This window comes from Sphingopyxis sp. FD7, assembly GCF_003609835.1.
Classification (GTDB): domain Bacteria; phylum Pseudomonadota; class Alphaproteobacteria; order Sphingomonadales; family Sphingomonadaceae; genus Sphingopyxis.
Genome location: NZ_AP017898.1, coordinates 1811092 through 1924297 on the forward strand (window position 1 = coordinate 1811092; position 113206 = coordinate 1924297).

The 113206-nt window shown below is 63.5% G+C and carries 110 protein-coding genes, 2 tRNA genes, 2 other RNA genes and 1 riboswitch (2 of these 115 running past the window's edge); of the genes, 69 read left to right on the top strand and 45 right to left on the bottom strand.

The window, feature by feature from the left end; genetic code table 11:
* The 5 genes in view from SPYCA_RS08485 to SPYCA_RS08505 are tightly spaced (at most 23 nt apart) and all read left to right on the top strand, a layout consistent with a single transcriptional unit that may run on beyond the window.
* A protein-coding gene (locus tag SPYCA_RS08485; protein WP_232003610.1) for a carbohydrate ABC transporter permease crosses the window boundary here: on the top strand, positions 1–232 show its end. Its footprint begins 665 nt before the window's first position; only the last 232 of its 897 coding nucleotides appear in the window; its start codon lies beyond the left edge, outside the window; it ends in the stop codon at positions 230–232.
* Positions 229–1044, top strand: coding sequence for a carbohydrate ABC transporter permease (locus tag SPYCA_RS08490; RefSeq protein WP_120219789.1), 816 nt, complete (start codon positions 229–231; stop codon positions 1042–1044). Before SPYCA_RS08485 ends, SPYCA_RS08490 begins: the two co-directional genes overlap by 4 nt.
* Before the next feature lie 23 nt (positions 1045–1067).
* Positions 1068–1820: a PHB depolymerase family esterase gene (locus SPYCA_RS08495; protein WP_172595018.1), complete on the top strand. Its 753-nt coding sequence runs from the start codon at positions 1068–1070 to the stop codon at positions 1818–1820.
* A complete protein-coding gene (locus tag SPYCA_RS08500; RefSeq protein ID WP_120219791.1) occupies positions 1820–3166 on the top strand; it encodes a GH1 family beta-glucosidase in 1347 nt (448 codons plus the stop codon). The genes SPYCA_RS08495 and SPYCA_RS08500 overlap by 1 nt, the downstream gene beginning before the upstream one ends.
* Positions 3166–4035, top strand: a complete 870-nt coding sequence (locus SPYCA_RS08505; protein WP_120219792.1) for an endonuclease/exonuclease/phosphatase family protein — start codon at positions 3166–3168, stop codon at positions 4033–4035. The genes SPYCA_RS08500 and SPYCA_RS08505 overlap by 1 nt, the downstream gene beginning before the upstream one ends.
* Positions 4036–4068: 33 nt before the next feature.
* Here the strand turns inward: SPYCA_RS08505 and SPYCA_RS08510 are convergent, their stop codons facing one another.
* From SPYCA_RS08510 to SPYCA_RS19010, 3 genes are all read right to left on the bottom strand, one after another.
* Positions 4069–5571: a glucoamylase family protein gene (locus tag SPYCA_RS08510; protein ID WP_120219793.1), complete on the bottom strand. Its 1503-nt coding sequence runs from the start codon at positions 5569–5571 to the stop codon at positions 4069–4071.
* Between the two features lie 69 nt (positions 5572–5640).
* Entirely contained in the window at positions 5641–8694 is a 3054-nt protein-coding gene (locus SPYCA_RS08515) for a TonB-dependent receptor (RefSeq protein WP_120219794.1), read from the bottom strand.
* Positions 8691–8942, bottom strand: a complete 252-nt coding sequence (locus SPYCA_RS19010; protein WP_146625107.1) for a hypothetical protein — start codon at positions 8940–8942, stop codon at positions 8691–8693. Before SPYCA_RS19010 ends, SPYCA_RS08515 begins: the two co-directional genes overlap by 4 nt.
* Between SPYCA_RS19010 and bglX the strand changes: the two genes are divergently transcribed.
* Complete coding sequence (gene bglX / locus SPYCA_RS08520) at positions 8941–11259, top strand: beta-glucosidase BglX (RefSeq protein ID WP_120219795.1); 2319 nt, start codon at positions 8941–8943, stop codon at positions 11257–11259. The genes SPYCA_RS19010 and bglX overlap by 2 nt on opposite strands.
* A gap of 10 nt (positions 11260–11269) precedes the next feature.
* Positions 11270–12829 (top strand): sulfatase family protein, encoded by a 1560-nt coding sequence (locus tag SPYCA_RS08525; protein WP_232003611.1) that lies wholly within the window; start codon positions 11270–11272, stop codon positions 12827–12829.
* 55 nt (positions 12830–12884) lie between these two features.
* On the opposite strand, the gene SPYCA_RS08530 is transcribed toward SPYCA_RS08525, so the two are convergent.
* Both SPYCA_RS08530 and SPYCA_RS08535 read right to left on the bottom strand, forming a co-directional pair.
* Entirely contained in the window at positions 12885–13817 is a 933-nt protein-coding gene (locus SPYCA_RS08530) for a winged helix-turn-helix transcriptional regulator (RefSeq protein WP_120219796.1), read from the bottom strand.
* 85 nt (positions 13818–13902) lie between these two features.
* Positions 13903–16191 (bottom strand): TonB-dependent receptor, encoded by a 2289-nt coding sequence (locus tag SPYCA_RS08535; protein ID WP_232003613.1) that lies wholly within the window; start codon positions 16189–16191, stop codon positions 13903–13905.
* A gap of 140 nt (positions 16192–16331) precedes the next feature.
* On the opposite strand from SPYCA_RS08535, the gene SPYCA_RS08540 reads away from it, so the two are divergent.
* The 9 genes from SPYCA_RS08540 (at position 16332) to SPYCA_RS08580 (ending at position 27977) form a co-directional block, all read left to right on the top strand.
* Positions 16332–17273 carry an NAD(P)H-dependent flavin oxidoreductase gene (locus SPYCA_RS08540; protein WP_232003615.1) on the top strand — a complete coding sequence of 314 codons (942 nt, stop codon included), beginning with the start codon at positions 16332–16334 and terminating at the stop codon, positions 17271–17273.
* Entirely contained in the window at positions 17270–18766 is a 1497-nt protein-coding gene (locus tag SPYCA_RS08545; RefSeq protein ID WP_120219799.1) for a carotenoid oxygenase family protein, read from the top strand. Before SPYCA_RS08540 ends, SPYCA_RS08545 begins: the two co-directional genes overlap by 4 nt.
* A gap of 1 nt (position 18767) precedes the next feature.
* Positions 18768–20501, top strand: a complete 1734-nt coding sequence (locus tag SPYCA_RS08550; RefSeq protein WP_120219800.1) for a class I adenylate-forming enzyme family protein — start codon at positions 18768–18770, stop codon at positions 20499–20501.
* Positions 20502–20512: 11 nt separating this feature from the next.
* The gene (locus tag SPYCA_RS08555; protein ID WP_120219801.1) at positions 20513–21742 is read left to right on the top strand and encodes an acetyl-CoA acetyltransferase; all 1230 of its coding nucleotides are present in this window, start codon (positions 20513–20515) and stop codon (positions 21740–21742) included.
* Position 21743: 1 nt separating this feature from the next.
* Positions 21744–22907: an acetyl-CoA C-acyltransferase gene (locus SPYCA_RS08560; protein ID WP_120219802.1), complete on the top strand. Its 1164-nt coding sequence runs from the start codon at positions 21744–21746 to the stop codon at positions 22905–22907.
* Between the two features lie 146 nt (positions 22908–23053).
* Positions 23054–23271, top strand: a riboswitch (cobalamin riboswitch).
* A 177-nt stretch (positions 23272–23448) separates the two neighbouring features.
* Complete coding sequence (locus SPYCA_RS08565) at positions 23449–25302, top strand: TonB-dependent receptor plug domain-containing protein (protein WP_120219803.1); 1854 nt, start codon at positions 23449–23451, stop codon at positions 25300–25302.
* Positions 25303–25339: 37 nt separating this feature from the next.
* Positions 25340–26203: an ABC transporter substrate-binding protein gene (locus SPYCA_RS08570; protein ID WP_120219804.1), complete on the top strand. Its 864-nt coding sequence runs from the start codon at positions 25340–25342 to the stop codon at positions 26201–26203.
* Positions 26200–27201 (top strand): FecCD family ABC transporter permease, encoded by a 1002-nt coding sequence (locus SPYCA_RS08575; protein ID WP_120219805.1) that lies wholly within the window; start codon positions 26200–26202, stop codon positions 27199–27201. The genes SPYCA_RS08570 and SPYCA_RS08575 overlap by 4 nt, the downstream gene beginning before the upstream one ends.
* Positions 27195–27977: an ABC transporter ATP-binding protein gene (locus SPYCA_RS08580; RefSeq protein WP_120219806.1), complete on the top strand. Its 783-nt coding sequence runs from the start codon at positions 27195–27197 to the stop codon at positions 27975–27977. The genes SPYCA_RS08575 and SPYCA_RS08580 overlap by 7 nt, the downstream gene beginning before the upstream one ends.
* Positions 27978–28007: 30 nt before the next feature.
* On the opposite strand, the gene SPYCA_RS08585 is transcribed toward SPYCA_RS08580, so the two are convergent.
* Positions 28008–28433, bottom strand: a complete 426-nt coding sequence (locus SPYCA_RS08585; protein WP_120219807.1) for a VOC family protein — start codon at positions 28431–28433, stop codon at positions 28008–28010.
* A gap of 178 nt (positions 28434–28611) precedes the next feature.
* Entirely contained in the window at positions 28612–29199 is a 588-nt protein-coding gene (locus SPYCA_RS08590) for a PAS domain-containing protein (RefSeq protein ID WP_172595019.1), read from the bottom strand.
* Positions 29200–29388: 189 nt separating this feature from the next.
* Between SPYCA_RS08590 and SPYCA_RS08595 the strand changes: the two genes are divergently transcribed.
* The 3 genes from SPYCA_RS08595 (at position 29389) to SPYCA_RS08605 (ending at position 32368) form a co-directional block, all read left to right on the top strand.
* Positions 29389–30348 carry an NAD(P)/FAD-dependent oxidoreductase gene (locus SPYCA_RS08595; RefSeq protein WP_232003617.1) on the top strand — a complete coding sequence of 320 codons (960 nt, stop codon included), beginning with the start codon at positions 29389–29391 and terminating at the stop codon, positions 30346–30348.
* On the top strand, positions 30345–31718 hold the full coding sequence (locus tag SPYCA_RS08600) for a cryptochrome/photolyase family protein (RefSeq protein ID WP_120219809.1): 1374 nt from the start codon (positions 30345–30347) through the stop codon (positions 31716–31718). The genes SPYCA_RS08595 and SPYCA_RS08600 overlap by 4 nt, the downstream gene beginning before the upstream one ends.
* Before the next feature lie 95 nt (positions 31719–31813).
* A complete protein-coding gene (locus tag SPYCA_RS08605; RefSeq protein WP_172595020.1) occupies positions 31814–32368 on the top strand; it encodes a fasciclin domain-containing protein in 555 nt (184 codons plus the stop codon).
* Positions 32369–32424: 56 nt separating this feature from the next.
* On the opposite strand, the gene SPYCA_RS08610 is transcribed toward SPYCA_RS08605, so the two are convergent.
* Both SPYCA_RS08610 and SPYCA_RS08615 read right to left on the bottom strand, forming a co-directional pair.
* A complete protein-coding gene (locus tag SPYCA_RS08610) occupies positions 32425–32850 on the bottom strand; it encodes a VOC family protein (protein ID WP_120219810.1) in 426 nt (141 codons plus the stop codon).
* 52 nt (positions 32851–32902) lie between these two features.
* Positions 32903–33526 (bottom strand): cation transporter, encoded by a 624-nt coding sequence (locus tag SPYCA_RS08615; protein ID WP_120219811.1) that lies wholly within the window; start codon positions 33524–33526, stop codon positions 32903–32905.
* Positions 33527–33595: 69 nt separating this feature from the next.
* On the opposite strand from SPYCA_RS08615, the gene SPYCA_RS08620 reads away from it, so the two are divergent.
* Positions 33596–34006 (top strand): MerR family transcriptional regulator, encoded by a 411-nt coding sequence (locus tag SPYCA_RS08620; RefSeq protein WP_120219812.1) that lies wholly within the window; start codon positions 33596–33598, stop codon positions 34004–34006.
* Positions 34007–34025: 19 nt separating this feature from the next.
* On the opposite strand, the gene SPYCA_RS08625 is transcribed toward SPYCA_RS08620, so the two are convergent.
* The 4 genes from SPYCA_RS08625 to mscL form a co-directional block, all read right to left on the bottom strand.
* Positions 34026–34421, bottom strand: coding sequence for a type II toxin-antitoxin system HicB family antitoxin (locus SPYCA_RS08625; RefSeq protein WP_120219813.1), 396 nt, complete (start codon positions 34419–34421; stop codon positions 34026–34028).
* A gap of 11 nt (positions 34422–34432) precedes the next feature.
* The gene (locus SPYCA_RS08630) at positions 34433–34615 is read right to left on the bottom strand and encodes a type II toxin-antitoxin system HicA family toxin (RefSeq protein ID WP_172595021.1); all 183 of its coding nucleotides are present in this window, start codon (positions 34613–34615) and stop codon (positions 34433–34435) included.
* A gap of 120 nt (positions 34616–34735) precedes the next feature.
* Positions 34736–35091, bottom strand: a transfer-messenger RNA (tmRNA) gene (ssrA, locus tag SPYCA_RS08635).
* Positions 35092–35196: 105 nt separating this feature from the next.
* Entirely contained in the window at positions 35197–35619 is a 423-nt protein-coding gene (mscL, locus tag SPYCA_RS08640; protein ID WP_120219815.1) for a large conductance mechanosensitive channel protein MscL, read from the bottom strand.
* Positions 35620–35736: 117 nt separating this feature from the next.
* On the opposite strand from mscL, the gene SPYCA_RS08645 reads away from it, so the two are divergent.
* The 4 genes from SPYCA_RS08645 (at position 35737) to SPYCA_RS08660 (ending at position 38518) form a co-directional block, all read left to right on the top strand.
* Positions 35737–36339: a LemA family protein gene (locus SPYCA_RS08645; RefSeq protein WP_120219816.1), complete on the top strand. Its 603-nt coding sequence runs from the start codon at positions 35737–35739 to the stop codon at positions 36337–36339.
* Between the two features lie 67 nt (positions 36340–36406).
* The gene (locus SPYCA_RS08650) at positions 36407–37168 is read left to right on the top strand and encodes a TPM domain-containing protein (RefSeq protein ID WP_120222230.1); all 762 of its coding nucleotides are present in this window, start codon (positions 36407–36409) and stop codon (positions 37166–37168) included.
* Positions 37169–37186: 18 nt separating this feature from the next.
* Positions 37187–37873 (top strand): TPM domain-containing protein, encoded by a 687-nt coding sequence (locus SPYCA_RS08655; RefSeq protein WP_120219817.1) that lies wholly within the window; start codon positions 37187–37189, stop codon positions 37871–37873.
* A 102-nt stretch (positions 37874–37975) separates the two neighbouring features.
* Positions 37976–38518, top strand: a complete 543-nt coding sequence (locus SPYCA_RS08660; protein ID WP_120219818.1) for an NUDIX domain-containing protein — start codon at positions 37976–37978, stop codon at positions 38516–38518.
* Between the two features lie 220 nt (positions 38519–38738).
* Here the strand turns inward: SPYCA_RS08660 and SPYCA_RS08665 are convergent, their stop codons facing one another.
* The 3 genes from SPYCA_RS08665 to SPYCA_RS08685 form a co-directional block, all read right to left on the bottom strand.
* Positions 38739–40043: a sensor histidine kinase gene (locus SPYCA_RS08665; protein ID WP_120222231.1), complete on the bottom strand. Its 1305-nt coding sequence runs from the start codon at positions 40041–40043 to the stop codon at positions 38739–38741.
* Between the two features lie 521 nt (positions 40044–40564).
* Positions 40565–41230 carry a response regulator transcription factor gene (locus SPYCA_RS08680; protein ID WP_011541111.1) on the bottom strand — a complete coding sequence of 222 codons (666 nt, stop codon included), beginning with the start codon at positions 41228–41230 and terminating at the stop codon, positions 40565–40567.
* Positions 41231–41345: 115 nt separating this feature from the next.
* Positions 41346–41654, bottom strand: coding sequence for a PepSY domain-containing protein (locus tag SPYCA_RS08685; protein ID WP_120219819.1), 309 nt, complete (start codon positions 41652–41654; stop codon positions 41346–41348).
* Positions 41655–42087: 433 nt separating this feature from the next.
* Between SPYCA_RS08685 and repC the strand changes: the two genes are divergently transcribed.
* The 8 genes from repC (at position 42088) to SPYCA_RS08725 (ending at position 50163) form a co-directional block, all read left to right on the top strand.
* Positions 42088–43278 carry a replication initiation protein RepC gene (gene repC / locus SPYCA_RS08690; RefSeq protein ID WP_120219820.1) on the top strand — a complete coding sequence of 397 codons (1191 nt, stop codon included), beginning with the start codon at positions 42088–42090 and terminating at the stop codon, positions 43276–43278.
* Positions 43275–43910 carry a hypothetical protein gene (locus SPYCA_RS08695; RefSeq protein ID WP_146625108.1) on the top strand — a complete coding sequence of 212 codons (636 nt, stop codon included), beginning with the start codon at positions 43275–43277 and terminating at the stop codon, positions 43908–43910. Before repC ends, SPYCA_RS08695 begins: the two co-directional genes overlap by 4 nt.
* A gap of 331 nt (positions 43911–44241) precedes the next feature.
* Positions 44242–45015 carry a hypothetical protein gene (locus tag SPYCA_RS08700; protein ID WP_120219822.1) on the top strand — a complete coding sequence of 258 codons (774 nt, stop codon included), beginning with the start codon at positions 44242–44244 and terminating at the stop codon, positions 45013–45015.
* Positions 45012–48056 carry a MobF family relaxase gene (gene mobF / locus SPYCA_RS08705; RefSeq protein WP_120219823.1) on the top strand — a complete coding sequence of 1015 codons (3045 nt, stop codon included), beginning with the start codon at positions 45012–45014 and terminating at the stop codon, positions 48054–48056. The genes SPYCA_RS08700 and mobF overlap by 4 nt, the downstream gene beginning before the upstream one ends.
* Before the next feature lie 74 nt (positions 48057–48130).
* Positions 48131–48820, top strand: a complete 690-nt coding sequence (gene parA / locus SPYCA_RS08710; protein ID WP_120219824.1) for a ParA family partition ATPase — start codon at positions 48131–48133, stop codon at positions 48818–48820.
* The gene (locus SPYCA_RS08715; RefSeq protein WP_120219825.1) at positions 48817–49077 is read left to right on the top strand and encodes a ribbon-helix-helix domain-containing protein; all 261 of its coding nucleotides are present in this window, start codon (positions 48817–48819) and stop codon (positions 49075–49077) included. The genes parA and SPYCA_RS08715 overlap by 4 nt, the downstream gene beginning before the upstream one ends.
* A 244-nt stretch (positions 49078–49321) precedes the next feature.
* On the top strand, positions 49322–49465 hold the full coding sequence (locus tag SPYCA_RS19545) for a hypothetical protein (protein WP_232003246.1): 144 nt from the start codon (positions 49322–49324) through the stop codon (positions 49463–49465).
* 149 nt (positions 49466–49614) lie between these two features.
* The gene (locus tag SPYCA_RS08725) at positions 49615–50163 is read left to right on the top strand and encodes a hypothetical protein (RefSeq protein WP_120219827.1); all 549 of its coding nucleotides are present in this window, start codon (positions 49615–49617) and stop codon (positions 50161–50163) included.
* A gap of 220 nt (positions 50164–50383) precedes the next feature.
* Here the strand turns inward: SPYCA_RS08725 and SPYCA_RS08730 are convergent, their stop codons facing one another.
* Positions 50384–51079, bottom strand: coding sequence for a hypothetical protein (locus SPYCA_RS08730; protein WP_120219828.1), 696 nt, complete (start codon positions 51077–51079; stop codon positions 50384–50386).
* On the bottom strand, positions 51076–51627 hold the full coding sequence (locus SPYCA_RS08735) for a hypothetical protein (RefSeq protein ID WP_120219829.1): 552 nt from the start codon (positions 51625–51627) through the stop codon (positions 51076–51078). Before SPYCA_RS08735 ends, SPYCA_RS08730 begins: the two co-directional genes overlap by 4 nt.
* Positions 51628–51986: 359 nt before the next feature.
* Here SPYCA_RS08735 and SPYCA_RS08740 point away from each other — a divergent pair, with 359 nt between their 5' ends.
* Together SPYCA_RS08740 and SPYCA_RS08745 are read left to right on the top strand one after the other, a co-directional pair.
* Positions 51987–53705, top strand: coding sequence for an ATP-dependent nuclease (locus SPYCA_RS08740; protein WP_120219830.1), 1719 nt, complete (start codon positions 51987–51989; stop codon positions 53703–53705).
* Complete coding sequence (locus tag SPYCA_RS08745) at positions 53698–55113, top strand: UvrD-helicase domain-containing protein (RefSeq protein ID WP_120219831.1); 1416 nt, start codon at positions 53698–53700, stop codon at positions 55111–55113. The genes SPYCA_RS08740 and SPYCA_RS08745 overlap by 8 nt, the downstream gene beginning before the upstream one ends.
* A 67-nt stretch (positions 55114–55180) precedes the next feature.
* On the opposite strand, the gene SPYCA_RS08750 is transcribed toward SPYCA_RS08745, so the two are convergent.
* The 5 genes from SPYCA_RS08750 to SPYCA_RS08775 all read right to left on the bottom strand — a co-directional run bounded on the left by SPYCA_RS08750 (position 55181) and on the right by SPYCA_RS08775 (position 60355).
* Positions 55181–55585, bottom strand: coding sequence for a hypothetical protein (locus SPYCA_RS08750; RefSeq protein ID WP_120219832.1), 405 nt, complete (start codon positions 55583–55585; stop codon positions 55181–55183).
* A gap of 68 nt (positions 55586–55653) precedes the next feature.
* Positions 55654–56406 carry a hypothetical protein gene (locus SPYCA_RS08755; RefSeq protein ID WP_146625109.1) on the bottom strand — a complete coding sequence of 251 codons (753 nt, stop codon included), beginning with the start codon at positions 56404–56406 and terminating at the stop codon, positions 55654–55656.
* Between the two features lie 445 nt (positions 56407–56851).
* A complete protein-coding gene (locus SPYCA_RS08765; RefSeq protein ID WP_120219835.1) occupies positions 56852–57814 on the bottom strand; it encodes a plasmid partitioning protein RepB C-terminal domain-containing protein in 963 nt (320 codons plus the stop codon).
* Positions 57807–58706 (bottom strand): plasmid partitioning protein RepB C-terminal domain-containing protein, encoded by a 900-nt coding sequence (locus SPYCA_RS08770; protein WP_120219836.1) that lies wholly within the window; start codon positions 58704–58706, stop codon positions 57807–57809. The genes SPYCA_RS08765 and SPYCA_RS08770 overlap by 8 nt, the downstream gene beginning before the upstream one ends.
* Positions 58706–60355: a recombinase family protein gene (locus SPYCA_RS08775; RefSeq protein WP_120219837.1), complete on the bottom strand. Its 1650-nt coding sequence runs from the start codon at positions 60353–60355 to the stop codon at positions 58706–58708. Before SPYCA_RS08775 ends, SPYCA_RS08770 begins: the two co-directional genes overlap by 1 nt.
* 40 nt (positions 60356–60395) lie before the next feature.
* On the opposite strand from SPYCA_RS08775, the gene SPYCA_RS08780 reads away from it, so the two are divergent.
* Positions 60396–61022, top strand: coding sequence for a DeoR family transcriptional regulator (locus SPYCA_RS08780; protein ID WP_120219838.1), 627 nt, complete (start codon positions 60396–60398; stop codon positions 61020–61022).
* Between the two features lie 89 nt (positions 61023–61111).
* The gene (locus tag SPYCA_RS19015) at positions 61112–61852 is read left to right on the top strand and encodes a GIY-YIG nuclease family protein (RefSeq protein ID WP_146625110.1); all 741 of its coding nucleotides are present in this window, start codon (positions 61112–61114) and stop codon (positions 61850–61852) included.
* Here SPYCA_RS19015 and SPYCA_RS08790 read toward each other — a convergent pair.
* Positions 61797–63160, bottom strand: a protein-coding gene (locus SPYCA_RS08790; RefSeq protein ID WP_085995949.1) for an IS3 family transposase whose coding sequence is annotated in 2 segments (ribosomal slippage) — positions 61797–62810 and positions 62813–63160 — 1362 coding nt in all. Because the reading frame shifts where the segments join, the coding sequence is not laid out codon by codon here. The genes SPYCA_RS19015 and SPYCA_RS08790 overlap by 56 nt on opposite strands.
* Before the next feature lie 154 nt (positions 63161–63314).
* Between SPYCA_RS08790 and SPYCA_RS08800 the strand changes: the two genes are divergently transcribed.
* The 8 genes from SPYCA_RS08800 to SPYCA_RS08835 all read left to right on the top strand — a co-directional run bounded on the left by SPYCA_RS08800 (position 63315) and on the right by SPYCA_RS08835 (position 72949).
* Complete coding sequence (locus SPYCA_RS08800; RefSeq protein WP_197715336.1) at positions 63315–65591, top strand: class I SAM-dependent DNA methyltransferase; 2277 nt, start codon at positions 63315–63317, stop codon at positions 65589–65591.
* A gap of 6 nt (positions 65592–65597) precedes the next feature.
* Positions 65598–66353 (top strand): hypothetical protein, encoded by a 756-nt coding sequence (locus tag SPYCA_RS08805; RefSeq protein ID WP_120219840.1) that lies wholly within the window; start codon positions 65598–65600, stop codon positions 66351–66353.
* A gap of 158 nt (positions 66354–66511) precedes the next feature.
* Complete coding sequence (locus SPYCA_RS08810) at positions 66512–67648, top strand: Fic family protein (protein WP_120219841.1); 1137 nt, start codon at positions 66512–66514, stop codon at positions 67646–67648.
* 7 nt (positions 67649–67655) lie between these two features.
* Complete coding sequence (locus tag SPYCA_RS08815) at positions 67656–69722, top strand: DEAD/DEAH box helicase (protein ID WP_120219842.1); 2067 nt, start codon at positions 67656–67658, stop codon at positions 69720–69722.
* A complete protein-coding gene (locus tag SPYCA_RS08820) occupies positions 69715–70905 on the top strand; it encodes a GIY-YIG nuclease family protein (RefSeq protein ID WP_120219843.1) in 1191 nt (396 codons plus the stop codon). Before SPYCA_RS08815 ends, SPYCA_RS08820 begins: the two co-directional genes overlap by 8 nt.
* Positions 70906–70957: 52 nt before the next feature.
* The gene (locus SPYCA_RS08825; RefSeq protein WP_120219844.1) at positions 70958–71389 is read left to right on the top strand and encodes a hypothetical protein; all 432 of its coding nucleotides are present in this window, start codon (positions 70958–70960) and stop codon (positions 71387–71389) included.
* Positions 71386–71892, top strand: coding sequence for an ImmA/IrrE family metallo-endopeptidase (locus tag SPYCA_RS08830; RefSeq protein ID WP_120219845.1), 507 nt, complete (start codon positions 71386–71388; stop codon positions 71890–71892). The genes SPYCA_RS08825 and SPYCA_RS08830 overlap by 4 nt, the downstream gene beginning before the upstream one ends.
* Entirely contained in the window at positions 71882–72949 is a 1068-nt protein-coding gene (locus tag SPYCA_RS08835; RefSeq protein WP_120219846.1) for a beta family protein, read from the top strand. Before SPYCA_RS08830 ends, SPYCA_RS08835 begins: the two co-directional genes overlap by 11 nt.
* Here SPYCA_RS08835 and SPYCA_RS08840 read toward each other — a convergent pair.
* Both SPYCA_RS08840 and SPYCA_RS08845 read right to left on the bottom strand, forming a co-directional pair.
* Positions 72946–73599, bottom strand: coding sequence for a sce7726 family protein (locus SPYCA_RS08840; RefSeq protein ID WP_120219847.1), 654 nt, complete (start codon positions 73597–73599; stop codon positions 72946–72948). The two genes, SPYCA_RS08835 and SPYCA_RS08840, sit on opposite strands and share 4 nt — an antisense overlap.
* A gap of 598 nt (positions 73600–74197) precedes the next feature.
* On the bottom strand, positions 74198–74602 hold the full coding sequence (locus SPYCA_RS08845; RefSeq protein ID WP_120219848.1) for a helix-turn-helix domain-containing protein: 405 nt from the start codon (positions 74600–74602) through the stop codon (positions 74198–74200).
* Between the two features lie 12 nt (positions 74603–74614).
* Between SPYCA_RS08845 and SPYCA_RS19550 the strand changes: the two genes are divergently transcribed.
* Positions 74615–74929: a hypothetical protein gene (locus SPYCA_RS19550; protein WP_232003247.1), complete on the top strand. Its 315-nt coding sequence runs from the start codon at positions 74615–74617 to the stop codon at positions 74927–74929.
* Positions 74930–75122: 193 nt separating this feature from the next.
* Positions 75123–76220, top strand: coding sequence for a tyrosine-type recombinase/integrase (locus tag SPYCA_RS08855; protein WP_120219849.1), 1098 nt, complete (start codon positions 75123–75125; stop codon positions 76218–76220).
* A 122-nt stretch (positions 76221–76342) separates the two neighbouring features.
* Here the strand turns inward: SPYCA_RS08855 and SPYCA_RS08860 are convergent.
* The 8 genes from SPYCA_RS08860 to SPYCA_RS08895 form a co-directional block, all read right to left on the bottom strand.
* Positions 76343–76417 (bottom strand) — tRNA-Val (locus SPYCA_RS08860).
* 179 nt (positions 76418–76596) lie between these two features.
* The gene (locus SPYCA_RS08865) at positions 76597–76869 is read right to left on the bottom strand and encodes an HU family DNA-binding protein (RefSeq protein WP_011541109.1); all 273 of its coding nucleotides are present in this window, start codon (positions 76867–76869) and stop codon (positions 76597–76599) included.
* Positions 76870–77037: 168 nt separating this feature from the next.
* Positions 77038–79434, bottom strand: a complete 2397-nt coding sequence (gene lon / locus SPYCA_RS08870; protein ID WP_120222233.1) for an endopeptidase La — start codon at positions 79432–79434, stop codon at positions 77038–77040.
* 259 nt (positions 79435–79693) lie between these two features.
* A complete protein-coding gene (locus SPYCA_RS08875; protein ID WP_120219850.1) occupies positions 79694–80029 on the bottom strand; it encodes a YbaB/EbfC family nucleoid-associated protein in 336 nt (111 codons plus the stop codon).
* Positions 80026–81726, bottom strand: coding sequence for a DNA polymerase III subunit gamma/tau (locus SPYCA_RS08880; RefSeq protein ID WP_443029474.1), 1701 nt, complete (start codon positions 81724–81726; stop codon positions 80026–80028). Before SPYCA_RS08880 ends, SPYCA_RS08875 begins: the two co-directional genes overlap by 4 nt.
* Positions 81727–81918: 192 nt before the next feature.
* An RNA gene (ffs, locus tag SPYCA_RS08885) (signal recognition particle sRNA small type) lies at positions 81919–82016 on the bottom strand.
* 248 nt (positions 82017–82264) lie between these two features.
* Positions 82265–82603 carry a 2Fe-2S iron-sulfur cluster-binding protein gene (locus SPYCA_RS08890; RefSeq protein ID WP_120219851.1) on the bottom strand — a complete coding sequence of 113 codons (339 nt, stop codon included), beginning with the start codon at positions 82601–82603 and terminating at the stop codon, positions 82265–82267.
* The gene (locus SPYCA_RS08895; protein ID WP_120219852.1) at positions 82600–83691 is read right to left on the bottom strand and encodes a cysteine desulfurase family protein; all 1092 of its coding nucleotides are present in this window, start codon (positions 83689–83691) and stop codon (positions 82600–82602) included. Before SPYCA_RS08895 ends, SPYCA_RS08890 begins: the two co-directional genes overlap by 4 nt.
* Positions 83692–83937: 246 nt before the next feature.
* Between SPYCA_RS08895 and SPYCA_RS08900 the strand changes: the two genes are divergently transcribed.
* Positions 83938–84594 carry an alpha/beta hydrolase gene (locus SPYCA_RS08900; RefSeq protein ID WP_011541103.1) on the top strand — a complete coding sequence of 219 codons (657 nt, stop codon included), beginning with the start codon at positions 83938–83940 and terminating at the stop codon, positions 84592–84594.
* Between the two features lie 101 nt (positions 84595–84695).
* Here SPYCA_RS08900 and SPYCA_RS19250 read toward each other — a convergent pair whose 3' ends face one another.
* Entirely contained in the window at positions 84696–84860 is a 165-nt protein-coding gene (locus SPYCA_RS19250) for a hypothetical protein (protein ID WP_172595023.1), read from the bottom strand.
* Positions 84861–84973: 113 nt separating this feature from the next.
* Between SPYCA_RS19250 and rpiB the strand changes: the two genes are divergently transcribed.
* The 7 genes from rpiB (at position 84974) to SPYCA_RS08935 (ending at position 89211) form a co-directional block, all read left to right on the top strand.
* Positions 84974–85426, top strand: a complete 453-nt coding sequence (gene rpiB, locus SPYCA_RS08905; RefSeq protein WP_120219853.1) for a ribose 5-phosphate isomerase B — start codon at positions 84974–84976, stop codon at positions 85424–85426.
* Positions 85423–86730, top strand: coding sequence for a serine hydroxymethyltransferase (glyA, locus tag SPYCA_RS08910; RefSeq protein WP_120219854.1), 1308 nt, complete (start codon positions 85423–85425; stop codon positions 86728–86730). The genes rpiB and glyA overlap by 4 nt, the downstream gene beginning before the upstream one ends.
* 4 nt (positions 86731–86734) lie before the next feature.
* Complete coding sequence (locus tag SPYCA_RS08915; RefSeq protein ID WP_120219855.1) at positions 86735–86953, top strand: hypothetical protein; 219 nt, start codon at positions 86735–86737, stop codon at positions 86951–86953.
* A 269-nt stretch (positions 86954–87222) separates the two neighbouring features.
* Positions 87223–87690: a transcriptional regulator NrdR gene (gene nrdR / locus SPYCA_RS08920; RefSeq protein WP_120219856.1), complete on the top strand. Its 468-nt coding sequence runs from the start codon at positions 87223–87225 to the stop codon at positions 87688–87690.
* On the top strand, positions 87687–88436 hold the full coding sequence (locus SPYCA_RS08925) for an RNA methyltransferase (protein WP_120219857.1): 750 nt from the start codon (positions 87687–87689) through the stop codon (positions 88434–88436). Before nrdR ends, SPYCA_RS08925 begins: the two co-directional genes overlap by 4 nt.
* A gap of 39 nt (positions 88437–88475) precedes the next feature.
* A complete protein-coding gene (locus SPYCA_RS08930) occupies positions 88476–88745 on the top strand; it encodes a hypothetical protein (protein WP_146625111.1) in 270 nt (89 codons plus the stop codon).
* 220 nt (positions 88746–88965) lie between these two features.
* Positions 88966–89211, top strand: coding sequence for a hypothetical protein (locus tag SPYCA_RS08935; RefSeq protein WP_120219859.1), 246 nt, complete (start codon positions 88966–88968; stop codon positions 89209–89211).
* A gap of 5 nt (positions 89212–89216) precedes the next feature.
* Here SPYCA_RS08935 and SPYCA_RS08940 read toward each other — a convergent pair whose 3' ends face one another.
* On the bottom strand, positions 89217–89531 hold the full coding sequence (locus SPYCA_RS08940) for a chorismate mutase (RefSeq protein ID WP_120219860.1): 315 nt from the start codon (positions 89529–89531) through the stop codon (positions 89217–89219).
* 199 nt (positions 89532–89730) lie between these two features.
* On the opposite strand from SPYCA_RS08940, the gene rpsD reads away from it, so the two are divergent.
* Complete coding sequence (gene rpsD, locus SPYCA_RS08945) at positions 89731–90342, top strand: 30S ribosomal protein S4 (RefSeq protein ID WP_011541096.1); 612 nt, start codon at positions 89731–89733, stop codon at positions 90340–90342.
* Between the two features lie 87 nt (positions 90343–90429).
* On the opposite strand, the gene SPYCA_RS08950 is transcribed toward rpsD, so the two are convergent.
* From SPYCA_RS08950 to SPYCA_RS08960, 3 genes are all read right to left on the bottom strand, one after another.
* Complete coding sequence (locus SPYCA_RS08950; RefSeq protein WP_120219861.1) at positions 90430–91395, bottom strand: copper resistance protein B; 966 nt, start codon at positions 91393–91395, stop codon at positions 90430–90432.
* A complete protein-coding gene (locus SPYCA_RS08955) occupies positions 91392–93170 on the bottom strand; it encodes a copper resistance system multicopper oxidase (RefSeq protein ID WP_120219862.1) in 1779 nt (592 codons plus the stop codon). Before SPYCA_RS08955 ends, SPYCA_RS08950 begins: the two co-directional genes overlap by 4 nt.
* Positions 93171–93211: 41 nt before the next feature.
* A tRNA-Leu gene (locus SPYCA_RS08960) sits at positions 93212–93296 on the bottom strand.
* A gap of 119 nt (positions 93297–93415) precedes the next feature.
* On the opposite strand from SPYCA_RS08960, the gene SPYCA_RS08965 reads away from it, so the two are divergent.
* Complete coding sequence (locus tag SPYCA_RS08965; RefSeq protein ID WP_120219863.1) at positions 93416–94510, top strand: AI-2E family transporter; 1095 nt, start codon at positions 93416–93418, stop codon at positions 94508–94510.
* A 31-nt stretch (positions 94511–94541) separates the two neighbouring features.
* On the opposite strand, the gene SPYCA_RS08970 is transcribed toward SPYCA_RS08965, so the two are convergent.
* Positions 94542–95996, bottom strand: a complete 1455-nt coding sequence (locus SPYCA_RS08970) for a coniferyl aldehyde dehydrogenase (protein ID WP_120219864.1) — start codon at positions 95994–95996, stop codon at positions 94542–94544.
* 157 nt (positions 95997–96153) lie between these two features.
* Here SPYCA_RS08970 and SPYCA_RS08975 point away from each other — a divergent pair, with 157 nt between their 5' ends.
* Both SPYCA_RS08975 and SPYCA_RS08980 read left to right on the top strand, forming a co-directional pair.
* Positions 96154–97341 (top strand): acetyl-CoA C-acyltransferase, encoded by a 1188-nt coding sequence (locus SPYCA_RS08975; RefSeq protein WP_120219865.1) that lies wholly within the window; start codon positions 96154–96156, stop codon positions 97339–97341.
* A 311-nt stretch (positions 97342–97652) separates the two neighbouring features.
* Positions 97653–98120 carry a hypothetical protein gene (locus tag SPYCA_RS08980; RefSeq protein WP_120219866.1) on the top strand — a complete coding sequence of 156 codons (468 nt, stop codon included), beginning with the start codon at positions 97653–97655 and terminating at the stop codon, positions 98118–98120.
* Between the two features lie 266 nt (positions 98121–98386).
* Here the strand turns inward: SPYCA_RS08980 and SPYCA_RS08985 are convergent, their stop codons facing one another.
* Entirely contained in the window at positions 98387–98845 is a 459-nt protein-coding gene (locus tag SPYCA_RS08985) for an SH3 domain-containing protein (RefSeq protein WP_172595024.1), read from the bottom strand.
* Between the two features lie 126 nt (positions 98846–98971).
* Here SPYCA_RS08985 and SPYCA_RS08990 point away from each other — a divergent pair, with 126 nt between their 5' ends.
* Positions 98972–99970 (top strand): 2-hydroxyacid dehydrogenase, encoded by a 999-nt coding sequence (locus SPYCA_RS08990; protein ID WP_120219867.1) that lies wholly within the window; start codon positions 98972–98974, stop codon positions 99968–99970.
* Between the two features lie 86 nt (positions 99971–100056).
* On the opposite strand, the gene SPYCA_RS08995 is transcribed toward SPYCA_RS08990, so the two are convergent.
* The 3 genes from SPYCA_RS08995 to SPYCA_RS09005 form a co-directional block, all read right to left on the bottom strand.
* Entirely contained in the window at positions 100057–101460 is a 1404-nt protein-coding gene (locus SPYCA_RS08995; RefSeq protein WP_120219868.1) for an NAD(P)H-dependent flavin oxidoreductase, read from the bottom strand.
* Positions 101461–101544: 84 nt separating this feature from the next.
* The gene (locus tag SPYCA_RS09000; protein ID WP_120219869.1) at positions 101545–102717 is read right to left on the bottom strand and encodes a glycosyltransferase; all 1173 of its coding nucleotides are present in this window, start codon (positions 102715–102717) and stop codon (positions 101545–101547) included.
* Positions 102714–103607, bottom strand: a complete 894-nt coding sequence (locus tag SPYCA_RS09005) for an alpha/beta fold hydrolase (RefSeq protein ID WP_120222236.1) — start codon at positions 103605–103607, stop codon at positions 102714–102716. Before SPYCA_RS09005 ends, SPYCA_RS09000 begins: the two co-directional genes overlap by 4 nt.
* Before the next feature lie 157 nt (positions 103608–103764).
* Here SPYCA_RS09005 and astD point away from each other — a divergent pair, with 157 nt between their 5' ends.
* The 6 genes from astD (at position 103765) to SPYCA_RS09035 (ending at position 109484) form a co-directional block, all read left to right on the top strand.
* Complete coding sequence (gene astD, locus SPYCA_RS09010; RefSeq protein ID WP_120219870.1) at positions 103765–105210, top strand: succinylglutamate-semialdehyde dehydrogenase; 1446 nt, start codon at positions 103765–103767, stop codon at positions 105208–105210.
* Between the two features lie 198 nt (positions 105211–105408).
* Positions 105409–106197, top strand: a complete 789-nt coding sequence (gene cobA / locus SPYCA_RS09015; RefSeq protein ID WP_120222237.1) for a uroporphyrinogen-III C-methyltransferase — start codon at positions 105409–105411, stop codon at positions 106195–106197.
* Positions 106194–106490, top strand: a complete 297-nt coding sequence (locus SPYCA_RS09020; protein WP_120219871.1) for a DUF2849 domain-containing protein — start codon at positions 106194–106196, stop codon at positions 106488–106490. Before cobA ends, SPYCA_RS09020 begins: the two co-directional genes overlap by 4 nt.
* Before the next feature lies 1 nt (position 106491).
* Complete coding sequence (locus SPYCA_RS09025; RefSeq protein WP_120219872.1) at positions 106492–108123, top strand: nitrite/sulfite reductase; 1632 nt, start codon at positions 106492–106494, stop codon at positions 108121–108123.
* A complete protein-coding gene (locus SPYCA_RS09030; protein WP_120219873.1) occupies positions 108116–108562 on the top strand; it encodes a DUF934 domain-containing protein in 447 nt (148 codons plus the stop codon). The genes SPYCA_RS09025 and SPYCA_RS09030 overlap by 8 nt, the downstream gene beginning before the upstream one ends.
* A gap of 115 nt (positions 108563–108677) precedes the next feature.
* A complete protein-coding gene (locus SPYCA_RS09035) occupies positions 108678–109484 on the top strand; it encodes a phosphoadenylyl-sulfate reductase (RefSeq protein WP_120219874.1) in 807 nt (268 codons plus the stop codon).
* A gap of 112 nt (positions 109485–109596) precedes the next feature.
* On the opposite strand, the gene SPYCA_RS09040 is transcribed toward SPYCA_RS09035, so the two are convergent.
* Positions 109597–111108: a replicative DNA helicase gene (locus SPYCA_RS09040; protein ID WP_120219875.1), complete on the bottom strand. Its 1512-nt coding sequence runs from the start codon at positions 111106–111108 to the stop codon at positions 109597–109599.
* A gap of 200 nt (positions 111109–111308) precedes the next feature.
* Here SPYCA_RS09040 and SPYCA_RS09045 point away from each other — a divergent pair, with 200 nt between their 5' ends.
* The 4 genes from SPYCA_RS09045 to dcd all read left to right on the top strand — a co-directional run.
* Positions 111309–111806 carry a UPF0262 family protein gene (locus SPYCA_RS09045; RefSeq protein WP_120219876.1) on the top strand — a complete coding sequence of 166 codons (498 nt, stop codon included), beginning with the start codon at positions 111309–111311 and terminating at the stop codon, positions 111804–111806.
* A gap of 2 nt (positions 111807–111808) precedes the next feature.
* Entirely contained in the window at positions 111809–112564 is a 756-nt protein-coding gene (locus tag SPYCA_RS09050) for a GH25 family lysozyme (protein WP_120219877.1), read from the top strand.
* Positions 112561–113013: a cytidine deaminase gene (locus SPYCA_RS09055; protein ID WP_120219878.1), complete on the top strand. Its 453-nt coding sequence runs from the start codon at positions 112561–112563 to the stop codon at positions 113011–113013. The genes SPYCA_RS09050 and SPYCA_RS09055 overlap by 4 nt, the downstream gene beginning before the upstream one ends.
* Before the next feature lie 122 nt (positions 113014–113135).
* A protein-coding gene (dcd, locus tag SPYCA_RS09060) for a dCTP deaminase (protein WP_120219879.1) crosses the window boundary here: on the top strand, positions 113136–113206 show its 5' portion. Its footprint extends 484 nt past the window's final position; only the first 71 of its 555 coding nucleotides appear in the window; it begins with the start codon at positions 113136–113138; its stop codon lies beyond the right edge, outside the window.

Here is a 113206-nt window from a genome sequence, read left to right on the forward strand (position 1 = left end):
CGTGTCGGTGCTGACCGTCGCGGCAATGTTCCAGCTCTTTGCCGAACCCTATGTGATGACGCAGGGTGGCCCCGCGCAGTCGACGGTGACGATCCTCTATTTCATGTATGAGGAAGGGTTCAAATGGTGGAACCTGGGATCGGGCGCGGCGGTCGCCTTCCTGCTGTTCCTCTGCATCCTCGCGGTGACGCTGGTGCAATTGCGGCTGGCCAGACGGAGCGCCGCGATATGAGCCTTCGCCGCTGGACCGTCACGCTGCTCGCGGCGCTCGTCGCGCTGCTCACCATCGCGCCGCTGCTCTGGATGCTGTCGGTCAGCTTCATGGCGCGCGGCGAGGCGGCGCAATTCCCCCCGCCGCTGCTTCCCGGCGATCCGACGCTCGACAATTATCGCGCCCTGTTCGGCTCCTTCGGCGTCGGGCGCTTCCTGCTCAACAGCCTGCTCGTCTCGACGCTCGCGACGCTGCTCGCGCTCCTCTTCACCATCCCCGCGGGCTATGCCTTCGCCAAGCTGCGCTTCAGGGGCCGCGACGCAACCTTCCGCCTGCTCGTCGCCGCGCTTGTCGTGCCGGGCCAGATCGGGATGCTGCCCCTTTTCCTCGAGCTCAAGGCGATGGGGCTGGTGAACAGCTATGCCGGTGCGCTGGTGCCGTGGCTCGCGGGCATTTTCGGCATCTTCCTCGTCCGCCAATACTGCCTGTCGATCCCCGACGAGATGCTCGAAGCGGCGCGCATCGACGGCGCGAGCGAGGCGCAGATCCTGCGGCGCATCGTGCTGCCGCTCCTCACCCCGATCATCGTCACGCTCGCGCTGTTCGTGTTTCTCGGCAGCTGGAACGATTTCATGTGGCCGCTGATCATCCTCGCTGATCAGGAGCTTTACACCCTCCCCGTCGCGCTCGCGGCGATGAGCCGCGAGCATGTGCAGGACAATGAGCTGATGATGGCCGGCGCCGTCGTCACCACCCTGCCCGTGCTCATCCTCTTTCTCGCCCTCCAGCGCTTCTATCTGAGCGGTCTCACCACCGGGAGCGTCAAGGGATGACCCGTTCAACCAAGGAAAGACGCATGACTTACTGGATCGCGGCCTTGCTCGGCCTCGTGCTCGCCGCTTCTCCCGCTGCCGCAAGGACAAAAGCCCCGCCGGTCGTCGAGGGCCAGACACCCCAGCCGCCGATCGCGTCGGACAATTATCCGTACCAGCTGTTCGTGCCACGGGGCTATCTGGCCGACAGGACGAAGCGTTATCCCCTGCTGATCTTTCTTCACGGGTCGGGCGAGCGCGGCGACGATGTGGCGAAGGTCAAGGTCCATGGTCCGCCGAAGATCGCCGACCGCGACGCCGGCTTTCCTTTCCTGACCGTTTCGCCGCTGCTCGGCGCCGGTCAGGACTGGGACATTGCCAGGCTCGACCGCCTGGTCGATCATATCACCGCGACCTATCGCGTCGATCCGGCGCGGATTTACCTGACGGGGCTCAGCCGCGGCGGCCATGCGAGCTGGCGCTGGGCGATCGCGCAGCCGCTCCGCTTTGCCGCGGTCGCCCCCGTCGCGGGGCGCGGCAATCCCGGCGAGGCGTGCCGGTTGATGGACCTCCCCGTCTGGGCCTTCCACGGCGACCGCGACGATGTCGTGATACCCGAAGGCAGCTTCGCCATGGCCCGCGCGATCCGCGCCTGCGGCGGGCGCAAGGTGCGGCTGACCATCTATCCCGACCTCGGCCACAATGCCTGGGATCCCGCCTATGACGACCCGGCGCTTTACGCCTGGCTGCTCGAACATGCGCTCCCCTCTCCGACGATCACGAACAAGGACAAATAATGACGCAGACCATCTTCCCCGACGATTTCCTGTGGGGCGCCGCCACCGCCGCCTATCAGATCGAAGGATCGCCGCTCGCCGATGGCGCCGGGCCAAGCATCTGGCAGCGTTTCAGCCATGATCCGCGGCTGATGGCGGCCAGGGGCGACACCGGTGACATCGCGTGCGACCATTATAACCGGATGCCCGCCGACGTCGCGCTGATGAAGGAACTGGGGCTTCAGGCCTATCGCTTCAGCGTCAATTGGGGCCGCATATTGCCGCAAGGCACCGGACGCGTGAACGAACCGGGGCTCGATTTCTACGAGCGGCTGGTCGACGAACTGCTCAAGCATGACATCGAACCGCTGCTGACGCTCCACCATTGGGATCTGCCCGCGGCGCTCGATGACCGCGGCGGCTGGCTCAACCGCGACAGCGCCGACTGGTTCGCCGACTATGCCGCGATCATGTATCGCCGCCTCGACGGGCGCGTGAAGAAATGGGTGACGCTGAACGAACCCTGGGTGATCACCGACGGCGGCTACCTTCACGGCGCGCTCGCGCCCGGCCATCGCAACATGTTCGAGGCGCCGATCGCCAGCCACAATCTGATGCGCGCGCACGGCGCGGCGGTGCGGGCCTATCGCAGCGAGGGCGCGCACGAAATCGGCCTCGTCGTCAACATCGAACCCAAATATCCGGCGAGCGACAGCCCCGAGGACGTGGCGGCGACGGCGCGCGCGCACGCTTATATGAACCGCCAGTATCTCGATCCCGCGCTGAAGGGCAGCTATCCGGCCGAACTCGCCGAAATCTTCGGCGAAGCCTGGCCCCAGTGGCCTGCCGAGGATATGCAGGCCATCTGCCAGCCGGTCGATTTCATCGGCATCAATTACTACACCCGCAACGTCGTCCGCGCCGACCCGAACCAATGGCCGCTCGGCGCCTCGCCCGTCCGCCAGGATGCGACGCACACGACGACCGACTGGGAGGTATATCCGCCCGCGCTCACCGACATGCTCCTCTGGTTCCGCGACACCTATGGCGACATCCCCGTCTATATCACCGAAAATGGCGCGGCCTTTTACGACCCGCCCAAGGCCGGTCCCGACGGTGTCGACGATCCGCTGCGCTGCGACTATCTGCGCACGCATATTTCGGCGATCGGCGACGCGATCCGCCAGGGCGTCGACGTGCGCGGCTATATGGCCTGGTCGTTGCTCGATAATCTCGAATGGTCATTGGGCTTTTCCAAGCGCTTCGGGATCGTTCACGTCGATTATGAGACGCAGGTGCGCACACCCAAGCGCAGCGCGCGCTATTATTCGAGCGTCATCCGCACGAACGGCGGGAACCTCGGCTGATGCGCGGGCTGGCGCTGCTGCTCGCTCTCGCGCTTGCGCTTCCGGCGGCGGCAAGGGAGCGCGCCGACCGGTTCAGCGCGATGACCTATAATATCCGGCTCGACCTCGCCTCCGATGGCGACAACGCCTGGCCGCACCGGCGCGGCGCGGTCACCGCGCTCATCGCCTATCATGCCCCCGATCTCATCGGGATGCAGGAGGTGCTGCTGCATCAGAAGCAGGCGGTCGAGGCCGACCTGCCCGGCTATCGCTTCGTCGGCGTCGCGCGCGACGATGGCCGGGAACGGGGCGAGTTTTCGCCGCTCGGTTTCCGCCGCGACCGGTTTGCGCTCGTCGCATCGGGCACCTTCTGGCTGTCGCCCACGCCCGGCGTCCCGAGCAGAGGCTGGGACGCCGCCTTGCCGCGCATCGCGAGCTGGGCGCGGCTGAAGGACAAGCGCTCGCGGCTGACGCTGCTCGCCGTGAATACGCATTTCGATCATGTCGGGACCGAGGCGCGCCTTGAAAGCGCGCGGCAGCTCCGCCGCTGGATCGGCGCGAACCGCCGACGCGGTGAAACGGTGGTGCTCATGGGCGATTTCAACAGTCCGCTTGAAAGCCCGCCGCACAAGGCGATCACCGACCCGGCCGTCGGCCCCGACGCGTTGCCCGACACGCTGGCGATCAGCCGCACTCCGCATTTCGGGCCGCTCGGCACCTTCACCGGCTTCAAGATCGAGAAGAACGATCCGAGCCCGATCGACCATATCTTCGTGAACAAGGGCACGGCGGTGCTGCGCCACGCGACACTGACGCAGCAGACGGGCGGCAAGCTGCCGTCGGACCATTATCCGGTGCTCGCCGACCTGTGCGTCGGCGAGGGTTGCTGACGATGGTGCGCTGAACGACAGCTTCGCTCGCCACTATTCGACCTTGTCCAGCCAGCCGCCGGTGAAGCCGATGCGTTTCAGGCCGCGGATGATGTGCGGATTTCTGCGCATCACCTTCCACACCAGCCCGCTGCGGTGATTTTCCATCATCGCGAGGATCGGGCCCTGATCGATCCCGATATAGTCACGCGCGACCCAGCCCTTTTGCGCGTCGACCTCGCCCGACCTCGATCCGAAATCGGTGAAGGTGAAACTGGGGTTGATCGCGTCCTTGAAGCCATAGCGCGCGTAGAGGCGCGGCCCGAACTCGGTCCGCATCGCCATCAGCGCCGGAATCGTCACTTCGGGCGCAAAGGGGATCGAGCCGCCCGCCGCGGTCGGGACGATCGTGCCGTCGTCGACGACGCGGATCGCGCTGACGCCGCGCGCCATATAGCCGTTGAAGTCGCGCGGGATGCCGTTGACGCGATATTGCCCCTTGGAATAGCCGGGGCCGTCCGAAGCGGTCCACCCCCAGATGTCGGCGCTATAGCCCGTCCAACCGTTCGGATTGTCGGCGCCATAGGCGCGCTGCGCCAGCGTGGCGCGGCGGCTGTTCTCGAAATAGTCGATATTCTTGCCGCGCATGAACGCATCGCGGATGCCGCGGAAATCGACCCAGACATGGCTGTACTGATGCCCGAACAACGGCTCGAACTGGAGATGCTCCTGCCCGTAATAGCTGCCCCAGTCCTTTTCGAGGTCGGCCGCCCAGCCCTTGTCCCACGCATCCTTGCCGACGGGATGGGTCGGCGACCCCAGCGCCAGGATATAGACGAGCATCCCCTCATTATAACCGACCCAGTCATGCGTCCCGAAATCGCCGCCTTCGCCGCGTTCGGGATACCAGCCCATCGCGATCGCTTTCTGTCCGCCGCCATTGGCCGATGGAATCCGGCTCCGCTCGCGCTGAACGAAGGTCCAGTCGACGCGGCCATATATCTTTTCCGCAAGGTCGCGGATCTCGGCCTCGACCGGCGTATCGCGATCATAATAGCTTTGCGCGAACAGCACGCCGCCGAGCAGCAGCGCCGTGTCGACCGTCGACAGCTCGGTCTTGCCGCGCCGCGTGCCGTCCTCATTGTTCAGGAAATGATAGAAAAACCCCTTGTGCCCCGTCATGCCGGTGACGGCGGGGCCTTGCGGCGCGGTCCAGTAGAAGCGCAGGCAGTCGCGCGTGCGCTCGGCCGCGGCCTCGCGCGTGACATAGCCGCGCTCGGCGCCGATGCCATAGGCCGTCAGCGCGAAGCCCGTCGCCGCGATCGACGAAAAGGGATTGCTCGGCCAGCGATCGGGCGCGAGGCAGCGCTGGGTGTCGGTGGTGTCCCAGAAATAGCGGAAGGTCCGCCGGGTCAGATCTTCGGAAAAAGCCGCCTCGCTCATCGGCGCGAGCGCCTGGGGTGCGGATGGCCCCGAAGCGGACGGCGCAGGGGTCGCGGTGCAAGCGGCGGTCAGCGCCACCAGGGGCAGGAGCGATGCCCCGATACGAAAAGACATTCGATACTCCACAAAAGATGACGCCCGGCCGGCGGGAGGGGGTGCAGGCCGGGCGTCGCTGTCAGCCGGTCAGAAAGAGAAACCGGCCGAGACCTTTACCGTACGCGGCGGATTGCCGCCAACGCCGATCCCCGAAATCTCGCGATAGATGGTGGGGCTGGACGGCGTGCGCGTGTTGTCCGCCGGATTATTGTTGTAATCGACATAGTTGCGGTCGTTGAACAGGTTGATGATGTCGAGCCGCAGGCGCAGCCGCGATTCGTCGCTGATAAAGCGGAACGGGATATATTTGATGATCGCCAGATCGAACTGGCGCAGGCCCCAGCGGTCGCCATTACCCTTCGCCTCGTTTGAAATGACCGTGCGCGATGGAGTGACACCCCCGGTATTCACGAACGCCTTGAGATAGGGCGGCGACGCCAGAGTAAACTTGCCCGACAGCGTCACCCCGATCGGCAGGTCCACCGAACCCGCGGCGACGAAGCGATGCTTGCGCACCCCGGCCGACCGCGCGAAATTATAATCTTCGACCGACGGGAAATCGAGGCTGAAGACCTCGCCAAAGTTCCGGTTTTCCTCGGCTTCGGTGTAGGTGTAGGTCGCCGCCAGGCTCCACGGCGAGGCCGCGGTATAGTTTTTCACCAGCTTGAGATATCCCGTGTCGGCGCGCGTTTCGAGCCCGTTGGTGCCGATGATGATCGACCCGAAACCCGGCGGCGCAAAGCCGAAGGGCGAACTGGGCGCCGAGGGTGCCGGCGGGAAGAAGCTGCCGTCGGGGCGCCGGTTGCCGAGCAGATAGGCAAAGCCGTCCTTGCTCTCGACATGGCTGTAACCGACTTCGGCCTCGAAAAGCGGCGTCACGCGGGCGCGCAGCCCCAGGCTGAACTGGTCCGAATAGGGAACTTTCAGCTTGTTGGTGATGAACCGCAGCTCGCGCCCGCCGCCCGGCCCGGCCTGCGCCAGGAGTTGCTGTCGGCCGGCCTCGGTCAGATAGACGGGATCCCAGGCAACGCAGGTCGGCCCCGGCGCGCAGGTGTTATAGGGATCGCCCGTGTTGAAGTTGAAGGTGCGCGTCGCGAACGAACCGACGCTGATTTCCTGCTGGAGGAAATCGAACTGGTTGCGGTCATAGGAGCGGCCGAACCCGCCGAAAAGCACGAAACGCGCGTCTTCGTCGAGTTCATAGCTGAAACCGATCCGCGGCTGCCAGGCGCCCTTGAACGCCTTGCGCTCCGACCCCGTCGAAATGAAATCGTTGATGTCGTAATCGGCGTTGACCAGATTGGGGTAATTGGCGGGTGAAGCGGCGTTCACCGCATCGGCGGGGTGGACGAAGTCGAGATAGGACGGCGTCCGCTCATAATCCCAGCGCAGGCCGAGATTGAGCGTCAACCGGTCCGTCACCTCCCAATCGTCCTGAAGATAGATGCCGAACTGCCAGTTATCCGAGCTGACGATCGGGCTGCCGTTACCGGTTTGCGCACCGAACTGGAGGCGATAGGGAATCTCGTCGTTGAAGCTGCCGCCGTTCGGATTGAAAGCGGTGTTGTAGGTGTAAACAGGATTGAAATTGTTGAGCTGGAGCGTGTTCAGCTCGACCCATTTCGACTTCACACCGAACTTGATCGTGTGTCCCTCGAATCCCGTCCAGGTAAAGTCGTTCTGGATGCCCCAGCCCTTCTGCCCCTTGTCCTGATAGTTGGCGCCGCCCCCGATGCGCAGAATGTCGGCACGATCGATAACCGCGGGATTGCTCGCATTTGGCGCAGCATAGGCGAACAGGCTGCCATTGCCGAAGACGACGGGCGTCGGCGCCCAGCGCACATCTTCATAGGTGAGCTTCAGATCGTTGATCCAGTTGTCGGCGGTGTGTTCCCAGCGTGCCGTGCCGCGATATTCGATCACCTTCTGCGCGCTGATCGTGTCGCGCGCGTTGATCCCGCTGCTCAGAAACTCGCCGCTTTCGCGCCGGTGCCGTCCCGACAATTCGATCAGATCGCTCGAAGTCGGCTGAAAGCTCAGCTTGCCGAAATAGAGATCCTCGTTGAAGGTCGCGTTTGTCGGGCCGAAAACGCCCTGATACTCGGCCGGAAAATAGGACACCGGCAGGTTGAAACCGGGCGTGATGTCGCGCGGATTCTCCTGGCGCTTGCCTTCGTAGGTGACGAAGAAATGCAGCATGTCCTTGATGATGGGGCCGCCCAGCGCACCGCCGAACTGAAAATCCTTGGTCTTGACCTTGGTACCGGTGAGTTCGTTGGGGCGACGGTCGCGCAGACTCTGATCGGTATAATCGACAAAGGCTTCGCCATGGAACTCGTTGGTCCCCGACCGCGTCACCGCGGTGATCGCGACCGAGCTTACCTGATCGAACTCGGCCTTGTAGTTCGATGAAATAACACGATATTCCCCAACAGCGAGCTGCGGGAACGGGTTGCCCTGCGTCGAATCCTGGCCCGAAATGCCGTTCTTGAGCACGAAATCCTTTTGCCCGACGCCGTCGATGAAGACGTTCACCGTGCTGCTGTTCTGCGCGCCGCCCTGCAGGCGCGACTGGTCGTTGCCGCCGGTCACGAACTGCACACCGGGAGCAAGGTCGGCGAAGGCCAGGAAGTTGCGATTATTCTGCGGCAGCACCTCGATCTGGCGCTGGCTGATGTTGGTGCCGACCTCGCCGCCTTCCATCGAGCGAAGGCGCGTGCCGGTGACGATGATCGCGCCATCGTCGGCGGAAGCGATGTCGGGTTGCGAGAAATCGAAGTCGAGCACCGCGCTTTGCCCGACCGACAGCGTGAACTCATCGGTCCGGCGCACACCGCCCGGCGTGGTGAGTTCGAGGCGATAGGTGCCGACGGGAAGCGAGGCGATGTTATAGCTGCCGTTTTCGCCGACCGCGACGCTGCGCGTCAGGCCGGTGTCCACATTGATCGCGGTCACTTGCGTCACGCCGCCTTCGGCCTTGACCGTGCCGCGCAGCGAGGCGTTCGACACCTGGGCGTGGGCGGGCGCGGCGACAGCGACCGCCAGGGCGGCGGCCGCGCTGCTCCACGCCAGCGCCGCGGCGAGCGAGCGCGTCCGCGACCGGCGTGCAACCTTATTCCGAACATCATGCGAAAACGTCACAGCATCCTCCCTTTTTTGCCCCGACCTTTCCCGCCCTCGCCCTGCGCGCCGCCCGGCCTTGCCACCGGACCGCGACGAATCGCGGGAAACTCCTGTCGTCGTTTTTTTGATTTGTAACCGGTTTCACGATCACTGTATAGGGGGAAGCGACACAGGATGACGAAATCGGGGACCAGCCGGTTTTTGGCCGTTTTTGGCCAATCCGCGTGAGAATCTATAAAGCCGATAGACTGGGAAGGACGAATCATGCCGCCGATTTCGCGCAATCTGACAAGCGCCACGCTCGCCACCCTGCTGGTGGCCGGCTCGCTGGCCCCTGCCCCGCTGGCCGCCGCCCCCGCGGCGACCGCCAGCGACAAGGCGCCGGTCGATGCCGCGAGCTGGCAGCGCGCCGACCCCGCGATGGACCGCTTCATCGCCGATCTGATGGCGAAGATGACGCTCGACGAAAAGATCGGCCAGCTCACGCTGCTCACGAGCAACTGGGAGTCGACCGGCCCGACGATGCGCGACAGTTACAAGGAGGATATTCGCGCCGGGCGTGTCGGGGCGATCTTCAACGCCTATACCGCCAGATATACGCGCGAGCTGCAAGCGCTCGCGGTCGAGGGAACGCGGCTCAAAATCCCGCTGCTCTTCGGCTATGACGTCATCCACGGCCACCGCACCATCTTCCCCATCTCGCTTGGCGAAGCGGCAAGCTGGGATCTGCCCGCGATCGAAAAAGCGGCGCGAATCTCGGCGATCGAGGCGTCGGCGGAGGGCATTCACTGGACCTTCTCGCCGATGGTCGACATTGCGCGCGACCCGCGCTGGGGCCGCATTTCGGAAGGCGCCGGCGAGGATGTCTATCTGGGCAGCCAGATCGCAAAAGCGCGTGTGCGCGGTTATCAGGGCAGCGACCTGTCGCGTCCCGACACGATCCTCGCCACCGCCAAGCATTTCGCCGCCTATGGCGCGGCGCAGGCCGGGCGCGACTATCACACCGTCGATATTTCGGAGCGCACGATGCGCGACGTCTATCTGCCGCCCTTCAAGGCCGCCGCCGAGGCGGGGGCGGCCACCTTTATGACCGCCTTCAACGAATATGATGGCGTCCCCGCATCGGGCAGCCGCTATCTGCTGACCGACGTGCTGCGCAAGCAATGGGGGTTCAGGGGTTTTGTCGTAACCGATTACACGTCGATCAACGAAATGGTGCCGCACGGCTATGCCAGGGATTTGAAGCAGGCGGGCGAACAGGCGCTGAACGCCGGGGTCGACATGGACATGCAGGGCGCGGTGTTCATGGAAAATCTTGGCCGTTCGGTCGCCGAGGGCAAGGTCGATACCGCGCGCATCGACGCGGCGGTCAAGGCGATCCTCGAAATGAAATATCGCCTCGGCCTGTTCGACGACCCCTATCGCTATGCCGATGCGGCGCGCGAAAAGGCGACCATCTACAAACCCGAGTTCCTCGAGGCCGCCCGCGACGTCGCGCGCAAGTCGATCGTCCTCCTCAAGAACAAGGACAATGTCCTGCCGCTGGCCGCCACCGCAAAGTCCATCGCAGTGATCGGCCCCCTCGCCAACAGCAAGGAAGATATGATCGGCAGCTGGTCGGCCGCGGGCGACCGACGGACGCGGCCGGTAACCTTGCTCGAAGGGTTGCGGGCCGGCGCGCCCACCGGAACGACGATCGCCTATGCCAAAGGCGCAAGCTATCATTTCGACGATGCCGGCAAGACCGACGGCTTTGCCGAAGCGCGCGCGCTCGCCGCCAGGTCCGACGTCATCATCGCCGCGATGGGCGAACATTGGAATATGACCGGCGAGGCGGCAAGCCGCACCTCGCTCGACCTTCCGGGCAATCAACAGGCGCTGCTCGAAGAGCTCGAAAAGACCGGCAAGCCGATCATCCTCGTGCTGATGAGCGGGCGGCCGAACAGCATCGAATGGGCCGACGGCCACGTCGATGCGATCGTCCAGGCCTGGTATCCGGGCACGATGGGCGGGCATGCGGTCGCCGATGTGCTTTACGGACGATACAACCCGTCGGGGAAACTGCCGGTGACCTTTCCGCGCAATGTCGGACAGGTGCCGATCCATTACGACATGAAGAACACCGGCCGCCCGATCGAGCTCGGCGCACCGGGCGCCAAATATGTCTCGCGTTACCTCAACACGCCGAACACGCCGCTTTATCCCTTTGGCTATGGTCTCAGCTACACCAGCTTCACCTACTCGCCGGTCACGCTCGACAAGGCAAAGATCCGACCCGGCGAACCGCTGACCGCGAGCGTCACCGTTACCAACAGCGGCGCGCGCGATGGTGAGGAAGTGGTGCAGCTTTACGTCCGCGACCTCGTCGGATCGGTGACGCGCCCCGTCAAGGAGTTGAAGGGCTTTCAGAAGATCAGCCTGAAAAAGGGCGAGAAACGCACGGTCCGTTTCACGCTCACCGACGCCGACCTCGCTTTCACGCGCCAGGATATGAGCTGGGGCAGCGAGCCCGGCGCGTTCAGATTGTGGATCGGCCCCTCGTCCGCCGGAGGCTCCGAAGCCAGCTTCGAGCTGACCGAATAGGGGGCGGGCCGTGACGATCCGCATATCGCTCGCGCTCGCGCTGCCGCTGGCCTTTGTCGCCGCGGCGGGCGCGCAATCCCCTGCCCGGCCGAACATCGTCTTCATCATGTCGGACGACCACGCCTATCAGGCGATTTCGGCCTATGGCTCGGAGCTGTCAAAACTGGCGCCGACCCCGAACATCGACCGGATCGCCAAAAATGGCGCGATCTTTACCCAGAGCTTCGTCGGCAACTCGCTCTGCGGTCCCAGCCGCGCAACCTTGCTCACCGGGCGGCACAGCCATGCACACGGATTCCGGCAGAATGGCAACCAGTTCGACAACAGGGTCTGGGTCTGGCCGCGCGCATTGTCGCAGGCGGGCTACGCCACCGCGATGTTCGGCAAATGGCACCTCAACTATTCGCCCGAAGGCATCGGCTTCGACGACTGGAAGGTGCTCGACGATCAGGGCGAATATTATAACCCCGACATCATCACCCCCAGGGGGCGCAGCATCGTCGAGGGCTATGCGACCGACCTCACCACGCAATACAGCCTCGACTGGCTGAAGAACGGCCGCGACAAGTCGAAACCCTTCGCGATCCTGATCCACCACAAGGCGCCGCACCGCAACTTCATGCCCGCGCTGCGCCATGTGCAGAAATATCAGGGCGTGACCTTTCCCCTCCCCGCCAATTATTTCGACGATTATGCGGGTCGCAAGGCCGCGACGATGCAGGAAATGAATATCTACCGCGACATGTATGAGGGGCACGACCTCAAGATGACCGTCGCGAAGGGATCGGCGCAGCTTCGCTACAATCGCTGGCCCGGCGCCTTCGACCGGATGACGCACGCACAGCAGGCCGAATGGGACGCGCTTATGCAGGCGGACAATGACCGCATGAACGCTGCCAACCTTTCCGGCCGTGACCTCGCGATCTGGAAATATCAGCGTTACATGCAGCAATATCTGGGGACGATCGCCGCGGTCGACGAAGGCGTCGGCGCGGTTCTCGACTATCTGGAGGAAAGCGGCCTGGATCGGAATACGGTGGTCGTCTACACCTCCGACCAGGGATTTTACCTTGGCGAGCATGGCTGGTTCGACAAGCGGTTCATCTATGAAGAATCGATGCGCACGCCTTTCCTGATCCAGTATCCGGGGCATATCCGCTCCGGCACGCGTATTGCGGCGCCGATCCAGAATATCGATTATGCACCGACTTTCCTCGACTTTGCCGGGGTAAAGGGGGCGAAAACGATCCAGGGCCGCTCGATGACGCCGCTGCTGACCGGGCGCACGCCGCCCGATTGGCGCAAGGACGTCTATTATCATTATTATGAGTTTCCGGGTTTTCACGCGGTCCGCGCGCATTATGGCGTGCGCGGAGAGCGCTACAAGCTCGTGCGTTTCTATGGCGAAGACCTGGATGCGTGGGAGTTTTACGATCTGAAGGCCGACCCGAACGAGATGAACAATCGGATCGACGACCCGGCGATGACGGTACCGATCGCCGCGATGAAAAAGCGGCTCGTCGAACTCCGCCGCGAATATGGCGACACCAGCGGGCCCGCGGTGCGTTAGACCCTGTTTCAGTAAGATTGAAGCGCGAGACGAAGGCCTCGCCCGTGCTGACCGATCAGTTCGCTCCTTCGATCGTGAAGCGGCTGTTCGACAATATCAGTTCGTCGCCGCAATGGCTGCACGCCGCAACCATATGAAGGTCATGCCCGCACGGGCGATGGGTGAGCAAAACCGGCGGCCCGCGCTCGTCGGAGAACCATTTGTCGCCCCATTGCAGGAGCGCGAGCAATACGGGATAGAGATCGCGTCCCTTGGCCGTCAGCCGATATTCGACGCGGTCGGCGTGGCTCGAATAGGGCACGGTCTTCAATATCCCCTGCCGCACCAGGCGATCGAGGCGCCCCGTCAGGATGTTCGTCGCCATCAGCGTATCGCGCTGAATATCGTCGAAGCGGTTGATGCGCGTGAACATTGCGCGGACGACAAGCGTTGCCCAGCGGTCGCCGAACAGCTCGATCATCGTATCGACCAGCGGCCGCCCGCCGGGACGCCGCGCAACGACCGCGCCGTTGAAGCGACGGCGCTCGTATCGAGGGACGACCTGCGCCAGCCCTGGCCCTTCGCGCCAGTCGACATCGCGCGGATCGATTTCCGTGCGGCAGTGCGCGCACACCGGAACCGGCTCGGTGGCATGGCCGCAGCTCGCATGGTGAAGCCGGACCTGGAAATCGCGGCTGTCGGCTTCCCATTTATGCTGCCAGCGCAGCATCATCAAAGCGTTGGGAAACTGATCCCGGCCCTTTGGGGTCAGCACATAGTGGAAGCCGCGCCCGCCCTTTTTGGGCACTTTTGCAAGGCAATCCTCTTCGACAAGTTTCTTCAATCGTCCATTGACCACCGAGCGCGCGAGGCCCGTGCGACGGGCGAATTCGTCGAAGCCATGCGTGCCTAGAAACGCCTGTTCCATCAGCAACAGCACCGGCACGTCGCCGACGACATCGAGCGCGCGCCAGATCGAGCAGGCTCTGATGGTGCGGTCGTGTTTCAATGGCTGCCCTCGCTGAATCGGTCACCCCGGCGACGGCCGGGATGACGTCATTAGGACAGGGCGGGCCGGAATTGAAACGATAAGCTCAAAACCGCCCGGTCAGCTGCACCGCGATCGTGCGCGGACGGTCGACAATGCCATTATAGGCGTTGCCCGCCCCTCTGGTGATCGTCGTCGCCAGCGGCATCGAGCTTGCGGTCTGCAATATCCGCTGATTGGTCAAGTTGCGACCGATCAGCGCGACCTCCCAGCGATCGTCGACCTCGGCCAGCGCCAGCCGCGCGCCGAGCTTCACATAACCGTCCTGATGCGTGCGTGGGTCGAGGTTTACCGCGGCAATATAGGAGGAAGAAAAGTCGGCGTTGACATTGAGCGCAACCTTGATGTCGCTCGTCACTGGCGTCGTATAATCGAGATTCAAATTGCCCGACCATTTGGGGCTCAATGCGTTGCGCTTGCCCGAATAGTCGCAAAAACCATTCGGTCCCGGCGTCTGAAGATAAAAGCATTGGCCGTCGGTGAAATTGGTGAACTTGAAGTCGAGATAGGCGACCGCGCCGCTGACCGTCAGCCCCGGAGCAAGCGCGGCGCGGAAATCCGCCTCGACGCCTTGCGTGCGCGCTTCGGCGGCATTGCGGACGTTGAAGTTCAGCGTGCCGTCGAAGATATTGACCTGAAGATCCTTGTAATCGGTGCGATAGAGCGAGACGTTGAACGCGACACTGCGCCCCTTGTATTTCAGCCCCGCCTCGAAATTGTCGGCGCTTTCGTCCTCGAAGATGAAGGCTCCCGGCCGCGCGACGGTCGTTGAGGTCGGGAGCGAGTTCGACCTGATGTCAAAGCCACCCGCCTTCGTGCCCCTGGCATAGGAGGCATAGAGCATCAGCTCGTCGGTCGCGTCATATTGGACGTTGACCATCGGGTTGAAACTGTCTTCGCTGATCTTGCCCGAAATGCTGTGTGCCTCGATATTGAGCGCGCGGAACACCGCCGCAACGACCGGCGCGGGCGCAGTGCTGAGCGGTCCCTGCACGATCGCCAGCCTGCGGCTACCACTTTTCTTTTCATGGTTGAACCGCGCGCCCGCGGTGATGCGCAGCTGGTCGGTTACCGACAATTCGCCTTGCGCAAAGGCCGAAATCAGGTCCGATTTCTGTGTATAGGCGCGATCGTTGCTGGTGTCGCCCAGCGCGCTGAACGGTGCTCCGAGCGCGAGGAAGGTCGGATTGAACAGGGTGAAATCCTGCACGTCGAGCTTGGCGTGCTGGTAATAGACCCCCGCGATATAGTTGAACGCTTCGGCGCCCGGCGATGTCAACCGCAACTCCTGGCTGAACTGGCGGTAATCCTCGCGCAAATTGGTGCCGTCGAGGAAGCTGATGCCCGAAAAATCGACATCGACAATCTCGCGCGTCTTGTAATCGAGCAGCGACGAAACCGAGGTCAGCGTGTGATCGCCTAGTTCGAGATCGGCATTCAATGTCGCGCCGAACACCTTGTTCTTGCTTTCATATCCATTGTCCTCGCGGATGAAATCGGGATCGGTGCTGACAAAGAAGGGGCCCTGGAAAACGGCGTTGTAATTGCCGACCGCGCCGAACACGTCGCGCGGCTGGCCCTTCATCTCGAAATCGGCATATTCGAGCTTCAGCTCGGCGGCGAAGGGCCCGCCCTTGTCGAACTCCAGCTTGCCGCGGACATAATATTCATCGACATTCGGCTCGTCGCGGTCGAGCTCCTGATTATGGAAATAACCGTCCATCGAACGGTGATAACCGACGACGCGCGCTTCGACCCCGTCGCTCAGCGGCCCCGAAAGCACTCCGGTCAGCTGCAATTCCTTGTGGTTGAACTCATAGAGACCGCTCACCGAGCCTTCGAGCGCGTCGGTCGGGCTGCGTGTCGTGATATTGACCGCCCCCGCGATAGCATTCTTGCCAAACAAGGTCGGCTGCGGCCCGCGCAGCACCTCAACGCGCTCCATGTCGACAAGCGGCAGGCGCGACAGCTGGTCGCGCCCGTAATAGACGCCGTCGACGAACATCGCGACCGACTGTTCAAAGCCCTTGTTGTCGCCCGACGCGATGCCGCGGATCGCGATGCGGTTGGCGATCGCGGTCTGGGTGATTTTCAGATTCGGGACCGACGAGGAGATTTGTTCGAGGTTGGTCTGTCCGTAATTTTCGACCTGCTTGCCACTGACCGCCGAGATCGAGATCGGCACGTCCGACAGACCCTCAGCACGCTTTTGCGCGGTGACGATGATTTCCTCGAGCCCCCCCTGCTCGTCGGCAGCGGGCGCCTGCTGGGCAAAAACAGCAACCGGGCTGACAAGCGCGGATGCGGCACACAGCGCCACCAAATGCGTTTTCATAGACACTCTCCCTCCCAAGATCGTCGGTTGGCTCCGCGACGTTTTCTGGCCTTGCGACTCATACCGGCTTTAAGTATCGTTATGCAAGTGAGATAATTTGGGAGAGCATGATAGTGCCGAACCACGGCCTTCCACCCGCCATGACGCGCAATCTGCGGCTGCCCGCGATCGCGGCGCCGATGTTTCTCGTGTCGGGACCGGAGATGGTGATCGCGGCGTCGCGCGCCGGGGTGATCGGCAGCTTCCCGGCCCCCAATGCGCGCACCTCGGCCGATCTGGAGGATTGGGTGGGCCGGATCGACGCGGCGCTGTCGAACGATCCCGACGCCGCGCCATGGGCGGTCAACCTGGTCGTCCATCCGTCGAACAGCCGCCTGCCCGAAGACCTTGCCTGTGTCGTGCGTCACAAGGTGCCGCTGGTCATCACCGCGCTGGGCAGCCCGGCGCGGGTCGTCGAGGACATCCACTCCTACGGCGGACTGGTCTTCGCCGACGTCAATTCGGTCGGCTTTGCGCGCAAGGCCGCCGCTGCCGGGGTCGACGGTCTCGTCCTCGTCGCCGCGGGTGCCGGCGGCCACACCGGCGCAACCGCTGGCTTCGCCTTTGTCGAGGAGGTGCGGCAGTTCTGGGACGGACCGCTGGTGCTGGGCGGCGCGATCTCGACCGGCCATGCGGTGCGCGCCGCAGAGATTCTCGGCGCCGACCTGGCCTATCTGGGCACCGCGCTGATCGCCTGCGCCGAGAGCATGGCCGTACCGGGATACAAGGACATGATCGTTGCGGCGGGCGCCGAAGACATCATGCCGTCGAGGGGCATTACCGGAGTGACCGCCAACTGGCTGAAACCCAGCCTGATAGCCGCTGGATACGACCCTGCGAACATGCCCGAGGACAAACGCCCGAACTTTTCCGACGCGCAGGACGACGCCAAGGCATGGAAGAACGTCTGGTCCGCCGGCCAGGGCGTCGGCGCGGTGCGCGCGGTCGAACCCGTCGCCGCAATCGTCGACCGCCTCGTTTCCGAATATGATGCCGCCGCCGCAAGGCCACGCTTTGCCGCCGCCGAAGGAGCCCTCGCATGACCGCCGAGCTTGTCGAGACGATCGCATCGACGATCCAGCCGAACGACCATCCCTATATGCAGGGCGCGTGGCGACCCACTTATAATGAATGGAACGCGATCTTCGCCAATGGCGATGCCGAGGTGATCGGCAATATCCCGACCGATATCGACGGCGTCTATGTCCGCACCGGCGAGAACCAGATCCACGAACCGATCGGCCGTTATCACCCCTTCGATGGCGACGGCTTCATCCACGCCATCAGCTTCAAGAATGGGCGCGCCAGCTATCGCAGCCGCTTCGTGCGGACCAAGGGGTTCGAGGCCGAAAAGGAAGCGGGCCGCTCGCTCTGGGCCGGCCTCATGGAGCCGCCGCACAAGTCGACGCGCCCCGGCTGGGGCGCGCAGGAGTGGCTCAAGGATTCATCGTCGACCGACGTGGCGATCCATGCGGGCAAGATCATCTCGACCTTCTACCAGTGCGGCGAGGCCTATCGGCTCGACCCCTTCACCCTCGAACAGTTCGGCACCGAAAGCTGGGTGCCGCTCGACGGCATTTCGGCGCATTGCAAGGTCGACCTGGCCACCGGCGAACTCATGTTTTTCAATTACTCGAAGCACGCGCCCTATATGCATTATGGCGTCGTCGGCGCGGACAACAGGCTGAAGCATTATATCCCCGTGCCGCTCGCCGGCCCGCGGCTGCCGCACGACATGGCCTTCACCGAAAATTACACGATCCTCAACGACATGCCGCTCTATTGGAACGAAGAGCTGCTGAAAAAGAACCTGCACGTCGTGCAGTTCCATCCCGACCAGAAGACGCGCTTTGCGATCATCCCGCGGCACGGACAGCCTGAGGATATTCGCTGGTTCGAGGCCGAACCGACCTACACGCTCCACTGGCTCAACGCCTGGGAAGAAGGCGACGAGATCGTCCTCGACGGCTATTATCAGGAAGAGCCGATGCCGAAATCCTATCCGAATGCGCCCGAAGGGCTCGAGCGGATGATGGCCTATCTCGATCAGGGGCTGCTCAAGCCGCGCCTTCACCGCTGGCGGTTCAACCTCGAGACCGGCGAAACGAAGGAAGAGCGGCTCGACGATCGCGATCTCGAGTTCGGGATGTTCAACCATCGCTATGCGGGCAAGCCCTATCGCTATGCCTATAGCGCGATCCCGGAGCCCGGCTGGTTCCTGTTCCGCGGCCTTGTCAAACACGATCTCGTGAACCGCACGAGCGAGGACTATGAATTCGGACCCGGCCGCTTCGGCAGCGAGGCGCCCTTTGCGCCGCGGATTAACGCCAAGGACGAGGACGACGGCTATCTCGTCTCCTTCATCGCCGACCTCGAAACCGACACCTCTGAATGCGTGCTGATCGACGCCAAAAATATCGCGGCGGGACCGGTGTGCCGGATCATCCTGCCCGAACGCATATGTTCGGGAACGCACAGCATCTGGGCGAGCGGCGACGACATCGGCATGGGCGAAAACAGCGTGCTGGCCGCCTGAGATGATCGTCGCGGGAGACGACAAAAGACGACGCTATCGACAAAGCGGCTGGTGGGGCGACCAGAGCTTTGCCGACCTGTTCGCGGCCAATGCGGCGGCGCATCCGGAACGGCTCGCGCTGGTCGATGCGCCGAACCGCGCGGACTTCGCCTTTGGCGCGCCGCAGCGACTGAGCTACGCCGAACTGGCCGCGGAGGTCGACCGACTGGCCGGAGCGCTCGTCGCGGCCGGGATCGGCAAGGACGATGTGTTGCTCGTCCAGCTCCCGAATATCAGCGAATTTGTCGCGCTCTATTTCGCCGCAGCAAAGATTGGCGCGATCGTCAGTCCGGCAGCGGTGCAATATCGCAGCCATGAACTGAAAGGCATGATCGGTGTCGTCGAACCGAAGGCCTTCGTCTGCGCAACGCAGGTCAAGGGTTGCGACCATGTCGGCGTTGCACGGACGTTGCTGGGCGACGTCCGGTTGATGACCTTCGGCCCCGATGCCCCGGCAAATGCGCTCGACCTTTCGACGGCCAGGGACGACCCGCAAGCCCTCGCCGCGCATATCGCCACATACCCCGTCGATGCCGACGACATCTTCACCATCTGCTGGACCTCGGGCACCACCGGCGTGCCCAAGGGCGTGCCGCGCAGCCACAACCACTGGATCGCGGTCGCCGTCGCCGGATATGAGGCAATGAAGGTCGGGCCGGGCGACGTGCTGCTCAACCCCTTTCCGCTCATCAACATGGCGAGCATCGGCGGCATTACAATGTGCTGGCTGACCAGCGCGGGAACGATGGTGCTGCACCATCCCTTCGACCCCGGCGTGTATCTGAAGCAGATCGCGACCGAGCGGCCCAGCCTGACGATCGCCCCGCCCGCGGTGCTCAACATGCTGCTCCAGAATGAGGCTTTGCTCGCGTCGGTCGACCTCTCCAGCCTGCGCGTCATCGCGTCGGGATCGGCGCCGCTCGCGCCCGCGATGGTGCGCGGCTTTCAGGAAAAGCTCGGCATCATCATCGTCAACGTCTTCGGGTCGAACGAGGGGATGAGCTTCATCACCGGAGAGGGCGACATGCCCGATCCCGACAAGCGCGCCAGCCTGTTCCCGCGCCGCGGCCAATATCCGCCGCCCTATGGCACGGGCCGCGCCGCAAACATCGAAAGCCGCCTCGTTTCGCCCGGCGGTGTTGATCCGATCGAGACGGACGGCGTGCCGGGCGAATTGCAGATCCGCGGCCCCAGCCTGTTTGAAGGCTATCATAACGCCCCCGAACAGACCGCCGCCGCCTTCACCGACGACGGCTGGTTCCGCACCGGCGACCTGTTCGAGATTGTCGAAAATGGCGATTTCTATCGTTTCGTCGGACGCTGCAAGGATCTGATAATCCGCGGTGGCGTCAATATATCGCCAGAGGAAATCGACCAGCTGCTCGGCGGTCATCCGTTGCTCGCCGAGGCCTGCGTCTTTTCGCTCCCCGACCCGACGATGGGCGAGCGGATCGGACTGGCTTATGTCCCGCGCGGCGCCGAAGATGTCAGCCTGTCCGACGTGACCGACTATCTGCGCGAAAAGGATCTCGCGGTGTTCAAACTGCCCGAACGCCTGTTTCGCTTCGACGCGCTGCCGCGCAACGTCACGGGCAAGGTGATGCGCAGCGAAGTGCGCGAAGCGGCGCTCGCCATGGCTGATATGGCTTTGGATCACCCCTCCCCTGAAGGGGAGAGACTTTATGACAAACAATAAGGAAGCCTGACATGGCGAAAGACGTGTTCATCCTCGGCGGCGCACAGACCGACTTTGCGCGCAATATGGAGCGCGAGGGCCGCGGGCTGTTCGAATTGTTCCGCGACGTTGCCGAGACGGCGTTCGCCGCGACGGACATCGAGCCCAAGGAAGTCGAAACCGCGCATGTCGGCAATTTCGTCGGCGAGCTGTTCGCGGGGCAAGGCCAGCTCGGCGGTTTCTTCGGCCACGTCCACCCCGACCTCGCGGGCATTCCGGCATCGCGCCACGAAGCCGCCTGCGCCTCGGGCAGCATCGCGATCCTTGCCGCCGCGGCCGAGATCGAGGCCGAGCGCTATGGGCTCGCGCTGGTGCTTGGCATCGAGCTGATGCGCAACGTCCCAGGCCAGCGCGCCGCCGAATATCTCGGCGCCGCCGCCTGGGCAGGTCGCGAAGCGCAGGAGGCGCGCTACCTCTGGCCCTGGATGTTCGCGCGCGTTGCCGAGGAATATGAGGAACGTTTCGGACTCGACCGCGCGCATCTGCGCGGCATCTCCGCCAACAATTTCGCCAATGCCAAGAAGAATCCCTATTCGCAGACGCGCGGCTGGGCGATCACCGACGAGCATCTCGGCGAGAATGACGAGGTCAATCCGCTGATCGAGGGGAGCCTGCGCAAATCCGATTGCGGGCAGGTCACCGACGGCGCCGCGGCGATTTTCCTCGCGTCGCGCGAAGTTGCCGAAAGTTACGCGCAGCGTCGCGGGATTTCGATCGACAGCATTCCGCGCATCAAGGGCTGGGGTCATGCCACCGCCCCCCTGCTCTATTCGACCAAGGTCGCCGAGAGCAGAGGTCAAGACTTTGTTTTTCCAAGCGTTCGCAAGGCAATGATGGATGCGCTGCGCCGCGCCGAGATGCCCGACATCTATGCGTGCGACGGGGTCGAGGTGCATGATTGCTTCTCGATCACCGAATATATGGCGATCGACCATTTCGGGATCACCAGACCGGGTGAAAGCTGGCGCGCCATCGAGGACGGGACGATTGCGCTCGGCGGGAAGCTGCCGGTCAACCCGTCCGGGGGGCTGATCGGGCTGGGGCATCCGGTGGGCGCCACCGGGGTACGGATGCTGCTCGACAGCTGGCGGCAAGTCACCGGGAACGCAGGCGATTACCAGGTCGCAGGGGCACGCAACTTCGCCACCTTCAACGTCGGCGGCAGCGCGACCACGGCGGTCAGCTTCGTCGTCGGCATCTGATGTGACCGACGTATTTCTCTATGACGCCGTGCGCACGCCGCGCGGCAAGGCGCGGCCCGACGGCGGCCTCGCCGGACTGACCCCGCAGGAATTGGTGCGCCAGCAGGCGGCGGCGCTCGCAGCGCGATGCGGTGAGGCCGCAGCAAACCCCGACGCGCTGATCCTCGGCTGCGTGACACAGACCGGCGCGCAGGGCGGGCATATCGCGCTCGTCGCAAAGCTCCACGCCGGCCTACCCGACACCACCGCGGCGCACAGCCTCAACAATTATTGCGCTTCGGGGCTTTCGGCGATCGGCCAGGCCGTAGCAAAGATCGCAAGCGGCGAGATCGAGGTGGCGCTTGCGGGGGGCGTCGAATCGATGAGTGCGGTGCCCTTTTTGAGCGATCGCGCGGGCTTCTACATCAATGACGAACTGCCACCACGCGCGCGCTTCGTGCCGCCGGTGCTCGGCGCCGACCGGCTCGCGCGCGCCGAAGGCATCACGCGCGCCGATCTCGACGCTGTTGCCCTCGCCTCGCAGCGCAAGGCGGCAACGGCCGAAGGCGACGCGGCGTTTCAAAAATCGCGGATAACGACCGGCGCGCTGGCGGGTGAGGAATGTATCCGGCCGCAGACGAGCGCCGAATCGCTCGCGGCCATGCCCGCGGCCTTCGGCGACTTGCAGGCGCAATATGCCGGTGCGCTGGAAGGTGAGTCCTTCGCCCCGCTGCACAGCATGGCCCACGCACCGCCAATCTGCGACGGCGCGGGGCTGGCGCTCGTCGGCGCCGCCGGGCTTGTCCCCCCGCCCCGCGCGCGCATCGTCGCCTTTGCTGAAAGCGGCGGCGATCCCGTGGCGTCACTCACCGCCGGCTTTGCCGCGATGGACAAGGTGCTGGCGCGCGCCGGGCTGACACTCGACGACATGGATCGCATCGAGTTTATGGAAGCGTTCGCCGTGACGATCGCCCAGTTCCTGCGCGACCGCGACGCCGATCCGGCGCGCGTCAATGTATCGGGCGGACATCTGGCCAAGGGTCACCCGATGGGCGCGAGCGGCGCAATCCTGGCCTCGACCCTCCTCGACGCGCTCGATGCGTGCGCGGGCCGATACGGGCTGGTTGTGCTGACCGGCGCGATGGGAGTTGGCGCGGCGATGGTGGTGGAGCGGGTGGAAAGCTGATCTGGACGCTGTTTCGTCATCCCGGCGAAGGTCGGGATGACGAAAAGAAGATGGGCCGCGCAGCCAGAAGGCCGGGACTGCCCCACAACAATTCTCGATTGCACCCGCGCCGCATTCCGCTAAGGGCGGCGCGTGCGGGGCTTGCCCCGCGCATGATCGCGCCGGTGCCCGAAAGGGCTTAATAGGGAACGCGGTGGGCGCGCCGGAAGGCGCACCGCAACCGAGGCTGTCCCTGCAACTGTAAGCGGCGAGCGCGATGCACCGTTCGGGCCCAAGGCCCGGACAGCCACTGGGGCAACTCGGGAAGGCGTGCATCAAGCCCTGACCCGCGAGCCAGGAGACCTGCCGGCGTGGGTCGCTCACTGCCATGGTCCAGGGAAAGGCCGCGGCACGGAGACATCCGTCGAGCGACGACCAAGCGGCTGGAGCCGCTTCGATACCGGCGTCGCGGGACTTTACGCCGCTTGCGACAAAGGCATCGGTCGATCGCAGCCGCGTTTCGACAGGCTCCGCCTTCGTTGCCGGCGTGCGGGAGTCTCCCATGTTGAAATATTCGAGCATTTCTCTTTTCGCCCTTGTCGCCGCGACACCGGTCGCGGCGCAGGAAAACTCCGGTTCGGACGACATCGTCGTTACGGCTTCGGGCATCGAGCAATCACGCGACGAGGTCGGCCAGGCGATCACCGTGATCGACGCCGACACGATCGAAACGCGCCAGACGATCGACATCGTCGACCTGCTCGCGACGACGCCCGGCATTCGCTTCAACCGCACCGGCACCACCGGCTCGGTGACCGGCGTGTCGATCCGCGGCGCCGAAACAACGCAGACGCTGGTTCTCATCGACGGAGTCAAGGTCAACGATCCCAGCGGCATCGGCGACGGTTATGATTTCGGCCATCTGCTGACCGGCAATATCCGCCGTATCGAAGTGCTGCGCGGATCGAACTCGGTCGTGCATGGCAGCCAGGCGATCGGCGGCGTGGTCAACCTGATGACCGCGACACCCGCCGGGGGCTTTGCCGCCGGGGCGTCGGCCGAATATGGCTATAGCGACACCGTGAATGCAAAGGCCGATGTATCGGGCACGGCGGGGTCGGTCTCGGGCGGTGTCGGCGCGGCTTATTTCCGCACCGACGGCATTTCGTCGGCGGCGGTCGGCACCGAGCGCGACGGATATGAAAATATCGCGGCCAATGCGCGGCTGAAAATTGCGTTCAGCGATGCGCTGAGCCTTGATCTGCGCGGCTATTACATCAACGCCGACCTCGATTATGACAGCTTTTTCGGCGCGCCCGCCGACAGCGCCGACGTCGCCAAGCTCGACCAATATGTCGGCTATGCCGGGCTCAACCTCGGCCTCTTCGACGGCCGCTTCACCAGCCGCGCCGCAGTGACGTGGATGCGCAACGAGCGCGACTATTTCTTCGTCCGCGGCACCGCCCCCGACTATGGCTATAAGGGCACCAACCTGCGCTTTGAATATCAGGGGGTCGTGACGCCGGTGGAAACCGCGAAGCTGGTGTTCGGTTACGAGCATGAGCGCCCCGATTATGATTTCTTCGGCTTTGGTTCGGCCGCCAGCCAGCGCGCCAATATCGACAGCGTCTATGCACTGGGCATCGTCCAGCCGGTCACCGGCCTGTCGCTGTCGGGCGGCGTGCGCCACGACGATCACAGCCAGTTCGGCGGCGCGACGACCCTTGGCGCCAACGCCAATTATTCGCCCAACGGCGGCGTCACCAATGTCCGCCTGAGCTATGGCGAAGGGTTCAAGGCGCCGTCGCTCTATCAGCTCTACGACAGCTTCAGCGGCAATGCCGCGCTGCGCCCCGAACGGTCGAAAAGCTATGACGTCGGCATCGACCAGAGCCTCGCCGACGGCCGCGCGCTGGTTTCGCTCACCGCTTTCCTGCGCAACACGACCGACCAGATCAACTTTGACAATTCGACCTTCACTTATGGCAATATCGACCGCACGCGCGCCAAGGGGGTCGAGGCGACGCTGGCGCTGAAACCCGTCGATGCGCTGAACGTCGTCGCCTCATACAGCTATATCGACGCCCGCGACCGTTCGGGGCGGCCCGCCTTCGACGGCAAGCGGCTGCCGCGCCGCGCCGCCCATGCGATCAGCCTGTCGGCCGATTATGACTGGTCGTTCGGCCTGTCGACCGGCGCGACGATCACGATGGTCGGCGACAGTTTCGACAATGCGGCGAACACGGTGCGGCTCGACGGCTATGTGATCGCCGGGGTGCGCGCGTCCTTTGCGGTCACCGAGCGGATCGAAGTCTATGGCCGCGTCGATAATCTGTTCGACGCCGATTATGCGACCGCATTCAACTATGGCACCTATGGCCGCACCGCCTATGGCGGGGTGCGAGCGCGGTTCTGACGGCGCGGCGGGAGGTGAGCATGGTCGGGATGGCGGCATGAGGACGGTGAAGCCGCTGCTGATCGGCGCGGCGCTGCTCGGCATCGCGGGGGCGCTGTCGGCGGCGCCGACAGACCGGAGCCTCCTGCGCCGGGACGGCACGCCGCAGCGCATCCTGTCGCTGAACCTTTGCACCGACCAGCTGCTGCTCGCGCTCGCCGACCGGGGCCGGATCGCGGGGCTGACGCACAATGCGACCGACCCCGGCCTGTCGGCGGTGCCCGCGCTCGCGCGCGGCCTGCCGCTGCACCGGGGTTCGGCCGAACAACTCCTCGCGACCAACCCCGATCTCGTCGTTGGAATGCCCGCTCGCGGCAGCGCCGCCCTCGCGGCGCTGCCCGATGCGCGCTATCCGGTGCTCGACGTGGCGTCCGCCAACAGCCTCGAGGACATTTATCGCGCGATCCGTCAGGTTGGGGCTGCGGTCGGCCATGGCGAACGCGGTGGCGCGCTGATTGCCGACATGCAGCGCGAAATCGCCGCGCTGCCGCGTCGCGGCCGCGGGCGCGTCGCGGCCTATTATCAACGCCGCGGCTATATGACCGGCACCGGCACGCTGGTCGACGACCTGATGACCCGCGCGGGCCTCGTCAATCTGGCGGCAAAGCTCGGCAAGCCGCCGCTCGCGCAGATCAGCCTGGAGGAAATGGTCGCCGCCGACCCCGACTTCCTGATCGTCGAAAGCGCGACCGACACGGTGACCGATCAGGGGAGCGAAATGCTGCACCATCCCGCGCTCGACCATATTCCGCGGATCAGCATTCCGCAGGCGTGGACCGTGTGCGGCGGTCCCGCCTATGCGCGCGCCGCGCGCAGCATCGCGGCGCAGATCGCGCAGCACGACGGTGGCGGCGACGTATGAGCCGCTTCATCCTCCCCCGCTGGTCGCTGATGGCCGGCCTCGCGACGCTCACCGTCGCGGCGGCCGTCGCGTCGCTGCTCCTCGGCCCGGTCGAGCTGTCGCCCGGCCGCCTCTTTGCCGCGGCGACGGGCGGCGGCGACCGCATCGCGGCGATCATCCTGTTCGAGCTGCGTCTGCCGCGCACCCTGCTTGCCCTGGCCATCGGCGCGATGCTGGGGCTCGCGGGCGCGGCGTTGCAGGGTTATTTGCGCAATCCGCTCGCCGAACCCTCGGTGCTGGGCACGTCGAACGCCGCGGCGCTCGGCGGCGTCGCCGCGCTCTATTTCGGGCTGGCCGAGCTGCATCCGGCGATGCTGCCGCTGCTCGCCACCGGCGGCGCACTCGCCTCGCTCGCGCTGCTCGTCGTGCTGGCAGGCAAAGCCGAAAGTCCGCTGACCCTGATCCTTGCGGGCATCGCCGTCGGCGCGCTCGCGGTCGCGGGGACCAGCCTCGCGCTCAACCTGTCGCCCAATCCCTTTGCGGCGATGGAGATCATGACCTGGCTGCTCGGCAGCCTCGAAAATCGTGCTTTCGGCCATCTGTGGATCGCGCTTCCCTGTATCGCGGTCGGCATGGCGATGCTGCTGTGGAACGGCCGCGCGCTCGATGCGCTGTCGCTGGGCGAGGATGCGGCGCAGGCCTTGGGCACCGACCTTCGGCGTACGCGCGCGCGGCTGCTGCTCGGCACCGCGATCGGCGTCGGCGGGGCGGTCGCGGTGTCGGGCGCGATCGGCTTTGTCGGGCTGATCGTCCCGCACCTCGTCCGCCCGTTCACCGACCGCAGCCCGTCGGCAATCCTGCTCCCTTCGGCGATCGGCGGCGCGGCGCTGCTGACGCTCGCCGACATCGGCGTGCGCGTCATCCCGGCGACCAACGAGCTCAAGCTCGGCGTCGTCACCGCTTTCCTCGGCGTGCCGGCTTTCCTTGTCCACCTGATACGGGAGCGGCGGCTGTGGTGACCCTCGCGCTCGATCGGATCAGCGTCGCGCTTGGCCGCCGTGCCGTGCTGCACGACGTCAGCGCCACCTTTGCTCCCGGCACGCTGACCGCCATCGTCGGCCCGAACGGCGCGGGCAAGTCGACGCTGGTGCGGGCGCTGCTGGGCCTTGTTTCCGTGAGCGGATCGGTGCGGGTCGATGACGTCGAGGCCGCCGCGATGCCGCGCGCCGAACGGGCCCGCCGCATCGCCTATGTTCCGCAAGGACAACTTCTGCACTGGCCACTCACCGTCGAGCGGCTTGTCGGGCTCGGCCGCCTGCCGCACCTTGCCCCGATGTCGCGGATCGGCGCGACCGACCTTGCGGCGATCGAACGCGCGATGGCACGCGCCGACGTGCTGCACCTGCGCGACCGGATCGCGACGGAATTGTCGGGGGGCGAGCGCGCGCGGGCGATGTTCGCGCGCGCGCTGGCGGTCGAGGCGGCGGCGCTGATCGCCGATGAGCCGCTCGCCAGCCTCGACCCCGGACACCAGATCGACGTCATGGACCTGCTGCGCGCCGAGGCGGCGGCGGGCGGTACGGTGATCGCGGTGCTGCACGACCTCACCATGGCGGCGCGCTACTGCGACCGGCTGCTGCTGATCGACGGCGGGCGGGTCGTTGCCGACGGCACGCCGGTCGACGTGCTGACGGTGGAGCGGCTGCGCTCTGTCTATGGCATCGACGCGCGCATCGAAAAGGGCGGCGCCTGGCCCGCCATCACCACGCTCGGTCGCGCGCGTCCGAGCGCCTGATGCTCATCGCGCCGGACGCCGGGCCGCGCATCACCCCGGCATATATTGCGGCCAGAAGCCGGGGTCGGGCTCGACCTGTTCGACGACGTCGATCATGACGCCCGCCGGATCGCGCGTCATGAAACGATGCTGTCCCCATGGCTCGCGCGTCAGCGGATAGTCGATCGGCGCGCCCGACGCCGTCAGCCGGTCGTGCATGGCCGCGACATCGCCAACCTCGATCGTCAGGATCATGCCGCGGCCCTCGAAAAGCTCCGGTCCTGGCGGGTTCGACGGATGGTCGGGAGTCATGAAGGCCAGCGTCGCGCCGCGCGCGCCTTCCTCGCCCTCACCGACCAGATAGAGAAACCAGTCGGCCTCGAACGCGACCGCAAAGCCAAAGTGGGTGACATAGAAATCGCGCACTGCCGCCAGCCTGGCCGTCGTAATCAGGGGGTAAAGGTCGCGCACCTTCATATGTCATGTCCGATCCCGGCCGATGGATTTATGGATGCCCGGCCGGTTCGTGCGACCCAGGGCAGACCGGGGAGACGAGGGAGTGGGGAACCGGCCGGACATCCGTTGGCTGTTTAACGGGCGTCGGGGCGCTGGCTCAACTACCTGGCGCGTAATCAAGGTCGCGTGGGACGCGCCCTCAATATCCCGCCTCGACCGCGAGCCGGATCGCATCGGCGGTCGTATCCAGCCCGAGCGAGCGGAGCAGCGCCGAGCGATGCATCTTGATCGTGCGTTCGGACAGGCCCAGCTTCCACGCGATCTGCTTGTTGAGCAAGCCCTCGGCCATCAGCAGCAGCACTTCGCGCTGGCGCTGCGACAGCGCGGCAATGCGCGCGCGCGCCGCATCGCGCCGGTCGCCGGCGCGGTCGTCGCCGCGCTCGACCTCCATCTGCGAGCCGAGGAAATATTCAAGCTCCCCATCGGGGCCGAACAGTGGTGCGACCAGCACCGCGTTGCGAAAGGGCGTGCCGTCCTTCTTGTAGTTCAATATCTCGACCAGCGCCGCGCGGCGGTCGCGGATCGCGCGGCGCAGTTCGGCGCTGAGTTCGGCCTCGGTGTTGGGGCCGGTCAGAAAGCGGCAATTGCGGCCGATGATCTCGTCGCGCCGGTATCCGGTGAGCGCGGCAAAGGCGTCGTTGCATTCGACGATGGGATTGTCGGGAAGATGGGGATTGCTGATTACCGCCGCGATGGGGCTGGTCGCGATCATCGCCTTTAACGTCATTCCGCCTTGACCTCACTCCTGCCACTGTAACCGACCTGCCCGATGGTGCATCTTGTTGCAAGGCGCGTGCGCCGGGCAAATCACGCCGATGCTACCGATGAAGACGTTGCGCGCGCCAGCGCGTTCCACGCGTCCCCCATCCCCCTTGCCGCGCCGCCCCGCGCGGCCGCCTGCCCGGAGCGCGCGATAATGCGCGCCGCGATCGTGGGCGCCGGAATCGCCGGACTGGCGTGCGCCGACGCGCTGCGCGCGGCCGGAGCAAAGGTGATTTTGTTCGACAAGGCACGGGGTATCGGCGGGCGGATGTCGACGCGGCGCGCGACAACCCCGCGCGGCGAGATCGCCTTTGACCATGGCGCGACCCATTTCACGGCGCGCTCGACCGACTTTCGCGCGCGCGTCGCACGGTGGCAGGCCGACGGATGCGCGCGCGCCTGGCCCGACGCCGGGCAGGATGCGTGGATCGGCATCCCAACAATGAACGCGCCGTTGAAACATATGGCGCAAGGCCATGATGTCAGGCTGGGCGCCGCGGTCACCGCCTTGTCGCGCACCGACGCCGGATGGTTCCTGCATCGCGAAAGACGGCGCAGCGGCCCGTTCGACATCGCCGTGGTGGCGATTCCGGGCGAGCAGGCGGCGCCACTGCTCTCGCTCCACGATTTCGGCATGGCGCGCGCCGCAATGGCCGCGCATTCGCGCCCGATATGGAGCGCGATGTTCGCCTTTGGCCAGCCGCTCGGCACAACATCGGCCTTTATCCGGGGCGCCGCGCCGGTCGTCTGTGCAGTGCGCGGCAACGCACGCCCGCAGCGCGCGGCGGCCGAACATTGGGTGGTTCAGGCCGACTGGAACTGGAGCGAGGCGCATCTCGCGGACGATCCGGCGGTCGTCTGCGACCTGTTGCTGTCCGAACTCGGTGCGCTCATCGGCGAACCGCCGCCCGAACCCTGTTTCGCCGCGGCGCAGCGCTGGATGTTCGGCCAGCCGTCCGGGAGCGAGCTTGGCCATCTGTGGAACGATGCGATCGGCCTCGGCGCGTGCGGCGACTGGTTGACGCACGGCTTTGTCGAACATGCGTGGCGCAGCGGTCACGACCTCGGTGCGGCGATCGTCGCCGCGCGCGCGCTGGCGGGCGTCGAACGGTGACGGCGTCGTTGCTCTGGCTGCGCCAGGATCTGCGCGTCCACGACCACCCCGCCCTGCTCGCGGCGATCGCCAATGGCGCGGTGGTTCCGGTCTTCATCCTCGACGACGAAACGCCGGGATCGTGGAAGATGGGCGCGGCGCAGCGCTGGTGGTTGCACCACAGCCTGCGCGCGCTCGACGCGAGCCTTTCCAGGCGCGGCAGCCGACTGATCCTGCGGCGCGGCGCGGCGCATGAGGAACTGGCGCGGCTTGCCCGCGATACCGGCAGTCAGCGCATTCACGCCACCCATGCCTATGAACCGTGGTGGAAGGAAAGCGAAGAGCGCCTGCCCGCCAGCATCGAACTGGTGCTGCACAACGGCAACTATCTCGCCGCGCCGGACCGGATCGTCAACGGCCAGGGCGCGCGCTATCGCGTCTTCACCCCATGGTATCGCCGCCTGCTCGAACATATGCCGCCCGCGCTCCCTCGCGCGGCGCCCCACACTGTTCCCGCGCCGGACCGCTGGCCGTGCTCGGACGATCTGGCCGATTGGGGCTTGCTGCCGACGCGCCCCGATTGGGCGACCGGATTCCGCGCCTGGCGTCCCGGCGAAAAGGGCGCATGGCGCACCGCACGCGACTGGCTGGACGCGATCGGCGACTATAAGGCGCGGCGCGACTTTCCCGCGCAGCCAGCGACCTCGCGCCTGTCGCCGCACCTGCATTTCGGGGAAATCTCGCCCCGCGCGCTGTGGCATGCGATCGGCGAGCGCGACGATGCGGGGGCGGAATCCTTTCGTTCCGAACTGGGCTGGCGCGAGCATGGAATCAATCTGATCGATCAGATGCCCGATTATGCCGACCGCAACGGACGCGACCTGTTCGACGGGTTCGCCTGGCGGACGGGCGCCGAAGCCGATCGCGACTTTGCCGCCTGGACGCGCGGCCGAACCGGCTACCCCGTGGTCGACGCCGGAATGCGCGAACTGTGGCAGACGGGGTGGATGCACAACCGGGTGCGGATGGTCACCGCCTCCTTCCTCGTCAAACATCTGCTGATCGACTGGCGACGCGGCGAACGCTGGTTCTGGGATACGCTGCTCGATGCCGATCTGGGCTCCAACGCGATGAACTGGCAATATGTCGCGGGCACCGGGGTCGATGCGCCGGTCTTTTCGCGGATCATGTCGCCGACGCTGCAATGCGAACGGTTTGCGATGGCCGATTATGTCCGCGCCTTCGTCCCCGAGATTGCGCATTTGTCCGATGCCGAAATCGCGGCCAGCCATGGCCGGGACAGCGGCGCGCCGGGCTATCCCGGGCCGCTGATCGGCCATGAAGCGGCGCGCGCACGGGCGCTCGCCGCGTGGGAAGCGGCACGAAGCTGACATACCGCCCAAAGGACAGGTCGCGGCATCCGCCCGCACGCCCTAGCATTCATCCTGCCCCATCCCCCGGGGCGCGACATTTGGAAGGATGTACGATGGCTATTTCCCGTATCGCGCTCGCGCTCGCCGCGACCACCATGATGGCCGGTGGCGGCGCAGCCCTCGCCAGGAACCCGATGGTCGGCGGCGCGGCGATGTATGAAACCAAGAATATCGTCGAAAATGCCGCCAATTCAAAGGATCACACCACGCTGGTCGCCGCGGTGAAGGCCGCGGGGCTGGTCGACACCCTTGCCTCGCCCGGCCCGTTCACCGTGTTCGCGCCAACCAACGACGCCTTTGCCAAGCTGCCCGCCGGCACGGTCGACACGCTGCTGAAACCCGAAAGCAAGGCGGCGCTGACCGGCGTTCTGACCTATCATGTCGTGCCGGGCCGCCTGACCGCCGCCGACATCGCCGCGCAAGCCAGGGCGAACGGCGGCAAGGCGGTGCTGACCACCGTTCAGGGCGCGACGATCACCGTCTGGGAAAAGGACGGCGCCTGGTATGTCACCGACGCCAAGGGCGGCAAGGCGAAGATCGGCCCCGCCGACGTCATCCAGTCGAATGGCGTGATCCATGTGATCGACGCCGTGCTGCTGCCCGCCTGACGTCTGGAACCGCCGCGGTCGCCTGGCCGCGGCGGATCTGGCGCCGACGCCCGGACCTATTTGGCAAACAGCTGGCGAACGTCGCGGAATGATTTGAATTCGAGCGCGTTGCCCGATGGATCGAGGAAAAACATCGTCGATTGTTCGCCCGGCTCGTCGGCGAAACGGACGGTGGGCTCGATCACGAATTCGACGTTCGCGGCCACGAGTCGGTCGGCGAGCGCGCGCCAGTCGGCGGGCGGCAGCACGACCCCGAAATGCGGGACCGGCACCGCATGGGCGTCGACCGAATTATGGCCGATGATCGCTTCTCGTCTGACCGCGACCCGATGTGCGACGATTTGATGGCCATATAGATCGAAGTCGATCCAGTCGGTGTCGCTGCGCCCTTCCGCACAGCCGATAATCGTGCCGTAAAAATGGCGCGCCGCGTCCAGATCGTGCACAGGAAATGCGATATGAAAGGGCGAAAGCTCGGTCATTTCGATGGCTCTGCATGCCTCGATGGTATCGAGTCAAGTCGGAGCGTGCGCGTCAGGCCTTGGCCATCGCAAGTTCGCCACGCGCCTGGCGGAACACGTCGATGCTGCCCCAGATCGCGAGCGCGGCCATGATCGCCGCCACCGCCAGGTCGGGCCAGCTCCGCCCGGTGCCGAACACGCCCAGCGCGGCGCCCATCACCGCCAGATTGCCGATCGCGTCGTTGCGCGAACAGATCCACACCGAGCGCATGTTCGCATCGCCCGCGCGATAGCGATAGAGCAGCAGCGCCACCGCGACATTGACCGCCAGCGCCAGCGCGCCGATGATGCCCATGGTTTCGGCATGGGGCGCGGTTCCCGCGACGAAGCCCCAGATCGCCGATCCGAACACCCACAGGCCGAAGACCAGCATCGTCGCCGCCTTGAACAGGGCGGCGCGCGCGCGCCACGCCAGCGCCATGCCCGCGACGCCCAGGCTGATCGCATAATTGGCGCTGTCGCCCAGGAAATCGAGCGCATCGGCCTGAAGCGCGCGCGAATCGGCGGCGACGCCCGCGACGATCTCGACCCCGAACATCGCCGCGTTGACGATCAGCGCGATCCACAGCACGCGCCGCCAGCGCGGATCATCGAGGGCGGTCGTCCCGCTTTTGCCTGCACAGCATGGATCGGCCATCGCCAAAGCCTCCTTGGTTATTCGAGTCGGCACCCTATATGCACCCTGTAGCAACTACAGGGTCAAGCGATGAAAATCGGCGAGCTGTCGCGTGCCACGGGCACCAATATCGAGACCATCCGCTATTATGAGCGCATCGGCCTGCTGCCCCCGCCAGCGCGCACCGCGGCCAATTACCGCAGCTATGGCGAGGCGCACCGCGCGCGGCTGAGCTTTGTGCGCCATTCGCGCGAGCTGGGCTTCACGATCGAGGAGATCCGCTCGCTGCTCGACCTGTCGGACGATCCCGCGCGCGATTGCGGCGAGGCCGACCGCATCGCGACCGCGCATCTGGCACAGGTCGAAGCGAAAATTGCGCAGCTCGCGCGGCTGCGCGACGAACTGGCGCGCATCGTCGGCCGTTGCCGCGGCGGCGCCGCCGCCGACTGCCGCGTGATCGAGGCGCTGGGCGATCATCGCCACTGCGAAAGCGCGCACTGATACGGCTACGAAGCCGACTTCAATGCGCTCCGCTCATCTCATTATGCGCCGCGCTGACCAAAAAGGCGCTGCGGGACAGTTTGCGCCGCTTGGCGGCGGCATCGATTGCCGCGAGCGTCGCGGCATCGACGGTGAAGTTCACCCGTACGGTCCGGCCGCCTGAACGCACGAAGGGCACGGCCATCAGCATGGCCCCCTGATCATCCTCCGGCAGGCCGGCTCGAATATCGGTCATATCGCTGGCCGGAAAGGCCTCGACGTCCTCGCCATCCAGAAACAATTCCAGCGCCTCGATCGCATTGCGTTCGAGTTCGGCCAGGCTTTCCCCGGCCGAAAAACAGCCCGGAAGATCGGGAAAGGCGATGCCATAGCTGCTGTCCGCATCCTTGTGAACGACACCGATATAGTGGGTCATTGCATCTTCCTTCAAATCCATCCCGCCATTTTGGCGATCGCACGAGCGGTGCCGACAGGCAGGTCTTTCCTCGGATGCGGGACGATGATCGTGACCGCGCCCTTTCGATATTTATGGTGCGAGCCGCGTGTGGCCACGAGGGTATATCCCTCACTCTCCAACCGCCGGACAATCTTCCTGCTGTCGCGCTCCATATGTATAATAATACGCATACAAGCGCGAAACGTCAAGAATCATGCGCATAATGATGCGTATAAATCGGCGATGGCGGGAAAGGTGGGACGATTCTGTTGCCCGGCTCGTCCCCAGCCGCTGGTATCCGATTCTGTTGCCCGGTTCGGTCCGAACCGCGTTCTATTTGTCTAACCTTAGGCCGTGAGGCTTATCGGTTAGGCAGCAAGAGCGAGTGCTTCGTTATCGTTAGCACTTATTGGTTTTGAGCCTTGAACGGGTTACTCAGCCCGGAAGAAAGCATCGTCTTTGAACACACGTCGATCCTGGTTCGGCCCCGTCAGAAACCCGCGCGCCCTTGCGAAAACGCGGGTTTGTGGTGGAGCCGCCGGGTACTGCCCCCGGGTCCGCTGTGTCTATTCCACGACACCATTTATCCTCATAGTCGGCCGAAACCGACACGACCCATATAGGAAAGCCGCCCGCGCTTGGAAAGGGGGTCACCATAGCCCTATCCACCGTCATCCCGGCGAAGGCCGGGATCTCGCCCTATCCCCTTTACGCACCGGCGAGATCCCGGCCTTCGCCGGGATGACGAAAGCGGTTATTTCCTTCGCAATTCGTCGCGGATTTCGGTGAGCAGATCGACCTCACTCGGCCCCGCGGGCGCGGGTTCCGCCTCCCGCTTGCGAACGACGCGGTTCACCCAGCGGACGAGCAGGAAGATGATGAACGCCAGGATCAGGAAATTGATCACCGCGGTGATGAAGGCGCCATAGCCGATCATCGCCACCCCCGCCTCTTTCAGCGCGGCATAGTCGGTCGCGGACACCCCGTCGGGCACGCGGCCGAGCAGGATGAACTGGCTCGAAAAATCGACCCCGCCAAAGATCGCGCCGACCAGCGGCATGATGACATCCCCGGTCAGCGACGTCGTGATGGTCGCGAAAGCCCCGCCGATGATGACACCGACCGCAAGGTCGATCACATTGCCCTTGGCGATGAATTCCCTGAACTCTCCCAACATGTTGACGCTCCCCGAAAGACAGATCCCGTCCGCAAAGCGTGCCGCGGCGATTGCACAAAGGCAAGCGCCTTCCTATTATGTGTATTGTTGCGGCAAAACGCCGCCGGAGGGAGCCTGATGACCATGACCTATCGCAACGCCCGCTGGTTGATCCTGCCTGTCGCCGCGATGAGCCTGTCCGCGTGCGGCATCAACAGCGTGCCGACCAAGGAAGAGGCCGCCAAGGCCAAATGGGCGAATGTCGAGGCCGCCTATCAGCGGCGCGCCGACCTGATCCCCAACCTCGTCGAAACCGCCAGGGGCGCCGCGCAGATCGAGCAATCGACGCTCGAAGGCGTGATCCAGGCGCGCGCGTCGGCCACGCAGGTCAAGCTCAGCGCCGACGACCTCGACGATCCCGCCAAGGTGCAGGCGTTCCAGCAGGCGCAGGGCAATGTGTCGAGCGCGCTCGGCCGCCTGCTCGCCACCGTCGAAGCCTATCCGACGCTCGCCAGCCAGCAGCGTTTCGCCGACCTCATGACCCAGCTTGAGGGCACCGAAAACCGCATCAACGTGTCGGTGCAGGATTATAACGCCGCGGTGCAGGACTATAATACGACGATCCGCACCTTCCCCGACATCATCGGCGCCAAGATCGTTCATGGCGCCCAGCCGATGACGCCCTATCGCGCGGTGACGCCGAACGCCAACCAGGCGCCGAAGGTCGATTTCGGGCAATAAGGTGGGCACGCCCACCTTTCTCCGTTCGCTGGCGGCAGCGGCCCTTTCGGGGCTGCTGTTGCTTGCGATGCCCGCGGCCGCGCAGACCTTCCCCAAGCTCGCGGGCAATCCCGTCGTCGATCAGGCGGACATCATTCCCGCGGCCGCAGAAGCCGCGCTCAATGCGCAGCTGCTCGACCTTGAAAAACGCACGGGGCACCAGCTTGTCGTCGCGACGGTCAGCGACCTCGAGGGCCGCGATGTGGCCGATTACGGCTATCGCCTCGGCCGCGAATGGGGGATCGGCGATGCCGAGCGTGACGATGGCGTCGTTTTCCTGATCGCGCCGAACGAGCGGCGGATGCACATTGCGGTCGGGCTGGGGCTCGAACCCGTGCTGACCGATGCGATGTCGGGGCGGATCATCCGCGATACCATCACCCCGCGTTTCAAGGACGGCGACTATCCCGGCGGCATCCAGGCCGGGGTGAACGCCATCGCCGAGCAGATCGAACTGCCGCCCGAGGAAGCCGCCGCGCGGGCGCAGGCGGCGGCGGCGCAGGAGCGCGACCGCGCCGACGACGGCAATTTCGGCGGGCTCTTCTTCCTCGGCTTCATCATCCTCATCTTCTTCGTCATCCCCTGGCTGACGAGCCGCGGGCGCGGCAGGAAACGGCGGCGCCGCCGCGACAGCCCGTGGGGCGCGGCGCCGATCATCATCTGGGGCGACGATGACGATTGGGGCGGCTGGGGCGGCGGCGGATCGTCGTGGGGCGGTGGCGGCGGCTTCGGCGGCTTTTCGGGCGGCGGCGGCAGCTTCGGCGGCGGCGGCGCGTCGGGCGGCTGGTAGGGAGCGGGAGCGGAAGAGATGCCACGCAAGGTCAACCATGTGAGCGCCGAGGACCATCGCATCGTCACCGATGCGGTCGCGGCCGCCGAGCGCCACACCGACGGCGAGATCGTCACGATCATCGCCGCACGGTCGAGCGATTATGACGATGTCGCGCTCGTCTGGGCGAGCGTCGGCGCCTTCCTCGCCATGTCGCTCGTCGCGCTGTTTCCCGATTTCTATCGCGGCCTTTACGATGCCTTGCGCGGCGGCTGGGGGCATGAGCCGACCGCGAACGAGTGGCTGGGCACGATCATCGCCTTTGGCGTCGTCAAGTGGATCGGCATCTGGCTGGTCCTGCTGTGGCGTCCGCTGCGGCTCGCGCTGACGCCGCGGTCGATCAAGGCCGCGCGTGCCCGCGCGCGCGCGATCGACCTGTTCAAGGTCGGCACCGAGGCGAAGACGGTCGGCCGCACCGGCGTCGTCCTCTACGTCAGCCTTGCCGAGCATCGCGCCGACATCGTCGCCGACGAAGCGATCGCGTCGAAGGTGTCGCCCGCCATCTGGGGCGACGCGATGGCCGCGCTGATCGAACGCATCCGCGCGGGCCAGCCGGGCGAGGGCATGGCGGAAGCGGTGCGGCAGGTCGGGACTGTGCTCGCGACCCATTTTCCGAAAAGCGACGGCAATCCCAACGAACTCTGCGACCGGCTGATCGAGATATGATTTGCTTCGTCATTGCGCGCGCAACGAAGCAATCCAGAACGGTTTACGCGCGCTGGATTGCCGCGCGGCTGCGCCGCTCGCAATGACCAAACAGGATAGAATATGACCCGCCCCGCCCCCGACACGCCGATCGAGACGCGCTGGGAAGGCCGCTTCGTCACCGTCAAGCAGCAGGGCAATTGGGAATATGTCGCGCGCTCGCGCGGCATCCATGCGGCGGTGATCCTGGCGATCGACGACGCGTCGGACGGACGGCACGTCATCCTGGTCGAGCAATATCGCGTGCCGCTGAAGCGCAACTGCCTCGAACTGCCCGCGGGACTGGTCGGCGACGACAGCGCGGGCGAAGCGGCCGAGATCGCCGCGGCGCGCGAGCTGGAAGAGGAAACGGGTTATCGCGCCGCAACGTGGCGCAATGTCGGCGAGTTCTTCAGCTCGCCGGGTATGGTCAGCGAAAGCTTCACGCTGCTGGTGGCGAGCGGGTTGACCAGGATCGGCGATGGCGGCGGCGTCGATGGCGAGGACATCATCGTCCACCGCGTACCGCTGGACCGCATCGCCGATTTCGTCGCCGCGAAGCGCGCCGACGGCTGCGGCATCGACGTCCGCGTCGCAATGTTGCTGGCGGGCGGCTTGCTCGCCTGACGGCGCCTTCGGTCGAAACGCGGCCGCGCCTGGAGCGTCGTGCGCTAAATCGGCGACGCTTCCATTCCGTTCGTGTCGAGCCCTTCGACTGCCTTGCAGGCGCTCAGGATAAACTTCGACCTTTGGTCGAAGTCGAGACACCCCTCGGCATCGCGCAAGGTCGATGGGTGTCTCGACTTCGCTCGACACGAACGGGGGAAGATGGCTCTGATTAAACGCGCTATACCGCCGGCAGACGCAGGCGCACCAGCAGTCCGCCCAGATCCTCGCTCTCTTCCAACGCGATGCCGCCGCCATAGATTTCGGCGACGTCGCGGACGATCGCCAGCCCGAGGCCGGTTCCCGGCTTGCCGCTGTCGAGCCGTACGCCGCGGTCGAAGATGCGCACACGGTCGGCCGGCGAGATGCCGGGACCGTCATCCTCGACGATGATTTCCGCCATCGCGCCGTCACGCCCGATCGTCACAAAGACGCTTCCGCCTCCATATTTCGCCGCATTTTCAAGCAGATTTCCGACGAGTTCGTCCAGATCCTGCCGTTCGACCTGTACGACCAGCGAGCGGTCGCCCGCGGCGTCGAGCCGGGTGTCGGGATAGAGGGCGAAGACCGCGCGCGACACGCTCTCGACGCTGTCCCACACCACCGCGCGCGCCTGCGCCGCGCCGCGCCGCCCGACCGCGCGCGCGCGCGCAAGATGATGATCGACCTGCCGCTGCATCGTCGCCGCCTCGCGCCGCACGGTGCTCGCGAGCTCAGAATCCGATCCGGTCGCGCTGTTGACGAGCACGGTGAGCGGCGTCTTCAACGCATGTGCGAGGTTGCCGGCGTGCAGCCGCGCCTCCTCCGCTTGCTTTTCATTGTGCGCGAGCAGCGCGTTCAGCTCGTCGACCATCGGCTGCACCTCAAGCGGCAGCGGCGCATCGACGCGGCGGTTATGCCCGCCGCGCATCGCGGCGATCGCGCGCCGGATGTGGCGCAGCGGCCAGAGACCGTAAAAGGTCTGGAGCGCGGCGAGGATGATGAGGCCGAGCCCGAGCAGCACGAGACTGGGGATCAGCGTCTTGCGCACCGCGCCGATCTGGGCGTCGAGCGTTTCGCGCGACTGGGCGATCTGGTAACGCCAGCTGACCTCGCTGCCCGGCAGGATCACATTGCGTTCAAGGATGCGCAGTTCCTCCTCGGGAAACTGGTCGCTGTCATAGGTGTGAAGCTGGTCGTCGACATGCGGCGTCGGCGCCTTCAATGTGCGTTCCCACAGCGAACGCGAACGATAGGGTTCCTGCCCACCGCCGCTGATCTGCCAATAGAGCCCGCTATAGGGTTCCAGAAACCGCTGGTCGCCCAGCGGCTCGATCAGCCGCACCTCCCCGTCCGGCCCGATCTCGGACGAGCGGATCATCGCGATCAGCACATATTCGAGGCTCGAGTCGAAATTGCGCGTGATCGCGCTGGTCAGCACGCGGTCGAGCGCGAAACCGCCGCCGATCAGCAGCACCGAAATCCACAGCGCCGCGATCGCGATCATACGCCGCGCGAGCGAGCCGGTCATGCGGCTGGGGGGCGCGGGACCGACCGGCCCGGAATCGACGACAGTGACGTCTCCGTCCCTCACGTTTCGCGCGTCCGCCTTGGTCGATTGGTCCTGGTCCATTCTCATCGAACCGTCATCCCGGCGAAGGCCGGGATCTCGCCCTCGCGTCGCAATGCAGCGGCGAGATCCCGGCCTTCGCCGGGATGACGGTCAAGGAGGGAGGATGCTGCATTCCGGGACGATCGGGCACTAGGCCGTAAACCCATAAATTGGCCGTTCGAGGCGTCGAAATGGCGAAGATATCGGGTTCGAGCGGGTGCAGCGGGTAGCATCGCTACCCGCACGGCCGCGCGGAGGCGAGATCGAAGCCATTTCGGCGTCCCTTCGGGATTTGACCGGTTTTGCCCATGGCTTCATCGAAAAGTCTTGAAATATCAACATATTCCCGCGCCTTTCCTCCTCGCCCCGAGCAAAATCGCTTCAAACCTCGAACGGCCAATTTATGGGTTTACGGCCTAACCCTGCGGATCGTCGAGCTGGTAGCCGAGGCCGCGGATGGTGGTGATGATGTCGGCGCCCAGTTTTTTGCGGATGCGTGTCACGAACACCTCGATCGTGTTCGAATCGCGGTCGAAATCCTGATCGTAAATATGCTCGATCAATTCGGTGCGCGACACGACCTTGCCCTTGTGGTGGAGCAGGTAGGAGAGAAGCTTATACTCCTGCGCGGTGAGCTTCACCGGCTCGCCCGCAAGCGTGACGCGGCCCGATCGCGTGTCGAGCCGGACATCGCCCGCCGTCAGCTCGCTCGACGCATTGCCCGACGCGCGGCGGATCAGCGCGCGAAGGCGCGCGATCAGCTCTTCGGTCTGGAACGGCTTGGCGAGATAATCGTCGGCGCCGGCGTCAAGTCCCGCCACCTTGTCCGACCAGCTGTCGCGCGCGGTCAGCACAAGCACCGGGAAATTGCGCTTTTCGCGCCGCCAGCGGTCGAGCACGGTCAACCCGTCGATTTCGGGAAGGCCAAGGTCGAGGATCGCGGCGTCATAGGTTTCGGTCGAACCCAAAAAATGCCCGTCCTCGCCATCGGTCGCGAGGTCGACGGCATAACCCGCCCCCTCCAGCGTCGCTTTGAGCTGCGGCCCCAGCGTGGGTTCGTCTTCGACAATCAAGATCCGCATTCAGACGCCTTTCCTTGGCGCGCCGACCAGCATCGGCGGCATGTTTCGACTGTGTATCAAGTCCGCACGTTCATCGCAAAAATTGGTTGCGCGTCGGTGCGGTCCGGGTGCGATGTCAGGGATTGCGACCGACGATCCGGCCCGTGCGCGCGTCGACATAGACGACGACCACCTGGCTGCCGTCCATGAACTTGAGCTTGTAGATCATCCGCCCCGCGTCGAACTGCGGCCCGCCCAGATAGGTCATATCGCTGTAGGGTGGGCGCGCACGGACCTCGGCGATCAGCTTGCCCAGCGGCACCACCTGCCCCTCGGCCGCAGCCTGCCGTAGATGTTCATGGTCGCGATCGCCGCGCGCAACCGCGGGCGCGGCCGCGGAAAGCAGCAACGCAGAGCCGAGCGAAAGGGTCAGGGTGCGGAACATGGCCGTGTCTCTAACGCGAAAGCATTGAATAGCCGATGAATGGCCGCGTCAGCCGCGGTTCGGGTTCGTGACCGGTTGCCATGGCGGCGAGGCCATGGTGGGCGCGACAGGGATTGAACCTGTGACCCCACCCGTGTGAAGGGAGCCAGCCAAATCAGATAGTTAGCTGTTTTGGTTGCAGAAACAGCCTTCTGTACGAGGGTGGCTGTACGCGATTTGTACGAGCGGGCACTTTGAGCCCTCTGAAAACGTGCATGTTTGGTCGAAATAGGCGCGCGACGAAGCCAGTAGGCAGGCCGCCAGACCAGGAACGAAAAACCGCCGGAAGGGCTGGCACCCTTCACAGCGGTCATATCAATAGCGTTGCGGCTATTTGCTTCATTTACAGGACCGGAGAATCGGGCGCAAGGGCAATCCTTGCGGGAGGTGCGTCATGAGCATCTCTTTGGCACACAACGGGCTTCCACCCGGCGTAACCCACTTCAGCCTTGCTGATCTGATCGAGAAGATCGCACCCGGGACTTGCCGGGAAGAATACCTGTCAGCGACCGCAGTGCGGGTTTTGAAGCACTACATCCTCGGCTGCCGATCGTCCGACTTTGAGCATGGCAAGATTTGCGGGGTGTGGGAGCAACCGCAGACCACGGCTCTGACGCTGCGCATCTCGACGAAGGTTTTGCACAACGCTGAAGCCGAGCTGGAGCGCGGCGGGTACATTGAGCGGACTCATGTTCCTCATGCCCGCCGCACCGGTCAGCGCCGTGATGGCGTCATCGTCAGCCTTGCGGGGATCAGCCTACGGCCGCTGATCGATGGCTATAGCCGATGGAAAGCCCGGCTTGAGGCCTTGGAGTTGCATGAGCGTGCGATTGCTTCGCTGCGGCACGAAGTGGTCATGCTCGGCCGCGAGATCCGAGCGACACAGGCAGCTGCGTTGATCGAGGAGGCAGAGCGCATTCTGCCCCGCGGGCGCGTGTCCCGCATCAGTTCCATAGAGAAACTGGGAGCCTTGAAGGGCATGCTCGAGGCGCTGCTGGTGCAACTGGATCTTCCGTCCGGTGACACGAAATCTTCCCACCGGACGGAAGAAATCTTCGCACCCAATATACTTGTCAAAGACTCGTCCAGAAACCGTAAGCGCGCGACCGACGCGCAATTCCGCGCTGATCAGTCGGACGAGGTCTCCCCAGCACTGGCTGCCAGCCTCGCGAGCGCAGACTATCGAAGCCTCCTGCCGTCCGACCGGGCACCGGGCTGGCCAGACATTGTCGAGGCTTCGTCAATCGCCTGCCGTTGGCACAATGTGTCGCAGCCAGCTTGGGCAGAGGCCTGCGAAAAGCTGGGGCGCGAGCGCGCAGCACTCTGCCTCCTCGTCATCGACCGCAACGCCCGGTTGCCAAGTGAGCACCGCTACCGAGCGCGGTCAGGCAGGAAATGCTTGAGCGGGCTGCTGCGGAACGCCTCCAGCCTTTTGCCCATGATCAAGGCTGCCAAGGGCTATCCAGAGGGGAGCTTGCCTGACCGTCAGTTCGAACCTGAGGTGTCAGCTCCCAGAACTGGCCAGAGCTTTGCCGGTGCATGCCTATCGGCCTTGGCGAAGCTCTCCGGGGAGGTGCAGCCATGACACAAGTGCAAACCACACGCCTGTGGGAGGAGCTGGAGGCGGGCAATACCTGGTGGCCGTCCTACAAGCCCGGGCGGGACCCCGTCTTAAGCTGGCGCCATGCCGCCGCGATCCTGATGCGCGACATTGACCCGCAGCCGATCTTCGCTGCCCTGCCAGCAGTATTCGGGGAGATTTATGATCTCACTGCCGACGAGGTTTGCGATCAACTTCCAGTTCCTGACGGCCAGGTCCTTTGGCCTGTGTGGCTGGAAAGCTGGGTCAGCCATTTCGACCATTGGCACGATCCGGTCAGGCAACTGGTCGAGCAGCATTGTGTCACCCCAGATGCCCGGGTCATGGCTGGCATGCTGACGAGGCTGGATGGGGCCGCCTTCTGTGACTTCGTCCTTCACGCCTATGAGAGGGCGATCATTCTGCGGTCACTCGGTGGGGCGCCCATCGGCGATGACCCGCTGCCAATAGTCCAGACGATCGCGAATGCGGCACCGTTCGAGCGGCTCAGCTACGGTTTTTTCCAGCGGTTCTGCGCTGAACTGAACCGGGAGGCGGAGCCTCCAGCGACCCCGATGTCGGGCCTGGATTTCGACCGGGCCGGAAACCCCAACATATTCGGCGGAGACCTCACATGAACCCTGTGCACAACGCGATATTCACGTTCCGGCTGTTCGGCCGGCGGCACCCGGCAGGAAATGCCAAGCCACATCAGGACTCCTCACAATCAGACCGTCAGTATCGAAGCAGCGCATATAGGAGTGCACACTCCACGCTGATTGATTTTTGTCGGTCCCTATCGGCAAACCCGGAGAAATCAGCCATTCTAGGCTCTAGGCGCAGTTCTACGGGCGCCCAAAAAGCACTCCAGAGCTGTGGCGCACAGCAGCGCTGCCTTCTAGAACGATCCTATATCAATCACTTAGCTTCTAGGCCCGTCGATCTCCTTGCTATCCGGGGGAGGGTCTGATGGCACAAGTCAATGTTGCCGTAGAGGACCGTGTCCTTGCCGCCCTCGATAGGGTGGCGCAAACAAAATCGCTGAGCCGGCCCGAGCTTTTGCGCAAGGCGATCCAGGAGCTGATCGAGGCACACGACGCCGGTCGGCCGACCTTCCAGACCGAGGCCGCGCCTAAGCTCGATGCGACTGTCAGCGGGCTCGTGCACCAGTTGCGGGAACTGGTGATGGAGCTCGACCGAGCGCAGGCGGACAATGCCCGGATGCTCGGCAAGCTGACCGAGAAATGGAACGGCGGCGAGGAAGCCAACAGGCTCGCCCTGCAGAAGCTGATTGTCGAGCTTCGCGAACTGGATGAAGCCGGCCTCTCGCCGTTCATGACGCAGACTGGTGAGCTGATGTCTGCCTTCGAGGCGCTGGAGCCCAAGCTGCTAGGACTGCTCGGGCCGCACCTGACGAAGATCTCCGCGCAGCTGGATCGATCGATAAAACTGGCCAGCGAACCGCGGCAGATGAGATCCATCTACCTCGGCGACAACCGCTTTCTGTCGCTCAAGTTTCTGTCGGCATGCGGTGGCTTGGCGCTCTTTATCGGCGCGCTCATTGCAACAATCCTGCCTACCCAGTTCGATGGCTGGTCGGTCTGGCAGTCTGGCAAGCTGATCGACCACCCTGCGAAAATGTGTCGGCTCATCACCCGAAAATACGGTGTCACCGATTGCCGAGTGCCTGAGCAGGAACGGGACCTTGGCCTGCGCGTCATTGCCCATGAGGATCGGCGATGATTACGCTCGCCTCGGTCGGATCGGCCTCATCGGCGGCGGAGTATTACTCGGCCGACAATTACTACACCGCCGATCAGACGCAGGATGCCAGCGCGTGGTTCGGCAAGGGTGCGGAAGCGTTGGAGCTGACAGGCAACGTCGAGGAAGCGGCCTTCGCCGCCGTGCTCGAAGGCAAGCTGCCCGATGGATCGGTGATCGCGGGGAAGGACGGCATTCACCGCCCCGGCGTTGATCTCACCTTCTCGGCATCGAAGTCCGTGTCGCTGGTCGCGATGCTGGGCGGCGACAAGCGTCTGGTCGAGGCGTTGAAGGACTCCGTGACCGCAACACTGCGCTGGGCAGAAAAGAACGTTATCGAAGCCCGGGTCTGGGATGCGGCGCAAGGGCGGCAGGTGCCAGAGCGTACCGGCAACCTTGTCGCCGCGACCTTCCTGCATGACGTGAACCGGAATGGCGAGCCGCAGTTACACATCCACGCCGTCATCGCCAACGCGACCAAAGCCTCGGATGGCAAATGGCATGCGGTGCGCAACGACGAACTCTATCGCGCGCAGCATGTCCTGTCGGCGGTCCACAATGCTGAACTGCGCAGCCGTGTCGAAGCCTTGGGCTACGAGACCGTGCCTGCCCGCAACGCCATCGATGGTGCTTTCGAGATCAAGGGTGTAACGCGGGAGGCAGTTGAGGCGTTCTCGTCGCGCCGCGCGGAAATCCTCGCCGAACTGGCCAAGGAGGATCGCGGTAGCGCCCGAGAACGCGAACTGGCGGCGCTTTCAACCCGGCGTGGGAAGGAGCTGGAGCCTGATGCAGCGCGGCAGGTCGCGGCATGGAAAGAGACCGCCCGCGCCATCGGCTTCGATCCGGCCCGGCTGATCCAAAACGCCATGGCACGAGCGGCGGGCGAACAGACCGTCTGGTCGCGCGTCGTTGACGGCATTCGCGGCATCGGTGAGCGCGGCATAGCGATTGCCAGTGCCATGGGGCTGACCCCACGCGATCGTGATCCGCTGGTGCCCGAACGCCTCGGCCGACTTGAACCCAAGGCCTTTGCCGCAGCGCAAGCGGTGGCGTCGGCTGCGCGGGAACTTGGCGAACGCGAAGCCGCCTTTTCCCGCAATGATCTGATCCGCACCGCGCTCGAACGGCAGGGCCCGATCACCGTCGACATGATCGAAGCGCGGATCGATCTGTTGCAGGAACGGGGGTTGCTGGTCGGCAGCGGCCCGGCGGATCGCGACCGCATGCTGACCACCGAGCAGGCGTTGGCCATGGAGACCAAGGTCATCGCTCTGGCGCAGGCGGGCAAGGACTGCGTTCAGCCCATCGCGGACAAGGACGGCGTTGTCGCGCGGCTGCAGGAGCAGGCGCGGGCTATAGGCCTTCGCCGCCTCAATGCCGGACAAGAGCAGGCTGGCGTCGCGATCCTCACATCGAAGGACCGCGTGCATCTGGTTCAGGGCGGCGCGGGTGTGGGGAAGTCGGCGGCCTTGGCTCCGGTCGCAGCCATTGCGCGTGAGGAGGGGCGGCAGGTGGTGGCGCTGTCCCACGTGGGTCGGATCGCGCGGGAGTTTGGGGAGAAGACGGCCAGTCCGGCATCGACCGTCGATGCTTTTCTGGCGCGGTATGCGCGGGTGCTGGATGGCAGTGCGAGCGCGGAAAAGGTGGCAGCGGCGCGGGCAGAGCTCTCCGGTGCGCTGGTGATGGTGGATGAGGCGAGCCAGATCGGCACGGACCGGCTCGCGCGTCTGATCACCCTCGCCAACCGGATGGACGTGGGCAAGCTGGTGCTCGCCGGTGACATCAAGCAGCTTCCGGCAATCGAGGCGGGCAAACCGTTTGCACAGCTCCAGCAGCAAGATCTCAGGCAAAGCCAGATCACCGAGAACCTGCGCGCGCAGACCCCGCAGATGCAGGCCATCAATCACGCGCTCGAACAGGGTGATGTCGCGCAGGCCTTTGCCGCGCTCAAGCCCGCCACTATCGAAGTTGCGCCGGGCAAGATCGCTGGCATCGCCGCCGACATGTGGGCCGACCTGCCCAAGGAACAGCGCGACAATACGATCCTGCTCGCCGCCGGGCGCGCGATGCGCAGTGCAGGCAATGCGGCCGCGCAGGCCTCACTGATCGATCGCGGCCAGATCGGTGTGCAGGGAACCAAGCTCGAGGTGCTCGACCGCGTTACGGTCACCCGTGAGGGCGCGCGGCAATTGAAGGGCTATCAGGACGGGCGCGTTGTCACCTTCGAGACCAACATCACCCGACAGGGTTTTGCCCCTGGCGAGCGGGGAACGGTCATTGGCGTCAAGGACGGTACGGTCGAGCTGGCCATGCCAAACGGCGAAATCCGCCGCTTCGATCCGGACCGACTGCCCCGCAATCTCAAGCACGACGCCGTTACCATCTTCGAGCGAAAGGAAATCGCCCTGCACCAGGGCGACCGCATCCGCTGGACCGCCAAGGATGGCGCGCGCGGGCTGCTCAATGGCGACATCGCCCACGTCGCGCGGATCGATGGCGACACCATCACGGTCAGGGCTGGCGACAGCAAGCTGCATAATCTGCAGCGCGGTGATCCGATGCTCGAACGGCTCGACCTTGCCTACGCTATCAATGTCCATGTCGCGCAGGGGATGACCGCGCAGAACGGCATCATCATGATGTCCGAGCGCGAGCGGATGCTCAACACCTCGGCCTCATTCCTGGTCGCAGTCACCCGGATCGCGGAGAACACGACGCTCGTGACCGACAACTCCGACCGGGTCGAACGCCAAGTCGATACGCGCTCCGGCGCAAAGACCAGCGCGCTCGAGACCGCCCGCGGGGATACGAACGGGGACCGTCCAAATCAGCAAGAGGTCGCGGCCATGTCCGAGGACCTGAAGAAACTCGCTGAAAAGCTCGGCCCAGAGTTCGCGCTGGCAGTGCTCACCAACAAGGAGCGCGACATCACGCTCGAAAAGTCCCTCGACCGCAGCGAACCCAGACGGGGCTCCGGTGACCGAGAGATGGAGCGAGAGCGCGACCTCGAGCGAGGGCGCTGATCATGTCGACGCCTGCACATCACCACAATCGCACAGCCTCACATGCCCACATGTGAACATGAGGACGCATCCACATGACCACGCCTTCACATCCCCACACCCGAACCGTCGCCATCATCAGTCAGAAGGGTGGCGCTGGAAAAACCACCCTCGCCATCCATCTCGCCGCCGCTGCCACGCTTGCGGGACGGGTCAGCTTGCTGATCGATACCGACCCGCAGGCCAGCGCCTCGCAATGGGCCGAGTGGCGACAGGGTGCGCCTCCCGAGGTGATCGACAGCGCCCCGCCGCGCATCCCTGCGAAAATCGCGGCAGCCGCCGCGCAGGGGGCTGAGCTGATTGTCATCGATACCCCGCCACACGCCGATCTTGCCGCCAGCAAGGCAGCCGAATGTGCTGATCTGGTGCTGATCCCCTGCCGCCCCAGCGCGTTCGACCTCGCGGCAATGCGCACGACGATCCGACTGGTCGAGCTACTGTCCCGCCCTGCCTTTGTTGTATTCACTGCCGGACCGCCCCACGCCCCGCACATCTATGCCGATGCCCGCGAGCTGGTGGCAGGGTTCGGCGGTCAGACGTGTCCCATCGTCCTGCCGGACCGCGCCGCCTATCGTCATGCAGTTTCTGGCGGGCAGACCGTGTTCGAGCTCGATCCTAGCGGAAAGGCGGGCAGCGAAATCGAACAGCTTCACATGTGGACATATGAACAACTCCACATGTCCACGCGCCCACAGACCCCGGCACAGCATAGGAAGACCGCATGAACCGCTTTGCCAATCTTGCCGATCGCAAGCCCAAGGATGAGGCGACGGCCCAGATCGAGCCGGCATCGCCCGCCGTCCAGATCCCGACACCGCCAAGCCGCATCGGTCGCAAGGCGATCTCCGGTTACTTCTCGCCCGAGTTATCGCTCGCCCTGCACACCTGCGCCCGACGCCATGGCCTCAGCCTTCAGGACCTGATGGCCGAAGCCTTCGACGACGTCCTGCGCAAGTACGGCGAGAGCCCGATCGGGCGGTAGTCGATCCCAAAGCCGGGAGGGGAGAAAGGGGGGATGTGGCGATGTGAGCGTGTGCAGTTGTGCGCATGTGGACGTGTGAACATGAGGGCAGTGCCACCGCACTCGAGCCGCCGAAGACCTTCAACAACAGGAGAAACCGATGCGATTGTTTCAATGGCTGACCGATCTGTTCGCAGGATCAAGCGACCCGCCGCGGCCCTCCTTCGACGAGGGCGTTTCCATCAACCCTGCGACCGGGCTCCCCATGACCGGGCCGGGCCTCGGCGGCGTCGATGTCGGCGGCAATCCCTTCGGCCAGAATCTGGATCGCTGGGACGACCAACATGCCCATCACAGCCATGATCATCATGCGCCTGGGTCGACCGGCAGCGGGTTCGATCCTTGGTAGATGCTTTAGCGCTGATTTGTTGGTTCGAGGCGGACGAAGCCTCAGCCATCGGTGTCAAACTTGAATTCTAGCGGACGTATCAGTCCTCACTTTCCGATGACCTGGGACCGCCGGCACTTGTCCGAGTTCATGTTTTTGAAAGGCCCATTATGACCACAAACCAGCACACCGCGTCCGGCCTGCCCTTCATCGCGCGTCCGGCGACTACCGTGATTGAGCGGGTCGCGTTTTCCGTTATCCGCCATTGGCGCTGGACCGGAATTGTCGTGTCCAGCATGCTCACTGCCGGCTTGATGGTGTTGTCGATCACGCTGGCAGCAGGGCTTCATGCAGAAGAGCCAATCCGCTCCGGTACCATCGGTTCCCTGTTCGCGATCCCGCTTGTCGCGGCGCCTGTCTGGCACGTGTCTCGCGTCGAACTGCGCGCCGCCCCCGCATGGATGATCCGCGCGGCACTGGCCACCGCCACCGACAACGAGCGTGCCTTCCTATTCGAGCGCCTCCTGCAGCTCGCCACGTCAGAATGGCGTCACGACCCGATAACAAGCGGGGCGTTGTTCGATCTATTCAAGGAAGCGAGATCTGGGATTGGCGATCGCGTGAAGGGCGAGCGTGAGCGGCTGATTGCTGACCGGGAAAAGCAAGTCGACCTGCTGCGGAACTTGGTGAGCATCGCTAGCGCTGACTTCCCAGGATGAAGACCAGCGGAGCCGTCTAGGTCGAAAGTCGAGGTATGGAGATAAAGCGAGGTGGCTCGTAGAGATCACTCGCGGTGGCTGGCAAGACTGGTTCCTCGCCGGGCTCTGTTGACGAACAATTCGGTTTGCCCGATGGTCCTCTTTGGCTTTGTTTAGACGGGCTGTCGTTGCCCCTTCATTGCCAGAGAATACCGAGCCGCGCGTCCATCTGCTTGGCTCGCTATTTGATCCCTGCCAACGCCTTCACCCTGCCATGCACCAATTCGGCCCGGCCATCGGGCCCCCGGATATTTCCATAAAGGAAAATCTCGAAGTCTGGATGATGTAGTAGGGCCTCGAACTGCTCCGACAGGTATCCACGCACTTGGGCTTCTGCCGCCTGCACTTCGGTCAAGAGTGTTGGTCGTCCGTCCACGACATTGAGGATGTCTTCCAGGTCGTGGCTTCCTATGGGGTCATTCGCGCCGCGGCCTGCATAGGCTTCGAGCTTGGTGGCCAGAAAGATCGGCGGTGTCAGGTGCTTGATCACACGCCCACTGGGTAGGGCGTACTTGACTGCCGTGTAGATGCCTTCCTTGTACCATCGATTGCTGAACCCCAGGATATCCGGGTCGTCGGGCATGAAATCGACTTTGAGGTCGCCCAGACGCATTCGGCAAATCACGTCATCTTCCCCCGACACCGTGAATCCCTTCTGGTGCAGAGTTTGCTGCAGCTGCATCCACTGTGCCATTCCGGCTAGGTCAATGATCAGGTCGACATCGTCGGTAGCTCGCACTTCCTGCAACGTGATTTCGTCAGTGATGAGCACTGCGGTCGAGCATCCACCGACAAATACCATCCGCTGGCACAGATCATCACCCAATGCCTGGGCGACGGTTTCCAGCATTGCGAGGAGTTCACCTTGCAGGCTCATGCGTATGCCATCCGTTCCTCAAAGCTGCGTTGGGCAAGACCTGCTTCGCGCTGATTGCCGGTTCTGATTGCATCGATCAGCGCCAGAAATTCGTAGAGTCGGGCGTCCTCGAGAGCTGCGTCAGGGACAGATTTGAACAATGGTGCGATTGAAAGACCTCTCCGACTTCCTTCGGGATGGGGCCAGACATAGATGTCGGCACCGGAGCTTACGAGTTTGCCTTCCAGCATAGGCGCAGCAAAGCCCGTAGCGACGCCGCGCTGCGGAGCGCCCGGCTTTGCGGGGAAGACGTATTTCAGCCCGTGCTGGACGAATTCGATGAGATTGCGCCGATTTACCTTGGCGCGATCATTGGCTTTTATAGCCAAGCTACACGCGACACTGCGCCGGATCGATGCGCTGATCTCGGTTTTGCTGATGCCCAGTTCGCCTTCAAGACTTCGCAATGCAAACGGATCCGAGATCGTCGATTCATCGAGTTGACCATGCTTGATCTGGTCTTCCAAGCTCACCAGCTTGAGCATGATGACGATGTCCTGACTTTTCATACAAACCCCATTTGTCCGCTGTCCTAGGACTAAGGACAGATAGGGTTTTCAGGCCGAATATGTCAAACGCCAAATCATCGGCACCTCCCAGCTTAGGCGTCCCACCAATAATGACCCGCCGCATCGCGGTAAGAGATTTCACCCTGCGACCGTCGCGGATCTCTGCCGCATTGCCCCTTCGTCGGTGGAAATTCGAGCTGCCTCCACGCCCGGCGAGCGCGCGTCTATGGTCTTGCCGCGTTTGATCCGCCCAACAATACCCAAAAAGCGATGTGATTGAAAATGATGAACTTCGACTTCCGACCACCTCCGATTGACGGTAGTCTATTAGCGACTGACCAAGGGGGCACTGACGTTGAATGGCGCGAATCCGTAAGATAGAGATCAGTAATTTCCGGTCTATATGGTGGCTCAGCTGGCTTCCACGGGATGGAATAAATTGTTTGATCGGCCCAGGTGACAGCGGAAAATCGACTGTCTTGGAAGCGATCGACCTTTGCTTGGGCGCGCGCCGATCACTCACGTTCTGCGACGACGATTTCCACCAACTTCAACTTACCCAGCCGATCAAGATCACTATCACGCTTGGGGAGCTTGACAGCCACCTGCGCTCGATGGAGGCGTATGGCCTCTATCTGCGCGGTTTCAATCAGCAGACTGGCGACATCGAAGCCGAACCGGGCACAGGTCTGGATACAGTTCTCACCGTCGAACTGTCGGTCCATGACGATCTGGAACCACAGTGGCGGCTAGTATCCGAGCGCGCCGAGGCGCTGGGGCAATCACGCAACCTAAACTGGGCCGACCGGGTACGCTTGGCGCCCACAAGACTTGGCCAGTCCGGCGAACATAATCTGAGCTGGCGGCGTGGATCCATCCTGAACAAGGTCTCCGAGGAGCGTGCGAGCGCCGCGACGGCAATCGCTCAGGCGGCCCGTGACGCCCGTATCGCCTTTGGCGACAAGGCGAAGGATCAGCTTACCGATGCACTAACTGCGGTGCAGACGACCGCAACGCGACTTGGCGTACCGGTCAGCGGCACCGTTCAGGCGTTGCTGGACGCCCACGGGGTAAACTTTACCGGTGGTACGATTTCGCTTCACGGTGGTGACGGCGTACCGTTGCGCGGTCTCGGACTAGGATCCGTCAGGCTGCTCGTGGCCGGCCTGCAGCGGCATGTCGCTGGCGAGGCACCGATGATCCTCATCGATGAGCTCGAACATGGACTGGAACCCCATCGCATCATCAGGTTGTTGATGGAACTCGGCGCAAAGGAAGCTGCGCCACCTCTACAGGCATTCGTCACCAGCCATTCCCCTGTTGCGGTGCGTGAACTGTCTATTGAGCAACTTCATGTTCTTCGGAATGGACCGCTTGGCCATGAGGCTACCTGGATGGGGCGAGTGGGCGATGTGCAGGGGACCGTTCGAAAGTTTGCCGAAGCGCTCCTCGCCCGTTCTGTTCTGATTTGCGAGGGCGCCAGCGAAGTAGGGCTCATCCGCGGGCTCGACCTTGAGCGCCAGGCTGCGAACCAACCATCACTCACGGCACTTGGCGTGGCGCTCGTGGATGGCGGCGGGGACACCACATTCGCCCGCGCACTGGCCTTCCAAAAGATGGGCTATCGAATTGCAGTGCTACGCGACAGCGACATCGCTGTGCACGGGACAGATGAGGCGACTTTCCTGCAGCAAGGTGGGCAGGTCTTCAAATGGACCGAGGGGCGCGCGCTGGAAGACGAACTGTTTATATCCCTGTCGGTCGAGGGTGCCGCTGAGCTGCTGGAGCATGGTGTCGACCTGAAGGAAGAGAGCCTCGTGAATGAGCATATCCGCACGGTTTCCAGCAACGCTTTCCAGCTAAGCACCATTCGCAGCCAGATCGCCGGTGGTGCGTTGGATGAATCCGCACGGAAGGTCTTGGGGCAAGCATCTCGGGTTAAGAAGGGCTGGTTCAAGAACGTGACCGCGATGGAAGCCGTGGCGGAGGACATCGTTGGACCTGATCTCCGCCGGACGCAGGGCGGCGCCCTACGCCCAACCATCAACGCCATTTTCAACTGGTTCGGCAATGGCTAGCGCCCCCCTCGACCTTCTGGCTATTTCGCGCGGTGCCGTCATCGCCCCTGCGGGATGCGGAAAGACCGAATTGCTTAGCCGTGCTTTGACCCGGCACAGCGGTCACCAGCCAGTTTTGGTCTTGACCCACACGAACGCTGGAGTCGCTGCGCTGCGCAGTCGGCTCGAACGTGCGAACGTGCAGGCCAAACATTATCGTCTCGCCACCATCGATGGATGGGCGATGCGACTCATCAAGACTTTCCCGATGCGGTCCGGGCATGACCCTGCAATTTTGGAAGGCCGGGTACCGGGCTACGTCGCGATTCGAAGAGCTGCGGCGGAGCTGATTGCCTCCGGTCATGTGTCCGACGTCATTCAGGCAAGCTACGCTCGGCTTCTCGTCGACGAGTATCAGGATTGCTCCGTACTGCAACATCAGTTGGTCGCAGCCATCTCGGCGACCATTCCAACGGTTGTTGTTGGCGATCCGATGCAAGCGATTTTCGGTTTTGACCGAAACGACCCGCTCGCTGGTTGGCACACGCCAGTGCTAAACTACTTCGGTGTCGCCGGCACGCTTGCAGATCCATGGCGCTGGCGCAATGCAGGCACTGAGACTTTCGGCCAGTGGCTACTTTATGCCCGGGGTGAACTGGAAGCAGGCCGGAAGATTGATCTGCGGCAGGCAGTACCGGAAGTGCGCTGGATTCAGCTCGATGGCAGTCAGCAAGATCACCAGCGTCAGCTCAGTGCCTGTCAGACCCGGTCTCCTGTCACGGACGGTTCGGTTCTCATCATTGGGGACTCGCGAAATCCGTCCGGGCAGCAGCGGTTCGCCGCCCAGACGCCGGGCGCGGTCACGGTCGAGGCTGTGGATCTGCGTGATCTGGTGTCTTTTGCGGAAGCCTTCGATCTGAAGGGTGCCGACGCGACGGCGCAGATTCTGGAATTCGCCCAGAAGTTGATGACGAATGTCGGAGCCGCCGAGGTTACTCGGCGCCTAGATGTTCTGCGGCGCGGTCAGGCCCGAAAAGAGCCGAACGACGTTGAGCAGGCCGCTCTCGCTTTTGAGGGAGAACGGCGGTTTAGCCGCGTCGCAGACTTCTTAAGTGAACTCAACCGTCAGACTGGTGCACGGGTTTTCCGTCCAGCGGTCTTTAGGGCCTGCATGCAGGCCCTGCAGCGTTGCGACCGAGACGGTACGCCCTTCGCTGATACGGCAATCGCGATGCGAGAGGAGTATCGCCTGGTCGGACGTTCGCTGCCGCGCAGGGCCGTGGGTAGCACTCTGCTGCTGAAAGGCCTCGAGGCCGATGTCGCAGTTGTGCTGGGGGCTGATGACTTGGACGCTCGTCATTTGTACGTCGCCATGACACGAGGATCCCGGCAGCTGGTGATTTGCTCCCGGACACCTCTGCTCGGTTAACCGCGCCGGAGGATAGCGCCAATTAGGATCGCTCCTGACTGAGGCTCGAGAGTGTGCCGGGGGGATGTCAGATCGCTACGGAACCCGGGTTTGCTGCTTCATATTGTTCGAGTTCGACGTCTGACCAGGTGATGTATACAAGGTCAGCGGTACGGTGATCCGTTTGAGCCTTGGCCAGCTGCTCCAGGGAAACGTTCATCGCGAGCACGATTGCCGGACCAGATACCCGCTTCTTGAGTGCGGTCTCCATGTGGAAGCGAACCCCGTTGATCGTAGCCTCGCGGTTCTTCTTGAACGTTTCTGCGGCATGCTTGCCGATCAGCGCAACCAGTGCATCGCCGTCTGCATTTGCAAAGGTTGGCAGCAGATAAATGACGTCCAGTCCAGCGGCGCTCGCCAGTGCTGTTGCCTTCTCAATCCCGCGCTGAAGGGCACCGACATCAACACCGTGCGACCTCGTGTGAAATGGCATTCGAATCTCCAACTAAGATGTTTCACTCGCATCGTGAACAAGCTGATATCGACAAAGCGCACCTTAGCCTAGGAGGCTGCCGCAGCATCGAGGGCACGAAAGATGTGCTCCCCGATTTCCACGACCGTCGCCAGATCACAGATCAGCTGGCCGTGGAACCGTATTGGTCGTGCCGCTTCGCCGTAGGAATGCATGATGTACGGTTCGAATGATCCGAGGCGGTCCTGTAAGGCACCGAGCTCGTCAAAAAGGTGCCAGTCTCGCCGGGCAGCAGCTTCGCTGCGCTGGGCTTCGAGCGAGGCGTATTCATCTTGATCGGTAGGCCCAAGTTGCCGGGGCGGGATGTATAGGGGGACGCGGTGGGCGAGAGCATGCCGGTAGTCCTCAAGGTAGGCGAACCACGCATCGTGCTCTGCAAGATGCGCTTGCAGGTCAGCTGGCAAGGACAAACGGACGAATTCGTTCTTCGGGGTCAGCCCGATCCGCATCGGTGCAAGGGGCCGGCCCTGCTTATCCCTGACTTCGCGTTCGGCGCACCAGATGTGGGCCAGATTGTCGATAGCGCCATAGACATTGATCACGAATGTCTGGATGAACGCCGTGGCGTCCATCAGCGCGGCGGGGGTCGGGGAAGGCTCGTCGGCGGGGACGTCTTCGAATATTCGCCCCATGCAGTGCTCGAGCATTTTGAGCCGCCGACTCAAGCCGTGGGTCCCAAATTCCTTTGCGCGATCGCTAAGATATGTACGGATGATTACTATCGAAGTGAGATCGTTGCAACGGCTGGACCATTCCTGGCGTGCATCGCTGAGTTGTCCCATCTCATCAAGGGTATATGGCACGATCGTCCTTCATTCGCTGTGAACGGCGCTGGCACGAGCGGCTCGAGCATTTCCGCGACGTCGCCCAACTCAATGCGGCAGGTGTCCTCTAAGCCAAAGAAGAACGTGCTGTCGCGGATCTCGTCAAGAATGTGAATGAAAGACATCTCTCCGTGGTGCGCCACTTAAGAGCGGTCAGTCGCCAAGCAACCCAGTTGCTGCCGTCCTGCGTCACACATCGAGCGAACGTTGAAAGGCGGTTTCTGGCAAGAGTGGCCGTCTGACATGTCGGACGCGAACGTCGGGAAAGTTCCGAACCTGGTCACCAAGCCGACGGGTCTCCTTGTGTTCCTTTGGGTGACCGGCAGTTCAATTGTGATGACCGTGAAGTGGGCGCTATGTGCGATTGATCGACAGGGAAGCCGATGCCAAGTCTCACTTCCTCTCATTCCTGCGGCGCAGGCGCAGTCATTGATCCAATCGTCTCGATCTCCGCGATGCGCTGAAATTCAGACAGATATTCCTGCCGATGGTTCGACAGCCAGCGAACGATCCGGGCGTTGCCAAGCAGCTTCGCGACATAGCCGCGCGCGAAGGTCAGGTGGAGGTTGTCGATGCCGTAGCTGTCTTCGACCGACTTGACCTGCGTCTGCAGAGTTGCAAGCTCCCGTTCCATTCGGGAAATCTGCTGGCTCGTCGGACCGGCCAGATCATTCTTCCGCGCCTTTTTCGCTGGCGCTGTCAGCTGATCTTCCGGCGTGGCTGCAAGGAGCGCGCGTGCGAAAATCAGCGAATAATTGTTCTGCCCGATCATCAGGTCCGCAGCCTCAATCTGGCGCATCGGCGACATGCGGCGCAGCATGTCGAACACCCTCATCGAACAATTGGTGTCCTTGAGCATGTCCGCCGTCTCGTCGCAGATGCCATCGAGCAGGCGGAAACGCGCGCGGATCGAACCTACCTCCAGGCCGAGCGCGTCGGCAATCACAGCCTCGGTGACGCCGCGCTCAATAGCCCGAACGATCATGCGATGCTCTTGCACCGGGGGTAGGCGATTGACGCGCTTGTTGTACGTGTAGGTCTCGTCATCATTGGCGACGAGGCACTCGACCGTTTCAACACCGAGCTGCTTGAGCACCTCGATGCGCAAATGGCCATCGAGCAAGAAGTACTGCTCTTCATTCTTCGGATTGGGGACGACGGCAGGGGCTTCGACCAACCCAATGGCTTTGATCGAACTCACGATCTGGGCATATTTGCGGCTCTCCCGCACGCCCTCCCGCAATGATTTCAACGGCACGATCTGATCGATGCGGAGTGTCACAGACTGCCGCTCAAAGCCTAGCCGGACACGATTGTCGGCGCCGGGATCTGCGGGCGGACGTTCTGCTGATGGCCAGTCAGTCATCGATTTCCCCTGCGATCCGCATGGCCAGAGCCCGGGGCATGGTTTCAAGCCCTTCGGCCCTGAGCAGGGTCAGAAACCCGTCGTCGGTGAGCAAATCCTTGATCGCCTCGACAATGAAGAGAAGGCGGGTTTGCGTGAAATCAGATTTCTTCACGAGCAGACGCTGCTTTTCTGCCTCGCGCTGATAGACCTGCATCAGGTCGCCGGCCGTCAGCTTGCGATTGGTGCCTTTCCTTCCAAACTTTCCTGATGTCATAGACTTGCTGCGCCCGCGCATGCGGAGATCGAGAAGTCGGCGAACCGATGCCAGCTTTTTGCCGCGCAGCTTGCCCGTCTCATAGGCATCGAGGAGTAGGTTTTGCGCTTCTTCGCTTTCGGCGCGCGAGATCTCCATCGCAAGGCTGATCGGGATCAGCCCCGTCTCGACCGCTGACAGCAGCCTTTCCTCCCCGCGCTCGAGCAGGCTCACGATCATGCTGACCCACCCACTGGTGATGCCGATTTTGCGGGAGATCTCGGCTTCGGTGTAACCGCGTTTCCTAAGGGCACCGATCTCATTCATTACGTCGATCGGGCGCTGCACCCGGCGGGCAATGTTCTCCACCAGGCTCATGACGAGGCATTCGCTCTCGCTGGCTTCGATCACGACCGCCGGTATCTCGGTCTGACCCAGCATCTGGAAAGCTTCGAGCCGCCCTTCGCCGCAGACCAGATCGTATCGGGTGCCGCCTGGACCATCATGCTTGCTGACCGTGATCGGGCGCTTCAGGCCGATAGCCTCGATATTGTTGACGATCTCGCGGTGCTGACGCTTGTTGCGCGCCCTGGGGTTGAGCACGGTGATCCGTGAAATCGGGATCATCTCGATGGTCTGGGGACGGGTAACGGTCATCAGGCAGCCTCCGCAACTCTGATGGGCGCTGCGTTCTCGTAGAAGAAATCGAGGGCGTCGAACCGGTACGCATCGAGCAAAAGGTCGTTGTCCTCGGCGAGCCGCACACGTTCGGCCGCAACATCCAGCCTCGGGAAGAGATAGTAGTCGAAGGGCTGCCGGTTGCTGGCGTCCATGCGGACCACCAGGGTGATGTCGGGCATCTTGGAGGTGTCGAAACGGATCTTCCAGCGCAGCAGACCCGTCGGCGTCGGCGTGCAACGGACGATGACGACCGACAGGCTGAACTCGTCATTCACGATGACCCGGTCTGTTTCCAGATCCTGCCATGCTTCACTGCCGTGGGCCTTCAGGCCGTCGAGCACCTGGCGGAGGATGTCGGGGTGCAGGCGGCGCAGCGCACGATTGACCGCGAGGTAGCGATAGTCGCGATCCGGTGAATAGCCGACCAGGCTGTAGGCCCGAAGCAAGCTGCCAAACCGCGACGAATAGGCGCTGCTGGAGGGCAGGCCCTCACATTCATCGATGATGATCCCTGAAAGAAGGCCCTTGCTTTCGTAGACCGTGCGCAGCGCATCGATCATTTCGGCATCTGACAGCCTAAAGGACCGTGCGCCAATGAGCGCCTGAGCGGCCTCGAACAAGTCGCGCTCGACGATCGCCTCAAATGCGCCGGGGCTGCGAATCCACATTTCGGGGTCGTTGCGGACCCGCTTCTTCTTCAGCTTGAACGACTGCCGGTTCCACACGTTGTCGCCGACATACTTGCCGTTGATAAGGAGCTGATGGACCGTGCCGCGCGTCCACGGCCTGCCCAGATCGGTGACAATGCCGCGGCTGTTGAGGTCATCGGCAATCTCGCGCTCGCTTAGCCCGTCGTGGACGAAAGCGGCGTAGACGCTACGGACAATGGCGATTTCCTCATCCGGGCCGGGCGTCAAAATCACCCGGTCGGTTTGGATGCTCTTGTGCTCGCCACGCGTGAGCACGCCCTTGGTTGTGCCGGTTTCGTCGATCAATGTCCGGCGAAGCCCAAACCCGGCAGGCCCACCTTGGCGGTATCCCTTCTCGATCAGCCGACCTTGCCCAGCAAATACCTTGGTCGACAGCTCCCGGCTGTACTCCCCGGCCATCGCCCGCTTGACGCCCTTCACGATGGTTGAGACCGGGCTCCCGTCATTCTCGAACTGCTCTGCGCAATACTGAACCGCGATCCCGGCGCGCTTGCAGATGTACTCGTAATAGGCGCTTTCGTCGGCGTCCTGGAACCGGCCCCAGCGGCTGATGTCGTAGACAAGAACCATGGTGTAATCGGCGGCACCGGTCTGAACGTCATCGATGAGCTGCTTAAGAGCGTCGCGGCCCTCGATCTTCAGCCCGCTTTTGCCCGCATCGGCATAGGTCCGCACGATTTCGATCCCGCGTGCGGCGGCATAGTGCCGGATCGCATCGGCCTGGTTCTCGGTCGAGTATTTCTGGTGATCAGTCGACATGCGAACATACTCGGCCGCGCGCACAAGCCGCGGTGCCTGTTCTCTGCTGTCACTGTCGTCGTAGCCCCAGTCCTGCAATTTCCGCCCTTTCGATGACCATGCTGCCGTGGCCAGGGCGACCAACCGCTGCAGCGCGAACCACGGACACTCCGCCATCCCCGCACTTTCAGCAGTGTAGGCCAGAGAGGAGCGGAAGATGTTGCCGAAAAAGGGCAGGAAGTTGCCGAAGTGGGAGGGGGTACTGGCAGGACGACAGATTTATGCCGAAACCATCGCTCAGCTATTGGAGCGGGAGCACGGCGAAACGCACCGTGCGGTCAAACAAGTGATGAAGCTGACGGGCGCCAGCGAGCGAACCGTCAAGCACTGGCTCTCTGGTCAGCACGGTCCCGATACTGTCTTCTTTCTGCGCCTTTTGACCAGCTCACCGGTCATCAGGGCATTTGTGATCGGGCTGATCGAAAGTTCGCAAGGGGCTGGTCATGATCGGCAGGGAGCAGACCAACAGACCGCTCGCCGATCATCAAAAACGCCCGATACTCAGCCGCCACGGCAGGATCGGCGTCAGAATGACCGTATAAATGACCCTAAAACTGACCCTATAAATGACCCAATAACCGCTGAGATAAACGAGCGGCAGCGCTGGTTTCTCGGCCGAGTCGCAGCGGGCCATCGATGCCGCGCGGCGGACATTTGTGGCCACTGGAAGGTCAGTGCAAAAACCGCGCGACGGGATATCGCGGCGCTCACCGAAATGGGCTTGATCCGCTTCACGGGTGCGCGCCGCAATGGACGATATCGACCTGCTTCTGGGGCAGGATAGTCTGGCCCCATCTCAAACCGGTCCTAGAAGCTGAGATCCATAGGAAGTGGAGAGGGAGGGGGGTGTCGAACTCAGTGAAGGAGATCGACATGCCCCTCTATCCCATCGACATCGAAAAGCGCGTCAAGGCCCTGCAGCGCCAGGCGCGGCACGAAGCGCAGGGGGCGCCTTACGTCGTCTATGCCCTTCTCGATCCTGGTGAACCCGGCGTCCAGTTTGAAGACAGCCCTTTCAACGGTATCCCGTTCTACGTCGGCCAAAGTTGCGAAATCGAGAACCGACTGCGTCGGCATTTTCGCAAGCCGCAGAAACTCAACCCGGACTCCCAAATGGTCCATCGGCACATCGCTGGTTTGTTCGCGATCGGCCGATTGCCGCGGCTTGCCATTCTCGAGACAGCACAGACGCGCAGTCAAAGCCTGATGGCCGAATTGCGGTGGGGGCAGCGCCTGATACGTGCAGGGTATGAACTAGCGAACAGCAGCCCGGACATTGGCCAGATTATGGACATCGGCGAGTTGGAAACATGGCTCGACTTCCGTCGCTGCTCTATGCTGGCAAGCGAAGCTGCGCTCGAGGGAGCCGTGATTGTTCACAGTTGCACATGTGGACACGCTGAAAGGTGGGTCGATCCGGCTGTCTACGCAGCAAGCTGGCCCAAGCGGTTGCGTGTATCCAGAATAGCCAAACGAACGCAGCATGTCCGTCGTCAGAACATTTGGCACAACTCGCGGCGTAAATTAGCGGAGTGCGGGCCTCGTCAGGGGCTGGATTTTAAGCGGCGAGCTTGCGGTGTTGCAAGCGCCGATATTCGATGGTCTGTCGTTTGATCCTTTCACGCTGTTTGATGATGGCTGGTGCCCTGCCGAAGTAGGCGTCGGCGGGCGTCACGTTGTTCAGGCTCTCGTGGTAACGTTGATTGTTGTAGTGCTCGACGAAGGCTTCGATCTGGGCCTCGAGGTCGCCGGGCAGGAAGTAGTTCTCCAGCAGGATGCGGTTCTTCAGAGTCTGGTGCCAGCGCTCGATCTTGCCCTGGGTCTGAGGGTGGCACGGTGCACCGCGCACATGACTCATCTGCTGAGCTTCGATGTATTCAGCCAGTTCGCCAGCGATGTAGCTGGGACCGTTATCGCTGAGCAGCCTGGGTTTGTGCAGCACGGTGGCGCTGTCGCAGCCCGAGGCAGCCAGCGCCATGTCCAGCGTGTCGGTGACGTCCTCGGCCCGCATGTTGGTGCACAGTTTCCAGGCGATGATGTAGCGCGAGAAGTCGTCGAGCACGGTCGACAGGTACATCCAGCCCCACCCGATGATCTTGAAGTAGGTGAAGTCGGTTTGCCACATCTCGTTCGGCCGGGTGGTCTTGGTGTGGAACTGATCGGCGGCCTTGATCACGACATAGGCCGGGCTGGTGATCAGATCATGGGCCTTCAACAGGCGGTAAACCGTGGCTTCCGACACGAAGTAGCGCTTCTCGTCGGTGAACCGCACCGCCAGCTCGCGCGGTGACAGTTCGCTGTAGTCCAGGGCCATCTCGACGATCTGGTCCTGGATATCATCGCCGATGCGGTTCCACACCCGGGTCGGCGCCGACGGCCGATCCTCCAAGGCCTCCGGGCCGCCTTCGAGGAACCGGTCATACCAGCGGTAGAAGGTCCGACGGGCGATGCCGAGCTGGTCCAGCGTGCGTTTGGCGGGCAGGTGCGACTGCTCGACGATCCGGATGATCTCGAGCTTCTCCGAGGCGGGATACCTCATTCGTCGTCGCCCCCATCCGCGATCATGCTTTTTTTGAGCAGGCGGTTCTCCAGGGTCAGGTCGGCAACGCATTCCTTCAGGGCGCGGGCTTCGCGGCGCAGATCCTGCACCTCGCCAGTGGTCGCGGCACGGGCGGTGTCGCCGGCCAGGCGGCGCTTGCCGGCTTCCATGAACTCCTTCGACCAGGTGTAATACAGGCTCTGGGCAATGCCTTCCTTGCGGCACAGCTCGGCGATGCTGTCCTCGCCGCGCAGGCCATCCAGCACGATGCGGATCTTGTCTTCGGCCGAGAAGTGCCGGCGGGTTGCACGCCGGATGTCCTTCACCACCCGCTCCGCAGGGGCCTTGGTCGGCGATTTTGCATTGGAGGATTTGGGCTTCATCTTCGTTCCTTCGTCACTACGACGAAGCCCAAATCCTCCTTAAATCACAACCTCAAATCTGTGCCATTGGTGCTGACGGGGAGCAGTCAAGCAGATCCGCGAAAATAGCTTCGACATCCGCGCCACCAGCAAGCTGAACAAGCTCTATGTCGAGTTGCTGAAGGAAAACCCGGATTGGTCGACGGCGGAGCGGCGGCCCGACATGAACCATTTCATGGCCAGGCTGATCTTCTGCTTCTTCGCGGAAGACACCGATATCTTCCGCAGCGAAGGCCTGTTCACCGCCACGGTCGACCAGATGAGCGAGCGGGACAGCAGCAACACGCACGAGATCATTGCCAACATTTTCCGCGCCATGGACATCAAGCCGGGTGACCGGGCGAAGGCGGGCATCCCTCCCCATGCCGACGTCTTTCCGTATGTGAACGGCGCGCTGTTTTCTGGCAGCGTGGAAGTGCCACGCTTCACCCGCATGGCGCGCAGCTATCTGTTGCACATTGGCGGGCTGAACTGGAAACAGATCAACCCCGACATCTTCGGTTCAATGATTCAGGCGGTGGCGGACGACGAGGAGCGCGGCGCACTCGGCATGCATTACACCAGCGTGCCGAACATCTTGAAGGTGCTCAACCCGCTGTTCCTCGACGATCTGCGCGCGCAACTGGAAGAGGCGGGCGACAATGGCCGCAAGCTGCTCAACCTGCGCAACCGTATGGCGAAAATCCGGGTGTTCGATCCTGCCTGCGGATCGGGCAATTTCCTCGTCATCGCCTACAAGCAAATGCGCGAGATCGAGGCCGGGATTAACCGCCGCCGGGGCGAACCTGACCGCAAGAGCGACATTCCGTTGACCAACTTTCGCGGTATCGAATTGCGCGACTTCCCGGCAGAGATTGCTCGTTTGGCGCTAATCATTGCCGAGTTTCAGTGCGACGTGACCTATCGGGGACAAAAGGAGGCTTTGGCCGAATTTCTGCCCCTTGATAGTCAAAATTGGATCACGTGCGGGAATGCGCTTCAGCTTGATTGGGTGGACTTATGGGGAGCAAGCGGCTCGCCGGTTAAAGTAAAGAGTGACGATCTTTTCGGCACCCCGCTCGATCAATCTGAAATCGACTTCGAGCATGAAGGCGGCGAAACTTACATCTGTGGCAATCCACCCTTCAAGGGTACGCGAAAGCAGGAACGACAGGAGAAGGAGGATCTGGAGCGCGTCTTTTCCAAGCTCACCACAAAGTGGAAGAATGTCGATTACGTTGGCGCTTGGCTGATGAAGGCCGCAATGTACAATGAGGTGTGCCGCGCTCCCTTTGCGTTCGTGACCACGAACAGCTTGTGCCAAGGCCAGCAAGTACCAATAACCTGGAAAATACTCTTGGACCGAGGGTTCCGGATAAGGTTCGCACATACCTCGTTCAAATGGGCAAATCTTGCGTCCAACAAGGCCGGCGTTACGGTTATCGTGACAGGTGTCGACAGAGAACCTGGCGGGGTGAGGCGGATTTTCACGGATGGTGTTGTGCGTGAGGTTGCGAACATCAATCCTTATCTGACAGACCACAACATCTCTGTTGTGCCAGCGCTAAAGAAACCAGCGGCAACGGGCGTGCCGATGGAGTATGGTGTATATTATTCGAAGTCTGCTGGTCTAATTTTGGATGCCGACGAGAAAATGAAGCTCTCTCGCGCTGGTGTTCCCGATAGGTTTTTCCGAAGCTTCATAGGTTCAACCGAGTTCATCAACGGTAAGCAACGATATTGCCTTTGGATCGGTGACGATGAATTAGACCAAGCATGCGCCTTTGACGATATTCGTGACCGCATTGAAAGCGTCCGGCACGATCGGACCGAAACCGATGATGAGTCCGTCAACAAACTTGCAGCTCGACCCCATCAATTCCGCGAGCGCAAGGGTGATGATGCTCGGAAAATCTTCGTGCCGATAGTCTCATCGGAGAATAGGGATTTTTTCCCAGCGGGCTTGGCTGACCGATCAATGGTTCCGACCAATAAAGCATTTTACATACCGAATGGACCACTTTGGACTCTAGCGATTATTTCGTCCAAAATTCATCTCGCTTGGATAGACACCATTTGCGGTCGTTTGCGTAGCGACTTCTCATACTCGAATACCCTTGGCTGGAACACGTTTCCGATTCCCAAGCTGACAGAGCAGAATAAGTCTGACCTCACTCGTTGCGCCGAGGATATCCTGCTCGCCCGAGAGGCGCACTTCCCGGCAACCATCGCCGACCTTTATGAGGTAAAGGATGGTGAGCGCAAAATGCCTGAAAATCTTCGCCACGCGCATGAGCGCAACGACGAGGTGCTGGAACGGATCTACATCGGTCGCCGCTTTCGGAATGACACGGAGCGGCTCGAAAAGCTGTTCGAACTGTACACCAGGATGACCAGCGCAAAGGCGGCGTGACCGGAGATGGCTGATCGGGTGCTGTTCCAGATGTGGGGGCCGTTTCGTGATGGCCTGATCGCCAGCCACCGGTTCTATGTGTCCGAGGCCAGAACACGTCTGCTGTCGCAGTTCGGCACCATGAAGGAAGATGCAGACCGGTTCGCGGAGGACTGGCTGGCCAGTCGGGCTCGCTATTTCGATCCCGACCGGGATGACCCCGCCGATGCCTATGAGCAGGCATATGACGAAAGCGTCTCGTTCTACCTGCAACTCGAAGACTTGCAGAAGGCAACGCGATTGAGCGTGATCGCAGGCATGTACCATGAATGGGAAAAGCAGTTGCGTGACTGGATCACGCGCGAACTGGGCCGGGTTATCCATGGCAGCCACACGCGGGCTGCGCTTTGGAAGGCGACTATCGACCAGCTTTTCGATTTTCTGGAATGTTGGGGCTGGCCGGTCCGTTCACGTCCCTATTTTAAGCGGCTGCATGAGTGCCATCTGGTGGTGAACGTCTACAAGCATGGCGAGGGCATATCCTTTGAGAAGCTGCGCAAGGATGCTCCGCAGTTCCTCAAGCGCGATGATTTTCCCGAACCGCTGCTGCGTTTTCCGTCAGACTATACTGACCTCACCGTGACCGACGATGACCTCGACCGGTTCTCGGATGCCATCGTCGCATTCTGGCGGGATGTCCCGGAAAACACTTTCGCATCGCAGATTGACGATCTGCCGAAGTGGCTGGAAAAGGCGATTGAGAAGGATCAGCCGCCCGCTTGACTCTGTTATTTTCTGGCGCGCTGAACGCAAGCCACCATTTTGACATATAGAAATCCATAAATCAGAAAATGAGGTCGAAACTGAAACAAGCTCTTTGTGTCAGCGCGAATCTGACATATGGAAATCCCAATGGCAGATTGAGAGGTGTTTTCTGAGATATGGAGCTTTCAGCCTATCAGGCGGGGCGGCTTGAGGCCCAACTGGAATATCGCAGCTTCCTGCCGGAGCCGATCAACCATGGCTGGGTAATCTCTGACCCGCAGGTGCTGCAACTGCTCGGCCAGGCCGACCGCGCGCTTGGCGAATTGAACGCTTTTGCCCAGCTGATCCCCGACATCGAATTCTTCATCCGCATGTACGTGGCCAAAGAAGCCACGCAATCGAGCCGGATCGAAGGCACCCAGACCAACATCGAAGATGCGTTCAAGGATGCAGAAGACCTGCTGCCCGAAGTGCGCGACGACTGGAGCGAGGTCCAGAACTATATCCGCGCGATCACATTCGCCATCGAGAGCCTGGAACGTCTGCCGCTGTCCAACAGGCTGCTGCGCGATACCCACGCGATCCTGCTCGACGGGGTGCGCGGTGAAACCAAGCGCCCGGGCGAATTTCGCATCAGCCAGAACTGGATTGGGGTAAGCCTGAAGAATGCTGTCTTCGTGCCCCCACACCACGATCATGTGCCAGAACTGATGAGCGACCTTGAGAAGTTCCTGCACAACGCTGATGCCATGGTGCCACCGCTGATCAAGATCGCGATCGCGCACTACCAGTTCGAGACGATCCACCCATTCCTGGACGGCAACGGGCGTTTGGGGCGCCTAATGATCTCACTCTACCTCGCCGCGGAGAAGCTGCTGGTAAGGCCAGCGCTCTACCTGTCCGACTATTTTGAGCGGAACAAGACGGCCTATGTCGACCACCTGATGGCCGTACGCCAGGGCAACCACTTGCGCGACTGGCTGATCTTCTTCCTGCACGGGGTAGAGGAAACGGCGCGGGGCTCCGCGGGTGTCTTCCGCGCGATACTTGCGCTGAAGGAGCGCATCGAGCGCGAAGTGCTCCCGCGCTTCAGCCATCGACGGCAGGAAAACGCGCAGCAGTTGATGCGGTACCTCTATGGCCAACCGGTTACAGACGTGAAGGCGGTGACGACATTGCTCGACACCACGACCAATACTGCCGCATCACTGATCAATGACATGGTCGAACTTGGTGTGCTGGTGGAAATGACTGGCCAAAGACGCAACCGCCTGTTTTTGTTCCACGACTATCTCGACCTCTTCCGAAAGTAGATTCCGCATGGCTGACGACAAGATCATCCCCGCCGTGTCCTTCAAGGCCGCCCATACCGGCGTGTCGACGAAATCGGACGAGCTGGGAATGCGGCCGATGCAGGCGCAGGTCTATGAAAAGCGCGGCGAGCAGTATCTGCTGATCAAATCGCCGCCAGCTTCGGGCAAGTCGCGCGCTCTGATGTTCGTGGCGTTGGACAAGCTGACCAATCAAGGTGTCCGCCAAGCCATCATCTGCGTGCCGGAACGGTCCATCGGTGCGAGCTTCGGCAGCGAACCTCTGAGCAAATATGGCTTCTTCACAGATTGGGTGGTCGCACCGCAGTGGAACCTTTGTAACGCGCCGGGCGCCGATGATCCGAAGGTGGCAAAGTCCAAGGTGAAGGCGGTGGGCGAATTCCTCACCAGCGAGGAAAAGGTGCTGGTCTGCACCCATGCAACATTCCGCTTTGCGTTTGACGAGTTGGGGCCCGAAGCGTTCGACAACCGACTCATCGCGATTGACGAATTCCATCATGTTTCCGCCGATGCCGGAAACCGCCTCGGTGCTCAGCTTGCACAGCTGATCGGACGGGACAAGGCGCATATCGTAGCCATGACCGGCAGCTATTTTCGCGGCGATGCTATCCCCGTGTTGGCTCCGGAGGATGAGGACCGGTTCGAGCCTGTCACCTACACCTATTACCAGCAGTTAAACGGGTACGAGTACCTCAAGACGCTCGACATTGGGTACAGCTTCTACACCGGCCCTTATACGGAGAAGATTTCGGCCCTGCTCGATCCGACAGTGAAGACGATCATCCACATCCCGTCGGTCAATTCCAAAGAGAGTACCCGTACTGGAAAGCATCGCGAGGCTGAGGACATCATGAACCACCTCGGCGATTGGCAGGGCGTCGATCCCGAAACCGGCTTTCACCTCATCCGCACGGCAGGCGGCAAGGTCATCAAAGTTGCTGACCTAGTCGACGATGATCCAGCCAAACGTGACCGCGTGGTGGCCGCACTGAAATCGCCCAAGTCACGTCAGGATCGTGACTTCGTAGACATTATCATCGCGCTGGGCATGGCCAAGGAAGGTTTCGACTGGATCTGGTGCGAACACGCCTTGACGGTGGGCTATCGTTCCAGCCTGACCGAAATCATCCAGATCATTGGCCGCGCCACCCGTGATGCACCCGGCAAGACGCGCGCCCGCTTCACCAATTTGATTGCGGAACCGGCGGCCGACAATCCGCTCGTGGTCGACGCGATCAACGATTACCTAAAGGCGATTGCCGCAAGCCTGCTTATGGAACAAGTGCTGGCGCCCCGGTTCGACTTCACGCCCAAGGATGCGGGCCCCAAGCCCGGATTCGATTATGGCGATGTTGGCTATCAAGAAGGCAAGCTTAATGTTGGCGTGGGCCCGCAAGGGCAGATGCATTTCGAGATCAAGGGTCTGAAGCTGCCAACCAGCATCGAGGCCACACGGATTTGCCGCGAAGACCTCAACGAGGTGATTGCCTCGTTCGTACAGGACAAGGCTGTGCTGGAGCGTGGCATGTTCGACCCTGAGGTCGTTCCCGAGGAACTGACCCAGCTGAAAATGGGCAAGATCATCCGCGAAAAGTATCCTGAGTTGAGCGAGGAAGATCAGGAAGCAGTGCGCCAGCACGCAGTCGCTGCCATGACCCTGACCCAGCAGGCAAAGGCTGCCATTGCGGGCGAGACCGGCGATGGCGAGATCAAAGCGAGCACAGCGTTCATCGATGGCGTGCGCAAATTCGCACTCAGCGTCACAGATCTCGATATCGACCTCATAGACCGGGTGAACCCTTTCAGCGCCACCTATGCTGTCCTGGCCAAGGCCATGGACGAAAAGACGTTGCTGCAGGTCCAAGCGGTGATCAACGCCAAGAAAGACAAGCTGACTTACGACGAAGCCCGCGCCCTTGCCGAGCGTGCCTTGGAATTTAAGCGTGAGCGCGGACGCTTGCCGTCGCTGACATCGCCGGACGCCTGGGAGCGCAAGATGGCGGAAGGCGTGGCCTTCCTCCAGCGTCATGCCACGAAAGCGGTCGGCAATGGCTGAGCTGAGTGATCTTGAACTTCTCGCTGAACTTGGTGTTGAGACCGCGCCCGAAGCGATACGATCCTTTACGCCGCTCCAAGAGCGCATCATCGCAGGATTCGAGGATATCCAGCGGTTCGTCGTCGAACATGGGCGTTTGCCCCAGCATGGGGAAGATCGGGACATATTCGAGCGGCTCTACGCCGTCCGCCTCGATCGCATTCGGAATATGGCCGAAGCGCGCGAACTGCTGGCGACAATCGATCGAAGCGGAATTTTGGACGGCGCCGCTTCGTCGACGCAATCGCCTGCGAGCCTCGATGATGCGGGACTATTGTCTGAACTGGGCATCGACGCAGGCGCAGAGGATGATATCACCAAGCTGCGTCATGTGACATCTCGCGCCGAGAAACGAGCCGCAGAAGAAATCGCCAATCGTGAGAAGTGCGAGGATTTCGATACTTTCAAACCGCTGCTCGAACGCGCTCAAGCAGATCTGAAAGCAGGGACGAGGCAAGCCAAGGTCCTGGGTCAATCAGAAGTGACCCTTGCCGAAATTCAGCCTGGCAATTTCTTCATCGTAGGCGGGCAGCTGGCTTATATTGCAGCGTCGACAGAGGAGTTCGTCACCCAGTACGAACGGAACGACCGCCGTGTTCGCGTGATCTACGACAATGGAACGGAAGCCAGCGTGCTTTCCCGTTCTTTTCAAAAATCTCTCTACCGAGATGGATCCGCGCGCCGCATTACCGAGCAAAGTGCGGGACCACTTTTCGGCAATATTGCCGAACCAGACGACCTCGAAAGCGGCACGATTTACGTTTTGCGCAGCAAATCCCCGCATCCATACGTCGAAGAACATCGCCAGCTGATCCACAAGATTGGCGTGACTGGTCAGACCGTCGTCAGCCGCATTGCGAACGCGCGCAACGATCCAACATTCTTGCTCGCTGATGTCGAAATCGTGGCTGAGTACCGGCTCTACAACATAAATCGGACCAAGCTCGAAAACCTGATCCATCGGGCGCTTGCCCCCGCGAGGCTGGACTTGTCCGCCGGTGACCGCTTTGGAAAGTCCGTGCAGCCACGAGAGTGGTTCCTCGTTCCGTTGAATGAAATTGATTTACTGGTTTCGATGATCAGTGATGGTGGCGTCACGGATTATCGGTATGATCTTGAAAAAGCGCGCTTTGTAAAAGCATAAATGGGCAGTGAATGTGAGTAATGATCAAGCTCAAGGCAGGTGGCCATCTTGGTTGAAGACCACAGTCGTTGCCGGAGGAAGCGCGGTAGCCGGTTCTCTCGCAACGAGTTACGCGCAAACTGGGCGACTCTATGTCGCTCCCGCCAACATCTCCTATCCAGATCTCGCAGCCATTCTCCTGAGTGCTGTCGGCGTAATCGTAGCAATTTTCGGCGGCATTCTGGCGATCTTGGCATTCTGGGGCTTCGAACAGATGAAGCGGGATGCCGTGCGCGGGGCCACGCAAGCGTCCCTCGACGAACTTAAAGAACAGATTGAGAACGGACCAACTAGGGACTATATACTCGCTGAGATTGAACGGCTGATCGTCGATGAGTTCAAATCACGCCGCATGGACCAGCGCATTCAGGAGCGTATCGACAAGATTGCAATGGGTGGCGCAGAGGATCGGTTTGACGAGGAAGTAGAGGAAGACGAAGCATGAGCCCCGAATGGCAACATTTGAATGACGCGAACCGCGCGACTATCGCGGACCATCAGGATGTCGCGCCTGTCCGGCTCTCAGAGCTGGCCAAGGCCTTTGGCGTACCCGTGAAGGCCGCCACGCTTGCGCCCGGCATTTCCGGCGAAATTCGTCCTGACCAAAATGGGTTTGTCATTCGGATCAATCGCCACGACCCTGCAAAACGTCAACGCTTCAGCGTTGCGCATGAGTTGGCACACTTCCTTCTTCATGCCGATCAAATCGGCACCGGGATTGCCGATGACGTGCTTTATCGTTCGTCACTTTCCGACCGACGGGAGGCGCAGGCGAACAGGTTAGCAGCGGACATACTGATGCCGGATGACCTTGTGCGCCAACAGGTCGAAGCTGCACATGAGAAGGGCGTAGGAGACCTTGTCCTGTTCCTCGCTGAGGAATTCGTAGTTTCCGAAGCGGCCATGCGCATCAAGCTCGACCAACTTGGAGTGGCCTATGACGCTTAGGCCGTGGGCGGATGTCGCCTATCTCCCAATTCTCGGCATGCGCCCGGCTGAAATGCGCGCTTTAGAGGAACTCCCCGGCCAGACCAAAGACGCCTTGCTTCCCTTGATTCCGCTCAGGCCTTGGGTCGGTTCGCATCATCTGAAGGGCTCGCTCGACAGGATCGAGAAATCCTACGGTCAGCGCCCGGTCATCGTGTCGGTTGGCGAACGTGAAACGGCGAAGGATAGGCCTGTCTTTGCGGAACTGGATCGGCTTCGCGAGCCAGACGACGGCTTTGCGAACTGGTGCGAATTCATCGAGGCGCATCAAAATTACATCCCCGTCGCGCAACTGGGCATCGACCCAGCGCAAGAGCCCCCACAGATCAGTCAGCTTTACGCGCTCCAGCGTGGTTTGGTCCTGCACCTTGAACGGCCGACATTTGGAGCCTTGGGGGCAATTTCGGCGATTGTCGGCGGCTTGACCGGCGGCGGCGAAGGCGTTTGCTTCATTGTCGACTTTGGTGCGGCCACTGCCGATCACCTGCAAGTCGCTGCTCAGGCATTGGGCTACATTCAGACGCTCAGGGCGCAGTCACCGCTTGCGTATGTCAGCGTGTCGGCATCGTCGTTCCCCAACGGCTTTGCGAACCTGCTAGAGCAGCCAATCTATGAGCGGCAGCTCTTCAATGTGCTGGCAGGAAGTCCTGGAGCGGAAAGACTCATCTACAGTGATCGTGGCAGCGCGAGGGCAGAGCAATTGTCAGGCGGAAGTGGTGTCATCCCCTCCAGGATCGACTATCCGCTTTTCGACAATTGGAAGTTCCATCGGTCGGACGATACGGGCTTCAGCGGCTATGTAGAACAGGCAAGGGCGCTGATCGCCACCGGCGACTGGAATAGCAACCTGCGCGTCTGGGGTACGCAAATGATTGAGCGTACGGCGCGCGGCGATCATTCAGCTATCGACACACCGGCCAAATCGACGGCGGCTCGGATCAATCTGCATTTGCAGTTGCAGACGTTCTATGGACAGGCGGATGAAGTAGAGGATACCGAGGAAGACTGGAACGGCTAAGCCGTGCAGGCCATCGCTTCCATCCCTGCGTAGGCGTTTTGCCAGCGCTGCCAGCGCTCTTCACGTTCTTGGACCACCGCCTGGACTGCAGCGCGGCGTTCGTTGAAACGGCTGAGAAGCCGGACATCGTCCGGCTTAATCTTGCGCCGCGCAACCGACCGCCAAAGGGCTAGGCTGGTTTGCCCATATCGGCGCGTGAAGGTATCGAAGTAGTGCTCACGGACAGTTGCGTCTCCCTTCGCTACCACTTCCTTCTTTTCCTGCCGGGTCATGAGGTCCAGGTAGGCGAGAGGCGAAACGGAGTTTCGCTGGCCTGAAATAAGTGGGTCGAGACCGTCTTTGGTGGAGCGCCAGACTGAGGCACCATGCAGGTCCATTTCTGCCAAATCGGCAAAATGGCAGGGGGCGGCCACAATCACCACATGGTCAAAATATCGCGCGTAAGCTTCAATCTGAGAAGGCAGGCGTCGAAGGCTGTCACGCTCGGTCTTGATTTCCAGTCCGATCAATTCCTCGTCCGAAAGCACGGCGACATCGGCGCGCGTCCCACTCGTCCCCAAGGTCAATTCTGCAGTCAAAATCGGCTTTCGGCGCCCGCTGGCCTGGCGGATGTGGTCCAAAACCTGCGCTTTTACGGCTGCTTCGTCCATGTCGCTCCCTCAGGGCGAGCCCTTTGAGGGGATAACGCGTCAAGTCAAGCAATTCGTCAAGGCCGGTGAAGCCTCAGGGTACACCAGCACGCATAAGCCATGCATTTCTGAAACCCGTGCAAACTACTCTGCGGTGGCTGCTCAACGCGTTCCGGCTTTCCGCCGATGTTGTATAGACGCGTGGCTTGCGCGGTACATCCGCTTAAACTCGGGACTTAGCTCCAGGCGCCAGCCTTCCCGCCGGATCCATGTATTTCCACGCAAAACTGGCCGCCCGATCATCTTCTCGAGCGTGAGAAGGATACAGAAAAGGAGGAAAATCATGGCCTCGTGAGGCTCTGGCAGGACCGCTGATAGGCCTAGCGATGACACCCTTAGAAAATATGCTGCAGATGCGAAAAAAACCAGAGCCAGTGTGATGGGCTTTAGCCATTTCATCAAAGACATATAGCTTTGCAGCACGAGCCTCAAATGTTCGCGTCGTGCTCTTTGAAGGATGGATTGGCGAACTATGGTCCGTTGGGCGGCGGCGCGATCAGGATACCGATCGGCGAAGAAGGAATGCAGGCTTCGTTCCGCAGTGCCAAACGCATCATTGTCATTCATTAGCCGCCATCCTTTTGGTCAACACATCCGCCATATCGTCCGAAATTGTGCCGTTCTCTATCAGATATTGGAAGAACAATTTCGCGAGGTTGATCTCGTTTTCGTTGGTCGGGCTTACTTCATACCTGAGGTTAAAATCCTTCGCGAGGCGGATCGCCTGTTCGAACATTTGCAGTAGGTTGTCGCGGAACATGATGCCTGTGCCGGTCAGCAGCCAAGTCGGGTCAACTCGGTATTCTTGGCAGATCTTACCAATGGCAGCAGCAGGAGGGTCGCGATCACCTCGTTCATAAGCGACGAGAGCCGACTGTGAGAGTCCTAGCTTGCTGGCGAACTCGATTTGCGTCGCCTTTTTTGCGCGGCGAACATCGAAGAATCGTTGTCCGATCGTCGTCATATACGAAAAGGCTTGCGAATTATCACGAAATGCATATTATTGTCATATCTGCATAATGAATGGCCATTGGCGGGTGAACACGCAGAATACGGAGGATTTGCTGATATGCAAATGATGACCATCCGAGAAATCGCGCGGCATTCGGGCTGGCCGGAGGGCCGGATCCGCCGCCTCGTGGCAGCACGTCGGCTTCGCCATGTGAAACTTGATGGCTTGCTCCTTCTTCCAGCCAACGCCGTGGATGAGTTCGTTCAGGCCAATATGGTTGAGCCAGATCTTGAATTTGGTTCGCAGCCTACCCCCAAATCGAGGGGACCTTTGCTGTGACCGATCTCACTCCCATCCTCGACCGGTTCAAGACCCCCGAATGTTGGTCCGAGCTGCTAGCGGAGAAAGGAATCATGCTCTCGCCGCGAACCTTGCGCGAGTTGGCGAAACAGTTTGGTGCTTGCCACAAACTGGGCCGGGTCACGCTCATTACTCCTGAGCAAATTGACTTCATCATCGAAAGCAAGAAGATATGCCCCTCGAGCCTTATCCCCGCGGCGCGGTCTGGTGGGCGCGCGGCCGGGTCGAATACAACGGCGCGCCGATCACCGAATACTACCGATGCAGCACTGGCGCATCTGAGGAACAAGGCGCGTGGGACTGGTGCCGGAAGGAAGAGCAAACCGCCATCCGCATCCACCTTCTAGGTGAGGATCCCGAAGAAAAGGCTATCACCTTTGCCGATGCAGTCCTGAGGTACGACGCCAAGCCCAAGGAAGCTGCCTACCTGGTTCCAATCACTATGGAAATCGGCTCGGTCCCGATCCAGGAAATCAGCCCCAAGATGGTCCGTGAGCTAGGCCCGAAGCTCTATCCGAATTGCTCCACAGACACCTGGACTCGTCAGGTGGTGACGCCGGTCAGGGCGGTCCTCAACAACATTAACGACAGCGAAAGCGGGATCGCCTTTCGGGTCAGGGGCTATACCCAGAAAGAGAAGGTCGCGCAGGACAGCAAGCGCAAGAGCACTGGACGAAAGAAGTATCCGCCGGGCAGCTGGGAATGGCTGCTCAAGTTCCGGGAGCATGCATCTCCTCGCTTGGGCGCGCTGGCACTGCTCATGTTCGTCACTGGTGCCCGTATCAGTCAGGCAGTCTCAATGCATCCCCACAACCACATCAACAAGGCGAAGGGCATGATCTGCATTCCCGGCGCCAAAGGTCATGGGGATCGATGGCTGCGTGTGCCCGACGAAATTCTAGCCGAGCTGACGGCCTTGCCAGAGGTCTATCCTCGCGACTGGCCGCGCAAACCGGAGAACCTGCGGCTCTTTGGCTATGCAGACCGTGGCGGACCGCGAAAGCTATGGAACAAGGCCTGCGAAGATGCCGGTATCGAACAGATCCCGTTCCATCCGGCGGGCCGACATGGCTTCGGTCAGGAAATGAACGTCCGCGAAAGAGTGGATGAGAAGGCCGCCGGCGCGTTCGGCGGTTGGTCAGACCTTAATCTGATGCGCAACACTTACACGCATGCCGAGGATGCTGAGATCAAGATCAATCAGGCCCTGCGACGGGGATTGTTGAAAGCCGAGCGCAAGACGCGGCTCAAGCTGAGAAAGGAGCTCTGATGCTGTACGGGATTTGTACGAGCGAAGGCCGATTTCGGCCCCTTTTCGGGGTGAAACGGCGTCAAAAATTGCAAAGAAGAAAAATGGCCATCCATAAATTCCCTATATTTCAAAGGGATTTATGGTGGGCGCGGCAGGGATTGAACCTGCGACCCCACCCGTGTGAAGGGTGTGCTCTACCGCTGAGCTACGCGCCCGTCCCGGCGCGGACCATGATCCGCCGTCCGAAAGCCGGACGTCCATAGCCGCTCATGCGGCGAATGCAACGCCCATTTGCCCGATAATCGGGTCAACGGAATCTGCCCGGCTGAAACGCAAAACGGGCCGCGGCTTGCGCCGCGGCCCGAGATGTTCATGTCAAAAGGCGCGGGCCAACTTAGTTGACGGCGTCCTTGAGGGCCTTGCCGGCCTTGAACTTCGGCTGGTTCGACGCCGCGATGGTCATCGTTTCACCGGTGCGCGGGTTGCGGCCGGTCGACGCCTTGCGCTTGCTGACCGCGAAGGTGCCGAAGCCAACGAGACGGACTTCGCCGCCCTTCTTCAGCGCGCCCGTGATCGCGTCGAAGACGGCTTCGACGGCCTTGCTGGCATCACCCTTGGTCAGGCCGCTCGAATCGGCGACGGCGGCGATCAGGTCTTGTTTGTTCATGCCTAAGGAACCCCTGTATTTTGGTTGGATGATTCTCATGGCCCGAAGCCATGGCGCGTCACTAACGATGTTTGACCCCGGCTTGTCAAAGCAAAAAAGGCAGAAAAACGCCCCAAAACGCCGTTTCTGCGACGAATTTGGGGCGAAGGGCAGTCTGCGGCGACCGACTCAGTGGCGAATCGCGCTCTCCGGGTCGTTGCCGGGACCGTGCGGAGGCGAGGCGGCAAGCTCGTCGGCCTCGGTCCATTCGATCGGTTCGACCGGCGCAACCAGCGCTTCGGCGAGCACCTGATCGACATGGCTGACCGGGATGATCTTGAGCTTTTCGGTGATGTTCGCCGGGATTTCGACCAGATCCTTCTCATTGTCTTCGGGGATGAGCACGGTCGAGATTCCGCCGCGCAGCGCCGCGAGCAGCTTTTCCTTGAGCCCCCCGATCGCGAGCACGCGGCCGCGCAGCGTCACCTCGCCGGTCATCGCGACGTCCTTGCGCACCGCGATGCCGGTGAGCGTCGAGACCATCGCCGTGACCATGCCGACGCCCGCCGACGGGCCGTCCTTGGGCACCGCGCCTTCGGGCAAATGGATATGGATGTCCTTGCGCGCGAAGAGGCTCGGCTTGATGCCATAGGCGGGTGCGCGCGCCTTCACGAAGGACAGCGCGGCCTGCACCGATTCGGTCATCACTTCGCCGAGCTTGCCGGTCGTCCTGACCTGTCCCTTACCCGACGCGGTGACCGCCTCGATCGTCAGCAGCTCGCCGCCAACCTCGGTCCAGGCCAGGCCGGTGACCGCGCCGACCTGGTCTTCGCGGTCGCTGACGCCATGGCGGAACTTTCGCACGCCCGAAAACTCGGAGAGATTTTCAGGCGTGATCGTGATGCTGGCCGCCTTGCCTTCGAGGATCTTGCGCAACGCCTTGCGCGCCAGCCGCGCGATTTCGCGCTCCAGCGTGCGCACGCCGGCCTCGCGGGTGTAATAACGGATGAGGTCGCGGAGCCCCTCTTCGGTCAGCTCGAACTCATGCGGCTTCAGGCCGTGCGCCTCGACCTGCTTGGCAATGAGGTGGCGCTTCGCGATCTCGACCTTTTCATCCTCGGTATAGCCCTCCAGCCGGATGATCTCCATGCGATCGAGCAATGGCTGCGGCAGGTTGAGCGAGTTCGCCGTCGTCACGAACATGATGTCGCTGAGGTCGACGTCGATTTCCAGATAATGATCCTGGAACTTCATATTCTGTTCGGGGTCGAGCACCTCGAGCAGCGCCGATGCCGGATCGCCGCGGAAATCCTGGCCCAGCTTGTCGATCTCATCGAGCAGGAACAGCGGGTTCATCGTGCCGGCCTTTTTGAGGTTGGTCACGATCTTGCCCGGCAGCGAGCCGATATAGGTGCGGCGATGGCCGCGGATTTCGGCTTCGTCGCGCACGCCGCCGAGCGACTGGCGTACGAACTCGCGCCCCGTCGCTTTCGCGATGCTGCGGCCGAGCGAGGTCTTGCCGACGCCCGGCGGGCCGACGAGGCAGAGAATCGGGCCTTTCAGCTTGTTGGTGCGCGCCTGCACCGCGAGATATTCGATGATCCGGTCCTTGACCTTTTCGAGCGCATAATGATCGTCGTCGAGGATCGCCTGCGCCTTGGCGATGTCCTTCTTGAGCTTCGACTTCCTGCCCCACGGCAGGCCGATCAGCGCGTCGAGATAGTTGCGCACGACGGTCGCCTCGGCCGACATCGGCGCCATCGCGCGCAGCTTCTTCAATTCGGCGTTCGCCTTCGCCTTGGCCTCCTTCGACATTTTGAGGCCGTCGATCTTGAGCTGGAGCTCGGCGAGGTCGTCGCCGCCCTCGCCATTGTCGTTGCCCAGTTCGCGCTGGATCGCCTTCAGCTGCTCGTTGAGATAATATTCGCGCTGGCTCTTTTCCATCTGGCGCTTCACGCGGCCGCGGATCTTCTTTTCGACCTGCAACACGCCGAGCTCGCCTTCCATGAAGGCGAACACCATTTCGAGGCGCTTCGACGGCACATCCTCGACGAGCAAGGCCTGCTTGTCGGCGACCTTGATGTTGAGATTGCCCGCGACCGAGTCGGCAAGGCGCGAAGCGTCGTCGATCTGCGACAGCTGCACCGCGGTCTCCGCGGGCATCTTCTTGTTGAGCTTGGCGTAATTTTCGAACTGGTCGACGACCGAACGCATCAGCGCCGCGGTATCGACGCTGTCATCGACTGTGTCGGCAATCGGCTTGACGCTCGCCATCACCGCCTTGTCCTCGTCGGTGAGCGACAGAAGCTTCGCGCGCTCCCTGCCCTCGACGAGCACGCGCACCGTGCCATCGGGCAGCTTCAAAAGCTGGAGCACGGTGGCGATCACGCCGACATCGTAGAGGTCGTCGCGCTGCGGATCGTCCTCGCCGGGATCGAGCTGCGCGACGAGGAAGATTTCCTTGCCTGCTTCCATCGCGGCTTCGAGCGCGGCGACCGAGCGATCGCGCCCGACGAAAAGCGGCACGATCATGTGCGGGAAAACGACAATGTCACGCAGCGGAAGAAGAGGATAAGATTGCGTCATCACGGCTCCTGAACGCGCGCCGCGACCGGGCGCACCGTCCTTCTTATAGGGTATTCAACGCTAATATGGCGTAACTTGCGCGGCGTTCAATGACGCAGTGCTGAACGGCCATCGATCCTCCCTGTGGCGAAGCCATGGGGAGGTGGCAGAGCGAAGCGCTGACGGAGGGGCTTTGGCGCTACCGTCGCAGCCCCCTCCACCACTCGCTTCGCGAGCGGTCCCCCTCCCCATGGCTTCGCCACAGGGAGGACCATTTTGCTCAAAACGGCAGCTTGAAACCCGGCGGCAGCGGCAGGCCGCTCGTCATCTTGCCCATTTCCTCGTTGCTCGCGGCATCGGCCTTTTCGCGCGCGTCGTTGAACGCGGCGGCAAGCAGGTCTTCGAGCATCTGCTTGTCGGCGGGGACGATCAGGCTGTCGTCGATGTGGATCGCCTTGATCCGCCCCTTGGCGGTCGCCTTGATCCTCACCAGGCCGCCGCCCGACACGCCTTCGACCTCGACACTGTCGAGCTTCGCCTGCGCCTCCTGCATCTGCGCCTGCACGGTGGCGGCGGCTTCCTGCGCCGCCTTCATCATTTCTTCGATCGATTTCATGGACTGGACCTATGCTGATTATTGTCGCCTTCGACAAGCCGCGCGTCGGGAAAAGCGGCCAGGGCGGCCTTTACGACGGGCAGTTCGCGGATGCGCGCATCATTGTCGGCAAGCTGCGCCGCCTTCATCTGCCCCAGGCTGGGCCGCCCCTCGCCCACGCCTTCGCGCACCTGCCAACGGCTCCCCGTCTGGCTGAACAGCGCCTCGCCGAGCCGCCGTGCGAAATCGCCGTCGAGCATCGGCGCGGGGGCATAGACGAGGCGGCCGGGTTCGAGCTCCAGAACCTGGACGTCATCATAGACTTGCCGTGCAAGCTGATGGTTTCCGGTGCTTTCGAGCAGATGGTGGATCTGCGCGATGGTGAGTGCGCTCGCCGGAGCTTCGTCTGTCGGCGTCGGCTCGGCCGTCGCACTTTCCGGTCCCGACGCCGCTGCGGGCGGGGCGGCAACGGGCATCGTCGGCACGCCGCCCGATTCGAGCAGCCGGGCCAGCTCGCCCGGATCGGGGAGCGATGCGGCATAGATGACGCGCAGCAGCAGCATTTCGAGATGTTCGAGCGGATTGTTCGCGCGGAGCACCTCCTCATGCCCCTTCAGCAGCAATTGCCATAGCCGGTTCAAGGGTGCGAAACCCAGCTTTTGCGCCCAGTCGGCGATACGCTCGCGGTCGGCGGCGGCGAGCGCGGGATCGTCGTGGCGCGACACCTTGGCGAGCGTGACCGCGTGGGTGAGGTCCATCAGGCCGCGGACCATCGCAACGGGTTCGATCCCCAGCGCATATTGCGCGCGGGCGAGGTCGATTGCGCCGCCACTGTTCCCTTCAAGGATCGCCGCCATCAACTGCGCGATCGACGAACGGTCGGACAGACCGAGCATCGCGCGCACCTGATCGGCGCTGATCCTTCCACCGCCGTCGAGGTCCGCGTGCGCGATCGCCTGGTCGAGAATTGAAAGCCCGTCGCGAACCGACCCTTCGGCCGCGCTCGCGATCAGCCAGATTGCCGGCGCATCGGCCTCGACGCCCTCCTTTTGCAGGATGGAGCTGAAATGCGCGAACAGCATGTCGGGGGTGATGCGGCGCAGGTCGAAGCGCTGGCAGCGCGAGAGCACCGTCACCGGCACCTTGCCCACTTCGGTGGTCGCGAAGAGGAACTTGACGTGCGGCGGCGGCTCTTCGAGCGTTTTCAAGAGCGCGTTGAACGCGTTACGCGACAACATATGCACTTCGTCGATGATGTAGATCTTGTAGCGCGCCGACACGGCGGCGTAGCGCACCGCCTCGATGATCTCGCGCACATCGTCGACGCCGGTGTTCGACGCGGCATCCATCTCGATCACGTCGATATGGCGGCCTTCGGTGATCGCGCGGCACGGCTCGCACACCCCGCACGGGTCGATCGTCGGCCCGCCCTGCCCGTCGGGACCGATGCAATTCAAAGCCTTGGCGATCAGCCGCGCGGTCGACGTCTTGCCCACGCCGCGCACCCCGGTCATCAGAAAGGCGTGCGCGAGCCGGTCGCGCGCGATCGCATTGCCGAGCGTCTTCACCATCGCATCCTGCCCGATCAGCTCGGCAAAGGTTTGCGGACGATATTTGCGCGCGAGGACGCGGTAGGGACCGCTGGCGGCGGCGGGCGGCGCGGTCTCCGGCAGGTCCATGCCCAGCATCGGGGTTTCGTCGTCGGCGGAATCGCTCATGGCCCCGTCTTAGGGCGACGCCGCGGTCTTGTCGAAGGGGAAAGCTGAGCGCATGTTTTCGCGCTCTTCGTCATGCTGAACTCGTTTCAGCATCCATGGTCGGCCCTCGCCATTCAGCGCCGCGCCGAACGAGAGCTCGGGCCATGGACCCTGAAACAAGTTCAGGGTGACGATGCAGGACAAATTGATTCTGAGGGTGGGAGCCGGAACGACCCGCAGCGAATTCGTTGCGGCTGCTTCCTTCCGGACCTGACCGGGTTGGCGAAGACTGCGTCCGCCCGACTCCCGCGGCGCATATGACGGCAGACGCACACAAATGCAAGATCGGCGCCGTCAATCGGGATCAGGTCGGCTTTGGCGTGGGGAGCGGACGTTGAGGGGTTGCGCTGGTCTCCCCTCCCGCAAGCGGGAGGGGCAGCGAGACTTACGAACTTTGTTCGTTAGTCGCAGCGGGGTGGGCCATTGCCACGCTGCTGCCCACCCCCGACCCCTCCCGCAAGCGGGAGGGGAGAGAATGGCCGCTACCGGCCGGAAGCAGTCACCGCGCGCCCTGCATATTCCGGCTTTCCGCCGGGATATGGACCGTCAGCCCGTCCATCGCCTCGGCCAGCACAATCTGGCACGACAGGCGGCTCGTCCGCCGCGCGCCCGCCGCCAGGTCGAGCATATCCTCTTCCTCCTCGCTCGCGGGCGGAAGGCGGTCGAAATCCTCTTTCGCCACGATGACATGGCAGGTCGAGCAGGCCATCTGACCTTCGCACGTGCCTTCGAGCGGCATCAGATGCGCCTGCGCGACGTCGAGCAATATGTCGCCCGGCTGCGCCTCGGCCTCGGTGCGGCCCTTGCCGTCGGAGTGGATGAAGGTGATGCGCATCAATTGACCCCTTGCAGCCGCGCCGCGGCCTTGATCGCATTCAAGCCGTCGCGCAACTCCGCTTCGGTCGTATAGCGTCCCCAGCCGAGGCGGATCGAGGCGCGGGCATCGCCCTCGCTCACCCCCATCGCGCGCAGCACATGGCTGACCTTGCCCGATCCGCTGCCGCACGCGCTGCCGAGCGAAAAGGCGATATCGCGCGCGTCGGACATCAGCCGCAGACCGTTTACGCCCTCGCGCCGGATATTGAGATTGCCGTGATAGCGGCGCTCCGCATCGCCGTTGAGCGTCCATTCGGGGAGCATTCCCATCGCGAGCGACCAGAGCCGCTCGGCATGTTCGGCATCCTTGTCCATCCGCTCGGCCGCGAGCGCCGCCGCCGCGCCGAAGCCGGCGCAAAGCGCGGGCGACACCGTGCCCGAGCGCATCCCCTGTTCCTGCGCGCCACCGACCATCAGCGGTTCAAGGTCCACCCCGTCGCGCACCCACAGCGCGCCGATGCCCTTGGGACCGTGGATCTTGTGCGCCGACACGGCGATCAAATCGGCGCCTTCGGGAATCGCGATGCGACCAAAGCCCTGGACGGCGTCGCAGAGCAGAAGGCTGTTCTTCGCATGGGCGGCGGCGGCAAAGTCGGCGACCGGCTGGATCGTCCCGACCTCATTGTTCACCAGCATCACGGCGACGATGCCGTTTTCGGGGATGAGGGCGGGATCGGGCTGCTGCGCCAGCCCCCTGCCATCGACGGGCAGGATCGTCGCGTTCAACCGCTCCAGACATTGCAGCGACGCCGCATGTTCGATGCTGAGCCCGGCGACGCCCCCCGGCTTCGCTTCGGCGCCGCGAAACAGCGCCCAGTTGAGCGCCTCGGTCGCGCCCGAGGTGAAGAAGACGCGCCCACCCATGGGCAGCAGCGCCGCGACCTGATCGCGCGCGACCTCGACCGCGGCGGCGGCAGCGCGTCCCGCCTTGTGCGTGCTCGACGGGTTCGCGAAACCGTCGCTCCCACCCGGCCCCTCAAGCCAGCGCAGCATCGCCTCGCGCGCCTCGGGCGCGAGCGGCGTGGTGGCTTGATAATCGAGGTAGATCATTCCGGCGGCACCATTTCCTGTTCCGTTCGTGTCGAGCGAAGTCGAGACACCCATCGAAATAGCGCGTCGCCGATGGGCATCTCGACTTCGCTCGATGCGAACGGAGAAGACAGCAAACTGCATCTTATTGCGAGTGATTCGCAAAAGTTGCAAGTCGAGACCTATTTTCTATATAGGCGCCGCTTCCGCTCCGCCACCCCGCCGGTCCGGCGAATCGGGGGCCAGCCCAAGAAATCGAGGTGTGCATTGCCCGACGTCATATTCCCCGGCCCCGAGGGCCGCATCGAAGGCCGTTTTTCTCCGCCGCCGCGTCCGCGCGCGCCGGTCGCGCTGATCCTCCACCCGCACCCGCAGGGCGGCGGCACGATGAACGACCGCATCACACAGGCGATGTACAAGAGCTTCGTCGCGCGCGGCTTCGCGGTGCTGCGCTTCAACTTCCGCGGCGTCGGCCGCAGCCAGGGCACTTTCGACAATGGCATCGGCGAGCTTTCCGACGCCGCCTCGGCGCTCGACTGGGTGCAGTCGATCCACCCCGAGGCGCAGACCACCTGGGTCGCGGGGTTCAGCTTCGGCGCGTGGATCGGGATGCAACTGCTCATGCGCCGTCCCGAAATCCGCGGCTTCCTGTCGGTGGCGCCGCCGGCGAACATGTATGACTTCAGCTTCCTCGCCCCCTGCCCCTCGTCGGGCATCATCGTCGCGGGCGGGCAGGACGAGATCGTGCCGCCGTCGGCGGTGCAGAAACTGGTCGACAAGCTGCGCACCCAAAAGGGCATCACCATCCATCACGACGAGATCCCGCGCGCGAACCATTTCTTCGAGCATGAGCTCGACCAGCTGATGAAGTCGCTCGACAATTATCTGGATATGCGGCTCGCGCCTGATTCGCCGATCCGCTAAACCCGTCATCGCGAGGAACGAAGCGACGAAGCGATCTCCAGCATGCGGCAGTTCACGCCGATGGCTGGAGATTGCTTCGCGGCGCTCGCCATGACGAAATGCTATGTCACCGGCACCAGCCACACCGCGACATTGGCGAACATCACCAGCGCGGCGACCAGCATCAGCAGCGCGCGGCGGCGGTCGCCCCGGCGGAACACATAAGCCGCGCCACCGGTCAGCGCGACGCCGGTGAGCATCAGGATCGAGATGATCGTATCGGACATGGCGCGGCTGTACCCGTGGCGTCACAAATTTGCCACCTCGCTTATGGCAAAGTCCCGCGCCTTCGCCTAAAGCGCGCTCATCGATTCCCTTGAGCCTCTGCGGGAGCCGCACCATGCGCATCGCCATCGCCTCCGACCACGCCGCCTTTGAGCTCAAAGCCCTGCTCGCCGACTGGCTGCGCGAACAGGGGCATGCGGTCGAGGATCTCGGCACCAACGGCCCCGAAAGCGTCGACTATCCCGATTATGGCTATCGCCTCGGCGCTGCGATTGCCGAGGGGCGCGCGGAGCGGGGTGTGGCGCTCTGCGGTTCGGGCATCGGCATTTCCATCTCGGTCAACCGCAATCCCGCCGCACGCTGCGCGCTCGTGTCCGAACCGCTGTCGGCAAAGCTGGCGCGCGAGCATAATGATGCGAACGTCATCGCGATGGGCGCGCGCCTTACCGGCATCGACATGGCCAAGGCCTGTCTCGATGCCTTCCTGACCACCGATTTTGCCGGCGACCGCCACGCGCGGCGCGTCGACAAACTTTCCAATCCTCCCCAACTGGAGACCAGCCGATGACCACAGAAACGCTCGACAAGCCCATCAAATCGGCCGGCTATTTCACTGACGGGGTCGGCACCGTCGATCCTGCGGTCGCGGCGGCGATGCAGCACGAACTCGAACGCGAGCAATATCAGATCGAACTGATCGCGAGCGAGAATATCGTCTCGAAAGCGGTGCTCGAAGCCCAGGGGTCGGTCTTCACCAACAAATATGCCGAAGGTTATCCGGGTCGCCGCTATTATCAGGGCTGCGCGCCGTCCGACGAGGTCGAGCGGCTTGCCATCGACCGCGCCAGGCAACTCTTCGATTGCGGCTATGCCAATGTCCAGCCGCATTCGGGCGCGCAGGCGAACGGCGCCGTCATGCTCGCGCTGACCAAGCCCGGCGCGACGATCCTCGGCATGAGCCTCGACGCCGGCGGCCATCTGACGCACGGCGCGCCGCCCGCGATGTCGGGCAAATGGTTCAACGCCGTCCAGTACGGCGTGCGCGCCGACGATCATCTCGTCGATTTCGACCAGGTCGAAGCATTGGCGAAAGAGCATCGCCCGTCGCTCATCATCGCGGGCGGTTCGGCCTATCCGCGCACGCTCGATTTCGCGCGCTTCCGCGCCATTGCCGACGATGTCGGCGCGCTGCTGATGGTCGACATGGCGCATTTCGCGGGGCTCGTCGCGGGCGGCGCGCACCCTTCGCCGCTGCCATACGCGCATGTCGTCACCACCACGACGCACAAGACGCTGCGCGGCCCGCGCGGCGGCATGATCCTGACCAATGACGAGGCGATCGCCAAGCGGATCAACTCGGCGGTCTTCCCCGGCCTGCAGGGCGGCCCGCTGATGCACGTCATCGCCGCCAAGGCGGTTGCCTTCGGCGAAGCGCTGCGCCCCGAGTTCAAGGACTATGCGAAAGCGACGATCGCCAATGCGCAGGCGCTCGCGAACCGATTGAAGGCGCGCGGCGCCGACATTGTCGCCGGCGGCACCGACACGCACCTTGCCCTCATCGACCTGCGCCCGCTCGGCATCACCGGCCGCGACGCCGACGAGGCGCTCGAGCGCAGCGCGATCACCTGCAACAAGAATGGCGTGCCCTTCGACCCGCTGCCCCCGGTCAAGACCAGCGGTATCCGCGTCGGTTCGCCCGCGGGCACGACGCGCGGCTTCGGCATCGCCGAGTTCGAGGAAATCGGCGATATGGTGGCCGACGTGCTCGAGGCGCTGCGCGACAAGGGCGAGCATGGCGACGCCGACGTCGAGGCCGATGTCCGCCGCCGCGTGCGCGCGCTTTGCGAACGCTTCCCCATCTATCAGGGATAGGGCGATGGCGCGCCAGCACCCCGAGGAGCCGACGCTGATCGAACTCACGATCGAAGAGGTCAAGGCGATGGGCAGGCAGGGGATGGCGCATCCCTCAACGCCCACGGTGCTGACCGGCGGCGTGATCGGTGCGGTGGCGGGCGCGGTGCTGCCGGTTGTGACCTGGCCGGTCGGCCTTTTCGCGGGCGCGGCCATTGCGCTCTATACCCGGGTGAAGCGCTAAGGGTCCGAACTCGATTGCAGCGCCGTCGAGGTTTGAAGCAAAATGGCCCAGTGCGAGGAGAGAAGGCGCAGTAATATGTCAATATTTCAAGGCTTCTCGACGAGGCAATGGGCCATTTTGATCAAATCTCTTCGAGACGCTCAAATGGCTTCCATCTCGACCCGAAAGACGCTTGGAAAGGCAACCAGCCTTCCTGGCGCGTCTTTCGGCCCGTTCTGTTCGCCATTTGGACGCCTCGACGGCGCTGCAATCGAGTTCGGACCCTAACGATGCGCTGCCCCTATTGCGGACATGAAGACAGCCAGGTGAAGGACAGCCGTCCGACCGAGGACGGCGCGGCGATCCGTCGTCGCCGCCAGTGCGAGGATTGCGGCGCGCGCTTCACGACGTTCGAGCGCATCCAGCTGCGCGAAGTCGCGGTGCTCAAGGCGGGCGGGACGCGCGAACCCTTCGACCGCGAAAAACTGATGCGCAGCGTCCAGATCGCGTGCCGCAAGCGCCCGATCGACGGCGCGCGGATCGAACGCCTGGTGTCGGGCATCCAGCGCCAGCTGGAAACCTCGGGCGAGAGCGAGGTGCAGGCGTCGCAGATCGGCGCGATGGTGATGGAGGCTTTGAAGGGCTTCGACAATGTCGCCTATATCCGCTTCGCCAGCGTCTATCGCGACTTCACCGAAGCCAAGGATTTCGAGGAATTCGCCTCGACGATCACCGAGGCGGCGCGACCGAACAAATGAACGTGACATCCCCGCCCCCCGTCATCGTCCTTGTCCGTCCGCAGCTTGGTGAGAATATCGGCAAGGCGGCGCGCGCGATGCTGAACTTCGGGCTTACCGAGCTGCGGCTTGTCAGTCCACGCGACGGCTGGCCCAATCCCGATGCCGGGCCGGCGTCAGCCGGGGCCGACGTGGTGCTTGCGGACGCGAAGGTCTTTGAAACGCTGGCCGATGCGGTCGCCGACTGCACGACCATCTATGCCACCACGGTGCGCAAGCGCGGCGTCACCAAGCCGGTGCTGACCCCCGAAGCCGCGGCGCGGGAGGTTCACGCGCGTGCCGGGCGATCGGCCTATGTTTTCGGCCCCGAGCGATCGGGACTCGAAACCGATGATGTCGCGCTCGCGCACACGATCGTCACCGTGCCGATCAACCCGGCCTTCGGTTCGCTCAATCTGGCGCAGGCAGTGATTCTGCTTGCCTATGAATGGTCAAAGCATGTCGCCGGGATCGGCGAGGGCGTCGCCGCGCTTGCCAGCCCGCCCCAGGTTCCGCTCGATCCCCCCGCGCCGCACGGCGAGCTCGAGGAGTTGATCGGGCATCTGGTGCGCGACCTCGACAAAAGCGGTTATTTCTTTCCGCCCGAACGCCGCGAGGCGACGCTGCGCGCCCTGCGCACGACGCTGACCAAGACGGGCTGGTCGCACAACGACATCCGCATGATGCACGGGGTCATTGTGGCTCTTGGCCGCGGCAGAAAAATATAATAGGCTGGTTCCAATAGATAATTTCAGGAGCCCCTTCCCGTGATGACCCTTCTCCTCGCGGCGGCCTTTGCCGCGTCGGCGCCGACTGACGCCAATGAACAAGCGACCGTGGCAACACAGGCCACGCCCGAAAAGGCAAGGAAGCCCAAGCGGGTTTGCAAAAGCGCTCGGCGGACGGGAAGCAATCTCAGCCGCCGCATCTGCAAATCCGAACAGGAATGGGCGAACGAGAGCGGCGCCGGAATGCAATCGCTCGAATTGATTGATCAAAGTTACAAGGCACAGATTGGAAACGGCGCGGTCGATTAGACCCCGTTTCAGTGAAATTGAAGCGACGAGATCGTGCAGCAAGCTGTGGGCGGTCCCTGTCGCGGTTCGATCAATCCGATCCTTCCTAGCCCCGTCCGTCGACAGACCGACTACCTTGGACGTCATTGTCGCCGACCCGAGCGGCAATTACCGGTAAATACATAATCGCCAAAGGTCCGTCCGGACCACCCCCTCCCAATCCTCCAGGAGTTTTGTTCGCATGATCAGCCTGTTGCTCGCTCTTTCCCTCGCCTCGGCGGCGCCCGAGGTTGCTGCATCGCCGACAGCGACCGACGCCGACAAGCCTGCCAAGCCGGCCAAGCCCAGAAAAATCTGTCAGAAGATCGAAATGACCGGCAGTTCCGTGCCGAAGCGTGTTTGCCGCACGGTATCGGAGCCTGCGAAACCCGTCGGCGACGTGACCCAGGCAGCCGCCGAAAAACCCGCGGCCGACAATATGAACTGAACGGCTCAGTCGCGAGCGCGCACGCGATCCCACTGAACCGCCTCATAGGCGATCGATTGTTCGACGAGTTCATTCCACACCGCGCGCAGCCGCGCGGGTTCGAGCCCCGCGACCTCCGCCGCGCGCGCGACATTGTCGAGCACTTCGGCCTTGCGCGCTTCGTCGCGCACGGTGGCGCGGTCGGTCTTGATCCGCGCCGCGGCGTCCATATAGCCGAAACGCCGGACGAGCAGGGCGACGAGTTCGCGGTCGACCTGGTCAACGCCGGCGCGGACGTCGGCCATGGTTTCGCATTGGTGAGGAAGTTTGGCGCGCGTCATGCGCGCAGCCTTTAGCGGCTTTTTCGCCGCTGTCGAGCGCGCGGCGCGGCGCTTGACTTTGCGCCCCTTCCCGTCTAACCGCCCGCCTTCGCAATGGACTCCGCACCCCGGTGAAGCGGCGGTCGCGCACGGAAACCTCTGTGCGGTGCGATCCGGGAAGCGCCGAAATCCCTCGGCACAGAGCATATTGGAGACGCAAATGTCGAAGCGCCAGAGCGCCAAGTATAAACTCGACCGCCGGATGGGCGAAAACATCTGGGGTCGCCCGAAAAGCCCGGTCAATCGCCGCGAATATGGCCCCGGCCAGCACGGCCAGCGCCGCAAGGGCAAGATGTCGGACTTCGGCATCCAGCTGCGCGCCAAGCAGAAGCTGAAGGGTTATTACGGCGACATCACCGAAAAGCAGTTCAAGAAGAACTATATCGAAGCGTCGCGGATGAAGGGCGATACCGGCCAGAACCTGATCGGCCTGCTCGAACGCCGCCTCGACGCGGTCGTTTATCGCGCCAAGTTCACGCCGACCATCTTCTCGGCGCGCCAGCTCGTCAGCCATGGCCACGTCTATGTCAACGGCGTGAAGTGCAACATCGCGAGCCGCCTCGTGAAGCCGGGCGACGAAATCACCCTGGGCAAGAAGGCGCAGGAAATGGCGCTGGTCGCCGAAGCGCAGAGCCTGCCCGAACGCGATCTGCCCGAATATCTGGCGGTCGACGGCACCAAGGCCACCTATGTCCGCGTGCCCACGCTCGACGAAGTGCCCTATCCGGTGAAGATGGAACCCAATCTGGTCGTCGAATTCTATTCGCGCTGATCGGGCGATTCATCGCGGAAACAAAGGGGCGGTCCGGCAACGGGCCGCCCTTTTCGGTTCGCGCGGTGCCGACGCGCACGCCGCGCTTCAGAACCAGAGCTTCACCCCGGCAACGACATTCAGGCTGTCGACGTCGTCGCCGTCGGCGCGCGCGAGGCGCGCCGTGCCGCCGATCTTGCGCGCCCACTCGATGCCCACATAGGGCGCAAATTCGCGGACGATCTCGTAGCGGAGGCGAAGGCCCAGCTCGATATCGGACAGACCTGCCCCGATTCCGCTCTCGGGCACATCCTGCGCCGCGAAATTGATCTCGGCCATCGGTTGCACGATCAGCCGCTGGGTGATGCGCTGGTCGTAGCTGCCCTCGATGCGCGCGGTGAGGTCGCCCTTGTCGGACAGGAACAGCGCGCCCTCGACCTCGAACCAGTAAGGCGCCAGTCCCTCGACCCCGATCACCGCATGGGTGCGGTCCGGCCCGTGCCCAAAATCCTGCCTCACCCCGGCCTGCGCGTTGAAATAGGGGCCGATCGCGCGGCTGTAGAGAAGTTGCGCCTCGGCCGCCTCGACGCCCTCGCCGAACGCGGTTTCGCCCTCGCTCTTGACCGTCAGCCGATGGATGTCGCCGCCGTACCAGCCCTCGCCTTCCCAACGAAAGCCGTCGCGGCCCTTGCGCGCCTGATATTCGGCGAGATTGAGGCTGACGAAACCCACCCTCTGACCGCCGTTTTCGACCATCATCGCATGGCGCGCATGGTCCATCTCGCTTTTCGGGAAATAGCGGTCGGCATACCAGTCGCCCGGCGGCGGCGGCGCGGGGGCGTCGCCAGCGGGAAGGTCGGTGCCGACGCCCGCTGGTGCTTCGGCGGGCCTATCGTCGGCCGGGGTGCAATGCCCCATGGCCGCATGATCGGGCGTGCAGGCAGAATCGCCCTGCGCGGCCGGCTTCCTGGGTTCGGCGGTCGGCGCATGATGCCCGCCATGGTGCGACTGCGCCGCCGCGGGCGCCGCAAAGGCGGCGAGCGACAGGCCGACCAGCAGCAAGGCGCGCGTCACGCCGCATCCCCCTTCGGACGCACGCTGACGACGCGCATCATGCCTGCGTGCATATGATAGAGAAGGTGGCAGTGGAACGCCCAGTCGCCGAGCGCATCGGCAGTGAAGTCAAAGGTCGCGATGCCGCCCGGCTGGACGATCACCGTATGCTTGCGCGGCGCGTGGTCGCCCTTGCCCGTCACCAGCTCGAAAAAATGGCCGTGCAGGTGGATCGGATGGCTCATCATCGAATCGTTGATGAGATTCACGCGCACACGCTCGCCCTCGATAAAGGGGATGGGTTCGTGATGATCCGACATCTTCACCCCGTCGAACGACCACATGAAGCGTTCCATGTTGCCGGTGAGGTGGATGTCGAGCGACCGCGACGGCGCGCGGACGTCGGGGTTGCGGTCGAGCGCGACAAGGTCGTGATAGGTGAGCACGCGGTGCCCCACATCCTCCAATCCCTGCCCCGGCTCGGCCATCCGGTCGACCGGCATGGGGGAGATCGACTGGACGCTGGGGTCGCGCTTTACCTGCGGGGCAACCGAAAAGTCGCGCATACTATGGTCCATGCCACCATGACCGGCGTGCGCGCCCTCGCCCGCCGGGGTGCAGTGGCCCATTGCGGCATGCTCTGCGGTGCAGGCAGTATCGCCACCCTCGCCATCCGACATGTCGCCCATGCCCATGTCCTTCATCGTCGCGAGCGGGCGGGCGCGCAGCGCGGGAACGGGCGCGACCAGTCCGGCGCGCGGCGTCAGCGTCGCGCGCGCCAGGCCCGACCGGTCGTTCGCCTCGGCCACGAAGCTGTAGGCGCGCTCCTCGACCGGGGTGACGATGACGTCATAGGTTTCGGCGACGCCGATCTGGAACTCGTCGACCGCGACCGGCCGGACGTTCAGCCCGTCGGCCTGCACCACCGTCATCGCCAGTCCCGGAATGCGCACGTTGAAAATCGTCATCGCCGAGGCATTGATGATCCGCAGCCGCACGCGCTCGCCGGGACGGAACAGGGCGGTCCAATTGTCCGCTGGGCCATAGCCGTTGACGAGGAATGTATAGGTCGAGCCATTGACGTCGGCGACGTCGGTGGGGTCCATCCGCATCGCCCCCCACGCCAGCCGGTCTTTCAGCGGCTGGTCCTCGCCATTCAGCAATCCGGCAAGCGTCTGGCGCTGCATGTTGAAATGGCCCGGATTGACCTTGAGCTTGCGAAAGATCTCGTGCGGCGACAGGCGGCTGTGGTCCGACAACACGATTACATGTTCACGATCAAAAGCCACGGGATCGGCATCGGCGGGATCGATGACGATCGGGCCATAATGACCAAGCTGTTCCTGCAATCCCGAATGGCTGTGATACCAATAGGTGCCCGACTGGACGATGGGAAACTCGTAAACGAAGGTCGAGCGGGGCTTGATGCCGGGAAAGCTGACCCCCGGAACGCCGTCCATATGGAAGGGCAGGATCAGCCCGTGCCAGTGGATCGAACTGTCCTCGTCAAGGTCGTTGACGACGGTGAGTCGCGCCTGCTGCCCTTCCTTCAGGCGGATGAGCGGCCCCGGCACCGTGCCGTTGATGCCGATCGCGCGCGTGACCTTGCCGTCGACGCGCAGCGTCTGGCGCGCGATGCGCAGGCGGATGTCGGTTCCCGACACGCTGGGCAGCGGCGGCGCGATCCCCGCCGATACCGGCTGCGCCCACGCCGGATAGCAGGCGGCGAGCGCCGCCAGCGCACCGCCACCGAGCGCCCCGTTCACGAACCCGCGCCTGTCGATATGCATATCCATCCTGGCTTTTGAAATCACTGGCCGCCGCGTCTCGACGGCTTTGGTGCCCCTGGCCGGACTCGAACCAGCACTCCTTGCGGAACTCGATTTTGAGTCGAGCGCGTCTACCAATTTCACCACAGGGGCCCGTGGACGGCGTCGGTGCGGATTTCGATTCCCGCGCCTTCGCCGCTGCGGGGCAGCCGTTGCCACAGAAAGATGCTTTCCGTCTAGTGGATAAGCGGCATCCTGCATAAGAGAGGCATATGACCGAGAAGAACAAGGCATCCCCCGCCCCTTCCGCCCCGTCGGCCAAGACGCCGTCCGCACCCGCTTTCGGTCCCGGCCGCATCGCCATGGCGGCGGTGATCGTCATCGCGATTGTCGGCGTCGCATGGCTCGCGATCAGCCTGACGCGCTTTTTCATGCTGGTGTTCGCCGCCGTCGTACTCGGCGCGGTGTTCGATGCGATCGCGAGCTGGATCGTGCGCCATGTGCGCGTCGGGCGCGGGCTCGCGCTCGCGCTGTCGGTCGCAGGGATGATCGCCGTCTTTGCCGGGGCCTTCATTCTCTTCGGATCGCAGCTCGCGCGCGAGATCGACACGATCCAGCAGCAGGTGCCGCGCGCCTTGCAGGGGGTCGAAGCCTTCCTCGACCGCTACGGCTTCGGCGCACGGGTGCGCGCGCTGGCCGAGGTGGGCAGCGAGGATATTTCGCAGATCGTCTCGCAGGCGGGGGGCTATGCGCTCGCCGCGGGCAGCGGCATCGCCGATTTCGTGCTCGTGCTCGTCGCCGGGATTTTCCTTGCGAGCGATCCCGCCACCTATCGCCGCGGCCTGCTGCTGCTGATGCCCGAACGCGCCGAAGCGACCGCCGCACTCGCGCTGGACGATGCGGCGCGCGGGCTGAAAGGCTGGATGGTCGGACAGGCGGTATCTTCGCTCGTCGTCGCGGCGCTTACCTGGGCTGGGCTTGCGCTGCTGGGCGTGCCCGCGGCGGGCGGTCTCGGCCTCATCGCCGGGTTGCTCGATGTCATCCCGATGATCGGCCCGATCATTGCGGGCATCCCCGCCGTCCTGCTCGCCTTCACCGTGTCGCCGATGACGGCGCTGTGGACACTGATCCTGTTCCTCGTCATTCAGCAATTGCAGGGCAATTTCCTGCAGCCGATGATCCAGAAACAGGCGGTCGACGTGCCGCCCGCGGTGCTGTTGTTCGCGGTCGTCGCGGCGGGATTGCTGTTCGGCTTCCTCGGCGTGCTGCTCGCCGCGCCGCTGACGGTGGTGGTCTATGTGCTGGTGCAGCGGGTGTATGTGAAGACGTTGCTGGGGAAAGCGATCAAGATCGCGGGGGCGGATTAGCTTTTCGCGCTCGCAATGACGGGGCTATTGGCTATTTCTTCAATTCCTTCGCCAGTGTCTTCGCCGTCGCCTTGCCATAGGGCGGCTTGAAACCCGCAAGGCCCGCAACGTCGAGCTTTGGCTGCCGATACACCGCGCGCGCGTGGCTGAAGGTGCGGAAGCCGTCGATCCCGTGGTAATTGCCCATGCCCGACGGCCCGATGCCGCCAAAGGGCAGATCCTCCATCGCATTGTGGAACAGCACGTCGTTGACCGTGACCCCTCCAGAAATAGTGCGGGTGAGCACCCGCTCCTCCTCGCTCCTGTCCTGCCCGAAATAATAGAGGCCGAGCGGGCGGTCGTGGCCGTTCACATAGTCGATGGCTTCGTCGATATTCCGGTAGGTCTTGACCGGCAGGATGGGACCGAAAATCTCTTCCTGCATCACCTTCATGTCGTCGGTGGGATTGCGGACGATGTGGAGCGGCATCTTGTGGCCGTTGGCGCTCGCGAAATCCTCAGCCCCCGGATTGACCTCGATCACCTCGGCGCCCTTGTCGCGCGCGTCGGCCAGATAGGATTGCAGCCGGTCGTAATTGCGGCCGTTCACCACCGAGGTGTAATCGTCGTTGGCGAGCAGCGTCGGATAGAGCGCGGCGGCGCCCCTGGCCACGCTGTCGATCACCTCGCCCTCCTGATCGTCGGCGACGAGCAGATAGTCGGGCGCGAGGCATATCTGCCCCGCGTTCATCATCTTGCCGAGCGCGACGCGCTGGCCGACCAGATCCTTGTTCGCGCTGCGCCCGATGAAAGTCGGCGACTTGCCGCCAAGTTCGAGCGTGACGGGCACAAGATTGTCGGCCGCAGCGCGCATGATATGCCGCCCCACGCTGGTCGCGCCGGTGAAGATCATATGGTCGAAGGCGAGCCTGGAAAAGGCGATCCCGACCTCGGCATCGCCGGTGAACACCGCCATCTCGCTCTCGTCGAAATAGTCGGGAACGAGCCGCGCCATCAGGTTCGAGACATTTTCGGTGAACTCGCTCGGTTTCACCATCGCGCGGTTGCCCGCCGCAAGGATGCCCGCCATCGGCACGAAAACCATCCCGACGGGAAAGTTCCATGGGCTCACGACGCCGACGACGCCCTTCGGCTGATAGACGACCTCGGCCTTCGCTCCGAGCAGGCCTAGCGGAAAGGTGGGCTTCCTTTTCTCGCCCTTTGCCCAGCTCGCCATATGCTTCTTCGCATGTTTGAGCGCACTGACCGAGGGCATGATGTCGGTCATCAGCGTCTGTTCGCGGCTGCGATGGCCGAAATCCTCGCTCACCGCCTTCGCAAACTCCTCGGCATGGTCGACGAGCAGCGCGATGGCGCGGTCGATGCGGTCGCTGCGCACCGCCAGGCTTTCGGGCATGGCGGCGGTAAAGCTCGCCTTCTGCGCCGCGAGCACCGCCTGCATCCGCGCCGTTTCGCCAGCGATGTCCTGCCTGATTGCGGTAGCCATGACCCGTCTCCCTTGTGGTTTCGCGCGATGTTTGACCATGGCGCACGGCGGGTTGCAAGATGAAACGCGCCTCCCATCTTGGCGCTGCCCCTTTCGCAATTGCAGCATTTCCGCTAATCGGGCCGCCGACATCGCTTTCCCTTACGGAGTCTCTGCCATGACCGCCACCGATCCCGTTGTTTTCCTGTCCTTTGCCCGCACCCCGATGGGCAGCATGCAGGGCAGCCTGTCGGACGCGAGCGCGACCGACCTTGGCGCGACCGCGGTGAAGGCGGCGGTCGAGCGCGCCGGGGTTTCGGGTGACGACATCGAGCGCATCTATATGGGCTGCGTCCTGCCCGCCGGGCTCGGCCAGGCGCCGGCGCGCCAGGCGGCGATCAAGGCGGGCCTGCCCAAGTCGGTGCAGGCGACGACGGTGAACAAGGTCTGCGGATCGGGGATGCAGACCGTCATCATGGGCGCCGAGGCGCTGGCCGCGGGCAGCGTCGACCTGATCGTCGCGGGCGGCATGGAGTCGATGACCAACGCGCCCTATCTGCTCAAGAAGCACCGCTCGGGCGCGCGCATCGGCCACGACACCGCCTATGACCATATGTTCCTCGACGGGCTGGAAGATGCCTATGACGCGGGGCGCGCGATGGGCACCTTTGCGCAGGATACCGCCGACGCCTATCAGCTCAGCCGCCAGGCGATGGACGATTATACGCTGACCTCGCTGAGCCGCGCCAAGGCGGCGATCGCCGAGGGCGCCTTCGCCGCCGAAATCGCGCCGGTGACGATCGCGGGCCGCAAGGGCGACGTCGTCGTCGACACCGACGAGGCGCCGGGCAAGGCGATGCCCGACAAGATACCGACGCTGAAGCCCGCCTTTGCCAAGGACGGCACGATCACCGCGGCGACCAGCTCGTCGATCTCCGACGGCGCCGCCGCGGTCGTGCTGACGCGCCAGTCGGTCGCCGACGCCAGGGGGGCGAAGCCCGTCGCGCGCCTGGTCGCGCACGCCGCCCACGCGCAGGAGCCCAAGGATTTCACGGTCGCCCCCGTCGGCGCGATCAACAAGCTGCTGGCCAAGACCGGCTGGAGCATCGGCGACGTCGACCTGTTCGAGGTCAATGAAGCGTTCGCATGTGTGGCGATGTTCGCGATGCACGACCTGGGCATCCCGCACGACAAGATCAACGTCCACGGCGGCGCGACCGCGCTCGGCCATCCGATCGGCGCCAGCGGCACGCGGATCATCACGACGCTGATCGCGGCGCTCCAGCGCCACGGCAAGAAACGCGGCATCGCAAGCCTGTGCATCGGCGGCGGCGAAGCAACCGCCGTGGCGATCGAGCTGGTCTGAAGCCCAATTCCTCCGTCATTGCGAGGAGCGAAGCGACGCGGCAATCCCCAGCTATCGTCCACCAGGGCCGATAACTGGGGATTGGTTGGCCTACGGCCGCCTTCGGCCCGCTTCGCTCGCAATGACGGGGGGACAGTTCCGCTCACCCTTCGCAAGACGTCGCCCTTCCATCGCCCTCCCCGCGACAAATTGCGACACTAATGACCTGAAAATAAACGCGGCATTCCGGGACCGTTCAAGCGGGCGCGCCTAATCCTTGCCCTGTCATCGGGCAGATCGCCCGTCCCTGACGGATGCAAAGGAATGGCACCATGAAGAAGATGCAATATCTCGCGGCCGGTCTGATCGCCGCGATGATCGTCCCGACAGCCGCGCAGGCGCAGACGCGCGAAATCCGTGAAGACCGCCGCGACGTGCGCGAGGAGCGCCGCGAATATCGCGACGCGCTGCGATATGGCGACCGCGGCGACATTCGCGAGGAGCGGCGCGAATATAATGACGCGCGCCGCGACTTGCGCGAAAGCAAGCGCGACTGGCGCCGCGACGCGCGCTACCAGCATTACCGCGCGCCCTTCCGCTATCAGTCGTTCCGCGTCGGCGCGACGCTGCGCCCCGCCTATTATGCGCCCGCCTATCGTCCCGCGTGGGACAGCCGCTGGGGCGTGCCGCGCGCGGGCCGCAACCTGGTCTATGTGCGCCACTATAACGACCTGTTGCTGGTCAATGTACGCAGCGGCAAGGTGATCCGCGTCTATCGCAACCATTTCCGCTGGCGTTGAGTCCCTGCGGATGACGAAGAGGGCCGGGCGGGCGACCGTCCGGCTTTCTTTTTGTCGGCGGCCTTGATGACTGCTTTGGGGTGGATTCCGGCCGATCCTCCCCCGCAGGGGGAGGGGGACCATGCGAAGCATGGTGGAGGGGTACGGGCCCGCATAGGCCGCGTTCGACCGATGGTGCCCCTCCACCACCTTCGGTGATCCCCCTCCCCGTTCCGGGGAGGAGCGCCGCGTCCGCAATCGGTCGAAACCCCCACACCCCGGCGCGGTCAATCGCCCCAGATATGGTCGGTCTGTATCCAGCCCTTGCGACCCTTGACGTCAAAGCGGCACCATCCGTCCTGGCAATCGCTGATCCGGCCGACGACGCCCGGCTCGGCGCGATAGGCAACCGCGGCGGACAGGCTGGGCTCTTCACGCATCGGGCGGACCGCGCCGGTGACGATCGCGGTGCGCGTGCGGCTCAAAAGCCGCGCCGCCATCCAGCCGCGCGCGCCGTCGGGGTCTTCGACGCGGCGCCAGTTCTCGTGGCGCGCGATCACCTTTACCGGCAAGTCCTTGCGGCGATACTCCCACAATACGGGCACGTCGATCGACGGCCCCTTGCGCATCCGCGCCTCGTCGACGCTGATCGACGCCCAATAGGGCAATTCGGGGTCCGACTGCGCCGATGCCGGTCCCGCGGCGGCAAGGCTGAACAAAATCAGGGCAAGTTTCCGGCTGGTCATGGCTTTCCCTTGTCAAAGTCGCCGCCCATTATCAACCGGCCGCATGGCGCACAGGACCGGTCGTCCACAGGCTTCGCTCCGCCTCCCCCCTTGACCCCTCCGCGCGGGCGCGCTCTATCGGCGGCCATGCCCGATTCATCCCGCCCCAAACGCCCGCGCGTCATCGTCACCCGCCAGTTGATGCCACATGTCGAGGCGCGCATGGCCGAATTGTTCGACGTCGCGCTGTCGGCGCACGATCACGCCTTTACCAAGGACGAGCTTAAGGCCGCGGTCGCCGATTGCGACGTGCTCGTACCGACGGTGACCGACACGATCGACGCCGAGGTCATCGCTGCGGCGGGCGAACGATTGAAGCTGATCGCCAATTTCGGCGCCGGGGTCGACCATATCGACCTCGCCGCGGCGCGCGCAAAGGGCATCATGGTGTCGAACACGCCGGGGGTCTTCACCGAAGACACCGCCGACATGACGATGGCGCTGATTCTCAGCGTGCCGCGGCGCCTGGCCGAGGGCGAAAAGCTGATGCGGTCGGGCCAATGGGCGGGCTGGGCGCCGAGCGCGATGCTCGGCCACCGCGTCGGCGGCAAATTGCTCGGCATCATCGGGATGGGACGCATCGGCCTCGCGGTTGCGCACCGCGCGCGTGCGTTCGGCCTGTCGATCCATTATCATAACCGCAGACGCCTGCCCGAAGCCATCGAAGAGGAGCTGGGCGCCAGCTATCACGCCAGTGTCGACACGCTGCTGCGCATCAGCGACGTCGTGACGATCCACTGCCCGCACACCGCCGAAACGCACGAGATGGTCAATGCGGCGCGGATCGGCGCGATGAAGCCGACCGCCTATCTCATCAACACCGCGCGCGGCGAGATCGTCGATGAAAAGGCGCTGATCGCGGCGCTCCAGACCGGTCGCATCGCCGGCGCCGGGCTCGACGTCTATACCCACGAGCCCGCGGTCGACCCCGCGCTGCTTGCGCTCCAGAATGTCGTGCTGCTGCCGCACCTCGGCTCGGCGACGATCGAGGGGCGCGAAGCCTCGGGCGAAAAGGTCATCGCCAACATCCGCGCCTGGTGCGACGGGCATCGGCCGCCCGATCAGGTGCTGGAGGGGTGGGCGTAGCAATCGACGTCCCAGCGAAAGCTGGGATCGCTCGCGGCCTTGAGGAACGATAGCGGCCCCAGCTTTCGCTGGGGCGACGTTTCGGGTCAGTCCCCCGTCAGAATCCGGTCGACCAGCTGTTTCACCGTCGGGGTGAAGTTGTTGGAATAAAAGGGGTCGGTCTTGAAATTGAACGCCGCGTGGCCCGCGAACATCAGATTTTGTTCGACGTCGCCGCCATGCGCGATGTCCTGCAATGTTTTCTGGATACAGAAGCTGCGCGGATCGGCGAGATAGCCGGTCGAATAATCATCATGGTCCTTCCACGCCGAAAAGCCGCAGTGCGACAGGCAGCCCATGCAGTCGGCCTGGTCCTTGCGGATCATCGCCTTGTCGGCCTCGGTGACGAAAACCACCGTATTGTCGGGGGTCTTCAGCGCCTCGGTATAGCCTTCGGCATACCAGTCGCGCGCGCGGTCGCGGTCGTGCGGGGTGACCCAGAAATTCTTGCCCTTCACGCCGACGTCAAGCTGCACGACATGGTCGCCCGCTTCCTGCTTCGAATAGGGAATCTGGCGTTCCGAGCGCGCCTCGAGGTCGCGCAGAAAGGGATTGCGCACCGCGCTGGAATAAAATCCCGTCGGCGAGAAGCGATGGAGCAATACATCGCCTTCGTCGAGCGTGCGGAGGCGATCCTTCCACGCCTGCGGGATCGGGCTTTCCTCGGTCAGCAGCGGGCGCGTGCCGTATTGGAATGCGATCTGGCCGAGTTCGGGATTGTCGATCCAATCCTCCCAGTCGCGCAGATACCAGACGCCGCCCGCCATCACGATCGGCACATCGTCCGATATGCCCTCGGCGCGCATCGTGTCGCGCAGCGCCTTGACGCGCGGATAGGGCGCCTCGGGCTTCAGCGGATCTTCGGCGTTCGACAGGCCGTTGTGCCCACCCGCAAGCCAGGGATCCTCATACACCACCGCCGCCATCAGGTCGGCGACCTTGTGATAGGCGCGCTTCCACAACGCGCGAAAGGCGCGCGCCGACGAAATGATCGGCAGATAATGGACATTGTGCCGTGCGGCGATCTCGCTGAGCTTATAGGGCATCCCCGCGCCACAGGTGACCCCGGTGACGAGGCCCCTGGCGCGTTCGAGCACGCCTTCGAGCACCTGCTGCGCGCCGCCCATTTCCCAGAGCACATTGATGTTGATCGCGCCCTTGCCGCCCGCGATGTCGTGCGCGCGCCGGACCTGCTCGACCGCGCCGTCGATCGCATAGGCGATCAGTTCCTCGTGCCGTTCCCTGCGGGTGAGCGCACGATAGATTTGCGGGATGATCTTGCCTTCGGCGTCATAGCTGTCGGCGTTGACCGCCGACACGGTGCCGATGCCGCCCGCCGCGGCCCAGGCGCCGCTCGACATATGGTTGGTCGCCGACACGCCCTTGCCGCCTTCGACCAGCGGCCACACTTCGCGCCCGCCATAAAGGATGGGCTTCAAACCTTTGAACACTCTAAACCTTCTCTCTCTCCGCCGATGCGCGATCGCGGACCGGCCCCCTTTGCCTTTTCCGTAAGCGGAAATCGGGCGCTTTTGTCAATCGACGCCGATCCGGCGCCCGTTGAACGGGCGGTGGCTTCCAAGCGCGCGATCATAGAGCTTTTCATAGGCGGCGGCCATCGTTGATTCGTCGAAGCGCGCGGCCGCGACCCGGCGGTTTTCGTCGCCGACCGCCTGCCGCAGCGCGTCATCGCCCGCGACACGGGCCAGCGCGGCGCGAAACGCCCCCTCGTCGTCCGCGATGAACGGCCGGTTCGCGTCGGACACCATCGCCGCGACGTCGCCGACCGCCAGGCTGACCACCGGCAGCGCCGCCGCCATGGCCTCGATCACCGCGATCGGCGCCTGTTCGCTGAGCGACGACAGCGCGAGCAGGTCGAAATGGCCGATCCAGCGCGCCGGTTCAGCCATGAATCCGGCCAGGACGACGCGATCCGCGATCCCGCATCGCGCCGCCTCGGCCTCGATCGCACCGCGCTCCGGCCCCTCGCCGACGATCGCCAGCCGGACGTGCGGCGGCAGCGTGGCGACCGCGCGGACCAGCCGTGGCAGATCCTTGACCTTGCGCAGCCCGGCGATGGTTCCGATCACCACTTCGCCCGGACGCCGTTCCAGCCCCGGAATCGCGACCGACGGCGGGGCTGCATAGGATGCCGTGTCGATCCCGTTGCGGATCACCACCGTCTGTTCGCGAGCGCCCCATTCGGCCGCCGCGATGCGCTCCAGCAGGGCCGACGGCACCACAAGCGCCCCGGCCGTCGGGAGCGCAACCCGGCGAAAGAGGTTCCGCTTCCAGTTGCGCCGGATGCTTTCATCTTCGTTGAAGCCATCTTCGTGATGGATCAGCGGGGGCAGGCGCACGAACGGCGCCCACAGGCGATGGGCCATCACCCCGTCCATCGCGCCCCAATTATAGCTGAGCACCAGGTCAAACTCGCCCATATATCGCGCAAGCGCGCGGTAGCGCGCGGGCCCCGGCTTGCCATGAAGCGGCGGTGCATCCTGCGGAAAATCGACGACAATGGAAGGATCGATCGCGTCCCGCGCGCCGAGCGCGTCGGGCACCGCCGACAGGATCGTGTGACGCGCGCGGCCGCCCATCAGGTTCATCAGCCGCACCGCGCGCGCTTCCTTGCCGCCCAGTGAAAAGCTCGAATGGAGGTGCAGGATGCGGATCGGCCGGGCGGCCTCGGGCTGCTCGGCGCTCACGCTTGCGGCAGCTCCGCCACCCACGCGTCGATCGCCGCGCGCGCTTCGGGCTCGTCCAGCGTCGGTGCGTGGCCGATCCCCGGCACCTCGACAAAGCGCGCGTGCGCCAGCTCGGCCGCCATTTTTTCCGCCGCACCGCGCGCCAATATGTCCGACAGCGCGCCGCGCAGAATAAGCAGCGGCACGGCGCCAAGCGCGCGATAGGCGGGCCACAGGTCGATGCCGGCATCGCCGCCGTTGGGAACGCGCAGCGGCGCCGCGATCTGCTTGTCGTAATCGGTGACGATCCGCCCCTCTGGCGTCAGCTTGTGCGTCCGCTTGGTGAGCCGCAGCCAGTCGTGAATGCGATAATTCGGATAGATGGCGCCATTGAGTTCGGCAAAGGCGCGCGCCGCGTGCATCCATGTCGGCTGGCTGCCGCCCGCCCCGATATAGTCGCGAATGCGCTCCAGCCCCGCCGCCTGCAATTCGGGCCCGACATCGTTGAGCACCGCGCCGACGATCCGGCCCGGCAGGCTGGCCGCCATCAGCATCGACACGAGCCCGCCGAGCGAGGTGCCGATCGTCGCGAAGCGCGATATGCCCAGATCGTCGAGCAGGGCCACGACATCCTGCACATAGGTGAGCGGAACATAGGTCATCGGGTCTTTGGCGTAGGCGCTTTCGCCGCGGCCGCGAAACTCGATCACGACGACCTTGCGCCGCTGTGCGACATGCGGAGCCAGATCCTCGAAATCGCGGGCATTGCGCGCGAGGCCCGGCATACACAGGATCGGCGGCGCACCCTCGCTCCCCGCAGGCCCCGGATAGACACGCGCGTGCAGCCGGACGCCGTCGTGCGACCACCAAAAATGGTCGGCCCATTCGCGGCGGCTGTCGTCTCTGGCCAGAATCGATCGTCCCCTTGGCTTTTCACCCCGCTCGCCACGGCGCGCAGGATTCGCGGCAAGTCTATCGCCAACCCGGCCCGAAGGCGCAAGCCATCCGTCGCGAACACGCCCGCCGCGGTTGCCGCCGCACGCATTCGCCGATAAGAGCGGGACGACCATGAGCGAAGAGCTGCTTTCCTTTGAACCCGCCACCGGCGAACAGCTTTGGCGCGGCACGGTGAGCGACGTCGACGCCGAGGTCGAGATTGCCCGTCGCGCCTGGCCCGAATGGGCGGCGAAACCCGTCACCTTCCGCACCGAAACATTGCGCCGCTTCGCCGACCGGGTGAAGGCGGAGGGCGAGGCGCTCGCCGATCTGATCGCGCGCGAAACCGGCAAGCCCTTGTGGGAAGCGCGTACCGAGGTCGAATCGGTCGCCAACAAGGTCGATATTTCGGTCAAGGCTTATGCCGAACGCACCCCCAATCGCCGCATCGAGGGTGCGATGGGGTTGCGGAGCGCGGTGCGCCATAAACCGCACGGCGCGCTGGCGGTGCTCGGCCCCTATAATTTCCCCGCGCATCTGCCGAACGGCCATATCGTTCCCGCGCTGATCGCGGGCAATTCGGTCGTGTTCAAACCCTCCGAAAAGACGCCGGCGGTCGGGGCGAAGCTCGTCGAGCTGTTCCACAGCGCGGGCGTGCCGCAGGAAGCGCTGCGCCTTGTTATCGGCGGCCCCGACACGGGCAAGGCGCTCGCCGCGCACCCCGGCATCGACGGATTGCTCTTCACCGGATCGGCGCGCACCGGGCTGGCGCTGAGCCGCCAGTTCGCAGGCCAGCCGGGCAAAATGCTCGCGCTCGAAATGGGCGGCAACAATCCGATCGTCGCGTGGGATACCGCCGACCTTCGCACCGCGGCGATCCTCATCGTCCAGTCGGCCTTCCTCAGCGCCGGCCAGCGATGCAGCAACGCCCGGCGGCTGATCGTCAGGGACAGCCTGGCCGACGCACTGATCGACGAGGTTCGCGAGCTTGCGAACCGCCTGATCGTCGACCATCCGCACGCCGACCCCGCACCCTATATGGGCCCGGTGATCGACAATGAGGCGGCCGACGGCCTTACCGAAAGCTTCCTCGTCCTGATGTCGAACGGCGGCCAGGTCATCCGCCACATGACGCGGCCCGTCGCGGATCGCCCCTTCCTGACCCCCGGCATCATCGACGTCACGGCGATGGCGGAGCGTCCCGACGTCGAGCTGTTCGGTCCGCTGCTCCAGGTCATCCGCGTCGAAACGTTCGAGGCGGCGATTGCCGAGGCGAACAACACCGCCTTCGGCCTGTCGGCGGCGCTGATCGGCGGCACGCCGCAGCTTTACGATCAGTTCTGGGCCAATGCTCGCGCGGGCGTCATCAACTGGAACCGTCCGACCAACGGCGCTTCGTCGGCGGCGCCTTTCGGCGGAATCGGCCTGTCGGGCAATCACCGCCCCAGCGCCTTCTACGCCGCCGACTATTGCGCCTATCCGGTCGCGAGCGCCGAAAGCGACGCCCTGCGCGCCTCGATCGGCGTAGGTTTGCGCGATCCCGAAGGGTCGCAGCTGGTGACGAAGAAATATCTCTGAATCTCGTCATTGCGAGGAGCGCAGCGACGAAGCAATCTCCAGCCGTCGTCCGGGTGCTGCGCAAGCTGGAGATTGCTTCGCTGCGCTCGCAATGACGCCTAAGGCTGCGAGCGGTGTAATCGCCATGCAATTTTACCTACACCCCCGTCAACAAAGCCTGCTTTGCGCTTTTCCGGCGCGCGAACCATCTTGGCCAGCATGGAAAAGACTCTCCCTTCCGCGGGCAAGCTGTGGCTCGTCGGCGCCGGTCCCGGCGACCCCGACCTGCTGACGCTGCGCGCCGCGCGGCTGCTCGGGTCCGCCGATCTCATTGTCCATGACGGCCTTGTCGGCGAAGGCGTGCTCGCGCTGATCCCGCCGCATATCGAGCGGATCAGCGTCGCCAAGCAGCGCAGCCGCCACACGATGCGGCAGGATCTCATCAACGAACTGCTCGTCAATGAAACGCTGGCCGGAAAGCAGGTCGTGCGCCTGAAAGGCGGCGATCCCTTCATCTTCGGGCGCGGCGGCGAGGAACTCGACGCCGCGCGCGACGCGGGGATCGCGGTCGAGGTCGTCCCCGGCATCACCGCCGCCGCGGGCTGCGCCGCGCAGGCGGGCCTCCCTCTCACCCACCGCGAGGATGCGAGCGCGGTCAGCTTCGTCGCGGGTCAGTGCAAGGATCTGACCGATCAGGACTGGTCGGGGCTCGCCGGCCATGGCCGCACGCTCGTCATCTATATGGGCCTCGCGACTGCACCCGCCATCGCCGACAAGCTGATCGCCGACGGCGTTTCGCCCGGCCTTCCCGTCGCGGTGGTCGAACGCGGCACCACCGCCGACGCGCGCGTCCTGCGCAGCCTGCTCACCGACCTCGGCGACCTCGTCGCGCGCGAGAAGGTGCAAAGCCCGGCGCTCATCATCGTCGGCAAGGTCGCGGCGCGCGCCGACGCGCTCGACTGCCTCCGCGCGCCGGGCGTCGCCGCTCAAATAAGGGATTTTACATGAAACTGCTCACGGGCAACGACCTGAAAAGCGGCGCCGTCATCTGGTGGACCGGCGCCGACTGGTCGATCCATATCGAGGACGCCGCCGATGTCGGCGAACAGGGCGAGGCGATCCTCGCCGTCGAGGAAGCCGCGCGCCGCGTCAACGCCCCCTATATCATCAGCGGCGAAATGACCCCCGACGGCCCGCGCCCCGCGCATATCAAGGACCGCATTCGCGCGCTTGGTCCAACGGTGCGCCCCGACCTGACTTTGAAACCCGCCGACCCCGCGGCCGGCGACTGGGTGATCTGACATGTATAAATATGACGAATATGACCATGCGATGGTCGAGGCGCGCGTCGCCGAGTTCAGCGATCAGGTGCGCCGCCGCCTCGCGGGCGAAATTACCGAGGACCAGTTCAAGCCGCTGCGGCTGATGAACGGCCTCTATCTCCAGCTTCACGCCTATATGCTGCGCGTCGCGGTGCCCTATGGGACGCTCGACAGCCGACAGATGCGGATGCTGGCGCATATCGCGCGCAAATATGACCGCGATTACGGCCATTTCACCACGCGCCAGAATATCCAGTATAACTGGATCAAGCTGGAGGATGCGCCCGCGATCCTCGCCGATCTGGCGTCGGCCCAAATGCACGCGATCCAGACCAGCGGCAATTGCGTCCGCAACATCAGTTCGGACCAGTGGGCCGGCGCCGCCGCCGACGAGATCACCGACCCGCGCCCGTGGGCCGAGCTGCTGCGCCAATGGTCGAGCTTTCACCCCGAATTCAGCTATTTGCCGCGCAAATTCAAGATCGCCGTGATCGCCGCCGACGAGGATCGCGCCGCGATGCGCCTCCACGACATCGGCATCCAGATCGTCGAGAAGGACGGGCAGCACGGCGCCGCCTTTTACGTGGGCGGCGGCATGGGCCGCACCCCGATGATCGCGCCGCTGATCAAGGATTTTGTGCCGCTGGGCGATCTGCTGAGCTACGCCGAGGCGTGCCTCCGCGTGTACAACCGTTACGGTCGCCGCGACAATATCTACAAGGCGCGGATCAAGATACTGATCCACGAGCTGGGCGCCGACGAATATCGCCGCCAGGTCGAGGAAGAGTTCGTCCATGTGAAGTCGCTAGGCATCGACCCCCCGAAGGCCGAGTTCGACCGCATCGCCGCGCAGTTCGCAATGCCGCCGCTCGACGCATCGGCGCCCGACGCCATCGACCGCAGCGATCCCGATTTCGCGCTATGGGTCGACCGGCAAGTCGCCGCGCACAAGGTGCCCGGCCATGCGATCGTCAACATCAGCCTGAAACCCGTCGGCGGCATTCCCGGCGATGCGTCGTCGGCGCAGATCGACCTGATGGCCGACCTCGCCGAACGCTACAGCCACGACGAGCTGCGCGTCACCCACGCACAGAACATCGTGCTGCCGCACGTTCGCAAGGCCGACCTCTACGCCATCTGGCAGGCGCTCGACGAAGCGGGGCTCGCGACGCCGAACCGCGACCTGATCAGCGACATCATCGCCTGCCCCGGCCTCGATTATTGCAGCCTCGCCAATGCGCGCTCGATTCCCGTCGCGCAGAAGATCGCGACGCGCTTTGCCGACCTCGACCGCCAGAAGGAACTGGGCGAACTCAAGCTCAAGATTTCGGGCTGCATCAACGCCTGCGGCCACCATCACGCGGGCCACATCGGCATCCTGGGGGTCGACCGCAAGGGCACTGAAAATTACCAGCTGCTGCTCGGCGGATCGGGCGCCGAAGACGTATCGCTCGGCACGATCACCGGCCCCGGCTTCGACGAGGATGGCATCGTCGATGCGATCGAACGCGTCACCGACAGATATCTCGCCGAACGGACAGAAGGCGAGCGTTTCGTCGACACCTATCGCCGCGTCGGCATGGCCCCGTTCAAGGAGGCGATCTATGGTTGAGCGGGCCGATAATCAGTCCCTTCCGCAAGCGGAAGGGCGGCACGTCGACGGCGAGGAACCCTGCGTCACCCTCGACGCCTTCCTTGAACAATCGAACGCCACCGCCGTGCGGCTCGAACCCGACGAGGACGCGCGCGCGCTGATCCCCTATCTCGACCGATTGAAGCTGATCGAGGTGGCCTTTCCGGCCTTTCGCGACGGCCGCGGCTATTCGTCGGCGCGCATCCTGCGCGAGGCGGGATATACAGGCGAACTGCGCGCGCAGGGCGACGTCCTCGTCGACCAGATCGCCTATATGAAGCGCTGCGGCTTCGACAGTTTCGCGCCCGAAAAGCCGCTCAACCCCGCCGACGTCGAGGCGGCGCTGACGCGCTGGCCCCAACATTATCAGACCGCCGCCGACGGCGCCGTGCCGATATGGAAATTGAGGCATGGCTAAACCTGATCCTAAAATCCCGTTCGTGTCGAGCCCTTCGACTGCCCGCGGGGCGGGCGCTCAGGATGAATTTCGGCCCGTGGCCGAAGTCGAGACACCGAGAGGGCATGCACCCACGATGGGCATCTCGACTTCGCTCGATGCGAACGGAATTGGGAATGATCGTCGGCGCGACCGCATCGACGTCGCGCCGCGTTTCACCCAGGCCGATGTCATCCGCCTCAACAACCTGTTCCGTGGTCAGGACGCGGCGGAGGTCGTCGCGAGCGTGATCGGCGCCGGGCTGCTCGGCGAAACGGCGATCGTGTCGAGCTTCGGCGCCGAAAGCGCGGTGCTGCTCCATCTTGTTTCGCGCGTGGCGCCCGACATGCCCGTCCTGTTCCTCGATACCGGCAAGCATTTCCCCGAAACATTGGCCTATCGCGACGCGCTGGCCGCGAAGCTCGGGCTCAATATCGTCAACCTGACCCCCGATGCCGACGAGCTGGCGAAAAAGGACGCGACCGAGCTGCGCTGGTCATACGACCCCGACGGCTGCTGCGAAATCCGCAAGGTGAAGCCGCTCGAAAAGGCGCTAGCCGATTTCGACACCTCGATCACCGGGCGCAAGGGCTTCCAGTCGGCGACGCGGCAGGGCCTCGCGCGCTTCGAGCTCGACGGCAATACCGGCCGCCTCAAGTTCAACCCGCTCGCCAACTGGACGCGCGCGATGCTCGACGATTATTTCGCGGCGCACGACCTGCCGCGACACCCGCTGGAAGCAAAGGGTTACCCGTCGATCGGTTGCTCGCCCTGCACGTCGAAGGTCAAGCCGGGCGAAGACCCGCGCTCGGGCCGCTGGCGCGGCTGGGACAAGACCGAATGCGGCATTCACGGCGCGGTGACGCCACTGGACGACGATCCGGCGAACGATCCGGCGTTTTGACTAGCTCGTCATTGCGAGGAGCCGAAGGCGACGCGGCAATCTCCAGCTATCGGCGTGCATCTAAGCCGATAGCTGGAGATTGCTTCGCTTCGCTCGCAATGACGGGGGTTATCTATTCATAATCCTCATACGCCATGCTGTCGTCGGCCAGGTCGCTGAACTTGGTCGTCTTCGCCTCGAAGTGCAGGCGAACCTTGCCGGTCGACCCGTGGCGCGATTTGGCGACGATGACTTCGGCGAGGCCGAAGACGCGTTCCATCTCGGCGGCCCATTCCTCGTGCGCCGCGTGGATCTTCACATCGTCGCCCTCGATCGGGCGTTTCGGCTCGCGCGCCGCGACATAATAATCCTCGCGAAACACGAACAGCACCATGTCGGCGTCCTGTTCGATCGAGCCCGATTCGCGCAGGTCGGAGAGCTGCGGGCGCTTGTCCTCGCGGCTTTCGACCTGACGGCTGAGCTGCGACAGCGCCATCACCGGGACATTGAGTTCCTTCGCCAGCGTCTTCAAACCACGCGAGATTTCGGAAATCTCCTGCACGCGATTGTCGCCGCTCCGCGACGATCCCTGCAACAGCTGAAGATAGTCGACGATGATGAAGCCGATGCCATGGCGGCGCTGGAGCCGCCGCGCGCGCGTCCGCAGCCCGGCGATCGTCAGGCCGGGGGTGTCGTCGATATAGAGCGGGAGCGTCTGGAGCGTCTGCGCGGCACGCGAGAGCTGCTGAAACTGCTCCTTGCTGATCTTGCCCATGCGCAGCGCCTCGCCCGACACCCCCGATTGTTCGGCAAGCACGCGCGTCGCCAGCTGGTCGGCCGACATTTCCAGGCTGAAGAAAGCGACCTTGGCGCCCATATTCTTTTCGGGCGGGATTCCGTCCTCCTCGTCGCGGCGCCAGCGTTCGGCGGCGTTGTAGGCGATGTTGGTCGCGAGCGAGGTCTTGCCCATGCCGGGACGCCCGGCGAGGATCATCAGGTCGCTGTTGTGCATCCCGCCGATCTTGGCGTTGAGACTGGCGATCCCGGTGGTGATCCCCGACAGATGCCCCCCCGAATTGAGCGCGCGCTCTGCCGCCTGCAGCGCGGTGAGGCTTGCCTGGCTGAAGCTTTTGACCGACCCCATTTCGGCCTCGCCCCCCGCGACGCGATAAAGCGCGGTTTCGGCCTCCTCGATCTGTGCCTGCGGGTCGACGCGTTCGCTGGTGTCGAGCGCATTGTCGACGAGCGCGCGCCCGACCCCGGCCAGCTCGCGGAGCAGTGCCAGGTCGTAGATCTGCTTGGCAAAGTCGCGCGCACCGATCAGACCCGCGCCGCTGCCCGTCAGCTGCGCCAGATAACCGACGCCGCCGACCGCCTTCATCGCCTCGTCGGCCTCGAAAAAGGGTTTGAGCGTTACCGGGGTCGCGATGCTGTTGCGCTCGATCAGCGCCATCGTCTGCTGAAAGATGCGGCCATGCAGCGGCTCGAAAAAATGCGCGGGCGCAAGCTGGACGGGCAGATCCTCGACGACTCGATTGTCGATCAGGATCGCGCCCAGAAACGCGGCCTCGGCCTCGATATTGCGGGGTAATTGACGCTCCTCCCCGGCCTGCGCCGGGGGCGGGATAAGGGCTAATTCGGGCATGGCGTCATCATGCGCTGATCACCCGTTGCGCGCAACCCGATTGACGATCCTCAGCCGCGTCGGCCGGGGGTGCTTCTGGGGATAATTTCGCTGCAATTATCGCTTGCCTCCTTTGATCGTCATCCCGGCGAAGGCCGGGATGACGATGATGTTGCCACCCCCTTGCCCTTCGCCGCAGCCCAAGTAGAAGCACGGTCAGCATGTCCGACGCCGATCCCTCCAAGCAGCGCATCATTTCGGTCGAGCTCGACGAAGGCTCGATCGTCTGGCGCAATCCCGACGTCGAGCAGGAGCGGCGCGTCGCGATCTTCGACCTCATCGAAGAAAACAAGTTCGTGCCGCAGCGCGGCCACCCCGACGGCTATGCCGGCCCCTACCGGTTGAAGCTGCGTGTCGAGGACGGCCGCCTGATCTTTGAAATATCGCGCGAAGACGGTTCGCCGCTGGAAGCAATCATCCTCGGCCTCGGCCGGTTTCGCCGCCCGATCCGCGACTATTTCGCCATCTGTGACTCCTATTATCAGGCGATCAAGACCTCGACCGCGCAGCAGATCGAGACGGTCGATATGGCGCGCCGCGCGCTGCATAACGAAGCGGCCGAGATGCTGATGGACCGGCTCGACGGCAAGATTGCGGTCGATTTCGACACCGCGCGGCGGCTGTTCACGCTGATCTGCGTACTCCATATCAAGGGCTGACGATGAAGGCGGGGGCAATCAGGGGCGGACAAGGAGCAAAGCGCGGCGGCGACTGGCGCGTTGCGATTGCGCGGTTTCTGCGCCGGATCGGCGCCGCCGTCGTCCTGCTGCTCCTCGCCGCGGGCCTCGCGCTCTGGTGGGCGGCACGCTGGACCCCCGACCGCGCCATCTATCCGGTGCAGGGGGTCACGATCGACGCGGGCAATGGTGACGTCCATTGGGGGTCGATCAAGGCCGCGGGCGCCGATTTTGCCTATATCGCCGCGACCGGCGGCGCCGCGCGCATCGATCCGAAATTCGCGCGCAACCTTGTCGGCGCGCGCGAAGCGGGGGTGCAGGCCGGCGCGATCCACCGTTACAGCCTCTGCCGCCTCGCAACCGATCAGGCCGCCAATTTCATCCGCCACGTCCCGCGCCGCGCCGACATGCTGCCCGCCGTGGTGTGGCTCGACTATGACGACCGCTGCCCCGACAGGCCGACGCGCGCGCTGCTGCTTTCCGAACTCGCGACCTTCCTCGCGCAGATCGAGGCGCATATGGGCAAGCAGAGCCTGATCGCGCCCGGCCCGGCGTTCGAGGCCGATTATCGTGTGACACGCGGCATCGCGCGCACGACCTGGCTGCGGCGCGATTTCTTCGAGCCCGACTATGGCGCCCACCCCTGGGCGATGTGGCAGGCGAACGACTATGTCCGCCTGTCGGGCGCCGACGGCACCGTCGGCTGGAATGTGCTCCGCGCGCGAGGAGAGATAAGATGACCGACCCGACGACCCGCGACGCGCTGATCGCCGCCGCGCGCGACGCCGCGAGCCGCGCCTATGCGCCCTATTCGGGCTTTCATGTTGGTGCGGCGCTGCTGCTCAAGAATGGCGACGTCGTGACCGGCGCCAATGTCGAAAATGCGAGCTATGGGCTGACGCTCTGCGCCGAAACCGCCGCGGTGGCGAAAATCGCCAACGAAGGCTGGATCGGCGAGCTGACTGCGGTGGCCATCATCGGCGGCCGTCCCGACGGCGATGCGCTGGTCGGCAGCGACCCCGTCCATCCGTGCGGGCGCTGCCGCCAGATATTGAACGAGGCGGCCGAGCGGTCGCGGACCGACATCCTGGTGCATTGCGCGTCGGGGGATGGCCGCGCGGTGAAGAGCTATCGGCTGAGCGAGCTGCTTCCCGCGTCTTTCGGGCCCAGGGATCTGGGGCTGATCTAGCTAAATCATCCCGTCATCCCGGCGAAGGCCGGGATGACGAACTTAAAGTGATTATCAGCATCGCCGGGGCTCGCCCCAAACATCGGCTTGCGCGAATCTGCGCGCACCGACAAGACAGCGCCATGGCCATACTCTCCGATCGCTGGATTCGCGAAGCCGCCCGCACGCAGGGCATGATCGAGCCCTTTGTGGA

Coding starts and splice junctions, on each gene's coding strand:
- SPYCA_RS08490 (WP_120219789.1), top strand. CDS start 229: ATGAGCCTTCGCCGCTGGACCGTCACGCTGCTCGCGGCGCTCGTCGCG.
- SPYCA_RS08495 (WP_172595018.1), top strand. CDS start 1,068: ATGACTTACTGGATCGCGGCCTTGCTCGGCCTCGTGCTCGCCGCTTCT.
- SPYCA_RS08500 (WP_120219791.1), top strand. CDS start 1,820: ATGACGCAGACCATCTTCCCCGACGATTTCCTGTGGGGCGCCGCCACC.
- SPYCA_RS08505 (WP_120219792.1), top strand. CDS start 3,166: ATGCGCGGGCTGGCGCTGCTGCTCGCTCTCGCGCTTGCGCTTCCGGCG.
- SPYCA_RS08510 (WP_120219793.1), bottom strand. CDS start 5,571: ATGTCTTTTCGTATCGGGGCATCGCTCCTGCCCCTGGTGGCGCTGACC.
- bglX (WP_120219795.1), top strand. CDS start 8,941: ATGCCGCCGATTTCGCGCAATCTGACAAGCGCCACGCTCGCCACCCTG.
- SPYCA_RS19010 (WP_146625107.1), bottom strand. CDS start 8,942: ATGATTCGTCCTTCCCAGTCTATCGGCTTTATAGATTCTCACGCGGAT.
- SPYCA_RS08535 (WP_232003613.1), bottom strand. CDS start 16,191: ATGAAAACGCATTTGGTGGCGCTGTGTGCCGCATCCGCGCTTGTCAGC.
- SPYCA_RS08540 (WP_232003615.1), top strand. CDS start 16,332: ATGACGCGCAATCTGCGGCTGCCCGCGATCGCGGCGCCGATGTTTCTC.
- SPYCA_RS08545 (WP_120219799.1), top strand. CDS start 17,270: ATGACCGCCGAGCTTGTCGAGACGATCGCATCGACGATCCAGCCGAAC.
- SPYCA_RS08550 (WP_120219800.1), top strand. CDS start 18,768: ATGATCGTCGCGGGAGACGACAAAAGACGACGCTATCGACAAAGCGGC.
- SPYCA_RS08555 (WP_120219801.1), top strand. CDS start 20,513: ATGGCGAAAGACGTGTTCATCCTCGGCGGCGCACAGACCGACTTTGCG.
- SPYCA_RS08565 (WP_120219803.1), top strand. CDS start 23,449: ATGTTGAAATATTCGAGCATTTCTCTTTTCGCCCTTGTCGCCGCGACA.
- SPYCA_RS08570 (WP_120219804.1), top strand. CDS start 25,340: ATGAGGACGGTGAAGCCGCTGCTGATCGGCGCGGCGCTGCTCGGCATC.
- SPYCA_RS08575 (WP_120219805.1), top strand. CDS start 26,200: ATGAGCCGCTTCATCCTCCCCCGCTGGTCGCTGATGGCCGGCCTCGCG.
- SPYCA_RS08585 (WP_120219807.1), bottom strand. CDS start 28,433: ATGAAGGTGCGCGACCTTTACCCCCTGATTACGACGGCCAGGCTGGCG.
- SPYCA_RS08590 (WP_172595019.1), bottom strand. CDS start 29,199: ATGACGTTAAAGGCGATGATCGCGACCAGCCCCATCGCGGCGGTAATC.
- SPYCA_RS08595 (WP_232003617.1), top strand. CDS start 29,389: ATGCGCGCCGCGATCGTGGGCGCCGGAATCGCCGGACTGGCGTGCGCC.
- SPYCA_RS08605 (WP_172595020.1), top strand. CDS start 31,814: ATGGCTATTTCCCGTATCGCGCTCGCGCTCGCCGCGACCACCATGATG.
- SPYCA_RS08610 (WP_120219810.1), bottom strand. CDS start 32,850: ATGACCGAGCTTTCGCCCTTTCATATCGCATTTCCTGTGCACGATCTG.
- SPYCA_RS08615 (WP_120219811.1), bottom strand. CDS start 33,526: ATGGCCGATCCATGCTGTGCAGGCAAAAGCGGGACGACCGCCCTCGAT.
- SPYCA_RS08620 (WP_120219812.1), top strand. CDS start 33,596: ATGAAAATCGGCGAGCTGTCGCGTGCCACGGGCACCAATATCGAGACC.
- SPYCA_RS08625 (WP_120219813.1), bottom strand. CDS start 34,421: ATGACCCACTATATCGGTGTCGTTCACAAGGATGCGGACAGCAGCTAT.
- SPYCA_RS08630 (WP_172595021.1), bottom strand. CDS start 34,615: ATGGAGCGCGACAGCAGGAAGATTGTCCGGCGGTTGGAGAGTGAGGGA.
- mscL (WP_120219815.1), bottom strand. CDS start 35,619: ATGTTGGGAGAGTTCAGGGAATTCATCGCCAAGGGCAATGTGATCGAC.
- SPYCA_RS08645 (WP_120219816.1), top strand. CDS start 35,737: ATGACCATGACCTATCGCAACGCCCGCTGGTTGATCCTGCCTGTCGCC.
- SPYCA_RS08650 (WP_120222230.1), top strand. CDS start 36,407: ATGCCCGCGGCCGCGCAGACCTTCCCCAAGCTCGCGGGCAATCCCGTC.
- SPYCA_RS08655 (WP_120219817.1), top strand. CDS start 37,187: ATGCCACGCAAGGTCAACCATGTGAGCGCCGAGGACCATCGCATCGTC.
- SPYCA_RS08660 (WP_120219818.1), top strand. CDS start 37,976: ATGACCCGCCCCGCCCCCGACACGCCGATCGAGACGCGCTGGGAAGGC.
- SPYCA_RS08665 (WP_120222231.1), bottom strand. CDS start 40,043: ATGATCGCGATCGCGGCGCTGTGGATTTCGGTGCTGCTGATCGGCGGC.
- SPYCA_RS08680 (WP_011541111.1), bottom strand. CDS start 41,230: ATGCGGATCTTGATTGTCGAAGACGAACCCACGCTGGGGCCGCAGCTC.
- SPYCA_RS08685 (WP_120219819.1), bottom strand. CDS start 41,654: ATGTTCCGCACCCTGACCCTTTCGCTCGGCTCTGCGTTGCTGCTTTCC.
- repC (WP_120219820.1), top strand. CDS start 42,088: ATGAGCATCTCTTTGGCACACAACGGGCTTCCACCCGGCGTAACCCAC.
- SPYCA_RS08695 (WP_146625108.1), top strand. CDS start 43,275: ATGACACAAGTGCAAACCACACGCCTGTGGGAGGAGCTGGAGGCGGGC.
- SPYCA_RS08700 (WP_120219822.1), top strand. CDS start 44,242: ATGGCACAAGTCAATGTTGCCGTAGAGGACCGTGTCCTTGCCGCCCTC.
- mobF (WP_120219823.1), top strand. CDS start 45,012: ATGATTACGCTCGCCTCGGTCGGATCGGCCTCATCGGCGGCGGAGTAT.
- parA (WP_120219824.1), top strand. CDS start 48,131: ATGACCACGCCTTCACATCCCCACACCCGAACCGTCGCCATCATCAGT.
- SPYCA_RS08715 (WP_120219825.1), top strand. CDS start 48,817: ATGAACCGCTTTGCCAATCTTGCCGATCGCAAGCCCAAGGATGAGGCG.
- SPYCA_RS19545 (WP_232003246.1), top strand. CDS start 49,322: ATGACCGGGCCGGGCCTCGGCGGCGTCGATGTCGGCGGCAATCCCTTC.
- SPYCA_RS08725 (WP_120219827.1), top strand. CDS start 49,615: ATGACCACAAACCAGCACACCGCGTCCGGCCTGCCCTTCATCGCGCGT.
- SPYCA_RS08730 (WP_120219828.1), bottom strand. CDS start 51,079: ATGAGCCTGCAAGGTGAACTCCTCGCAATGCTGGAAACCGTCGCCCAG.
- SPYCA_RS08735 (WP_120219829.1), bottom strand. CDS start 51,627: ATGAAAAGTCAGGACATCGTCATCATGCTCAAGCTGGTGAGCTTGGAA.
- SPYCA_RS08740 (WP_120219830.1), top strand. CDS start 51,987: ATGGCGCGAATCCGTAAGATAGAGATCAGTAATTTCCGGTCTATATGG.
- SPYCA_RS08745 (WP_120219831.1), top strand. CDS start 53,698: ATGGCTAGCGCCCCCCTCGACCTTCTGGCTATTTCGCGCGGTGCCGTC.
- SPYCA_RS08750 (WP_120219832.1), bottom strand. CDS start 55,585: ATGCCATTTCACACGAGGTCGCACGGTGTTGATGTCGGTGCCCTTCAG.
- SPYCA_RS08755 (WP_146625109.1), bottom strand. CDS start 56,406: ATGGGACAACTCAGCGATGCACGCCAGGAATGGTCCAGCCGTTGCAAC.
- SPYCA_RS08765 (WP_120219835.1), bottom strand. CDS start 57,814: ATGACTGACTGGCCATCAGCAGAACGTCCGCCCGCAGATCCCGGCGCC.
- SPYCA_RS08770 (WP_120219836.1), bottom strand. CDS start 58,706: ATGACCGTTACCCGTCCCCAGACCATCGAGATGATCCCGATTTCACGG.
- SPYCA_RS08775 (WP_120219837.1), bottom strand. CDS start 60,355: ATGGCGGAGTGTCCGTGGTTCGCGCTGCAGCGGTTGGTCGCCCTGGCC.
- SPYCA_RS08780 (WP_120219838.1), top strand. CDS start 60,396: ATGTTGCCGAAAAAGGGCAGGAAGTTGCCGAAGTGGGAGGGGGTACTG.
- SPYCA_RS19015 (WP_146625110.1), top strand. CDS start 61,112: ATGCCCCTCTATCCCATCGACATCGAAAAGCGCGTCAAGGCCCTGCAG.
- SPYCA_RS08805 (WP_120219840.1), top strand. CDS start 65,598: ATGGCTGATCGGGTGCTGTTCCAGATGTGGGGGCCGTTTCGTGATGGC.
- SPYCA_RS08810 (WP_120219841.1), top strand. CDS start 66,512: ATGGAGCTTTCAGCCTATCAGGCGGGGCGGCTTGAGGCCCAACTGGAA.
- SPYCA_RS08815 (WP_120219842.1), top strand. CDS start 67,656: ATGGCTGACGACAAGATCATCCCCGCCGTGTCCTTCAAGGCCGCCCAT.
- SPYCA_RS08820 (WP_120219843.1), top strand. CDS start 69,715: ATGGCTGAGCTGAGTGATCTTGAACTTCTCGCTGAACTTGGTGTTGAG.
- SPYCA_RS08830 (WP_120219845.1), top strand. CDS start 71,386: ATGAGCCCCGAATGGCAACATTTGAATGACGCGAACCGCGCGACTATC.
- SPYCA_RS08835 (WP_120219846.1), top strand. CDS start 71,882: ATGACGCTTAGGCCGTGGGCGGATGTCGCCTATCTCCCAATTCTCGGC.
- SPYCA_RS08840 (WP_120219847.1), bottom strand. CDS start 73,599: ATGGACGAAGCAGCCGTAAAAGCGCAGGTTTTGGACCACATCCGCCAG.
- SPYCA_RS08845 (WP_120219848.1), bottom strand. CDS start 74,602: ATGACGACGATCGGACAACGATTCTTCGATGTTCGCCGCGCAAAAAAG.
- SPYCA_RS08855 (WP_120219849.1), top strand. CDS start 75,123: ATGCCCCTCGAGCCTTATCCCCGCGGCGCGGTCTGGTGGGCGCGCGGC.
- SPYCA_RS08865 (WP_011541109.1), bottom strand. CDS start 76,869: ATGAACAAACAAGACCTGATCGCCGCCGTCGCCGATTCGAGCGGCCTG.
- lon (WP_120222233.1), bottom strand. CDS start 79,434: ATGACGCAATCTTATCCTCTTCTTCCGCTGCGTGACATTGTCGTTTTC.
- SPYCA_RS08875 (WP_120219850.1), bottom strand. CDS start 80,029: ATGAAATCGATCGAAGAAATGATGAAGGCGGCGCAGGAAGCCGCCGCC.
- SPYCA_RS08880 (WP_443029474.1), bottom strand. CDS start 81,726: ATGAGCGATTCCGCCGACGACGAAACCCCGATGCTGGGCATGGACCTG.
- SPYCA_RS08895 (WP_120219852.1), bottom strand. CDS start 83,691: ATGATCTACCTCGATTATCAAGCCACCACGCCGCTCGCGCCCGAGGCG.
- SPYCA_RS19250 (WP_172595023.1), bottom strand. CDS start 84,860: ATGTCCGATACGATCATCTCGATCCTGATGCTCACCGGCGTCGCGCTG.
- rpiB (WP_120219853.1), top strand. CDS start 84,974: ATGCGCATCGCCATCGCCTCCGACCACGCCGCCTTTGAGCTCAAAGCC.
- glyA (WP_120219854.1), top strand. CDS start 85,423: ATGACCACAGAAACGCTCGACAAGCCCATCAAATCGGCCGGCTATTTC.
- SPYCA_RS08915 (WP_120219855.1), top strand. CDS start 86,735: ATGGCGCGCCAGCACCCCGAGGAGCCGACGCTGATCGAACTCACGATC.
- nrdR (WP_120219856.1), top strand. CDS start 87,223: ATGCGCTGCCCCTATTGCGGACATGAAGACAGCCAGGTGAAGGACAGC.
- SPYCA_RS08925 (WP_120219857.1), top strand. CDS start 87,687: ATGAACGTGACATCCCCGCCCCCCGTCATCGTCCTTGTCCGTCCGCAG.
- SPYCA_RS08935 (WP_120219859.1), top strand. CDS start 88,966: ATGATCAGCCTGTTGCTCGCTCTTTCCCTCGCCTCGGCGGCGCCCGAG.
- SPYCA_RS08940 (WP_120219860.1), bottom strand. CDS start 89,531: ATGACGCGCGCCAAACTTCCTCACCAATGCGAAACCATGGCCGACGTC.
- rpsD (WP_011541096.1), top strand. CDS start 89,731: ATGTCGAAGCGCCAGAGCGCCAAGTATAAACTCGACCGCCGGATGGGC.
- SPYCA_RS08955 (WP_120219862.1), bottom strand. CDS start 93,170: ATGGATATGCATATCGACAGGCGCGGGTTCGTGAACGGGGCGCTCGGT.
- SPYCA_RS08965 (WP_120219863.1), top strand. CDS start 93,416: ATGACCGAGAAGAACAAGGCATCCCCCGCCCCTTCCGCCCCGTCGGCC.
- SPYCA_RS08970 (WP_120219864.1), bottom strand. CDS start 95,996: ATGGCTACCGCAATCAGGCAGGACATCGCTGGCGAAACGGCGCGGATG.
- SPYCA_RS08975 (WP_120219865.1), top strand. CDS start 96,154: ATGACCGCCACCGATCCCGTTGTTTTCCTGTCCTTTGCCCGCACCCCG.
- SPYCA_RS08980 (WP_120219866.1), top strand. CDS start 97,653: ATGAAGAAGATGCAATATCTCGCGGCCGGTCTGATCGCCGCGATGATC.
- SPYCA_RS08985 (WP_172595024.1), bottom strand. CDS start 98,845: ATGACCAGCCGGAAACTTGCCCTGATTTTGTTCAGCCTTGCCGCCGCG.
- SPYCA_RS08990 (WP_120219867.1), top strand. CDS start 98,972: ATGCCCGATTCATCCCGCCCCAAACGCCCGCGCGTCATCGTCACCCGC.
- astD (WP_120219870.1), top strand. CDS start 103,765: ATGAGCGAAGAGCTGCTTTCCTTTGAACCCGCCACCGGCGAACAGCTT.
- cobA (WP_120222237.1), top strand. CDS start 105,409: ATGGAAAAGACTCTCCCTTCCGCGGGCAAGCTGTGGCTCGTCGGCGCC.
- SPYCA_RS09020 (WP_120219871.1), top strand. CDS start 106,194: ATGAAACTGCTCACGGGCAACGACCTGAAAAGCGGCGCCGTCATCTGG.
- SPYCA_RS09025 (WP_120219872.1), top strand. CDS start 106,492: ATGTATAAATATGACGAATATGACCATGCGATGGTCGAGGCGCGCGTC.
- SPYCA_RS09030 (WP_120219873.1), top strand. CDS start 108,116: ATGGTTGAGCGGGCCGATAATCAGTCCCTTCCGCAAGCGGAAGGGCGG.
- SPYCA_RS09035 (WP_120219874.1), top strand. CDS start 108,678: ATGGGCATCTCGACTTCGCTCGATGCGAACGGAATTGGGAATGATCGT.
- SPYCA_RS09040 (WP_120219875.1), bottom strand. CDS start 111,108: ATGCCCGAATTAGCCCTTATCCCGCCCCCGGCGCAGGCCGGGGAGGAG.
- SPYCA_RS09045 (WP_120219876.1), top strand. CDS start 111,309: ATGTCCGACGCCGATCCCTCCAAGCAGCGCATCATTTCGGTCGAGCTC.
- SPYCA_RS09050 (WP_120219877.1), top strand. CDS start 111,809: ATGAAGGCGGGGGCAATCAGGGGCGGACAAGGAGCAAAGCGCGGCGGC.
- SPYCA_RS09055 (WP_120219878.1), top strand. CDS start 112,561: ATGACCGACCCGACGACCCGCGACGCGCTGATCGCCGCCGCGCGCGAC.